This is a genomic window from Methanolobus bombayensis (assembly GCF_017873415.1).
GTDB classification, from domain to species: domain Archaea; phylum Halobacteriota; class Methanosarcinia; order Methanosarcinales; family Methanosarcinaceae; genus Methanolobus; species Methanolobus bombayensis.
In genome coordinates this window covers 1-115343 of sequence record NZ_JAGGKD010000001.1, presented here as the reverse complement: position 1 = coordinate 115343, position 115343 = coordinate 1, and the positions used below count along the sequence as shown (strand labels likewise).

The following is a 115343-nucleotide window of genomic DNA, read 5'->3' as shown; positions in this document are numbered from 1 at the left end:
AGATGACCTTGTGGAGCTCTATGATAAAATGCTCTGGGCAGACGCATGGATCATTGGCACTCCGGTATACCAGGGTACTTTAAGTGCCCAGACTAAAACTATCATGGACAGATGCCGTGCGGTTGTTGCACGTAATCCTAAGTCTTTTATGAATAAAGTTGGTGCTGCTGCTGCGGTCGGTGGAGACAGGATGGGCGGACAGGAACCAGCCATACAGAATATTCTCAATTTCTACGTTATCAGTGAAATGATACCTGTTGCAGGCGGGTCATTCGGATCAAACCTTGGAGGTACTTTCTGGTCACATGACAGGGGTGCTGAAGGTGCTGCAGAAGATTCAGAAGGAATCAGAAGTCTTCACAGGACCGTCAACAAAATGATGAAAACGGCAATTGCAACAAAAGACCTGCGTAAGGAGGAGTGAATCTGGAATTTGAAGAACCTGTTACTGAGATTATTAAAAGAACATATAATGTAAAGAGTTTCAGGTTCAAAAGACCGGATGGTTTTGAGTACAAAGCCGGACAGTATGTGATAATCAAACTAACTGATGGAGAAAAGAAAGTTGGGAAACCATTTACACTTTCCAGCAGCCCCACTGAAAAGGATCACATAGAATTTACAAAGAAACTCACCGGACACGAGTTCTCAAACCTGCTTGATACCATGATGCAGGGAGACAAAGCAACGATAAAAGGTCCTTTCGGCAAATTAACATTTGAAGGAGAACGTGATAAGATAGCACTCCTTAGTGGTGGTATTGGAATCACGCCGATGATCAGTATTTGCAAATATTGTACTGATATGAAACTCGATACGGATATAATGCTGATATGCAGTGACAAGACCGAAGAGGACATGATATTCACAGAAGAACTTGAGGAAATGCAAAAACAAAATCCAAACCTCAAGGTGTTAAATACGCTCACAAGAGCCTCTGAAAGCTGGACAGGATGCAGGGAACGCATCTGTGAGAATCTTATACTGAGGGAATTACCGGATTATTCGGAAAGAACGTTCTACGTATGCGGACCGCCACCCATGGTTGACGCAATGGTGGAAATGCTTCAAACTATGAAAATACCCGACAGTGAGATCAACAAGGAATCACTGATAGGATACTAAATATAAACAGAAGGCACAGATCATGAAAAGGATAGCATGGGGAATAACCGGGTCAGGAGACCTTATAAAAGAGACATATGAGACAATGGTGGACATCAAGAACAAAAGCGATATTGAAATAATGGTTTTCCTTTCAAAGGAAGGGGAAACCGTTATGAAATGGTATCATATGTGGAATGATATCCAGAAGGATTTTCCTAATTTCAAGACAGAAGGCGGGCCAAATTCACCATTTATTGCAGGACCTCTTCAGGTGGGATACTATGATGCACTAATCATTGCTCCAACAACATCCAACAGTGTTGCAAAAATGGTGTATGGTATCGCAGACACACTTGTCACAAATGTTGTGGCACAGACTGCAAAGGGTAGCACACCAATCTATATACTACCTGTTGACAGGGAAATGGGCACTGTAACAACATATTCCCCGGAAGGACGAGAAATGGTACTGAAAATGCGTGACGTAGACGTGGCCAACACAAAGAAACTCGCCCAGATGGAAAACATAAATATCATTAACAGCCCTGATGATATCTACGACATTGTAGGCATCAGTAAGGATTAAAAGAAAGTATACCCTTCACGAAGATATATGCCGGGAAGTTTCCCGATAATATCATTCATTTTTAAGGCCGAACGGTATGTGGCATAGGCCGCCACAAAACTGTCAAGAGCGTCACCATCTTTGTTTTTAATGATTTGCTCTTTTATGCTATCAGGTACAACTATTCCGTTATCAATAAGCTTATCGAGAATATGCTCCCTTTTTTTCTTTTCTTTTTCTGTCCTTCCTTTGTAACCAATATAAAGGCCTTCACTTTTCAGAGTTGAAGCCGGACATACCTCCATTAGCCATGGTTTTTCAGATTCGGGGGTCTGCATGGGAAGAGCACAGGCTTTTCCTTGTGTCACAAGTGGACGCAGAACATCACGTATTCCAAAATAGGTCTGTTTGTATACCCAGAGATTATAAATGCTGAATGGTGCTTTCACTTCAACATCAGTAAGGCGTTTCAGTTCAGCTTTGCCACCCATTTGCTGCATTTTATTACGGAAATCATCCGCTGAATTAAAATCATCAGGAAACGCAGATACAAAAGAATACCAGTCTTTTTCAGACATTAATTTATCAGGAAGGCTGAAAGGAAAATCCATTCCAAAAACAGAATTCGTGTTAGACAATATAAGAACACGTAAAGCAGAAAGGCAGGCTCTCCGCTGTTTGCTCTTATCAGGAACGAGTCCAAAAATGGGATAGCAGTTCAGGATATGAAGTTCATCACCATGAACAATGCCTTCACTTACCCATATCTTGCGGCCTGCATCCTTTGCCCCACTGAAATCAACACCAAATATACGGCGTTCTTTTCCAGTGGCAGCAAAGTCCATGCATTTAACCCTGGATCAGTTGTCGCGCTCACCTTTGATGAAGGCATTTGTCATCACGTAAGCCTCATCATCTGTGAACTGCTTTGGTGGATGCTTCATAAAATATGAAGAGGGTGAATGAAGAATTCCACCAATGCCTCTGTCAAGAGCTATTTTACAGCACCTGATGGCATCAATAACCACACCTGCAGAGTTAGGAGAGTCCTCTACTGAAAGACGAAGCTCAATATTCATTGGAACATCACCAAAAAGCTTACCTTCCATCCTCAGGAAGCATAACTTGTTATCATTCTGCCATGGAACATAGTCACTTGGACCGACATGGATATTATCGTCGTCCATTCTCTGACCAACTACTGACTGAACAGCCTCGGTCTTGGATTCTTTCTTGGAAGCAAGTCTGTTCCTGTTAAGCATATTAAGGAAATCTGTGTTACCACCTGTATTAAGCTGATAAGTTCTTTCCAGTTTCACACCACGTTTATGGAAGAGATCTGCAAGGGTCCTGTGAGTAATAGTAGCTCCGAGCTGGGCTTTTATATCATCACCAATAATAGGAATTCCTTTTTCCTCAAATTTTGAAGCCCATTCAGGATTGCTAACTATGAATACAGGCATGTTGTTAATGTATGCAACTCCTGCCTCAAGAGCACATTCAGCATAGAATTGGGTTGCTTTTTCGGAACCTACTGGAAGATAGTTCAGTAAGATCTCTGCCCCTGAATCCTGTAGCTCTTTTACTATTTGCTCTTTTGTACATTCCGGTTCATCAGAAGGAATAAAACGCCTGTTGTCGCTATAGTTGACCATGTGTTCTGAAACTCCGTCAAGAACACAACCCATTTTTACAATAGTACCATTAGGTGGAACTTCCGGACAGAAAACCGCTGTACAGTTAGGTGGTGCAAAAATGGCTTCAGAGACATCCTTGCCAACTTTCCTCTTATCAATATCAAAAGCTGCTACCACTTCAATATCAGATGGCTTGTAGCCTCCGATCTCCCAGTGCATTAATCCGATTGCATCTTCCTCATTTTTGTTTTTGTAGTATTCAATACCCTGAATAAGGGAACTTGCACAATTGCCAATGCCTGCAACTGCGATTTTTATTTTGTCCATTAATCTACCTCTATGAAAGTGATTTTGTTGAAAATGAATAACAGATGAAATATAACCAAATTAATGTATTGATACAAATAAAAAGTTTTCTAAACATGGAATGGTCGCCATATCAAGTAAATGACATTTTGAACTCATTCCCGGAGAAGAAAGCTAAGCTCGAAAGATATATTAAGCCAGAATCAAATAATAATTGAAACAGTGGGTTTTATTTTTGTTCGACCAGAGAACGAAATGCTTGTATTTTAACAATAGCGTTTAAAGGAGATTCTAAAATGAAAGATATACTACAGGAGATTGCAGAAGAGCTTGATCATCTTAATTCACTTGATGAGGCAATTGGCCTTGCAATTGAACTTGAAGAAGAGGGAATGGAATACTACAGTGAAAAAGCATCGGTTATGAAGAACGAAACCGCCAGCAGGCTTTACGTATTCCTCGCAGACGAGGAAAAGAAGCATGCAGGTTACCTTCAGCAATACAGAGAAAGTAAGAATATACCTGAGGTTGAGTTCACCTATCCTAAATTCGAAGCATCTTTCAGTGAAGAATTCTCAGATGAAAAACTGGAAGAAATAGGAATACTGCTTGCTGCCCTGAGATTTGAGCACAAGAGTGAATATTTCTACATGGAGCTTGCCAAGAGGGCAGAAGATGAAGAACAAAAAGAGTTCTTTGAAAAAGTTGCCGCTGCAGAAAGAGGTCATTATATGATAATTGACGAGCTGCTTGCCGATGCAACCGAGTTCAGAATGCAGACGTAATATAAGGAGAGACAACATAATGGATGATTACAAGCCACTTGAGGTCAAAAAAGGCATTTACTGGGTAGGTGTAGTTGACTGGAATCTGCGTGACTTCCACGGATATGAAACACCAAAAGGTGGAAGTTACAATGCATATCTGGTGGTCGATGAGAAAATAGCACTCATTGATACGGTTAAAGCTCCCTTTGCAGGAGAAATGATCAAGCGCATCAGCCAGATCGTTGACCCTTCAAAGATAGATTACATCATATCCAACCATGTTGAAATGGACCACTCAAGTTCTATTTCCCGCATTCTGGAGATTGCTCCCAATGCAAAGGTATTTGCGTCATCAAAAGGCCAGACCGGTCTTTCCGAATACTACAGAGAAGAAGGTTTTGAAAACTGGGATTTAAATGTTGTAAAAACAGGCGATGAACTGAGTCTTGGAGAAAGGACATTGATGTTCATTGAAGCCACCATGCTCCACTGGCCTGACAGCATGCAGACTTTTGTTAAGGAAGATAAACTCCTGTTCTCAAATGATGCCTTCGGACAGCACATTGCAACTTCCAAGAGGTTTGATGATGAAGTGGAAGACGTAATGGAAGACGCCGGTATATACTATGCCAATATTCTGTTACCTTTCGGAAGACAGATACTGAAATATGTAGATCGTCTCAATGAACTGGGTGTTGAGCCTGAGATGATAGCCCCTGCACATGGAGTGATATGGAGAAAGGATGTTTCAAAGGTAATAGAACAATACGGAAAATGGGCTCGTGGCGAGACTGTGCCAAAAGTGCTTGTGATCTATGATACCATGTGGGGCAGCACAGAAAAGATGGCAATGGAAATTGTAGAGGGAGCAAGATCTGCAGGAGTTGAAGTACGCCTGAGACACCTGAGAAAGAACGACTGGAGCATGACAATGAAAGAGCTCATGGATGCCCCGATAGTTGCCATAGGTTCCCCGACAATGAATAATGCAATGTTCTTTACTAACGCCGGATTCCTGACATACCTTAAAGGATTGCATCCAATTGGAAAGAAATACTTCCTGTTCGGTTCCTACGGATGGGGAGGCGGTGCTGTCAAAGGAATGGAAAAAATGATGGAAAGTGCAAAGCTCGAGCTTGCCATGGAAAGTATGCAGATAAAGTTCAGACCTTACGAAGAAGATAAAAAAGCTTGCAGAGAAATAGGATTCAAGCTTGCTGAAATGGCAAAGGAGAATGCAAACTCTTAAATTTGTGAAGATGAATGTTTATTCGACTATATGAGAGTGTTACTATGAGATTCGAAAATGATCTAGAAGCTGAATTTTATGAAAGGTCAAAGAAAAATGCAGAACAGACCGGATACAAGCTCAATTCAGACTGGGATGTTATCACAACTGCTGTAAAAGGTATTTGCAACAACAAGAGAGAATATGGAGAATGGTACTGTTTCTGCCAGAAGAGAACCGGAGACAAGGAAAAAGATAAGAAGATCATCTGCCCATGTGCTGCAAGAACAAGAGATGTTGAAATGCGCGGCGCATGCAAGTGCGGACTCTACATAAAATAACCTTTTTAACCATATACAAATGAAGCTCTAAGCTTCATAACATCTTTTTTTATATCCTAAATCCTGATCCGTATGACAGAAACTGGAAAAGGAATCCCGGAAAAAACGGAAATTCAGGAAGAGGAAGAAGTTCCCAGAAACAGAACCAGATTATCTGATATCTGTGCCGATATCAGCGTTAGCAGTATTATGTCAAAAGAGATGACAGTGGTAAGGGAAACTGAATCCATAGAGAATATAATAGAACTAATGACAAAGACGCCATACCACAGTTACCCTGTGCTTAACTCAGATGAGGAACTTATTGGCGTAATTGACGAGGATAACATTCTTGAATTACTTTTTTTCAAAAGAAGTAACCGACATCACCACACACATCTAATGGCTATCAAAGCTCTGAGTGAAGAAGCATCAACTTTGATGGTACACCATCCAATGACAATATCCCCTGAAACCAGCCTTTGTGAAGCTGCTGACCTTATGATAAAACATCACATAGAAAGATTATGCGTTGTCAGGGACAAAAAGCTTGAAGGTGTTGTGTCAAAATCAGACCTTATCAGGAAAATATACGAGCTTCGGAGACAATGACCAATGGAAGCTCTTTTCCAGATAATGTCCATACTGTTCCTGGCAAGAATACTAAGTGAGGCCACTGAAAAAACAGGACTACCAGGCATAACCGGAGAAATGACAGCAGGTTTTCTCTTCGCAATAGCATTCAAACCGGATGACATTGAGACCTTTACTTTTATGGGAGAGCTCGGAGCAATATTCCTGCTGTTCACGGCAGGTTACAGGGAAGTCCATGTAAAGGACCTGAAAGCAGCATCATTAAATGCACTCATACCCACATTATTTCAAATATTTGTTGCTTTCGCATTCGGGTTCATGTTAGGAAGCATTTATGGATTCAGCTTTATTGAATCGCTCTTCCTGGCAGTTGCTTTCAGCCCTACAAGCATCAGTGTGGTGGTTAAAACTCTTATAGATACGGATTACCTGTCAAGCAAACCGGGTTCCCTGATGCTCACATCGGCAATCTTTGATGATATTGCAGGTCTCTTTTTGCTAACCATTGTCATATCAGTTGCCACATATAATCATCTGCCATCAGGAATAGAACTACTCTTGATAGCCGGAAAGATCCTGGCATTTGTAATAATTATGGGAGTGCTGGGCTGGAAAGTATTCCCTGTTCTTTTTAATTATGTCCAGAAGATGCATGCAAAGGAATCACTGTTCTCATTTGTGATACTTATAGCATTATTCTCCGCATACCTGTCAGAATCCTTTGGACTGCATGCGGTCATTGGCGCCTTTTTCGGAGGAGTGCTTCTCTCAGATCTTCCAATAGCAAAGATAGAGGCTGTGCAGAAAAAGGTTAGCGGAATTGCCTATGGGTTCTTCACTCCACTGTTCTTTGCTTTTATCGGGCTATCTGTTGAAATTGAAGTACTGTACACTGCCGGCACCTTTGCTATACTTGTTATAGTACTTGCACTCACAGGAAAACTCATTGGAGGATTCATAGGTACAAAACTGGTTGGATACGGTTCAAAAGACAGCCTGATATTCGGAATAGGAATGATGCCCCGTGCAGGTGTGGAGCTTGTGGTTATTGCTATTGGAAAAGAACTGGGAATTATAAGTGGTGAAGTTTTTTCATCAATTGTAATGATGGTTTTTGTGTCCATCATCATCTCACCTATACTGCTGGAAATGTCCATCAGATATAAGGAAAAAGGAATGAAAGTACCTGAGCAGATGACTACCTGATGAGCAGGACAACAAATACTTAAATTGTTGAATAAGATTATTATTAACAACAATTGTATGGAGGGGTTATTATAGGCCAGAACGCCGGGTTTGGTAAATTCAGTAATAATGATAAGAAAGAGGATCGTCTGAACGAAGAAAAAAAGCAGGAAGACCTGGAATGTGACATGGGACAAATGGACCTGCAGAAAAAGATGGATCTTCGCATCAGGGCTCTTGAAGGACTGGTGAACAACAGCGGTGTGATAGCATTCCTCCGCAGACCAAAAGAAGATGCTCCACTGGAGTTTATTTCCAGGGGGATTGAGACTTTTGGATACAAAGTAGAGGATTTCACTTCAGGAAAAGTTACATTTAAAAACCTTATCCACCCGGATGATGCAGACCGTGCATTCCTTGAACTCACCGAGAACGCACTTGAGGGAGCTGGCGAACATGTTCAGACCTATCGCATAAGGACCAAAAAAGACCACGTAAGAGTTGTAGAAGAAAGAATTTCCATCATGAGAGATGAAAATGGAAAGGTAATCTTCTACCAGGGAGTCCTTGAAGATGTCACCGACAGAAAATAACTAACGGCTGGTGTTAAACATAACACGCGTCTTTGCCATCAGTGAGACTTTCTATGACATCCTGTTCAGCAAAGGCAAACCTGTTTATGCCTGTCCGGGAGGAGCTATGCTCAATAGCTCTGTATCTCTTGGAAGAGCAGGCGTGGAAGTATCCTACATCAGTGAATTCGCGCGTGATAAAGTAGGCGACATCATTCTTGAATTCCTGATGGACAATAATGTGTCCACAGAAAGCCTCTATCTTTACGAGGGAAGTTCACCACTTGCCCTTGCATTCTTAAATGAAAAAAATGATGCAAAATACCATTTTTATGAGAATTTTCCTGAAAAGCGTCTTTACATAGATGTTCCGGATTTTGCACCTGATGACATCGTGATGTTTGGCTCAATCCTTTCTGTGACAAGGCAAGCAAGAGACAAACTCATGGAGGTGCTCAATTCTGCCGGCATTGCAGGCTCACTATTGTATTATGACCCGAATTACAGGGATTCTCTTTTCTGTCCAATTGAATACATTGAACCGCTAATATCTGAGAACATTGCACTTGCAGACATCGTAAGAGCCTCGGACGAGGACATGAGAAAGATAAGCGAGTGCACCAGTCCTGATGAAGCATATGAATTTGTTTGCCAGAGAGGATGTGATGTACTAATTTACACCGCAAATTCCCAGGGTGTTTACCTTAGAACTCCTTCTTATTCCAGAGAATATACTGTTCCTGAAATAGAAACGGTAAGCACTGTCGGAGCAGGTGATACTTTCAACGCAGGTATCGTATACATGCTTCATAAAAGAAAGATCACAGACCTGCATAATGTTTCCGGATCGCAATGGGATGAGATAATTAACATTGCAATCGAATTTGCATCACATGTGTGTATGAGCAATGATAATTATATTTCACCCGGCTTTGCAGACAGGCTAAAAAAGATATAGTAACAGAACTGAATATATGTTACTAATTACAATTTCATTGCAATTGTAAAATGAGATTTATATACCACTAATAAAATGGGATTGAAGTGGAGGGTTGATAAGTGGGACAGGAAAACGTAGTTCCCGAAGAACTTTTCGCTGAAATGAAAAGTTCAAAAGACGGGATCTCCGAGCAGGAAGCACAGGAAAGATTAGCAAGTCACGGAAAGAACGAGCTTACTGAACAGGAAAAAACAACAGCTCTAAAAGTATTTGCAGGACAATTTGTGAATCTTATCGTCTGGGTGCTAATGGCTGCAGGCGTCATTTCCCTGGTAATCGGAGAAACTATTGATTTCTGGGTAATTATGTTCACAATTGCTGTAGTGATCATACTGGGATTCATTCAGGAGTACAGAGCCGAGAAAGCCATGGAGGCACTGAAAAGCATAGTGCAGCCTGAAACTACTGTGGTAAGAGATAAACACCTTCAAAAGATACCCACTATCAATGTTGTCCCCGGAGATATTCTTGTCCTTGAAACCGGTGACAAAGTTCCTGCCGATTCTTTTGTCTTCGAGACGGTTGCCCTTAAGATCGATGAATCAGCTCTCACCGGTGAAAGTGTTCCTGTAGGGAAAGTTGAAAATGAGAATATATTTGCCGGAACTCAGCTCGTTCATGGAAAATGTAAAGCCCTGGTCACAGCCACCGGAATGAACACAAAAATAGGGCAGATAGCAAGTCTCATCCAGACTAAAGATGAAAACACACCACTTCAGATAAAGATAACAAAACTCTCCCTGACACTTGCATTCCTTGCTGTTCTCGCGTCTGCAATTACATTTGCAATTGGAATTTACATCGGAGCTCCGTTCGCAGATATGCTCCTGATATCACTGGCACTTGCGGTTGCCGCTGTGCCGGAAGGACTTCCACTCACACTTACAATCACCCTTGCCTACGGGATGAAAAAAATGGCAGGACATAATGCCATTATCAGAAAGATGCTTGCAGTGGAAACACTGGGTTCGACCACAATAATATGCACAGACAAAACAGGCACGCTTACCCGCAATGAAATGACGGTGGAAAAGTTGTTTGTCAGCGAAACTGAAGTTGAGGTATCTGGTTCAGGGTATGTCCCAAAAGGAGAGTTCCTGAAACGAGGAAACAATGTCAACGTAAAAAATGATGTTACATCACTTAATCTGCTAAGGGGAATCACGCTTTGTAACAATTCGGTTATTGAAAAGAAAGGTGAGAAATGGGAAGTAGTGGGTGATCCTACAGAGATAGCCCTGACAGTTGCCGCCGCAAAAGCTGATCTGTGGAAAGATGAACTTGAAACAGATTACGAAACAACCGAGGAGATAGTGTTCACCTCGGAAAGAAAGATAATGACAACTATCCATAAAACAGGAACCGGTTTTATCTCATTTACAAAAGGTGCGCCGGAATTTGTTCTGCCGCAGTGCAGCGTTATCGAGAAGAATGGTGAACGTTTTCCTCTTGCAGAAAAGGACAGAGAGATAATACTTGAAAAGAACCTGGAATTTGCAAGTTCTGCCTATCGAGTACTGGCTGTTGCCTGCAAAGAGGAAACATCTGGAACTGACACTGATGATTTTGAAAAGGACATGATATTCCTTGGTCTTGTGGCAATGATAGATCCTCCAAGAGAAGAAGCAAAAGAAGCCGTTGCAATGTGCAGAAAAGCCGGTATCAAAGTAATTATGATAACCGGAGACAACCAGGAAACTGCAAAGGCTATCGGAAGGAATATCGGTCTGTTCGATGATAAAAAGGGATGCGGAGTTTATGAAGATGAAAAACTTCGTCGTATAGCAGAGGACTGTGCAGTCACAGGTGATGAGCTTGAAGAGCTCAACAATGAAGAATTTGACATTATTGTTGAGAACATAAATGTTTACGCCAGAACAATGCCGGAACAGAAGCTAAGAATTGTGAATGCCCTCCAGAAGAAAGGACATATAGTTGCCATGACCGGGGACGGTGTGAATGATGCACCTGCACTTAAAAAAGCGGATATCGGCGTAGCAATGGGAATTAAAGGTACGGATGTTGCGAAAGAATCCAGTGTCATGATACTCCAGGATGATAACTTTGCAACTATTGTGGAAGCTGTTCGTGGCGGCAGGACCATTTACAATAACATTGAGAAATTCATAACTTATCTTATATCAAGAAATCTTATGCTGATTATCCTTATCATGGCTGGAATCAGCCTTCTTGGATTTGAACTTATACCGCTGCTTGCCCTGCAGATCCTGTTCATCAATATGTTCAATGAGATAATGCCTGCTGTATCTCTTGGACTTGATCCTGCAACACCTGGTATAATGACAATGCCACCAAGAGATCCAAAGGATAATTTCCTCAAGAGACGAAATCTGTTCCTGGTAATCATACTTGCACTTGCAATGGGAGTTGCTTCATTCCTTGTATTTGCCATTAGTGATCCGGCATCAGATACAACCATGGCAAGAACCCTGACATTTGCCACCGTTGTTAGTATGATACTGTTCATACCGCTGGCATTCCGGTCACTTGAAAGATCAGTATTCAGTATTGGAGTTTTCAGCAACCGCTTAATGATAGCAGGAGTGACAGCTACGTTCTTTGCAACAATGTCGGTCATGTACATTCCAAAACTGAATGTTGCATTCGGCTTGATTCCATTATCACCAGGCGAATGGATAATACCTATTGCAGTGGCTTTTCTGACATTCGTCTTTGCGGAGATGTTGAAACTAATTACAGCAGAAGTGGTGAAAAACAGACAATGATAACTTGGAATTTAAGGAGTAATAGCAAAGATGGTTCAATAATATTTAGCAGTCTTCTGATTTATAATAATGTATATATATTTTAGTACCCATTACTAAATGGTGATAATTTATGGCACTTATTACATGGTCAGACAAATACAGCATCCAGATCAAAGAAATCGATGACCAGCACAAAGTCCTTGTGGGTATGATAAATGATCTTCATGATGCAATGAAGAATGCAAAGAGCAAGGAAGTTTCAATGGATATTATTAACAAGATGGCAGAATACACAAAATTCCATTTTTCAACCGAAGAAAAGTACATGAAGCGCTTTGCCTATCAGGATTATGAACAACATAAAATGGAACACGAAAAGTTCGTAGAGAAGGTACTCGCTTTCAAAAAAGACTATGAGAATGGGAAAGCAGGAATCAGTTATGAGATCCTGAACTTCCTTAAGGACTGGCTTGTGGGTCACATACAGGGTACTGATAAAAAATATGCATCTCTTTTCATAGAAAAAGGTGTTAAATAAATCTTCTTGATTTTCATTTCCTCTTTTTTATTGCAAAACATATTAATTGATTTAAACCTAATTAATCAAGATATGACAGATCAGAATATAGACATAATCCAGGAACCATATATCCTTCCGGACGAAACATCACTAAAAGTTCACACCGTCATGAAGGAGAACGTGAATAACCTGGTGTCTCTTTTCAAAGTACTATCTGATTCTGTCAGAATACGAATACTTAAAGCACTTCAGGTAAGTGAATTATGTGTATGTGTTCTTGTTGAGATCACAGACTACAAACATTCCGCATTGTCATACCATCTGAAACTGTTAAAAGATGCAGGCCTTGTGGATTCAAGAAGAGATAAGAATTTCCAGATATATTATCTCACGGAAACCGGAGATAAATTATTGAGGAGTATTGACTCCTCATTTGAAAAAAACATATAATATTTATATTTTCTCTGCAGGAAGCGCCGTATTTAGTTTGACATAATTGACACCTTTAAGTGACATAGTCCTTTCTGCAACTGCTTTTACTTCTTCACCTTCACCATCAAGTATAATGACCTCAAGGCAGTTGTCATGGTCAAGATGAATGTGGACGGAAGACTTAATAATATGAGAGTAATCATGCTGTATGTCGGTGAGAGCGCTTGATAGGCCACGTTTGGTATGGTCATAGATCAGTGTGATGGTACCGACTCGTCTGCCTTTTACATCACTCATCCACTCATAGTGAGTAATATAGTTCCTGATGGAATCTCTGATACCTTCAGAGCGTGATGAATAGCCTCTCTGTTCAATAATAGTATCAAATTTAGTCAGAAGGTTTTCGGGAAGCGACACCCCTATACGCATAAGTTCCTGTTCCATATGATTCACCTGTAAAATAATCAAACGCACTAAGCAACGTAATAACTATACCACTAGTATAATAACATTTAGTATGCAGTTATACTACATAAATGATACATTAATTAAGACATAAATAATTATAGAACATCCATATAATAAATAATCAAGAACAATATAGGCAAAAGGAAGATACAAAATGAAAAAAGAAGAATTGTATTCAGGAAAGGCAAAGACCATCTATAAGACCGAAGACCCAGAAAAACTTATATCGGTATTCAGAGACAGTCTGACAGCATTTGACGGAAAGAAAAAGAGCGAGGCTAAGGATAAAGGATATTATAACGCCCAGATCTCAAAGAAGATCTTTGAAATGCTCGAAGAAGAAGGAATCCCAACACACTACATTGGAATGGAATCAGGCAACGAAATGCTTGTCCGCGCTGTAGAGATCATACCGATCGAAGTAATCCCAAGGAACATTGCAGCAGGCTCCATCACACGCAAATACCCAATTGAGGAAGGAACTGTTTTTGAGAATCCTGTACTTGTGATGGACTACAAGAGCGATGAACACGGCGACCCTATGATGAATGAGGACATTGCTGTTGCAATGGGAATTGCCACATACGAAGAGATAGCACAGATACGGGAAATGGCTCTTAAGATCAATGAAATATTGAAGAATTACCTTGGTGAGAAAGGATTCCTTCTCCCTGACTTCAAACTGGAGTTCGGAAGAGTAGATGGCAAAATCGTTGTTGCCGATGAGATATCATGTGATACATGCAGATTCTGGGACAAGAGTACCGGAGAATCCATGGACAAGGATATTTTCCGCTTTGACAAAGGAGACCTTTCAAAGACATATGAAGAAGTTGCAAAACGCATAGTACCGGAAATATTCGAATAAAAACACTATCGTAATGAGGGGAAATGATGGAAGATTACGATGTAATAGTTGTGGGTGCCGGTATAAGCGGGCTTTTATCTGCACTCACCCTGTCCAAACACGGAAACAAAGTACTTGTTCTTGAAAAAAGTAAATTCGTAGGAGGCAACTGTAACAGCTACGTGGTTGATGGTTTCCAGGTAGACACAGGTGCCCATGCGATTACACATCTTGAAGTAGGACCTCTTAGAAGGCTTATGGACAACTATTTTGATTATCTGCCTGTCTTTGAAGATTATGGAAACTATTACGTAAGAACAGAAGATAACTTTATGAAAGTACCTTCTAACGTGAAAGAATTTGTTACATTTGATGTACTCCCACGTAAAGACAGAATCGTCCTTACACAGGCTATTACAAAAGCACTCACTCTTTCCACATTTGGGAATGATCTTTCCAAAGAGTCAGTATATGAGTTCATGCCAGCAAACCTGACAGCAGATACATACGATTTTATTGATACTATCTGTCATTTCCTTTCAGGCAAGGATATGAAACAGACATCTGCACAGAGAATTCTTGCAGGAAGCAGTTTCGTAAGGGACAGTGTACCGGAAGAGCAACTTGAAAGTATATTGAAACACAACGAAAAAATTAGTGCTGAGCCTGTGCCAAAAACATTACTGCCTCCGAATCTTAATATTTCTCTGCAGACGAAAATGAACAAAGTGTCCACTCCGTTCTCATCACTCGGAAGACTGGCAACTAATAAAGTAAATTATTCACAGGGGTATCCGAGAAAAGGATTGAAATCCATACTTAACGCTGTTTTATTCTCGCTTCCAAGCACAGTTGAGATAAAAACTGACTGTGAAGTAAAGAAAATAATCTCAGAAAAAGGGAAAGTTATCGGTGTGGAAGCCGACGAGGTATACAGAGCTGACAAAGTAATTTATACAGGATTTGTCAGTGAACTCCCACATATGGTAGAAAGCCTTCCGAATACCTATGTTCAGGACCTGAAAAAAATTGCACACACAAATAGCCTTACAATATGGACAGGACTCGATTCATTAATGGATGAGTTCAACTACATAGGTTCTGAGATCTGGTTTAAGGATTCACCATACTGGGCAATGCCTATCAGCAACTATGATACCTCCCTTGCACCTAAAGGAAAGCAACTTATTGGTTTTTCATTTATTATAAATGATAATGAAAGCGAAGAAGTGCAGGTTAAAAAAGCATACGAAACAATATACAAGGCAATCCCGGGAATTGAAGATCATATTGAAATGACACATAATCAGATTACAGTCCCCGAAAAAGCTGCTGTGACAATTGATGGATATTTCTCAGATGTCAGGACACCAATAAAAGGACTGTATGCAGCAGGAACTGATACGGATAAAAGAAGTATGGGAATTACCCGTGCAGCTTATTCTGTTGTGGAACTGCTAAAAAAGATGAATGAAGACAATTGCCTTCATAAATAGTAGAGAAGTTTATGAGAAGGAAAATTACCTTCTCAGGACCATCGTTCTTAATCTGTCAGCAGCATGCTCGGCTTTGTCGGCAATGTCACCTATACCCCTAACTAGACGGGAAAGGTGATATACGCCGGGAGCTCCGATAACACCTTCATTCTGGAATATCAGTTTTACTAAATTCTTTTCTATAATATCGACCTGATGTTCCATTTCTTCAACTCTGGTAACAAGAACAAGAGTATCTTCAACATCCCTTTTGCTGAAAGATGTTTCAAGAAGCTCACTTAATGTTGATACGAGATCCTCATAAAGCTCCACTGTCTCAAGTGTCTTCTTCATAAGTTCACAAAAACCCTCACTTATCTCATCAGGAGCTTCGAATTTCCTTACTGTGAGCCAGAATGCAACTTCCTGCGAGTCATCGGATATTGAGTCCTGGGGTTTCAGGAAATTAAGCAGGTCATTTGCATGCACAGGAAGCATAATAGAAGATGATAGCTCTGAGCGGATAGTCTGCTTGATAACATCTGCTTCATGTTCTATAACATCAATCTCTTTGTTCAGAGCCTCAACCTTTTCCATGTCACCATTACAGTAAGCCTGTAAAGACTCATTGAGTTTTCTAACACAATCCCCGCCTTTATTGGCATGAATTACAAGAGGTTTGAACGGCGAACTTGCAAATACATTCAATACGGAACGAATATACTCTTTTTTGATCATATTCCAACTCCCAACAGTCCTGCGAATATCAATGCAGACGTAAGGGCTGCTACAGGAACAGTAACTATCCAGGAAACTATTATCTTTCCGATAACACTTAAATCAACCGCTGCAAGACCGCCTGCAAGACCTACACCAATAACAGAACCTACAAGAGTGTGCGTGGTTGATATCGGCAGTGAACTGTAACTGTGAAGTACAACCACTGAAGCAGTTGCAAATTCTGCTGAAAAACCTCTGGTAGGTGTAAGCTCTGTGATGCGTGTACCGATAGTCTCAATAACACGGTACCCCCATGTGGCCAATCCGATTACCATTCCAATACCTCCAAGTGCCATTACCCATAGAGGAATACCAACATCAGCCATTTCAAGTGAATGAAGACCTGCGTACAGAGGACCTACTGCATTTGCAACATCGTTGGAACCATGTGCAAAAGCAATATAACAGGCAGTCATGATCTGTAAAATAACAAATTTCTTTTCTATATTATATGGATCATCTGTTTTCTGAAGTACGAAATATCTGATAAGAGAAAATATAATATAAGCAATGAAAGCTCCGAGAAGAGGAGATACTAACCAGCTTCCAACGATCTTACCAAGAACAGTCCAATTAATCTCTGTATAACCTATCATCCCATTGTAAGCTGCCATCAATCCAAAACCAAGAACAGCTCCGACTATTGAATGTGTTGTGGATACTGGCAGGTTGTAGAATGTGGCAAGGGTGATCCAGAAACCTGCAGCAAGTATTGCAGCAAGCATACCAATAGTAACAAGGTGAGGATCTATCAGGCTAATTGAATCGATTGGAACAATTCCTTTGGCGATGGTGGAAGTTACTCTTTTTCCAAAAAGGACAGCACCTCCGAACTCAAAAAGAGCTGCTATGATAATAACCTGTTTTATAGACAGTGCACCACTGCCTACTGACGTTCCCATTGCATTTGCAAGGTCGTTGGCGCCAATGTTCCATGCCATGTACAGACCTGCTGCAACCAGTAACAATACGAGAGGATCGAAAAAACTCATCAACAATATTCTCCACTATATAGATTTAGTAGGCCAAAGTAGATGCTGTAACATAAAGATGTCTACTATATACTATATATACCTATATTGGATATATAGTGCTATTTAGAAGAACGAGTCCAGAGTTCTCTGGAAGCGCACATCAGGTAACATGGATGCCTGAGCCATCCATTTTGATTTATCTGTTTTCAGACGGCTGGAAATATTCGCAATTGCCTGTTCTATTGATCCGAATTTTTCAGGTTCTTTGCTGAAAGCTTCCCTTACGCCTTCCCTGACAACCCATACTCCGAGCGGAGCCCAGTATTCGGGACGAATTTCCCTTACCATAAAAATAGTAGCCTGCCTTCGAACGGACTTGAGATATTCAAGAGCACCAAGGCGAGCTGCATAATAGCCACCTGCCAGATTGGAATACTTTGTTTTCCCACCTAAACCTTCGTGGTCTGCTTCTATCCAGGTATTGTCACCTGACCAGACCGTACGAGGCATCCAGACCTCTATCAATTCAAAAGAGAACATGCGTGGAATAAGAATTATCTCAAAATGATTTCCAAATACTCCTCCACTGAATACAGTAACCTCACTTAATTGCTGATAGTCTTTTATTTCATTCAGGAGGTCTTTTCCCACCATATCATCAACTGCTGTTATGGACCAGCGGGTTGGAACAAGTTTTCTTTCCTGCCCTAAAAGGCCAATTGAAAGCAACCGAGATATATGTTCAGCCGGTACACTTCCATCCCATAACTCGGATATTGCATCCTTTGCCAGTGCATCATCGTCATAGACAAGGTAATCCACTTTTTTAGGAACTGTAGGATTCTCAGCTATATCGAATTTTTTAAGATCACCGGAAGGTCCCATTGGGGTCAGCACATTGTCGAATTTCAGTTTGTTACTAATAGGTTTATTGAACCATGCTTCGGAATCCACCGGTTTCTTTGAAAGAGCAAGTTCCTGGGATTTTTCAATTAAAGGATTATCAGGTTTTCGGGCTTTCTTTACATTTATTCCTGTATTTGCCCTCACAAGCTGGGAACGTGATGAAATCACATCCTGTATATTCATTTTCAGCAATGATCTGGGATCTTCAAGCTTCATTGCATCGTCTCCGCAAAGTTGCGGAGGGATCATAGGACCAGCCATCACATCAGGATAGTTGTATCTTCCAACAAAAACAGATGGTGGGGAAGCTCCAAATATGGATGTTTCTCCTGATGATCCAGAAACAACTGATTCTATGGATTTGAATTTTTCCAGAATAGGACAATAAGGTCTTCCACACAGACCTTTACCCTTACATTTAATACAAAGACTAGGACTCAATGATTTCGCTATCTCCGCAAAGAATACAGTATCCGGCATCAGGTTCATTTTTGTTCAGCCACCCGGAACGCTGAACGAATTTACACACGTTACACATACCTGCAACCTGTTCCCGGGAACCCATACCCTCAATTAATCTCGCTGCAAATCTCTGTATCTCCTCCTGGGCCTCTACGGAAAAATCTACTTCAGCACCTCTTTTATCGTTAAGATACTGAGACACTGCAGCCCTGGAGAGTTCAAGGATCTCTGCAACTTCCTGCTGGTTCTTGCCATGCTCCCATATCATACACCTTGCAAGTTCTGCACGTATGGCAGGCAATACACGCTGAACCATGATCTCACATGTTGTTTTCACAGAAAGTCACCTTTTTCTTTTTTGTTACTTATTTTTATTAATATAATCTTCAATTGCCATTTTAAGTGCATCCAGGGCAAATCCCGAACATCTGTCCTTTCCTTCGGGAAGGCCATCAAGATAATTTATAACATCTTCATTGGTAAGTGCCATGGCTTCATCCACTCTTTTTCCTTTTGCAAGTCTTGAAACCGCACTTGATGTTGAAATTGCAACCACGCAACCGAAGGTTTTGAATTTTACATCTTCAAGTATATTGTCCTTTACCTTTATGGATATATTTATTATATCCCCATCCACCGTACTTCCAATTTCACCTACACCATCGGCATCTTCAATAAACCCGACATTTGCAGGACTGCTGAACTCCTCTATTACTTTTTTAGAATACAGAACCACTCCTCCTTAATTATTTGTCAGCAAGCGGAGACATTGCTCTTAATTTAGCAATCGTTTCCAGCAGGGCATTCACCACATGATCAATATCATCCATTGTATTTTCTCTGCCAAGACTGATCCTAAGTGAACCATGTATGAAATCATCTTCTATTTTAAGGGCACTGAGTACATGAGAAGCATTCAGTGATTTAGAAGAACATGCTGAGCCAGTTGATACTGCAACTCCCTGCATATCCAGCATCATGAGCATGGATTCCCCTTCTACGTATTTGAAACTTATATTAACATTATTTGGAAGACGAAGTGAAGGATGCCCGTTCAAACGGACATCGGAAATTGTATCGAATACACTGCTGATAAGGGAATCACGCATCCTAGTCATGTGTAAAGAATCCTCTTCCAGACGTTCAGATGCAAGTTCCAATGCTTTTCCAAAACCTACAATACCGGAAACATTCTCTGTCCCGGAACGTATACCTTTTTCATGGTTTCCCCCAAACACTATAGGACTTATAGTTGTTCCCTTGCGTACATAAAGGGCTCCAACACCCTTTGGACCATGTATCTTGTGAGAGGAAATAGAAAGCATATCAACACCAAGATCATTAACATTAACAGGAATCTTCCCCACACTCTGAACGGCATCTGTGTGGAAGTAAATGTTGTGTTCCTTTGCAATATCTGAAATTATCTCAAGTGGCTGGATAGTGCCAACTTCGTTATTGGCATGCATTACAGATATAAGAACAGTATTTTCTCTGACAGATTTCTCAAGTTCATCAACATCAACCACGCCATCCGTATCCACAGGAACATAGGTCACTTCATGCCCCAGTTCTTCAAGAAAAGCGCAGGTATTGAGAACTGCCGGATGTTCGATCACTGAAGTTATCATATGCTTTTTTCCGGCATTGAATGGAACCACACCCCTTATTGCAAGATTATCTGATTCAGTACCTCCGGATGTGAAAAAAATCTCTTCCGGAAGAGCTCCTATGGTATCTGCAACCTGTTTGCGTGCCCTGGAAAGGGCTTCTGCAGACTCAGTTCCAAATGAATGCAGACTTGAAGCATTTCCAAAGGTCTCTGAAAAAAAGGGTAACATTGCATCCACAACCAAGGGGTCAACAGGAGTGGTTGCACTGTGGTCCATATAGATCCTTTTCATAGTATCTATAATAAGAAGATAAGACTTCAATAAATAAATATCCTTCAGCAAGTATGCTAAAGAATAAAATTAATACATATGCTGGAAAAATATGTGTGGAAGAGCCACACATGCAAGAATAATATTAATCCTTTATCTGATCTGGAGAAAATCCCTTTTGAATAAGGACATCTTTCATACGGTTCAGGTGATTACCCTGCAATTCTACAGAACTGCCTTTTACTGTTCCACCGCATGCAAATTTAGACTTAAGATAGGTTGAAAGTTCGTGAAGATCAATCTCATGGGCATCGAAACCCTCTACAACTGTTACTTCTTTACCGTATCTTCTTCTGTTTACTTTTACCGTTATTCTTTGCTGTTCTTTTGCCACTTCTTCGCATATACAAAGCTCTTTTGGCAAGCCACAGACCGAACACATTTCAGAACTCATCTTGTGGTATTTCCTCCGACATTATTATCTATTTTAAACACTCCATATGCATTTAATTAAAATAGATGAATAGAGTAAAACTTCGATGATATTAAAATCTAATGGTAAAGAGGTCGCAACGGACGTTGATTTTGCCTGTAGTATGATAAAGCAGGTCAGGGGGCTCATGTTCAGCAGGAGAATACCAGACAACTATGCACTGGTATTTGTCATGAAAAAAAGCCAGAGAGTTTCGTTGCATATGCTATTTGTCAATTATCCAATAGATGTTATTTTCCTTGATGATGAGAAAAAGGTCATAAAAGTATCCAGTATGAAGGCATGGATAGGAACCTGCTCCTGCTCAAAAAAGGTGAAATACATCATAGAAACATCCCACGGTAAATCCGAAAAACTGAGAATAGAGAAAGGCGATATTTTTGATTTTGAGAATCGCTGCCAAGGAAGATAAATTGCTTATCAGGGACACAGAGAGAAACAGATGTTAAAACCTGTTCAAAGAAATGTTTATTACATTCCGGGTTCTTTAAAGCCCTGATAGAATCATCATATTATAATAATACTCAATTACCGAGGAACATGAATGTTACCTGAAGATGACTTAAAGATCATAACAGAGAAAATGGGAAGAGAACCTAATCTCGTAGAACAGGGATGCTTCCTTAATCTGTGGAGTGAGCACTGCTCATACCGCTCAAGCGCACCACTGCTCAAAACCTTTACAACTACCGGAGACAAGGTCATAATCGGACCTGGTGACGATGCAGCGATTATCGGTTTTGGAGACGGATGGGTTCTTGCAATAGGAATGGAGAGCCACAACCACCCATCATACGTTGATCCATACAATGGCGCAGCCACCGGGGTCGGTGGTATTGTGCGTGATATTATTTCCATGGGAGCAAGGCCAATAGCACTTATGGACCCGCTTTATTTCGGACCTCTTGACAACCCCAAGAACCTCTATCTCTTTGAGCATATCATAGAGGGAATTGCAGGATACGGAAACTGTATCGGTGTGCCTGTTGTACGCGGAGAAGCTTTCTTTGACAGAACGTACAGTGGGAACCCTCTTGTGAACGTGGTTGCAGTAGGTCTTGCACGCGAAAAAGATGTTGTGACCGCATGCGCTCAGAAAGCAGGTAACAAACTTATTCTTATGGGATCGACCACCGGAAGAGACGGGCTTGGCGGGGCATCATTCGCATCAAGGGACCTTTCAGAAGATTCTGAAGCAGAGGACAGGCCAAGTATTCAGATCGGTGACCCGTTCACAGAGAAACTCCTTATCGAAGCAACCCTTGAAGCAATCGGAAAAGGATACGTGAAATCATGCAGAGATCTTGGTGCAGCAGGACTTGCAGGTGCAAGTTCAGAAATGGCATCCAAGGGCGAACTCGGAATGAAGATCATCGCTGACAATGTCATCCTTCGTGAAACCGGTATGACACCATACGAGATACTCATTGCAGAATCACAGGAACGTATGCTCCTTGAAGTTGAACCTGAGAATGTTGATGCAGTACTTGAGATAGCAAAGAAATACGATCTTAACGGAAGTATGATCGGAGAGCTCACAAAGGAACTTAATTATACTGTTGAATTCAAGGGAGAGATTGCAGCAGATATTCCGGTCAAACTTCTCACTGAAGGCGCGCCAACCTTTGAGCGTCCGTCAAGTGCTCCTGAAGAGCGTGACATCGGAGAAAAACCAGAACTTCCTGTAAATCTCAAAAAAGCAATTCACGATGTATTATCATCACACAATGTAGCATCAAAGAGATGGATCTACAGGCAGTACGACCATGAAGTACAGGTCAGAACTGTTACAAAACCAGGTGATGATGCAGGCATATTAAGAATCGATGGAAATGAAGGAATAGCACTTTCATGCGGATGCAATCCAAGACACACATTACTTGACCCCTATGCAGGCGGTAAAGGAACAGTTGTTGAGAATGCAATGAACCTTGCGGTAAAAGGTGCGCGCGGGTTGGCAATTGTAGATTGCCTGAACTTCGGAAACCCTGAAAGACCTGACATATACTGGCAGTTCAAGCACGCAATTCTGGGACTTGGAGATGCTGCAAGAGACCTGTCAATACCTGTTGTCGGAGGAAATGTTTCCCTGTACAATGAAAGTGGTGAATTTAATACCGCAATCGTCCCAACACCATCTATCGGTCTTGCAGGTTACATCAGGGATGTAACTAAAGCACCTGCAGGCGTATTCTCAAATGAAGGTGACACAATAATTCTGATAGGAGCAACATCCGATGAACTTGGAGGCTCTGAATACTATAACATCATAGGAAAAGAAAAGTATGGTAAGGCACCACAAGTTCCTGAAAATGTAACCACCATTATTGATGCAATAATTAACCTTGCGGAGAGTGGGAAGATTACCGCATCGCATGACGTATCAATGGGAGGAATTGCAGTTGCATTAGCAGAAATGTGTGAGAACACAGGTGCTGAAGTTGATCTCAGCAATGTAGCAGAAGGTTTTAGAGCTGATGATATCCTGTTCTCTGAATCATACGCAAGAGCACTCATAGCGACTTCTGAACCGGATGCTGTGAAGGAAATGCTTGCAGAAGTGCCATACACAGTTATAGGAACTACTGGCGGAAGCAGCCTGAGAATCCGGATAGGAGAGTCAAAAACAGAATTAACTCTTGAAGAAATAAAAGAGGCAAGAGAAAGCCTCATGAAATTGATGATGGAATAACCATCATCATATACTTTTTATAAATACTACTTTTCGATATACATTGTAATTACAACTTATTCTTTATTTTGAACTGCAAAATAAATCATATACAATGCAGACAGACCAACCAGAATATAAACAATTCTGGCTATGATACTGTATCCGAAGATCATATCTACCAGATTCAGATTAGAAGAGATACCAAACAAACCCCAGTTCAGACCTCCTATTATGACCAGTATCATGGCTATCCAGTCAAGACTATTCATTTGTGGCAAAGTTTCACCTCCCTTTAACCCCTTTACCAATACATCGTATTTGTTTTGTGATTATATATAACTGTTGAAATGTTAAATAATGCCAATATAATAAAAAGTTCTATTCATCATTTGCTTTCTTTCAGTGCATCCTCATAGAGCTGATTTATATTTGTGGGAATCGGATTTTCCTTCAGCAATTTTGCAAAGAATGCAAGGTTGTTAACCATATACCTTACAGTCTTGTTGGTATAGAGATGCCTCTCTCCTCCGGCAGCAATGTAGCTTGGACCCGGGCCTGCATCGCCTACCCAATAAGAGTCAACATTGGGAGGAACTGTGCACCCTAAATGCGTAAGATTGAATAACGTATTGGCTGCAACATCATGAGCTCCATCCTCATTACCGGTTATAACTACACCAGCCACTTTTCCGTATAAAGGGAACTGGCCTGTTTCAGGATCGCTTTCCGCATAGGTCCCATCAAGTCTCTCCAGAACCAGCTGTGCAACAGAAGAACGCACACCCATCCATATAGGAGAACCTATGACAAGAATGTCGCTGGCTTTTACCTTTTCCAATATTAAAGGCCATTCATCGCCTTCACCTTCATCAGAAGATACGCCAAACTTAACGTTATAGTCTGCAACCCTGACAACCTCACTTTCAACATCAAGTTCCTCAAAAAGCTTAACAGCTTTATCAATAAGAGCTCTTGTGTTTGAGATTTCAGGTGAACGTTTCAAAGTACAATTCAGAAATAATGCTTTTAACCCCATACAAAAAAATGGGATATCGATAGATAAATAGATTTCCTTTGACATCTGGAGAATAAAATAAAAACGTAGAAATACTTAAAATAGAACAAAAGTAAAGAAGAATGGTAAAACCATTCTTAAAAGGTTTATTCTTCCTTTTCTGCAAATCCGAATTTGCGCAATACTCGTGTGATCTTTATATTTACAGTGTCACCGACCTGAGTATCAGGCACAAAGATCACAAAGCCTTCTACCCTGGCAATGCCATCTCCTTCTCTTGCAATATCTTCAATTGTTACTTCGTAGGTCTCTCCAACATCAACAGGAGCTGTTGATTCTCTGTCATTGTTATCGAACAAAATAATGCACGTCCTTTAATTCAAAGTTAAGACTGAAAACCATACTGAAAAAAACCGCAATAAAAGCGTAATGTCAATGAATCCAGAATAGTATCAAATCTTACAGCGATATGTACACACGCCATATATTTAAACTTTCTCAATCCGAAACAGGGTCAGTACGGAAACCATATCTTATTTATTCTTTAGAATAAAATAGGTAGATATAAATCACAAGCTCATAGATTGTTCAAAGTAATTATAGGGATGAATACAATGGATGAAGTACAGATTAAAGTTGAAAAAGCCCATCCTAATGATTTTGGAAGGGGAATAATACGTCTGGACCCTACTACGCTCCTGAGCCTTCAACTCTCTCCCGGAGATATCGTTGAGATTGAGGGAAAGAGAAAAACAGCAGCAAAGGTATGGAGAGCTGAAAGGCAGGACTGGGGACAGGGTATTGTCAGAATAGACGGTTTTATAAGGCAGAACGCTGGCGTAGGGATTGGAGAAAGGATTACCATCAGAAAAGTAGAAGTTGTAACTGCTACAAAAGTCGTTCTGGCACCTCCGGAAGGCGTCACAATGGAGTACGGAGACCATATCAGTGAGATAATCAAACGTAATATCATGAAGCGTCCTCTTGTTGAAGGAGACATCATCCCTATTATAAGTTCAATGACCCAGCCAATGACCACACAGATGGGTGGCGGACAGGCCATTCCACTTATTGCTGTTGAAACTGAACCTAAAGAGGAAATACTGATAATCGGAGAGTTCACTGAAATAGAACTTCGCCAGAAACCTGTTCGTGGTTATGACGGTGCCACAAGAGGAGTCACTTATGAAGATATAGGCGGACTCGGATCAGAGATACAGCGTGTCAGGGAAATGATAGAACTCCCCCTTAAACATCCTGAACTTTTCCAGAGACTTAATATAGATCCACCAAAAGGAATTATCCTCTACGGACCTCCAGGCACGGGAAAAACATTAATTGCAAAAGCAGTGGCAAATGAATCCAGAGCGAATTTCCTTTATATTGCCGGTCCTGAGATCATGGGTAAGTACTACGGAGAGAGTGAAGAACGTATCCGTAAGATATTCGAAGAAGCAGAAGATGACGCACCTTCCATAATATTCATTGATGAGATTGACTCTATCGCACCTAAAAGACAGAATGTGACAGGAGAAGTTGAGCGCAGAGTTGTGGCTCAGTTACTTACAATGATGGATGGCCTGGAAGAAAGAGGACAGGTCGTTGTGATTGGAGCTACAAACCGTGTTGATGCAATAGATCCTGCACTTAGAAGACCCGGCAGATTTGACAGGGAGATAGAGATAGGAGTTCCTGACAATGATGACCGTCTTGAAATAATGCAGATACACACACGTGGCGTACCTCTTGCAGATGATATTGATGAAGATTTCCTGGATTATATTTCAAAGCATACACAGGCATTTGTGGGAGCGGATCTTCTGGCTCTTGTTCAGGAAGCTGCAATGCGTTCATTAAGAAGAGCATTACCTGACATCAATCTTGAGGAAGAGGATATTCCACAGGAAATACTGGAAAGTATTGTAGTCTGCAAAGATGACTTTGAGAATGCACTGAGAGAGATCGAACCATCTGCAATGAGAGAAGTCCTCGTTGAGGTCCCGGATGTTAAATGGGATGATATCGGAGGGCTCGACAAAGCCAAACAGGAGATCAAAGAAGCTGTGGAATGGCCTCTTACAAGACCTGAAAGATTTGTCACCATGGGCATCAAACCTCCAAAAGGAGTTTTACTCTTCGGACCTCCTGGAACGGGAAAAACACTGATGGCACAGGCAGTGGCAAATGAATCAAATGCAAACTTCATCAGTGTAAAGGGACCACAAATGCTCTCCAAATGGGTAGGAGAATCCGAGAAAGCAATAAGGGAAACTTTCAAGAAAGCAAGACAGGTGGCGCCTTGTATTGTATTCTTTGACGAGATAGATTCCATTGCACCAATGAGGAGTGCAGCATCTGAAGATTCAAAGGTCTCAGAAAGGATTGTTAACCAGCTTCTTACAGAACTAGATGGTCTTGAGCCATTAAAGGAAATAGTAGTGGTTGCCGCAACAAACCGTCCGGATATAATTGATCCGGCCCTTCTTAGATCAGGAAGGTTTGACAGAATGGTACTTGTAGGACAATCCACCTATGCAGGAAGGAAGGAGATATTCAAGATCCACGCAAGGAATATACCACTGGGAGATGATGTGACCATTGACGATCTTGCAACCATTACAGAAGGATTCGTGGGAGCAGATATCGAAGCAGTGTGCAGGGAAGCTGTCATGCTGGCACTTAGAGAGGATTTCGATGTAGAAAAGGTAAGCATGAAATATTTCAAAAGTGCTCTCAACAAAGTCAGGCCAACATTGTCAGAAAATCTTGTTGATTACTACGAGAAGATCCAGGCACAATTCAAGGGTGGCATCAGGAAAGAAGAAGCAAGTTCTTATATAGGATACAGATAAATATATGAAAAATTTAAATGTGACATTTATATCAAGGGGCGAATGAAAATGGCAAATGTCTTTGCAAAAAACCTATCTAGCAAGCAGGTAATGGCAACAGATGGAACAGAAATTGGGATTCTATACAATATAGTTATGGATATCAAGACAGGAGACCTGATTGATCTGATAGTTAAACCGGACATGAGTCTTGATACTTCAAAATACAAGGCTGATGAACAGTACATACTGCTGCCTTTCGAATCAGTCAGAGCTATCAAAGACTATATCGTTGTTGACAAGAACATAGCTCGCGGAATGCAGCCTGAGCCAGTTGTCGAAATATAATCTTACAGGTAATTATACAAACAATAGATAAGCTGCAAATAGCCTGAAATAATTATTGCAGCTCCATCTCCTTTTTTAATTCCGGATTACAGGATTTTCAGATCAGACCTTTGGACTGCAGGTATTCTATTGCTTCCACAGTTCCATTGCCATAAGTTTCTGTGCTGACATAGTCAGCAATGTCTTTCAGAAAATCATCGGCATTTCCAACTGCAATTGCAAATCCAGCTTCCTGAAGCATTTCCAGATCATTTACCGAATCACCGATAGCAACGAAATCCGATGTTTCAATTCTCATCAACTCGGCCATTTTCAAAAGTCCTGTTCCTTTGTTTATCTTTCTACTCTTAATGTGTATAGCAAAATGTGTGTCTATGATCTCAACGTTCGGGAAATGCGATTCCAGTATTTCACCGGCTTTTACCACATCGAAATTGCTCCTGAGAACAATCTCGGTTCTCCTGTGAACAGAATCAAGCTTTTCCATATCAAACTCAGAGGATAAGAACTCGAAGGCTTCCTCACATTCATGGATCACATCGGATACGATTGGCTCATTATCAAATCCATCAATTATGACACCACCATTCTCTGCTATGATATTACAACACACACCAACAAGTTTGGCGGCGGCTTTGGCATAGCAAAGCACATTTCCTGTAGCTATCACAACAGGCATATCAAGGGTACGCAGCTTTGAAGCAGCTTCCAGGCTGAGCTTGCGATCATGATGAGTAATAGTTCCATCGATGTCAATAACAATGGCCTTAAATTTCATAAGCAATAGAAGGCATTTAGAAATAAAAGTGTTTTCAGTGTTGACTATAAAAGAGATTATTTTTGATCTTTAAAAAAGAAATATAATCCCCATTAAGGAGATTCATTTATTTTTAGTGATATCATGGATCACGCAGACCAGGCGTGGTTACGGAAATAATTGCTTCTCCGTCCGGAAGGTTTGGAGAGTCAACAAGTTTAACTATTCTCTTATCTCCCTTGGATTTACGCAGATAAAGCCTGAAAGTTGCTGTGTGCCCTACAATATGCCCGCCAATTGGCTTTGTAGGATCACCAAAGAATGCATCAGGCTTGGACATTACCTGATTTGTCACTATTACAGAAGCATTGTAGAGGTCAGCACATTTTTGCAGGCCATGTAGGTGTTTATTGAGTTTCTGCTGCCTGTCTGCAAGAGTCCCTCTACCGATATATTCTGCCCTGAAGTGAGCTGTAAGTGAATCCACAATAAAAAGCCTTACCGGCATTTCAGAATCCTTGAGCTCATTGGCAAGTTCCATTGCCGAATCAACAAGAAGTATCTGGTGATTTGAATTATAAGCACGCGCCACATGTATGTGCTTAAGAAATTCTTCATAATCATATTCCTGGCCATATTTTTCAGACAGACCATCAACCATTTGTCTTATTCTTTCAGGTCTGAAAGTATTCTCAGTATCTATAATTACAACAGAACCTCCAAGTCCTCCCTGCTCTCTTGGAAGTTGTACATTAACGGCCAGCTGGTGCGCAACCTGTGTTTTACCGGAACCGAATTCACCATAGAGTTCAGTAATTGCCTGAGTGTCTATACCACCGCCCATCATTTCGTCAAATTCCGTACATCCTGTGGAAAGCTTGCCCACAAGCTTCCTGCGCTCCATTACAACATCACCGGTCTCAAAACCACCAATATCTGCAGACTGACGGGCTGCAAGAATTATCTTTGAAGCAGTCGATTCACCAATTTCTGCAGCTGTTGCAAGTTCTGGTGGTGAGGAAACAGCAATTGACTCAACTGTTGTAAATCCTGAATCTTTCAATTTCTGCGCGGTTGCCGGACCTACATGGTCCAGTTCTTCTAATAACACTTCTGACATTTATCTTAACTCCTGGGTGCACATGTTTTCTTCTGGTGCACAATTCGATTACCTAATTGATTTTTGAGTATATATACCTGAAGAAAGCGGGGTGAAAGTATTATATATATATACAAAACATACGACAAGACTTATCAGCAAAATAAATCATTAGGAAGCAATGGCCAGAGTAGTAGTAGGTGGAACATTTGAATGTCTCCATGACGGACACAAAGAACTTATAAAAAAAGCATTCGAGCTTGCCAATGGAGAAGAATTGGATATCGGACTCACATCCAATGAGATGGCAAACAAACGTCCGCGTCAGGTTCCTGACTATAATATCCGAAAGAAAAAACTTATTGACTATATCAATGAGATAGCACCCGGCCAGAATTACACAATACTTGAATTGAATGATCCTTATGGTAAAACACTGAAAAAAGACTACGACTATATTGTAGTTTCTCCGGAAACCTATCCCGTAGCTCTGAAAATCAATAATCTCAGACATGAGAAAAACATGAGGGTAATAGATGTTGTCAGGGTGGAATTCGTACTTGCAGATGATGAAAAACCAATCTCATCAACACGCATTGTGCAGGGAGAAATCGACATTCATGGTCATCTGAGATCTCATTCCTGATTATCAGAACATAATTTTATAAACTATTTTTTACAACTAAGTTGCATGGGCCGAGTATTCAGCGAAATGGACAATCAAATATTTAACAAGCTTGCACCGGAACTCAGCGGAAACACAATGTCAAATGCCGGACATAACTATCCTTTTATCCTCAGACCAATATCCCATAAGATAGCCGAGGATGCACAGGATTTTAGAGCCAGGATGGAGAAACTGGACACAGGTGAGATGGAATACCTTTTCCAGCTTGCAATGGAAGGAAAAGAAGACATCAGGTCCCTTGAGGAAGAAGATGTTGACACCTTCATAGAACTGGTTGAGGAAAAACTCTCAACTGAAAAGATGAAGGAACTCAAGGCAAAGCTCGGAATGGCATGATGAAGCCTTCCAGACTTCTTTTCGGAACAGCCGGTACTCCGAAAAGCTCAAAGAAAAGAAACAGCATCTCCGGAATTGAAAGGGTAAAGGAACTTGGGCTTGACTGCATGGAACTTGAATTTGTCCGTGGGGTCAAGATGGGAGAAGCTACTGCAGGAAAGATTTTCGAAAAAGCAGAGGAAGAACAGATAGCACTCAGTGTACACGCTCCATATTACATTAATCTCAACTCCCTTGAATCCGAAAAGGTTGATGCGAGTGTCGAAAGGATCTATAGATCATCAAGAATAGGAAATCTCTGCGGTGCAAGGAATATTGTATTCCATCCAGCCTATTACCATAAAGACAGGCCTGAAAAAGTGTATGATAAGGTTGCCACCCTGCTTAAAGAACTCAGTTCCAGACTGACAGATGAGGGAATCGAAGTTATACTTCGACCGGAGACCACAGGCAAAGGAACCCAGTTCGGAAGCCTTGAAGAAAATGTCAGACTTGGTGTTGATATAGATAACGTACTTCCATGTATTGATTTTGCCCATCTGCACGCAAGAAGTAACGGAGCTGAGAACAGCTATGATGAGTTTTATACAACAATGGAATTGATAGAAAATGAACTTGGTCGGGAAGGACTGCATGATATGCACATGCATGTATCAGGAATTGAATATGGTAAAAAAGGAGAAAGGAATCATTTGAACCTTGATGATTCTGACCTCCAATATGCAGAACTAATGCAGGTCCTTAAGGATTTTAAAGTAAAAGGACTTCTGATTTGCGAAAGCCCGGATAATGAAGGGGATGCCTTGCTGATGAAAAAAACATATGAAGGGTTATAAACCCCTCTTTATATGTGAATTGATGGCGCTACATGCTCCATCAATGGATGTATCAATGTGAAAATACCAATTGCCACTATAACAGAACCACTCACAAGTGGAAGTCTATTTATCTTTGTACTGCTAACATAACTCTCAATAAAGCCTTTTCCTTTAACGAATACGACTGACAGTGAAGTGATAGCTATTGCCAGACCTGCACTGAATATCAGCACATATATCAGACCGTTATATACCTGGTTATTTGCAATGCTGAACAACAATACTGCAAGTGCAGCAGGACATGGAATAAGTCCTGTTGAAAGTCCTATTGCAATTACACCTTTTTTTGTGTCTATGGAATGCTCGTGAGGATGGAAGTATTTTCTCAGGATCCATGCACCTACACCAATTAGAACAACTCCTCCTACAACACTCATGATATCGTGAGTTGTATCGACATTCAATGCTTCTACAAGATAAATTGATGCAACTCCCATTGCAAGCACCACTATTACGTGAGAGACAACAATAGTTAGCCCAAGGAGAAGTGCATCTTTGAGCTTTGCATCTGTACCCATTACAAAAACAGCCATGATAGATTTTCCATGACCGGGCTCAAGTGCATGCAGTGCACCAAGCAGGAAAGCTGATGCGATAATCAAAAAGCTAAATTCCGAAGAAAGTGTTTGTGTTCCAAATGAAAGTATATCCATGATCATTGTTCCCCTTTAATTGTTGAATGTGAAAATGCAAATAAACGTTAGTAGTCATTAGTAATACGAATATATATTGACTATATAAATACATTATGAATAAGTATGTTACATAAGAATAAAATAGTATTACAATATCACCCAACGCAAATTATACATAAAAATCAGGAGATTGTAAATAACAAAATAGAGACAAATATAATGCTGGAAATAGGATAAATACAGTTGATAGTAGCATATAATAGTCTTATTTAAATTAAGCTGCATAATAATAAACAGAAAATACCATTTTTAACTCAGAATGCTATCTGTAATATTTTTAAATAAAAAAATAGTACTAAAGCTGTATTGGTTTTAGAAAAGTCTATAAACCAAATACTGAAAGGAAATTAAAGCAGAAAACTTGAATATGGTGTTTAAGTATCAGGATTCCTGATTTGGATTTACAACAGTAACAGGGATATTGATACCACTCTTTTGCATGTAATCCTTTATTCTTTCCAGTGCGTGTCCAACCATTCCCCCATTCGTGAGAATAAGACAACGCTGACCTGCAAGTGAATTGAGGATCGAACGGTCCACAACCCCGGCAGTTATATGAAGATATATCTCATCCCCCTCTGCCAGTATCTTGCTCCTCTTACCCATTGCACCAATGCATTCAATTTCATCCCTGTCGATTATATCAAGCAGCTCATCTTTGGAGTAATACTCGGTATCATATATTCCAATGGAACCAGCCCTGTAAGGCTTTCTGTCCATCTCAACAATGGCAAGTCCATCCTCATGAACGTGGAGGACTTTACAGTTTGCAGCTTCATATCCAGATTCTGGTGCATAATCGCCGTAAAGGATCCCAAGATTGATGTAATCCCCTTCTTTTACCTCTGATGGCACCTTTGCCCATAATAATTGTTGTGAACGTAAAGAATGAACAAGATCAGGAATATCACGAGGACAACACTGTGGCTTTACAAGACCTCTTCGTTTGATCTCTTCGTAGATCTCAAGAGTAACGGGTCTTCTGAGGTAAGCAGCTTTCAAATTATCATCATGCATGAAGATGGCTTCAGGAGTACCTTCACTGATCACTTTATGCTCATTCATTAAAAAAACATAATCTGCCCATCCATATGCCAGATTCACATCATGTGTTGAAATAATGATTGTTTTACCAAAATAGTTCAGCTCATTGAGCAGGTCCATTACCTCATCAGCACCCACAGGATCCAGATTTGCAAGTGGCTCGTCAAGAATGATAACCTCAGGGTCCATTGCAACAATTCCAGCAATAGCCACTCTCTTTTTCTGACCGCCACTTAAATGATGAGGAGGTTTGTCCTTAAGGTGTGTCAGGCCCACATATTCAAGCGTCTTATTAACAATATCTTCAACCTTATCTTTTGAATAACCAAGGTTTGTTGGTCCGAATGCAACATCCTGGTAAATAGTAGGAGCAAATATCTGATCATCTGAATTCTGAAAAACAATACCGATGTTCTTTCTGATCTCCCTCAGGGATTTTGAATCATATTTCATGGGTTTTCCATGAAAGAGTATTTCACCCTTTTTAGGACGGTGAGTTCCGTTCATTGATAGAAACAATGTTGATTTTCCGGAACCATTGCGTCCGACAAAGGCTATTTTTTTACCTTTCTCAATGACAACACTAATATTATCAAGGGCAAGAGTGCCATCTGGATAGGAAAAACTAAGATGTTTTGTTTCTAATATAACCAATATCTCACCTCAAAGAACGGACACAGTCCGGGTAAAGTAAAAAGTCAGCACCACCAATGCAAAATAAGCAAGGGTCAACATTAATTCAGGCATTTCCACAGGTCTTTTATCATCCAGCAGTATCAATTTTCCATCATAACAACGCGCATTCATGGAGACGTAAATCTTCTCACCCTGCTCCCATGAACGAATAAAAAGATTTGTTCCCAGCATAACCATTGACCTGAAAGAGGTCTTAAAATCCTTATAACCAAGCCTTACAGATTGGGCATACTTCACACCTACTGCAACATCAAGAAAAACGAAGATGTAACGATACATCATCATAGCTATCTCCAGGAATGAATCTGGAAGTTTAGTTGCTTTAAGAACTGAAAAAAGCTCTATCATAGGTGTTGTAAGAGAAAGAAAGAACAGACATGACATACCGCCAAGTGTGCGTGCAAAAACTAAAAGAGCCATATCAAGACCCGCTTTACTGACTCCAAGAGTAAGACCAAATACATCAAAAGAGAATAATTTGGCACCTTCACCAAAGAAGAATGCAATTATGACCACGCTGACTATAACAAAACCAGCAGGAGCTGCAAGTATCCTAAAATAGAAGGATGCAGGAACCTTTGCAAAGTAAAGAGTTGCAAAACTCATACAAATCGCTATAAGAAAGGGCACCAGCGGAGAATTGGAAGATACGCCCGCAAGTAGGCCAAAAGTCACAATAGCTATTTTAAGCCAGTTGTTTTTGTACCTGAGCGGACTCAGTACCGCATAGTCATCAAGTATATGTGCCATTTTTAGATCAAACCAATTATAAAACAATACAAATTGTTTAAATAATAGCTGTACAAGTTTAATGAATTACGATATAGAGCTTTATACATAAGCATTTCGTTGTTTAGTTTAAAGCTTACAAGCATACTAATAAAAAAAGATGAATAAATCAATCTGAATAAATCACTTTGAAAACAAGCATATTAACTCAAAAGAAATTGTTTCCAAAAAACCATACTGGAAATGAAAAGAGAAACGTGCCTCTTAAGAGAAGCACGTCAAAGATTAATTACTATCACCTTTGCCTTTATAGTAGCCAATGGTGTACCCAATTACAATTGCACCGAATGCAGCCTGAAGTGCAAAGAGCAGACTTTCTGTTTCGCCACCAGGTGGTTCAAAGCCAATTCCTGCAAACCATGGCTCGTAGTCTGGATTGATTTCAGTGATCACATCTTCTGCTGCACCGTCTGCACCACCGAATTCGGAGTCAGGATGTGCTGCTACACCATAAAAGAACTGAGCAGCGAATAAGATAACAACAATAGCTACCAGATATTCCAGCTTCATTCCATTGCCTCCTTGAGTTTTGTCACTGCGCTTGTAGTGAGTACATCAAGATCAACCAGGACATCGCTCTTTATCTGTACAACATACTTCATGATAAGAGCTGTAAGAGCACCTTCCATTATTGCAAGTGGAACCTGCGTTGTTGCAAATACTGTTGCAAATGCTGTAAATGATCCCAATATCCCACCTTCTGCCGAAGGGAAGGCCAGCGCCAGTTGTGCCGAAGTTACCACATATGTCACCCAATCTGCAATCGCAGTCGCAAGGAAAACATTAAGATAAAAGTTCATACCTGACTTTGCTGCTGCCCTGTAGAAAAGATAAGCAACAAGAGGACCAATGATCGCCATTGATGCAGTGTTTGCACCAAGTGTGGTGATCCCACCGTGCGCCAGGAAAAGAGCCTGATAAAGAAGAACAATTACACCGAGCACAGCTGTGATTGCAGGGCCAAAGAGAATGGCTGCCATTCCTGTACCGGTCGGATGTGAAGAACTTCCTGTTACTGAAGGAAGTTTAAGAGATGAGAGAACGAATATGAAGGCACCAGCCACTGCCAGCAGAGGTACAACTTCCCTTCTTTCGCTTACAAGTTTATTCAGTTTGTACATTCCATACAATATAACCGGAATAGAGAATACAAACCATAACTGCCACCAGGGTGATGGTAAGAAACCCTCAAATACATGCATTATTTGTCACCTTCCATTTTGTCACCATAATTATCTATAAACCATACCTGATCAACTAAATTAAGTCAAATAGTTTAAACAACTAAAGTTGATTTGGATACAAAGTGTAATATGTTATGGTACATAAACATAACGATTCACACATAAGATTAATACTGTTTTCACATAGGATAACAACCATAGATATTCAGAGAACACTAATTTACATAGACCATAAATTGTATCATCAAAAACCCCCTTTAAAAGATACAACAACAATGATAAAACTATGGCATAAACAAAAACATAATAAATTGATTTATGATAAAAAAATGAATTTGAAGAACTTAAAGCACAACCAAAATGCAATACATATCTGACTTATTCTCAGGTGGTTCGTCTATAGTACCACTTACAGCACGTTCATCAGGATAACCAATGTCCTCATAGATATGCAGCTTAGCGCTTACACCCATTTCATGGAGTAATGATGCAACTTCCTTTACACCAAAATTACCAGCAGGAAGCAGGAAAATATTTTTTCCGAGACCTACTTCCCTGATCAAAGCCTCTTTTGCAGGAGCCGGATCCCTGCCATGTGCAGTGATTATTGCCAATGTAGACATATCCACATGGAAACGAGCACATGCTGCCTGTATGGACGATACACCCGTAACAATCCTGTCCTTGCTCGTGGCAAACTTGCCAAGTCCTGAAAACATTGGGTCACCAGTGGAAAGAATAACCGCACCCTCCGGTAAAAGATGGAGACTTTTATAATCTTTAATTAAATTAGCTTTGCATTTGATGAACCGTTCTGCAATTTCAATGGAGCGCTTTGAACCATAGACAACAGGAGCATTGCTGATTACTTCTATCGCTTCCTGCGTCAACATATTCGGACCGACACCAACGCCCACTACAATCATAATTACTCACCACTGTCCATCAACACAGTGCCATCCCTGTCAACAACTACAATACGGGCACCATTACCCCTATCAACAGCCATATTAAAAGCCTGTTTAAGACGATCATTTTCAGGATCAAGCTCAAGCATCTCTACTACTGTGGCAAAGCCGCTGTCCTTCAACATATCAGGATTACCCCATTTCAGAACAAGACCTGGAAGTCCACAGATAACCACATCACCATGTGCGGATTCAAGGGCTTCAGATATTCGACTTCCTGCAAGCACAACGGTATGGTCAGGGAAAAGCATGGTTGAGTACCTTATACCAATTCTTCCTGTTGTGAGTACAACCTTATCAGAACACCTTATTAGATCACCTTTCATTTCACCAAGATGGTCGTTCCATGGCTCTACAAAACCAGTTGTTCCAAGAATTGAAATTCCATCAATAACTCCAATTCGACTGTTTAAAGTCTGCTTTGCAATTTCCTTGCCCTTCGGAAGATAAATAGTAACTTCAGCTCCTTTAAGTCCAAGTTCCTCAACAGCTTCGGCAATAGAAGCTTTGATCTGCTCCATGGGACGTGGATTTATAGCAGGGTGTCCTTTTTTAGATTCGAGTCCGCTTCGGGTAACAATTCCAATACCTTCACCGGCATAAACAGTGATGCCTTCCGCCTCTCTAGCATCGGCAACAAACTCAAGTCCTCTTGTAATATCAGATTCATGATCATTATTCATTTTCACTGCAACAGCATGACCTCTATCGCCCTTTACATCCATTTCCGCACGTAGTCCCACGGGAGTTGGTACGGAAACATGTGTCACTTCCCCTGAAAGAGACATTACAGATGCTTTTGCAGCCAGTGCTGCGGTAGTTCCGGTAGTATATCCCCTCTTTAGTACAGAACCATCGCTAAGAACTACAAGGGTTCCGTTCTTAATACCTTCTTCAAGCTCTTCACGTGGCATTTTTGAGCGATCCAGCCATTCTTCTGGGATCTTGGATTTGTTTACCGGGTCAATCATCTCAGGTCAATTGTAAGTAATACTTTTAAAATCTACCGACTCTATCCAGTCCTTTTGAAGAGCTTTGCCAGCTCGTCCATTGTGAAAGAAATCATAGTTGGACGGCCATGCGGACATGTGTAAGGATTGTTGCAGTTCATGAGTTGACGTATGAGTTCTTCCATCTGTTTTGTGTTGCACACAGCACCTGCTTTGATAGCTGCCCTGCATGCCATGGTACTGCACAGAAGGTCATAGCGCTCAGTATCCTCCTTAACTCTGCCAACTGAAAGAAGGTCTGAGATTATATCATGAATAACATCAGTATCCTCCAGCTTTCCAAAAATGCTGGGAACTGTTGTTACAACATAGCTTTTAGGACCAAACTCAGAGATGGAAAAACCCATTTCCTCAAGTTGTGGAATAAACTCCTCAATAATAGCTTTCTCCTTCTGGCCAAGGTCAAGTGTCACCGGAGTTATAAGTTCCTGCCAGCTCATATCCTGTTGTCTCAGAACCTGTTCATACATTATACGCTCATGAGCAGCGTGCTGATCAATGAGTATGAGTTTTCCATCCATTTCGCAGATTATATAAAGGTCTGAATGCTGACCGTAAACCTTCACATCCGAAGGACTGAATGTCGTACTGAGCTCCGGCACTTCATCGGAAGTCACATTCATCTGCAATCGTTCACTTTTCTTCAGACGGCGATAAGTATCCTTTGCAGGATAATGATACGGTTCCTTTTCTTCTTTGATGACTGCAGCCTTTAACCTCGTTTCAGGGCTGGTATCCAGAAATGGTTTGTCTTGTGAAGCCGATAAGTCCTCTGGACTTTCAGAATCACTGGTGTCTGGTTCTACTTTAGATTCATAAAAGCGTGATTGAAGCGGAACATCCTTCTTCTTAACCTGAACCTCAGGAACAAGTGACTCCTTTCCAAGAGCATCTTCCACTGCAGAAATGATCATCCTCTCAATCTCTTTCTCGTGACTCAGACGTACTTCACGCTTTGCAGGATGTACATTCACATCAAGATTCACAGGATCGATTGTAAAGGTCAGAAAGGCTGCAGGATAGCGGCCTTTTGGAAGCAGTGTATAGTAACCCAGCCTTACGGCGTTACTTAGCTGTTTAGAGAAAACAGGCCTGTCATTGATCAAAAAGACCTGCAGGTCTTTTCCACTTCGTGTTAATTCCGGCTTTGAGATATAGCCGGAAATAGTGATAAGATCAGATTCATATTCCAGTGGAACAAGGGAGCGTGCAACATCAGCACCATAAAGGTGAACAATGCTATCCAGCATTTTTGCAGATGCCGGAGATTTCAGTGTAACTTTCCCGTCTATCACCAGAGTAAACGAAACATCGGGGTGAGCAAGACAATTTCTTGACACCACATCAACAATGTGTGCAATCTCTGTCCTTGCACTCTTCAGATACTTCTTACGTGCAGGAGTACTGTAGAATAGATCATTTACAAGGATGCTGGTGCCTACTGCTGTGCCTGCAGAACTTATGTTTTTGACACCCGTACTGTCAACAACTACCCTGGTCCCCTCAATATCTCCTTCCTGCCGGGTGGTCAGTTCAACCTTTGCCACCGAAGCAATAGATGCAAGAGCTTCACCACGAAAACCCATTGTCAGAATGTGATTGAGATCGTCTATATTGCTTATTTTGCTGGTGGCATGCTTTTTGAAAGCAAGCGAAGCGTCCATATGGCTCATACCAATCCCATTGTCAACAATTAACATGCTTTTCGTGCCATACCCCCCTATTTCCACTCGAACATCGGTTGCATAAGCGTCAATGGAGTTTTCAATAAGCTCCTTGACCACCGAAGCGGGACGTTCAATAACTTCTCCTGCTGCTATTTTGTTGATTGTGGACTCATCCAGCAATTGTATTTTAGAACTCCTCATGTCACATGATTTCTCTGTCATTTTCCTCTTCCTGTCCACGACAAGTATAAAAAGTATATTCCAATATCTAACCCTTTGCGGCAAAAATATCTTGTTGTTAGTATTTTTGTTTTTTCGTTGGAAAACTCCTAACTACTACCTACTATTATTATTAAATCCAGATGAAAAGATATGAATAATGAACAATAGAATTATATCATTTCATGCTATCTGAAAGGAACATCAAATAAGAAGGCTTTACATGGATAATTCCGGTAAACTAAAAAACATAGTTCCTTTATTAGCTCTTTTGACAGCTTTTCCCGCATTTTCCACTGACATGATATTGCCTGCTATTCCATCACTTGCGGTTTTATGGGACAGGCCACTGTCAGTTGTCAACCTGATACTAATAGGTTTCTTCGTAACCTACGGATTCTCACTTCTTTTTTACGGACCCATATCAGACAGGTACGGACGTAAAAAACCCCTGATAGCCGGTATAGTGCTTTACATAATTGCCAGTATACTCTGTGCCCTTGCCAGTAGTGTAAATTCATTGATAGCTTTCCGCATACTTCAGGCAGCAGGAGCAGCCGCCAGTGCATCCCTGTCCATGGCAATGACCAAGGATATCTTTTCAGGTAATGAGAGACAGAGGATACTTGCATATATAGCCATAATCATGGCACTTGCCCCCATGTTTGCCCCAATTGTCGGAGGATGGATACTTGCATATATGACATGGCACTGGATATTCATCGCCCAGGGAGCAATGGGGATGATAGGACTTCTGGGAGTTATCCGAACACCTGAAACATTGAAAGAGCCATCAAAGGCTCACATATCAAAGGTCATGCATTCCTACGTAGATCTCCTGCTTAACAGGAACTATATTGTAATGGTCCTTGTGATGTCAGTAAGCCTTTTACCCTTATACAGTTTCATTGCCGGATCCTCAGTCCTGTACATCAATGGATTTGGCATGACAGAGCAGACTTTCAGTTACTTCTTCGCCTTCAACGCCCTTGCACTTATGGCAGGATCCATGTCATGCCTCAAATTAACCGACCGAATAAATCCAAAGCATCTTATGACAGGTGGTTTTGCAGGAATAGCTGTTGGAGCAGCATTTATTCTTATAATCGGACATTATAGCCCATGGACCTTTGCACTCCCAATGGCTTTAATCACATATTCCATAGGCATCAGCAGACCACCAAGCAACCACCTTGTACTTGAACAGGTACACAAGGATGCAGGTGCTGCATCTTCTTTACTTATATTCACATATTTCACCCTGGGTGCAGTTGGAATGTGGCTGGTATCACAGGAATGGATGGAACGTATGCAGATACTGGGAACCATCACTCTCGTTTGCGGAGTTCTCGTACTGATTGCGTGGATGATTCTACAAAAACAAGGCCTTGGCTCAGGAAACCACCAATAAAAAGATAAAAAGGATAGTACAATAAACTAAAGAGATGCATTTTGTATCTATGAAAGTTTACCTTTTATCTCATTTAATTTGTTCAGAGCCTCAATTGGAGTCATTGAATTTATATCTAATTTTTTAAGCTCTTCGACAACCGGATCAGGCGCGCTTTCACTGTAAGTCGCTTCCTGATCGAACAGTACGACCTGAGTATACTTAGCACTGCTACGCTGTTTCTTTTTACTGCCTTTGCGGTCCTCTTCACTAAGCATGCACTCATCCTCGATGTCCTCAAGGATCTCTTTAGCCCTTGATGTGACAGCATGCGGAACACCTGCTATCCTTGCGACATGGATACCATAACTTCTGTCCGTTGCGCCCGGAACGATCTTACGCAGGAATACAAGATCATCGCCTTCCTCCTTTACAGCGATGTGGTAGTTCCTTACTCTCTTGAGCTTGGCTGCAACTTCAGTAAGCTGATGGTAGTGCGTGGCAAAAAGTGACCTAACACCCACGCGCCCTTTATTGTGAATATACTCAACAACTGCCTTTGCGATGCTGTAACCATCATAGGTGCTGGTACCCCTGCCTATCTCATCCAGCAACACCAGGCTTTTTGGAGTTGCATTGTTCAGGATATTGGCAAGTTCAACCATTTCCACCATGAATGTACTCTGACCACTTGCAAGGTCATCGAAAGCACCGACCCTTGTAAAGACCCTGTCCACAATTCCTATGGAAGCATAGGATGCAGGTACAAAGGAACCTGCCTGAGCCATTATGACTATCATGGCGATCTGCCTCATATATGTGGATTTACCTGCCATGTTGGGTCCGGTGATTAGCTGGAACTGGTTTTCAGTGCAATCCATTTCGGTGTCGTTTGGAACAAAACCGCCAGGAACTGTGTTCTCCACCACAGGATGCCTGCCATCCCTGATAAGCAACCTGCAGTCAGGAGTCATCGCAGGCCTTACGTAATTATTATTGGCAGCAACTTCTGCAAGGTTAGAAAGCACATCCAGTGTCCCGATCAGGGCAGCAGTTTCCTGTAGCTGTCTTGAATGAGATGCTACAATAGAGTTAAGTTCACTGAGCAGTTCATATTCAAGAGCCACCATTTTCTCATCAGCCGAGAGTATGGCACTCTCACGTTCCTTGAGTTCAGGAGTGTAGAATCTCTCAGCGTTGGTCATTGTCTGCTTCCTGATATAATCATCAGGGACCTGGGAAATGTTGGCCTTTGTGACCTCAAGGTAGTATCCAAATACCTTGTTGTAACCAACTTTCAGGGATTTTATGCCAGTCCTGTCACGTTCTTTCTGCTGGAACTTCGCTATCCATTGTTTACCGTTCTTTGACAGATCGAACAGCTCATCAAGCTGCTCATTGTATCCTGGTTTTATCATTCCTCCATCCCTGACACTGAGAGGTGGTTCCTCAACAATGGCACTGTCTATCAGCTTTGCAAGTTCATTCAGTTCCTCAAAAGATGAAAGTTGTGATGCAGTGCTGTTCAGCAAATTCACATCCTTACACCCGCTTAGAGATTCAAGTAAAAGAGGAACGGATTCAAGGGATTTCTTCAATGACACAAGGTCCCTAGCATTGGAGTTACCGTACATGACCCTACCTACAAGCCTTTCCATGTCCTTCACATAGGACAGATGAGAACGAATATCAAAACGAATAAGTGTGTTATCGCTAAGCCAGGCAACAGCGTCCAGACGGTCATTAATAGCATCAACAGATACCAGAGGTTTCAGCAGCCATTTCTGGAGCTGTCGTCTTCCCATCGGTGTTTTAGTATCATCAAGTACTCCGATGAGAGAAGAATCATTGCCCTCACCTCTTACGTTCTTCACAATTTCAAGGTTCCTCAGAGTAATTGCATCAAGTACCATGAACTCCGAATCAAAATAAGTCTTCAGCGACTGCACCTGTGAAAGTTCTCTCATCTGGGTATCCGTGGCATATTTTAATGCGGCGCCTGCAGATGAAACTGCGCGATGGAGTTCACTGCACCCCATGCCTTCAAGGGTTGAAACATTGAAATGTTCCTGAAGTATCTTTTCAGCAATTTTCAGGTCAAATGCGTCCTCGTCAAATTCATGAATAATGATCTTAAGCTCTTTCAGGCGCTCTGTGAGATGTGAATCCTCAATAAGTGATGGTGGCAAAATACATTCCGAAGGCCCCATGCGTGCAACCTCACTGGCGATTCGATCATAAGGAACGGTGTCCTTGAACTGGGTTGTCAGGAACTCTCCTGTTGATATGTCAAGAAATGAGAGACCATATTCTTCCTTTTCGCCATAAATTGCCATGAGATAGTTGTTTGACGAGTCGGCAAACATGGAGGAATCCATTGCAGTTCCGGGAGTTACAACTCTTACAACCCCTCTTTTCACAACGCCTTTGGCTTTCTTAGGATCCTCAAGCTGCTCGCATATGGCAACTTTATATCCCTTTTTAATAAGTCGGGGAAGATAGTTGTCAATTGCATGATAAGGGATGCCTGCAAGTGGCATCTTTTCACCGTCCTTGCTCTTTCCACGGGTTGTCAGGGTGATCTCAAGTTCCTGAGCAATTGTTTTGGCATCCTCTCCGAATGACTCGTAAAAATCCCCCATCCTGAAGAATATGAGGGCGTCCTTATGCTCTTCCTTGGCTGCATAATACTGTTTCATGGCAGGGGTTATTTTACTCATGATAATTCACACAAAATTGGTGCTGCAAAATATCGGGTTGTTAGTATTTTTGTGTTTTGCATCGCTGAAATTAGAAGAAACTACACACGGATAATTTTCAACATCGTATTTCCACCCTTATGAAACTCATAGTTCACTTTTTCCTCACTGACAACATAACCCTGTGAAGCTAACCAACTTATAATTTCATCCAGATGTATGTATTTTCTGGAAGTCATTCGGATCTTGCCCAGTTCTTCAGCCGAAGAAATGTTCCCCCGGATTAATTATTCCTGATTTTCCCGGGCCTGTTCCAGAACTTCTACATAGCTTTCATCAATTCTATTTCTGACAGATTCCCGGTTCTGATTATAAATCGGGTCAACTGAAACTACCGACTTCCCCTGTCGTGTCATTTCATAATCAAAACTTGCAGGACCGTCACCACATCCCAGAATGGTTTTGTTCAGGTCTTCATCTGTCAGATCGAACATATCAACATATTCCGGAAAAGAGCGTCACCACGGAACAACATTCTGGTACTTTACAGACATGGATGAATCATTAATTTTGAAAAAGATAAAGGTGTTGTAAAAATGAAGATTATGATATAATCCTCATTCAAACTACAGTCACATTCATTCCCTTTGCTTCAGCCACAACCTCTGGGTTATAGTACGAGTAAGCCTTACTTTCTGACACAATCGCTTTCACAGGGAACTTTGCCTGCACCTGCATACTGAGATCCAGTTCCTCACCAGGCTGCATATCATCGATATAGAAGATTACTTTCCTTCCGGCAATCTCGTATCTGGTTATCTTTTCCTCAGATGCTTTTGTTGCTTCAAGACTTGATGCTACAGGACTGAAACCGGTTGGAACCGCAAGGTCAACTATCATCATTCCGCTGGAACTTGTAGTGCCATCGATGCCAGTGATTCCATTGTACTTGATATGAGCATTCACTGTTACAACATCATTAACTGAAACATCAGTTGAATCATACTCTACATCAAGTTCAATCTCATTCTGTTCAATTACATCCGGGAGAATGACATTAAAACGCCTGACAAGCTGATAATTCAGGTCGCCTATGCCTTCGAGGGAAAGCCTGACATCTGATACACCATCAGGAATTTCGATTATCTGGACGACATCGAAGTTCTGCTGATTCACTTCAACCGACTTGATCTCAGTGTCATCTGCAATCACATGCACCGTTGCATCAATATCCCTTCCTGCAGAAGCTGCTGCACCCATCAGTGCCCTGAAGGCCATGACAGTATCCTGGGTACTGGAGAATCCTCCGTTGGAATTACGCTGTGCAGCTATCCACTTCAGGGAAGATGTTGCAGTCGGGTTGTTTGCCTCAATGAGAGCAAGGGTCGCATAGGCTGTTGTTTCCACATTCTTGCTGGATGGAGCCATGTAACCATATCCGTAATCTTCATGTGGGGCAGGAACCGCGCCATCACCATAACCCCAGTAAGTGCCGTCATCGTCCTTTTTTGAGATTGCCAGCAGCTCTGTCAAAGCTTCATCTGCCATGGAGCTGTTAATTTTTTGCAATGCAAGAGTTCCGATTGCCAGAGCATACGGATCATCCTGGCTTGCAAGATTGTCCTCAAGATATGTCTGGGCTTTTTGCATGACATCAGGACTTGCGGAACCATATTCTTCCAGTGCGAGGGTTATGTATGCTGTCAGTGCGTAAGTTCCGCTGACACCACCCATCATGTCCTGGTGAATAACAAACCCGACAGGCTCCCACGAACCATCTTCCAGCTGGTGGGACTCTATCCAATCAGCAGACTCGGAAAGAATATTCTCGTCAATTGTTGTAACATCTCTTGCACCACTGAACTGTGAAAGCACGAATGAAGTCAGCCAGAGGCTGCCACTTTCATCACTCTCACCGAATGCTGAGAAAGAACCATCGCTGTGGCGGTATGTCAGTTCACGCTGGTAACCTGTGATTATGTACATCTCAGCTTTTGCCCTCACTTCAGGATTATCCTGACCTGTTGCTTTCAGGTAGCGCAATACCTCAACGTCAGTGGAGAACAGCATCATATTCTGCTCACCGCATCCGTAAGGCATGCCAAGCAGGTCATCCACTCCGTTTATACTCTGTGCAACAATACTCGGGGTAAAGCTCACAAGGATCATCTCTGAATCAGGAACAATGTCTGCAGGCAGTGTTGCATCAAGTTCTACAGAACCGTTGCTGAGCACTCCGTTGTCAACTACCTCACGGGTTGCACCTTCAGCTTCAACAATGATGGCCTTTCTCACCGCATCGGCCCTCTCTGTGGTCTGGCCTGTTATCTCAACGACTTGTTTTCCAACCTCTGTTGGACTGATTGTGAAACTGGCATATCCCACACCATTTGCATCCACTGTAACTGTCTGCACATCGTCACCAATTATGTCAAACCAGTCTGCCTGTGAGAGAGTCAATTTGACATCCTGTTCATCATCAAGATAATTATAGACCTGCACCTGTACAGGAAACTGTTCTCCCCTTGTAACTGAATATGGAAGGTCAGGATCAACAAAGAAGTCCTGGAACACCGTCAGGCTGGATTCGGAAATCCCGATTCCTTCCGGACTTGAAGATACTGCATGAAGTCTCCATGTGGTGATACTATCCGGTGCTGTCAGGTCAAGGCTTGCAAGGCCTGCATCATCTGTTAGAAGTTCAGGCATCCATACCCACGTCTCCGGGAAGAACTGACGTACACGCTGTACTTCCGCAAGTTCCCCACCATCGTCGCCTTCTGCGGAATCGGTTGGTTCTTCCATCATAGGCATTTCAGCAACTTCTTCCACAGCTTCTTCTTCCATTACTATACCATCCATGGCCTTGTCCACAGCACCTGCAAAAGCAACAACCTCGAACTCTTCAACCTCCGCGCGAGGTACTTCGATTCCGGGAGATGCCATGACAACCATACCGGCATTGTCGATGATATCATAAGCACCCTCCTGATACCAGTATGGATGTGATTCAGCCATTGGCTCCATGAAACGCTTTTCCAGTTCATCGAATACCTGCTTGAGATTGAACCTGCCTTCGCTGAGTGCATATACGGACTCATCGACAATTGAAAATCCGATCATTGATCTGGTGCCGGCATCAAAGCCAACTGTTACATTCTCCCCGGGTTCAGCGGTTTCCGTGTCAAAGGAGCTTGAAAGGTCCACCCGTGTAGAGAATTCCACATCAAATGGAAGCACATCCACGGATACCTCACTGTTGGGATTTATCATGTAAACAACAATCTTTGCCTGCGGACTCATCTGCGGGGTTACAGGTATATTGATATCACTCTCATCACTGGTAGCTGAGTAGACTGTCCTGCCGTTTGCAAATACATCATAGTAAACAGTTCCCGGATTTGTGGAATAAACATGGAAGGAAATCGTATCTCCAACTTCGGGCACTCCTTCACTTGTCTGAGTTATATGAATGAAACTGGCACTTGGAGAATAAGCTGCATTCAACTCCTCATTTGCCCAGACATCATCTGCATGAGCTGATATGTCCAGTCTTGTACTGTTTACAGGAATTTCCAGTTCGATCATTGCAACACCTCCATCAGTGCTCACGGTGAACTCGTCGTTTGTGGATTCGTAAGAATCATCACTGAGCCTTGCCTCTACAGAGACTTCAGTATCAACAGGATTACCTCCGGGGTCTTGTGTAACTACAAGCACCTGAAGTGGCATTCCAGGTTTGATAGTACTTGATTCAGGGATCAGCTGGATAACAAGAGGTGATTGGGATATAGTAAGTAATTTATTTGTGCTCTCACTGTGGTTGCCCGTGTCTGTGACAGTCACGTTAAGCATCAGACTTGCCTGACCACCTGCCCCGTATGTTCCGGCTGCATATTCAACTTCAGGAAGTTCGAACTCAACTGAACCGTTCTTAAGTGTACCGGAGAAAGTTGCGTACTGCTCCCATTCACCCACATAACGTGAGGCTTCAACAAGCACATCTCCTTCAACCTCTTTTCCAAAGAAATAGTTGGCTGAAACAGTACCTGTTATCTCGTCAGATACAAGGAACCACTCTTGTGGTGTTTCCAGTGAAACATCGAACTTCGGAAGTACGTATTTATCTACCTGGATGTCGACCATGGATGAGGAATCACCTGCTGTTGCAGTTACTTTCCATGTACCGAGGTTAAGTTCCGATGCAAGAGGAAGGTCAAAGGAAGCGACACCATACTCATTGGATTTCAGTTCTTTCTTGAAAACCTTGATACCTTTGGAATCTGTGATCTCAACGGTAATGTCCTCCTGAACAGGTACAAGGTTGTTGTTCAGGGAGAGAATTCTTCCGTGGATTGTCTGTCCCGGTTTGTAGATGGGTTTGTCAGTTTCTATGAAAAGAGGATTATTATTTACCACTTCCACTGTTGCCTCAAATTCAGTGTCATAACCTGTGGGCTTTGCAGTGAGTGTGTAAGTGCCTTCTTCAACATCAGGTACTTCAAAGGATGCTACCACATTTCCTGAATCTGAAGTTGATGCCTGAACAAGAGATATTTCATTGCTATTGGAATCTGTTAGCGTATATTCCACGCATCGTTCAACCGGTTGGTTTTCTGAGAAAGCTGCCATGGTGACGGAGCTTTCACCGCCTGAAAAGAGCATTTTAGGTGCGAGTATCAGGAACTCATCACCGGATGAAGCCACCTGACCACCACATTGCCCGGCTATATTGGAAGCAAGGTCATCACTACCCCCAATACAACCTGAAATAATCACTGCAATAATCACTGCAAACAACGATACTATAACTATTAAAGAGCCTGTTTTTTTCCCTTTTAAGTTCAATTTTAACCACTCCAAACTAAGAGAGTATTTTGTTTCTTAGTACAGAGTTTGGGAGTGGGACTGTATATACTTTGCTTAAACTTCAAAGATGTTCGAAGTTATATGCATCGATGCATTTTGGTAATCAAAATATAGGAAAGTGCAAAAATGGAATATGAAAAATCAATCAAATTCAAATATAGTTAGACTCCAACCAGCTTCTTCGCAATCTCAGCAACATGCCTGCCCTGGAACCTTGCAATCCCAAGCTCATTCTCACTCGGCTGTCTGGTATCCGGGCCGCCACCAGCAATCGTAGAAGCACCATAAGGACTGCCGCCTGTGATCTCATCAAGAGTTGACTGTCTTGTTTCTGAATATGGGACACCAACTATTACCATCCCATGATGCAGCAGTGTCGTGTGGAAACTCAGTATTGTCGCTTCCTGCCCACCATGCTGTGTGCTACTGGATGTGAAAACACTACCCACCTTGCCGATTAGCTCACCCTTTGACCAGATGCCTCCTGTTCTGTCAAGAAAAGCACGCATCTGTGCAGCCATCATGCCAAATCTTGTTGGAGTTCCAAAGATAATGGCATCTGCTTCTGTGAGATTATCAACTGTTGCAACAGGGATGTGTTCAAAACTCTTTTTGGATTCTGTGGCTCCCATTTTTTCCAGAATCTCAGGAGTGAAGGTTTCCTGTACCTGAAAAAGTCCGACTTCTGCGCCTTCTACTTCACTGGCTCCTTCGGCAACAGCCTGAGCCATCTTGTAGTTGTGCCCGTACAAACTGTAAAAGATCACATTTATTTTCATCATTCCCACCTGTTCTAATGGTTGTAATCAGAGCTATTTACACTGTTATATGGGCGAATTACATTATAAATAATTTTCCAGATATGTGGTTAGAACAAAGTTTCAAATAGTATATGTTAGATATAATTAACATAATAAGATTAATATCTAACATTATGTTAGAATTAGATAGGAATGAATGATATGGATAAATTAGAAAAATACATCAAAATGAGCTATACACTTGGAGCAATAATAATATTAGCAGGAGTTACACTGGTAACAGTCATTCAAAATTACCAGCAAGCAGGTATATCTCTGATAAATATAGGAGCCATAATCATCTTTGTTACTTTATGGAGAGCAAGGAGATACAGGGATGGACCCGTAAAAGATGAAAGGACTGTGAAAATAGGTGCTTACGGGCTCTCATATTCCTGGTTTATCACTCTAATGGTAATAGCCCTTTTGTTCTGGGTTGATGAATTAGAGCTTATCCGGATGAATGTTAAGCATGTACTTGGGATACTGATGTTTACCATGATAATTACAGCAAAGGGAATCCAGTGGTACCTTTTCAGGCAAGGAGATGTTGAATAAACAGCTTCAAAGGAATGGTCAAATGAAAACAAGAATCAAGGAACTTCGGGCCAGATATGACCTGACTCAGGAAGACCTTGCAAACAAAGTTGGTGTCCGGAGGGAAACAATCGGTTTTTTGGAAAAAGGGAAATATAATCCCTCACTAAAACTTGCATATAAAGTAGCAAAAACACTGGAAACCACAATTGATGAGCTGTTCATATTTGAGGAAACAGATCTTGAGTGACAGGAAGATTAGCATGGAAACAAAAACAAAGGTATGGCTTGCAGAAGACGGAGAACCAATTATCGGTGAAGGCAAGGTAGAACTTCTCAAAACTATAGACGAGGAAAAATCACTAAGAAAAGCCTGCATGAAAATGGACATCTCCTACAAACATGCATGGAACGTCCTGAATAAAATAAGTGAAAGGCTTGGTAAGGATGTGGTCACAACCGTAAGGGGAGGGAAAAACCAGGGAACATTTCTTACCGAAGAAGGACGAAGGCTCATCAGGGAATACGAAATGAACAGGAAATTCATTAACAATACAATGGAAGATGAAGGTTCCTGGGAAAATCTGGGACTTGTAATCTCAGCACGCAACAAAATCCCTGCAAAGGTTATCAAGGTTGAGAAAGATGGACTTGTGGCAAAGGTCAGACTGGAGATTAACCCATCAGCACTCACATCAGTTATAACTTCAGAGGCAGTGGAAAGGCTCGATATAAAAGAAGGCGATAATGTATTTGCGATAGTCAAGTCAACGGAAGTACTCATCGGAATAGACAAAAAAAGGCAAGAAGAAGGCCAGGATTGAAGAATCAACCTTTCAAAAGCCGTATATACTTTCAGCCCATATATATGGATGGTTAAAAGTTAGAATAACAATTTAGTCTTGCAATAAAAAGTCGATATTTGTTGTTCCATTTAGGAAGAAAATCATGAGAAATAAAAATGATTTTTCGTGGGAGAACGGCAAAATAAAAAACGGTGACACTCTGGGGAAGATAGTAGCAATTCCCACCCAGGATGATTCAGAGCCGGAAACTTTAGACGAAACAAGTAGAAAACAGATGCATGAAGAACAGTCAGACATCGTAATTGATGAGTTCAAAGAAAAAATGACGGAGATACTCTCAAGAGAACTCCATAGAAAACATTAAAGTTCAAGCTTTCTTCTGTTTTCTTTGCTTATAGATACCATTGATGATAAAAGGAATCAGCATTAGTGCAAACCCTGTTTTTATCCATGGATCCAGTACCTCACTTGCAGTTCCTGCAATAGACGATGCTTCAATGCCCAATCTGAAATAGATAGCATCCAGTAGTAAACCAAATGCAAGAGAGCAGATGGCAATCATGGAAAGATATATAGCCGCACTTCTTTTACCCAGAAACTTTGTCACCATAGTAATAGTTGCTGCATTGGTAGCAGGACCGGCAAGTAGAAATACAAAAGCAGTACCCGGACTCATTCCCTTTGCCACCAGAGCAGCGGCAAGAGGAGTTGAGGCTGTTGCACATATGTACAGTGGAATACCTACTACCAGCATCAGTAGCATGGAGAAAACTCCTCCTCCAAGATAGTCACCTACCAGTTCATCAGGTATTGCATAAGATATTACTCCTGCTATCAGTATGCCAACAATCAGCCATCCAGAAATATCTCCAAGCAACTCTACAAAAGAATATCTCAGAGATTCCTTTATTTTGGTCAATACCGAAGCATCCTCAACTGTAGCCATATCCGAATTACATGAGCAGGATGAATCATTGCATGAAGGTGCCTGCATCAAAGCAATTGAACCATCGGGAGATTGTGAAAATGATTTTTTTGCAGTTCTTCTTTCACCAATGATGTTTTCTGTAATTCCGGTAAACAAAGCAGTGGTCATACTGGCTATGGGACGGAAAACAGTCATTATAGGATCAAGCAGAGCATAAGTTATTGCAATTGAATCCACACCTGTTTCCGGCGTGGATATGAGGAAAGAAAGAGTTGCTCCCTTGGTAGCTCCGCGGTTCTTTAACGAAATTGCAGTTGGAACCACACCACAGGAACACAAAGGCAATGGAATTCCTATTAGTGAAGCATTGAAAGCTGATCTGATTTTTCCTGCTGATTTGCCAAGATACTTTAAGATCTTTTCATCAGGAACAATTGCATGCAATAATCCTGCAACTGCGAATCCGAGAAAAAGATACGGTGCTGCCTCTTTCAGCAGTTCCCATGACTCTGCAAGAATCCCATATACAAGAGAGAAAATTGAATCAATAACTGCCATTATTTGTTTTCCTCCACATGTTCCCGGCACATAGACATTAACAATTCGACATGCTCATCCGCAATGTAATAAACTGCAAACCTTCCTTCTTTTCTCACCCTCACAAGATCAAGTTGTCTCAGGTTTTTCAGGCTGTGGGATATTGCAGACTGGCTGATACCCAGGGCATCCTCCATTGCTTTTACACAAAGATCACCCTGCAGTAAAAGGAATAAGAGCTTCAGCCGGGTTGTGCACTGGAGTGCATTGAATATCTTGCACATTGAAGAAATGGACTCTTCAGATGGAAGATTACTGAATCTGTCATCGAGACTTTTTGAATCGGCACAGATATGTTCTGAACTATCCATGAACATATGAACACATGTTCATATATTAATTTGACCCTTATTCAAAATACCAGACATGAAACAAGCAGAATAAAAAGAACAAATAAACCATAATCCATATTTTTAAAATTCAACACATGCATTGAACTGCGCCCCTGACCTGTATAACAACGACTTTCCATTGCAAGAGCAACTTCATCCACAGATCTCAGAGACATCCTGACAAGTGGAACTACAAGAGACATGATTGCTTTTACGGGTTCTTTTCTGGCATCCAGACCTCTTGATAATTGTGCATCCTTCAAATCTTTGAAATTATCATATAGCATTGGGACAAAATAAAGAGATAGAGACATCATCATTGCAATATCATGCGAGGATATCCCAAAATATCTTAACGGCAGAGGTCTGAGAAGCTTTTCGATGCCTGTAGTTAGTCCTGAGGGAGAGGTTGTGGCCGTAATAAGAGCAGCAAAAAGGATAAGGAAAACAAATTTCAAAGTAACTATGCCACCAAGCAGCAATCCTTCGTAAGTTCCGCTCACCAAATTCAGATCCAAAATGGGAGTGCCTTCCGTAAAGAAAAATTGCATTAAAAATATCAATGAGAAAAATGGTATCATCGGACGCACAGACTTTATGAAATGAATAACAGGAAGTCTGCAGATAAAAACCAGTGTTGAAAAGACCAAACCAACTAATGCCATTGTTTCAAGAGATGAAACATTAAGAATACAGATGCTGATTACCATAAGTCCGATGATCTTGGTTCTGGGATCAAGTCTGTGTAGCAGGGATTTTCCGGGAATGAAAGAAAGAAAAAGGTCATTCATCTTTTTTCACTCCTTTTGATCTCATTACTCTTGTAATCTCGTTAAAAGCTTCATCTACAGAAAATATGTCAACAGCTACATCAAAACCACGGTATTTCATATCTTTCATAAGAGAAGTGATTACAGGAACCTGTGAAGATGCTGAGCAGAGATACTCTTTTGAGCTTCCGGTAAAAGCAACACTGCCCTTTTTTAAAAGAATTACCTTATCGGCAAAAGGCAGGAAATCATCTATCTGATGTGAAACTACAATCACAGATATTCCCGAACTATGAAGTTTTTTCAGGGTTGATAAAAGAGATATCTTGTTATCCGGGTCAAGACCGGATGTGGGCTCATCCAGAACTATATATTCCGGCTTCATGGAAAGCACACCTGCAAGAGCCACCAGTCTCATTTGGCCACCACTCAATGAGAAGGGCGATATTTCTGAAATATCAGGGTTCAGACCTGCAAGAATCAAAGCTTCATTTACACGTTCTTTCAGTGCATCACCCTCCAGACCGAAATTTGAAGGTCCAAAAGATATATCTTCAAAAACGGTCTTCCCGAAAAGCTGCCTTTGCGGATACTGCATCAACAAACCAATCTTAGATCTCAGATTTTTATCCCCGGAGTAAATACCATCAACTGTCACGAAACCAGAATGTGGTTTTAGTAATCCATTGAAATGTCTGATAAGAGTTGATTTTCCTGAACCTATTCCACCTGCAATAAGAACGAATTCACCTTTTCTGACAGAGAAACTTACCCTGTCAAGAGCTTTTTTTTCAAGAGAGGTACCTTTATTATAGAAAAACTCAAGCTCTTTTACTTCGATGGACATATAGCCTCCAATAGCTCATCCTTAGATAAAGGGAAGGATGTTTCATCGATGATACGGGCATCCAACAGCTTTTTTGATAATTCGATTATCGGAGGAAAATCAAAACCAAAATCTTCAGAACTTATCTTGCTTATTATCTCTCTGGGACATCCGTTTTGGACTACACGACCTTTTTCCATTAACACAAGCCTGTCAGCATGAACAAGTTCTTCCAGCAAATGTGTCACATAGATAATGGTGGTACCTGTTTTGTGAAGCTGTTTTATCAAGTCCAGAATATCACTCCTTGAGCTGAAATCAAGCATTGAAGTTACCTCATCAAACAGTATTATCTCAGGTTCCATTGCCAGGACTGAAGCCAGAGCTACCTTCTGTTTCTGGCCACCACTGAGAGTTCTGGGTGTATTATGCCTGTGGCCGGACATGCCTACTGATTCAAGTGCTTCGGTAACACGTCTGTTTATCTCAGAAGATGAAAGACCCAGATTCTCAGGACCGAATGCAATATCCTCTTCAACGGTCATGCCTATGAACTGTGATTGCGGATCCTGGAATATCATTCCGGCTGTGCGTCTTATATCCTGCAGATTTGAAAGGTCACATGTGTCCATTCCTTTGACAACTACAGAGCCTTGACCTGGTTGCAGAAGTCCGTTAATATGTCGCAGCAGGGTTGACTTACCACAACCATTTTTTCCGGCAATGGTGACAAATTCACCTTTGAGTATATTGAGTGATATGGAATCCAGCGCAAGCGTGCCGTCAGGATAACTATAACTCAGGTTTTCAATATTGATCATGTTACTAATTCAGAGAATATCTGGAAGAGATTACTGCGGCTGCTATCAACTTAATAATAGCGCCCGGAACATAAGGAATCATTCCGAGAACTATTGCCTGATTCAGACTGAGGTCTGCAACGTTCATGAGCTGGAGAATTCCAAAAACATATATTATGAAAAGACCGGCCACCATTGAAACAATGTTCACACTTATCTTTTTAGTTCCAAAACGATCAGACAGATAGCCTATAATAAAAGTGCCGAATACAAAACCAATCAGAAAACCACCTGTGGGTCCGAATATCATACCCAGACCGGAGCTGCCACCGGAAAATACTGGCAGACCTGCGATTCCCAGAAGAAGATATACGATCACGCTTAAGGTTCCCCATCTTGCACCCAGTATTGCACCTGCCAACAGTACGAAAAGAGTCTGTAGTGTAATAGGAACAGGACTTGCGGGTACAGGAATCTCAATATAAGCGCCTACTGCCATCATGGCAGCAAAAAGAGATGCAAACACCATTTTTCTAATATTGCCGCTATTAGTGGTATGAAAACGATTTTCTCCTACCATTAGATCACCATTGATTTTAGTCGAAAAGCATTGTTAACCAATGCCTGCAACCAATGGTTTACGAAATATATAATCCTTGTGCAAAAGGTAAAGAAAGAACAGAAAATAATGGTATAAAAAGTGAAATTGTGTGCAGGATTCCCTGCACAAAAACAAAAAAGATTTACATATCCATCTCAGGCTGTGGCATACCTGGTGGCATTGCACCACTCTTGCCACTTGCAGCCACGACATCATCGATCCTGAGGATCATCACTGTTGCTTCGGTTGCTGCATTGATTGCTTGTGTCTTAATTCTGAGTGGTTCCAGGACATCATTCTCATACATATCTACTACCTTTCCGGTGTAGACATCAAGACCCATGTTCTTGTTGCCCTGCTCGTGCTGTGCACGGAGGTCAATGAGCTTGTCTATTGGGTCAAGACCCGCATTTTCTGCAAGTGTCTGTGGAATGATCTCAAGTGCTTCAGCGAACTTACCGACTGCAAGCTGCTCTCTACCCTTGAGTGTTGCTGCATAGTCCCTGAGTCTGAGTGCAAGTTCGATCTCAGTGGATCCGCCACCTACAACAATCTTCTTGTCTTCAAGTCCTACACCGATCACACATAGCGCATCGTTAAGAGCACGTTTAAGACTGTCGACGATGTGTGTTGTACCGCCGTGAAGAATAAGTGAAGCGGTCTTTGCTTCCTTGCATCCAAGCAGGAATGTCATCTTAGAACCATGAAGCTCACGTTCTTCTACAACTTCAGCTTCGCCGAGGTCTTCCGGTCTGATATCTGCTGCATCCTGGAAAAGAGTTGCACCGGTTGCTTTTGCCAGCTTCTTGAGGTCGCTCTTTGTGATTCTTCTGCATGCGTAGATACCTGCTTTCTCAAGATAGTACTGTGCAAGGTCATCGATACCTTTCTGGCAGAATACTACGTTTGCACCACTTGCAACGATCTTGTCTACCATTTCCTTGACCATTTTCTCTTCCTGTTCAACAAAGAGGTTCATCTGGTCAGGGGATGTTATCTTGATCTCTGCGCTCTTCTCGATCTTCTGGAATTCGATTGCGAAGCTTGCAAGGAGAACCTTTGCATTTTCGATTTTCTTTGGCATGTTTGGTCTGACTCTTTCCTTGTCGATAACAAGACCTGTGACAAGTTCTGTGTCAAGGATGCTGCCACCTTCACGTTTCTCGATTGTGATGTCATCTACATCGACTGAGATATTGCCATTGGACTCTTCCACAACTGAAAGGACTGCATCGAGAGCTTTCTCTGCAAGGAAGTCTTTATACTCACCTGCTGCTTTTCCGGTAAGAGCTGTCTTTGCCAGTTTCATCAGGGTTTCCCTGTCATCGGTAGAGACATCGATTGTGATTGTCTTTAAGATGTCAACTGCCTTCTCTGCTGCATGCCTGTAACCACCGGATATGATTGTTGGGTGAACACCTTTTTCTATGAGTTCTTCTGCCTTTGTGAGAAGTTCTCCAGTGAGTACTGCTGCGGTTGTTGTACCGTCACCGACCTCATCGTCCTGGGTCTTTGATACCTCAACTACCATCTTTGCAGCCGGATGTTCGATATCCATTTCCTTGAGGATTGTCGCACCATCATTTGTGATGACTATGTCTCCAAGTCCGTCAACAAGCATCTTGTCCATTCCTTTTGGACCAAGTGTTGTTCTGACTGCTTTTGCAACTGCCTTCCCTGCAAGGATATTAATGCTCTGTGCATCCCTTGTCCGGGACCTGTTTCTGTTCCCTAAAGCGTAAGTGGGCTGTCCTGCCAATTTTAAACCTCCTATAATAATAACCGTTCTATAAGCTAGAAGTGAATATTAGTTTAATTTGAGTACACTGATAGTACTGCTCAATCTAAATGCAAGCAGTTCTATATAAAGATAACTGATGAGATTTCGGCTATTTACATAAAAAGAAGGAAAAAATACAGAGAGAAACTGCCGATCAGCAGTTCAAAATAAAATTACAGAAAACTATTGAAGCCTGTAAAGCTTATTCAGGTGTGCAAATATCAGATTGTAAATATAGCGCCTGTACACACCTGCATCCGGTATACCGAAAATAGCCATACTTCCCGCATTCCATGCAACGTTGGTTATAACTTTGCGTTCTTCCATTTCATCCATTAGCTGCTTTAACATTGAGAGATCATCAACTGTTTCTCTCCAGTCACCAGTATGCACTGAAGAAGAAGCATTTCCATTTGCAAGCTCAAGTTGCTGCAATGCAAATGTATAGACCTGCAACAGGCTGACATCATTTTTATTTAACTCTATCCGGCCACTTTTAGAATCCTGGCGCAGGACTTTAAGGACAAGAGGAACATCAGACGAGCTAAATGTATTATTATCTAACTTTTCAATATAGATATTGATCTCATTCATGTTTTACACCCGGGACAATAAACCCAGTTAAAAGAAGTCCTGAACACAAATAAGAGTTACCCGGAAAAGCAGTCATAAAAAAAGAAGTATTTAAAACGATGCATATTGCATCGTTCCAATTTAAGGTATCAAAGTTTTTCAGCTATCTGCACAGCATTCAGTGCTGCACCTTTAAGAATCTGGTCGCCGCAAACGAAGAACTCAAGACCGTGGTCACCAAACACGATGTTCTGCCTGATTCTGCCGACTTCCACATCATATTTCTTTGTAGCAGTTATTGGCATTGGATAAACATTGTTGGAAATATCATCCTTGAGGTCAACACCCTCGATTGAGCTCAACAACTTCTTTGCATCATCGGGGTTCACAGGTTTTTCAGTTTCAATAACTATGCTTTCAGCATGTACCCTCATGGTGGGTATCCTTACACATGTACAGCTTATTGGCATCTCAGGTTCTGAAAAGATCTTTCTGGTTTCCCAGACAACCTTCATTTCCTCACGGGTGTAATCATTCTCCTGGAAACTGTCAATATGTGGAATTGCATTGAAGGCAATCGGATAGGCAAATACCTTGTTGCCGACTTCCTTACCGGCAAGGTAATTGCGGGTTTCTTCCGTCAGTTCGCTCATGCCTGCCGCACCGGCTCCGCTTGTAGCCTGATAGGTACTCATGATAACCTTTTTTACACCGTATCCTTTATGAAGTGCATACAGAGGTATAGCTGCAATAGCAGTTGTACAGTTAGGATTTGCAATTAGCTTTGACTCCCCGATTGCATTTGCATTGATCTCAGGAACTACCAGAGGCACATTGTCGTCGTACCTGAAAGCACTGCTGTTGTCAATAACATAGCATCCTGAACTTGTTGCCTTTTCTGCATTTTCCTTGCTCCATCCCCCACTGATCGCAAAAAATGCAATATCCATTTCGGAGTAGTCTGCCATGTCAGCATTTTCAATGGTTATTTCACCAAAGGGGGTTTCCATGACCTTGCCGGCACTTCTTACAGAAGCAAATAATCGTAATTCTTCTACAGGGAAATTCCTGTTGTTCAATACTTCAATGATTTCTCTACCTACTGCACCGGTAGCACCCATAATTCCTACTTTGTAACTCATAATTATATCATCCGCCTGATTGCAGGGGTTAATTTGTAAAAGCAATTAGCTTAATATATTTCTGATCTACCTGTATTGTTGCCGCATATCGGCCTTTTTTCCTGCCACTATCATATGTATGGAATGATATGAAGATTATCCTTGACCATTTCCCAGAATACATCTGGAACTGTTGAATTAAAGGAAACTGAAAAAAGTTGAGAAAAACTAAAGAAGCATAAAGCCATCGTTTTCAGGAAACAATAGATAGCTATTGCTTCCTATGAAAGTGAAAGGTGTTTGTTGTTGGTTTTAGATTATTGCATCAATATGAAACCAGAGTCTGTATACATGCTGTTTTTACGAAGTTGATCATGTTGCACCTAAGTTCAAATTCCTGCTCTGAAAGATCGTCTGTTTCCATATATCTGCAGAACATTTCCCTGAACTCATCGAACTTTTCTTCATCTTGGTTGTTCACAAATTCCCCTCGAATTTACGTATATTAACATAGTTTTCATTTATATATAATATATATATATCTGTCATTATTATATAAAAATATTCTGATATGTAATTCTATATAGACCTATAGTTCATTTAGAATAAGTAGAAATAGATGAAAAATTCAGGATATCTTATTCTTTATAGCAAAGATAAAATTAGTTTTGTATGAGCGTTTTAAGCCTAAAATCAAATTCTGACAAAACCAGGAATATTCTGTTCCAAAAACACTTTATTAATAAATATCCGACGGACTTTATTAAAAATATATATATGCATTGCTTATCAAGAAAAACGTGGTAGCATACTATCATGGTGGTGGTAATACGTTAAAAAGATTAAGCAAACCTAACTATGTTTTTAAAATTGCCAGAGTGGCAATACTAATGATCGTAGCCTTAATTGCACTATCTACACAGGCTTCTGCATGTCATGTATCTATTGGTGATAAAGTGTGGAATGACCTGGATATGGATGGAAAACAAGACAAAGGCGAACCAGGAATTCCAGAAGTAAGTGTGTATCTGTACAAATATGATTTCTGTAAAGATGAATGGATTCAGATCCAAGATACTAAAACCAATGAAGATGGAGAATACTCATTTTCAGCCAGTTACGGTTGTTATTATTACGTCAAATTTGAGCTTATTGAAGGATATGTATTCAGTCCCAAAGACAATGCCAAACCCTGGAAAGACAGTGATGCAGATGTTATTACTGGAAATACAAAATGGAGACAAATATGGTGTAACTATGATAAATGGGATGCTGGAATGTATAAACCAACTCCAAAGCCGGCTGGCGTAGGAAACTATGTCTGGAATGACCTGAACGTCAACGGAATACAAGAAGATGATGAAGATGGTATGGAAGGGGTCACAGTTAAGCTGTATACGTGCTCAGGTCAACTGGTGGATACAAAACTCACTGATGAAGATGGATACTATGAATTCACTGACCTCGAAGCAGGAGATTATTACATTGAGTTCGTTAGCCCTTCAGGATATATATTCACCTTAGCAGATCAGGGAGAAGAAGATGAAGACAGCGATGCACAGACTGGTGGAGCTACAAGTTGTTTCACGCTAAACGCTGGTGACTATAACAGTTTGGTTGATGCAGGAATCCACAGCATGGAAGAGATACCCGAATTCCCAACAGTAGCACTACCAATGGTTGCAATCATTGGACTTGCATTTGTCTTCGGACGCAGGAAGGAGTAAATTTTACTCATTCCTTTCTTTTCTATTTTTTTATTATCGTATATAGCAGAATATTTATACTTTTGACCTCGATTTTAGGCTATGCAGGAAAAAAGATATCCAAACGGTCATTTTATAGCAATAGGTATGGTTATTGGACTTCCGCTTGGAATTCCTATAGGAATTGCCCTGGAAATGATAGCTTTTGGACCGGCCATTGGGCTTGTTCTTGGACTTGGAACTGGTTTGTATCTTGAAAAAAAGTATAATCCTGATCCTTTAACACTGACACAGGAAGAGAAAGCTCAACGAAAAAAGATAATTATGACTTTAAGTGGAATTTTCCTGCTGGGAATAATCGCTTTTATCGCTTTACTTATCATGACTTATTGAGTAAATAATAAATGTTAACCTCTTGATATAGAAATTAATTAATAAGGAGATGAAAAATAGAAAAAATGGTGTGAAATATTCACACCTGACATAAATTGATCTTACTTACGCCTTGCAATTAACAATGCAGCTAGAAGACCGAACACTCCAATGAAAAATTCAAATCCAGGACTTGACTCAGAGCTTTCAGTTTCTGATTCTTCTGATTCAGCTTCCATTGACTCGATCTCTTTGATCTCCTCTTCTGACATGAACCTCTCACCCACGATCATCGGATCACCTTCGTAACCGAGAGCTTCGAAGTCCATGGCACCATCATCGAGATGGCATTCCTTACACTTCAGAGCACCTTCTTTAGGAGCCACTTCGTGGTTTATACTTTCATATAATGAAGTTTCCACGAATTCGTACTGACCGCTGTAAGGTACATCCACATATTCCATTCCTGCTCTAGCTGCCTTATCCCAGTCAAAGCTAGCCCAGTAAGAGTTTTCTCCTCCGAACAGGTCAGGGATGATCAGATAATTGTATTCTGCATCACTGATCTGTTTTGCAAGATGAATCTTGAATGGATATATCTTGGAATCACGATCATAGCGGTCTCCCAGTGGAGCTGTCAGGACTGTAACAACATCGGGATCTACTTCATCCCCCAGGTAATATTTGTCGAAACTGCCGTTAAACCATGCATATGTTGGTGTAACGTTCATTCCCCAGACAAAAGATCCTTTCTTCTTGTTGTAAGTTTCCTTACCGTACTCATCAGTTGGTATCGGATCTATGTCCTGGCCTGCCTGTGACCAGTCCCAGTACATTTTTGTCGGTACTTCACGGGCAAATTCGGGTATATGGCATGTCTGGCATGCTATTGAATCAGAGTGACCGTCGAGTCTTTCCTTGAAAACACCCTGGTGCGGTGTGTCGCCATGACAATCTGAACACTCTACCCTGCATTCAGAGCCCGGAACACCTGCAAATCGGCCTGCTACATTATGAGCTGTTGTCTTGTGACAATTCTGACAATCAAAGTCCATGCCGCCCATGTGAACATCAAGTTCTCTTGAAGGATCAAGCAATGCAGATGACATGTCACCGTGCTTTACATTATCTCCTCCTCCACCGAAGAAGTGACAACTTCCTCCGCATGTATCACGTGAAGGACTGCCAACACTCTGAGCTACGGCTACAAGATCGACAGATGGATCAACTGCGCCTGCACCTGTGGGTATTTTTACATAGGTGCCTGTAGTCTCGTGACAAACTACACAGTCTATATTCGATGCGTTTGTGAAATCAAAGGTATCGTCTTCCCAGCCATAACCTGTGTGACAGGAAGTACAGCGTGGTTCATTTGAAGCAATGGCAACACAGAAATTGTTAATTACTGTACGCTTACCAAGTCCTTCATATGCCTCGTCTCCACAACATTCTGAACATGTTGTCCAGAGCCAGTGAGTTGAGTTCAGCATGTCTGCAGCCTGTTGAGCGTGACACGAGATACATTCCGCAGTCACTTCCGGTCCGTTTTCATAAGGCCCCGTAAGGAATGAGTGATTCAGATACGCGGCAGAAGATGAAAAGGACAAGGCAAGAACACAAGCCAGCAAACAATAAAACCCAATGTGAATATTGTGTTTCATGGTTTACCCCCTTTTAATAAAGTAAATCCAACCTTCTTACTATATAAATGTCAAAAGCAGCCCTATATAAACATGAGGTAATACTGCCGAAAAGCAACAATTACACACCGTTAACAAAGTATCTTTTCTATATCGATATAAAAACAGAATGTAATAAAAAGGAAAAAATCGAATAAAATAAAAAAATGAAGATCAGAAAGCGAAAGTCTGCCTATTAAGATAATACTTTGCTCCCCTATTTGATGTTCTGGATTTCTTTTTAGACTGAGATTTCTTATTTCTTTTCTTTGCGGAAACGAATTTTTTGCTGCTATTATTATTTGCCTTTTTCTTATTAATATCGAACTTCACTTTCTTAATAGCCAGATCAACAGCAAGTCCCCTGAGCATCCAGCAAAGAGCCTGAGACTGATGGTATTTGTTCTTATTAAGTTTACCCGGAAAAGTTTCGATTACCATTCTAGTGGCTTTTTTGCCTGCCATTTCCCGAAGCTCAAAAAGATCTTTGTCTGAAAGGACATCTTTAGACGATACATGAAGACGTTTATACATTGCATTTGTCGGAAAAGGAGTTGCATTCATTACAGCAATCTTTTTCCTCAGTTTACCTATAGCAGGAGAATTTCTTATATCAACAAGGAATTCACGGTCTTTGGGATACTCGAACCTTACTTTATGTTTGGTCTTTGAGAGTCTGTCAGCCTGCTTATTCCTCATCCTTGGAACCCAGCGAAAATGAATATCAAGCTCATATTCCCTGATTATGTTGATAATATCACGATGGATGTTCCAGATTTCGTCATCCATTATAGGATAGATACCACGCATCTGGTAGATCACTGTCTGACTGTCTCCCATCACTGTCAGCGGACCCTGACCATCAGCTTTGACATATTCAAGCATGCCTTTTTTAAGGGCAAGATATTCTGCAAAAAGAGCGTTGTTGCTGGTTTGTTTCTCAAGGCGGTCGTTTCCGAGTATTGAGAATGAGTTGTTTTGCAAGGTCACAACCCAGCCTAACCCCATGCATCCTCCCGGATTAGGTGTGCATGAGCCATCGAAGGTTATTGCATCCATGTTTCTCGTACTGTTAGAATGTATCTTCAGTCGTACACAGGAATTTTCCCTTGCAAATTAATATTTGCTTAAAAATATATAACTGTGCTCCAGGTAAAGTATTGTGAGATATATAGATGATATTAGATATTGTGGCATTAGAGTAAATGAAATTGATACCAACAAACCTTATGAATTAATATTGAATATAATATATTGGGAGTGATCAAAGTGTATACAGTCTACATCAGAGCACTGGACGGTTCATACATAAATGTTGACAACATAATCCAATTATATGCTACTGTATTCGAGGATGAGGAATACATAATGGCAATGTCTTCCTATGAAACAGCCGATCCTGTTCTGGAATGCATGGGTAATAAAGATCCGGATATATTGATCTCAAATGCACTCTCTGTAATAGCCAATGCAAAAATTCAATCCCAGACCATAGGAGATGCTGTGATAGTGGACTTACCAGAGCAACTGGGAATGAACAAATTTTAAAAATTTCCATATCAGAATGAGTTCAACAGAGCCTACTAATAAATGATTTATCGTAGGCCATGGTCTTTTATCCGAACTACTAAAACAAAGCCAGAAAGACAATTTCTCTCACACGGTCGATAAGCTCCCTCACATCACCTTCCAGAGACTCTTCATCCTCATCAGCAATGGTACATCTTTTACTCAGATTCACAAGATATTCCATTGTCTCAAGCATTTCCTGATCTAGTTCTTTAGCCTTATTAGTCTCAAGAAGGTTCTGAACTATTGAATCTATGGTTTCCCCGGATTCCGGCTCGATGCCGTTCATCTCACCTAACATCCTCAAGTATCTTTCAAGAGCATTTCCTGCAGTGATACACGCTGAACGAACGGATCCTTGCTCATACAGGCTTTCGGCTTCTTCAAGCTCCGAATTCATTTGTTCGATCGAATCCATAATCTCGTGGTTGTTATTAGCTGAAATGATCAGGGGTCCTATTGAGCGAAGCATAATCACCATTGCATCAAAACAAGCTCTGAACTCTTTTTTCAAATCCCTCTTTTCATTGGAATTACTGACAGGATCCTTCAGGCCAATGAGGATCAATATCCTTTCGTGAAGCTCTGCAAACTCCTCACTTTTCAAGTTCCTGCCTTTGGTATATTCATTAAAAAGAACCCGACAACCTTCATACCATTCCTCATACCTTTGCAGAAGAGCAATTTGCAGAGGCTTGTTCTTAGAATTAATCACACATATCCTGTATTCGACATTTTGCAAGCCCGTAGAACCGTCATCAACACGTTTCATCCTTTTTTGTGTGGTACCTTCCAGCAAGTCCATATACATCCTTTCGATAATTTCTGATTCCTCGATGTATGTGCTAATGTCCGGTTGATCCATAATAGTAGAATGAGTAATTTTCTATTTAAATCAGAGGAAGCATGCAGTACTTTTGGAAGCATGTTCTAAAGACAAAATCAATAAGTACTGTCAACCCAAAATATATCATGGGGTTCGATCATGCAAAGTCTTGTATCGGAAGATATGAAAAAACACTCTACAGGAAAGATTCAGAGACATATTACCTTAATTCAGGATGATATGGAACACTGTTGTACTCCATGTCGCTATGCTTGTATTTCTGAAGCTATGCAACAGATCTATGATAACCACCCTCCTGCCCGGATACAGACTCTTCTATTGCAGTTCAAGGAGAAGTGTGAGAAACGTTCCAATGAAACTTTTGTTCAGAAACTCAAAGAGCTTCTTTTTGTGAACTGAGATTTAGAAAAGATGCGGTGGAAGATTAAATAGAATATTATTTTTCGGATGCTGAAGATAGTTGGATTTTTATTTTTGCATTAGATTTGAAGTTTAAATCAGGATAATTTTTCAGAGCTTATTCCAAGAATAATGGGAACAAATATACCAAAAAAATAGCCTGTGTAATGTCCGATGGAATTAATGAAAGCACCATTCTGCATGTTATCCTGAGGTATAAGGTCAGGAAGAATGAACAGGAAGTTGATGGCGGCTAAAAATAATATTATCAGATAGATTTTCTGGAGATTGGGAAATCTTCCCAGCCACTTCCTGATCTCAACGTGTTTCTGGATCACTTCTATAATGACATCTTTTTGCAGGAAGACAAGTATCAGAGCAAATGTTATTATAAGCGAGTACTGGAAAACCTGTGAGGAGATATTCCCAAGGACGAATACAAGATTCATTAAAATTATCAGGAACAGGAATGTAAGGTTCAGACTCTTGCAGCAATATTCTTTCAGAAATTTGTAGATGGCATATGTAAGATATCCAAATAGAGAACTGACTATTCCTGAAAAACCCTGATAAGTTGTCTGAAAGCCTATCATTTCCAAAGATGTTGTAGAGATAATCCATGGCAGTAGCAGAAACATGAATATCGAGTACATATAGAAACTGCGTTTGCTGGTCTCAAAATTGAATATCAGAAAACAGGCTGCCAGATAAGAAGCCAGGTTTCCCATAAAGTGCGGCAGACTGCTGTGTGTATAGTTTGACAGGAATAATGAATAGGCTGTTATCTCAGAAGGGTTCAATATGAAATATTCCTCTTTAATACCAGCCGGAAGTACAAATGTGATCATTAATAGTGCCGGAACTAGTAGAAAATAATACACCCAGTCCTTTGTTTCCCAGTTTGCATCAAACAGATGTGTTGAAAACAAAGGCTCAACACAAGCATGAATCTCTTCCGACATTATAAAATCTATTTTAATTTGAAGATAGATATGTTTTTGGGGAGAATTTGATAAAAAATTAATCAATAGCAAGAAAAATAAATTTCTAAATCTTAGCTTTCTATCTTATCAAAATCGCTTGGAAGTTTAAAAGTAAAGAGGATACACAATCGAATTAATACAAAACAGAATATCCAATCATAATGTTTCCATTTTCCAGTGAATAAATGGATGGTTACGGGAGATTCAATATAACTTTTTATATCACTTAACATCCAAAAACATATTTGATTTGAATATAAATATTTTTTCTGATGATTACTAACAATTATAATAAAATAATAGAAAAGCGTCCCGACCGAGACTTGAACTCGGGTCTAAGGCTCCGCAGGCCTCAAGGATATCCGCTACCCTACCGGGACATTGGGGTTCATGCACTAATGTCTTTCTGGCATATAAAGATTATTGGTTGTGAAAGGATATAATACTCTTAAAAATGTACGCGTGCAATCAATAAAAGTTAAATGCTGCCAGAATGATTACTAAGCATGTCGATGACAATAGGACTTGCAGGAAAGCCGAATGCAGGCAAATCCACATTCTTTAAGGCTGCAACACTTGCAGACGTTGAAATTGCTAATTATCCATTCACGACCATTCATGCAAACAAAGGAGTGACCTACGTAAAAGCCGAGTGTCCTTGTGTCAGCCGTGACAAGCGCTGTGGCAACTGTACCGATGGCATACGTTATGTACCCATAGAACTCATAGACGTTGCAGGACTGGTTCCTGACGCCCACCAGGGACGCGGGCTTGGTAATAATTTCCTTGATGACCTCCGTCAGGCACAGGCCATCATTCACGTGATAGACGCCTCCGGTGCAACAGATATAGAAGGCAATCCAACGGATATCGGTGAGCATGACCCGTTAGGTGACATAGATTTTCTCAACCATGAACTCACTATGTGGATACATAGTATCATCATGAGGAACTGGACAAAACTGTCACGCAAGATACAGGCAGAAGGACTTAACATCGAGCACATACTTGCAGACCAGCTCATGGGAGCAGGAGTTAACGAGCATCACATCAGTGAAGCACTCAACGAATGCAAGCTTGACAGGAACCACCTAACCAAGTGGTCTGAGGAAGATATAATCCATTTCTGTGACGTAATCCGTGCCCTGAGCAAACCAATGATAATCGCTGCAAACAAGATGGATGTAGCACCACCTGAAAACATCACAAATCTACAGGCACTTGATCAAATAGTTGTGTCCACAAGCGCAGCCGCTGAACTGGCACTGCGTTCCGCATCCAAAAGTCAGGCCATCAAATACGAACCAGGAGACAAAGATTTCGCTATAATCTCCGAGGAACTCAGCCCTGCGCAGAAAAAAGGACTTGAGAATGTACGCGCACTCATACAGAAAACAGAAGGAACGGGCGTTCAAAACTGCATTAACAGCGCCGTATTCGAACTTCTTGATCTCATAATCGTCTATCCGGTAGAGGATGAAGGTAAGTGGACGGACAAGAATGGACGCATGCTTCCTGATGCCTTCCTCATGAAAAGAGGATCAAATGCCCATGATCTTGCATACAAGGTCCACTCTGATATTGGAGAAAGCTTCCTCTACGCAGTGGATGCAAAAACAAAAATGCGTCTTGGAGAAAAGCATGAACTCAACGATGGGGATGTTGTCAAGATAGTTTCCACTGCAAAATAACGTTATTAAAAGCAAAATTAAATACAATATTAAAAATAATATTGAGGACATACCAGTATTCTGAACCACAATGAGCTTTGTAACATCTCTCTACGAAAAACACCTGATGCAGCAGGTAAATAAATATCCCCTCCCGGAACACATATCTCTGGTCATCTCAGAGACTGATCTTTTGCATGCAGACGGTTTCAGGAAGCTCAAGGATTTTGTCTTATGGTGTAAGCAGACGGGCATCGAAATGGTCAGCATCTACATCGATGTCCTTGATACCGAAGAGACACTCAAATCCCAGATGACAGAAAAGCTGACAGAAAAGATCAGTGAATTTCTCAGAAAAACTCCTCAAGGTGTCGGGTATCGGATTTTCGCAGAGAACGGAAAAGTTCATTCTGAAAGAAAAGGAAAAGATTTTCAGGCCTATGTTTCAATTGGATTTGGCGGACGAAAAGAAGTAACTAATGCTGTAAGGGATATTCTGCAAAAAGTAAAGGAAGGAAAGATCAAGCCTTCCGATATCAGTGAAAAAGATATTGAATCCCGACTTAAAGTAAAACATGAACCGGATCTTTTCATCCGCTCTGGAGGAAAACACCTATCTGATTTCCTCATCTGGCAGTCGATATATTCTGAATATTATTTTACCGATGTAGACTGGCAGAGTATCAGGAAACTCGATATAATCAGGATAATCAGGGATTTTCAGAAGCGTCAAAGACGTTTTGGTAAATAGAAACACATATTCAGATCAGATTTTTTCCCATTACAATGGCATTGTCATCATGATAATACCCTTCTATCCTGCCCTCAACCTGAAAACCGTTATCTAAATAGAACGACTGTGCATCAATATTTTTCTCCCTGACCTCCAGCACCATTTTACTAAAACCATAGAGTTTTGCAAGGTCAATGCACCACTCAAGCAATTTACTGGCAATTCCCTGACGCCGGCAGTCACTGCGTACAGCAATGCTCTGAAGATGAGACACACTTCTATCCTCTGAAGTACCTACTATAACATAACCAAGTATCCATCCATTTTCATATACAAGAAAGCCCGGGTTGCTAAGATGTGCTTTGAAAAGAAAATCAGGCCATGGAACATCAAAGGAACATTCCTCAATCTCTACAACTTCAGGAATATCCGAAATCTCTGCCCTTCTTATTACAACATCTTTCACAGTTTGCACACCTGAACGTACGGATTGTGATTCACTTTCTATGGGTGCTATTATTTATATTATACATACTAAAAAGCTGCCAATGACCTACGGAGTAGTAGTCTGTACCAAATGCCGGCAACATGCACAGATCATCGAAATTGACAGCAGTAAAACCACACACTGCCAGAAGTGCAACGCCAACCTCAAAACCAGGAAATTACGCGTATTCTTCTCTTCTGATATTCTTGAAGAAGTGATTTCAGTCAGAACACAGATACAGGCTCAGATAGCTGAAAGTGGCGGTACACCTACATTAAAAGATAGAAATTTTGATAGCCAGTTGCAGAGTTTTCAGAAATTCGGAAATGGTATAGATGAAAAGTCTGCCTGTCTCATTGACAACAGAAAAACTCAAAAGAGAAAGAAAAAACCAGATGAAATAATACTCGGAATACTAATGGAAAACAACAATAGGATGAGTATTGAAAAACTGAAAGAGAAAGTTCTGGAAATGGATGTTGGAGAAGAGCAATTCGAAGATGTTGTCAAAAAGTTGAAGGATGCCGGAGACCTTTATTCGCCCTCCAATGATGTTATCAGAATAGTATAGTTCATTTTATTTATTTTTTGAATCTGAAAAGCATTATTCTCTAAGATACAAACATCCATGAGAAAATATGTTCTGTTAGACTATACAAAAAATATATCTAAAAAGATGTATAATATAGAATGTCTCAACGATTACCAAAAATTGAAATTGCTTTAAAAATGACTTCATAAGGTATTATTATGTCCGATACAACCCTTGATATTGTGGAACTGCTTCTGACAGCGCAAATATACAACAAATATTCACAGATGGATGCCAGTGATCTGCCCAAGGAGATACGTAAGTATTACTGGAGCAGGGATCATAAAACAGTTCCAAAGCCCATCAGGGTCACAGTCAAAGATATTGAGAAAATGTTCGGTGAAGAGAGCATTGACAGTAAATTGAGATCACTTCCTTTTGTCAATATCGATGACAAAGAATTCTCTGCGAAGATAACAGCACTTGATATTGGTGCTGAATGGTTCCAGAAAAAAGATGAAGAAAGGGATCGTATTTCACACAACCCTGCACTTGCATTCTACTATGAGGAAAAAAAGACTGAAGGAGCAGATTACAGCACCGCCAGATCAAAAGTAAGACCAAAAGAAGTTGACAGGGAATGGATTGAATCCCTGATGGCAGAGATCGAAAATGAGGAAGGCGGCTCTGACATGCTCAAACTGGCACAGATCAGTGCACCCGAAGATATTCAGCAGACAATGGGTGACTTTGTTCTAACCCACGAGCAGGAAGAGGAAACTAAGAAGATCGTCAAGGCCATTCAATATCGTGATTATCTGAAACATATAGGGCTCTATGATGTAGGAAAAATACTCATGGTCGGTCCACCAGGAACCGGGAAGACCTCGCTTGCAAAAGCAATGTCAGAGCATCTCTCCATCCCCTTTGTGGAAGTCAGACTTTCAATGATAACCGATCAGTATCTCGGAGAGACCGCAAAGAACATAGACAGGGTATTCAGTCTGGCAAAGAGATTGAGCCCTTGTATTCTCTTTATCGATGAGTTCGATTTCGTTGCAAAAACACGTTCATCCGATGAACATGCAGCACTTAAAAGAGCTGTTAACACACTCCTCAAAGCAATTGATAACATCAGCCTGACAACTGACGGAGTACTTCTCCTTGCAGCAACCAACCACCCGAAGATGCTTGACTCTGCAGCATGGAGACGTTTTGATGAGATAATGAAGTTCCCACTTCCTGATGTTGACATGCGTAAGAAGATCCTTGACATTGTCACAAAGGAGATCAAAGGTGACTTTGACACTGCAGAAATTGCAGCACTCACACACGGATACAGCGGTTCCGATCTGAGAATGGTCATCCGGGAAGGTGTGCTCAGTGCACTTGTAACCGAAAGAATGGAACTAACACAAAAAGACATGCTCAATGCAGTTGCTGCATTTGATGAAAGAGCCGTCATCAAGACAAACGAATACGAAGAATAAGGATAATTTATGAAGATCACACTTCTGGGAACTGGTGATGCTACCGGAACTCCTGTTATAGGCTGCAATTGTCCCACATGCCAGGATGCAATGAATGGTGGCAAAAGCCAGAGAACCAGATTCGCAATCCTTGTGGAATCTTCTGAAGGAACTGTTCTTATAGACAGCGGACCTGACCTCAGATATCAGTTACTTAAAGCAGGAACCAGGCATATAGATGGAGTGATCTGGACACACGGACATTATGACCACTTTTCGGGCTTTGCCGAATTCCACAGAGTCCAGTACAATGTTGATGTCTACGGACTATCTGAAACCCTGGAATATATTTTAGATTATCTGCAATTCCTCCATCCTAAAAAGCATGAGAAGGAAATGTATGAGCCTTTCAATCTTATTGGACTGGAATTCACCCTTTTTGAAGTAATACATCCTCCGGTAAAGAAATCAATCGGAGTGATGATCCGGGAAGGAGATACAAAAGTTGTTATAACAGGTGACACCCAGAGGGATATTCCTCTAAAAAGTATCGAGCTTATTATGGAACCTGATCTTCTTATCGCAGATGCCATTGTGCCTCCCACAGTCGAGGTCAAAAAACACATGAACACAGAAGAAGCCATGGACCTTGCACATGAGATAAAGGCAAAAGAAGTTATATTCACTCATCTGAGCCACTTTTTCCCTCCACATGAGGAAGCCATCAAGGAATACCCTCTTGGTTATGATGGTATGACCTTTGAATTCGCTAAAAAATAATATTTTGGAAAAAAGAAGTTGAACTGAAGATTGCTTCATGTTCAATTCTTATCATTACCTTTCTTACCGGAATTTGACAATTGACTTTCAAATTCTCCTCGAATTTTTTCCAGCTTTTTCCTTTCGTTCCTATATCTGAAAAATATTGTAAAGGCAACCAATCCAAGTATCACAGCAGCTATAGTAAGGTCCCTTGGAGCATTTTTTGTGTAATACTTCACACTGATCATCTTTGGCATAGGTTCAATGGAATCCCCATCTTCCGGTGAATAACTCCCAAGAATACTCAGAAAACTGCTTGTTTCAACCTCGTTTGTCCATACAAGATTCTCTCTTCCTTCAGAATCATAATAAACCTGATCCGGGTCTGGCTTTACTTTCCCTATAAGGGAATTCCCTGTTGTATAGCCTTCAGGAAGAACATAACGAACAACTGATGGCGGCGTTGTGAGATAGATAAAATCCTGTCCCATGGCAGTAGTCATGGTGTATGCTACAAAGCCTGTAACCGGTTGTTCAAAATTAACGAATACATACTTCTGTCCCCGGATCACATCATCTGAAATTGTATAATTGATATCAAGGGCCGAGCTCATTGAAGAGAAAGACTCAATGTTTTCAGGCGTGGCTTTGGTATTATTGGCTATTTCACCGAGTACCACAATGTTAGTTACAGTTTCACCCTGATTTCCCAGATCCTCCATTGGTATTATCTGGATAGACGATTCATTCTCAAGAATAGAAACAACCTTAGCAGAATCGTTCTTTGAGAGATAAAAAGTGTGAGTTGGAATAAAAGTTCCATTGTCATAACTATTGTTAAGGAAAAGTTCAAACTCATAAGCAGACATGTCCTGAGTAGTATCCTCATCAACAGGAACAAGATCATCTATGCAGCCTGATGCGAAGAGCATGATACTTAAAAGGAACAGTGTCAGGAAAAAATATTTTTTCATTGCTACACCAATTGATGATTTATTTTATGAAACTATCGCTACATATAGTGAAGCTTTATGTCATATATGCTGTTGCATAGCAGGTTGCATAAAGCTAATTCAATAATATTTGCATCCAATCAGATAATTAATCTTCTTTTCATGAGATTTATTGAAAGCACCAGCAGAGCTATACCAACAAACAATATCCATGCAACATCAAAGATCAGAGATGAACTCAGCATTCCATAGGAAAGAGTCCTGATGACATTCACAATATGGGTCAGCGGAAGGAATGCAGTTGCAAAATACTGAATTGGAACAGGGAGTGCACTTAGAGGGAAGAATGTTCCACTAAAAAGGAACATCGGAGTGATAAACAACAGTACCGGATAATTGATGGACATAATGTTTGGAGTTATGGCTGTAAAACACATACCTATGGCTGCAAAGAGTAAGCCTCCCATGAAAGCAAATGGTATTATCAGAACCGCATATTTCAGGTCGATCAAACCAAAAAGTGCTATAACAGGGATCATAACTGTGGCATTTATCATGCTCCTTGTGGCTCCCCACAAAAGTTCTCCTGCAATCACATCCTCTATTGTGAGCGGGGTTGCAATCATGGCATCAAAGGTCTTCTGATAGTACATCCTGACGTAAGAACTGTAACTGCACTCGAAAAATGATGCATACATAACTGAAACTGCTATCAATGCAGGAGCTATGAACCGGGCATAAGGAACTCCGTCAATACTCTCAACGAACTTCCCTAGTCCAAAACCAAGAGCCAACAGATAAAGAATAGGTTCAATGAAAGGAGGCAGGAAGTTGAGTTTGATGTTCTTTATGAAAACATCTTTGTTCCTCTGCCAGACCTTAAATGACCTTGAACTTACAGATGGAATACTGAAATAATCCACCGGGTTCATTCCCTCAACCTCCTGCCGGTGAGTTTGAGAAACACATCCTCAAGTGTTGCCGGCCTTGCACTGATCTTTGAGAGTGAACATTCCATGAGAAGGAATTCCGAGATCTCTCTGGCATTATCCGCATAGATGTGAACAGTATCGCCAATTATTTCATATTTCGCTTCTTTTTGTTGCAGGCATTCCAGTAGTTCAGGGTTGTTCTCAGCTTCTATGATATCTGAACCTATGAACTCTTCTATTACTCCCATAGGGCTGCCTTCAACCAGAATTTTACCATTATCCATTACAACAAGTCTGTCACAGAGCTTTTCAACCTCGTCAAGATAATGAGAGGTGAGTACGATAGTAACTCCCTGCTTTTTCAGATTCCTGAGCTTTTCCCATATCAAATGCCTTGCCTGCGGATCAAGTCCGACAGTTGGCTCGTCAAGGATAAGAACATCCGGACGGTTTATCAGTGCTCTTGCCAGTACAAGTCTGCGTTTCATTCCGCCTGAAAGGCTTTCTGTCATTACATCCTTTTTTTCCAGAAGCTGCACAAAATCCAGCAACTCTTCAACTCGCTTTTCTGCTTCATCCTTTGGGATATCAAAATACCTTGAATAAACCAGAAGATTCTCATAAACCGTGAAATCCTCATCAAGATTATTTTCCTGAGGAACGACTCCCATGTGTGATTTTATCTCTCGCTGACAGGTAGAAACATCCATATCCAGAACTTCAAGCGAGCCTCCTGTTACAGGAGAAATACACTGTATCATTCGCATTGTGGTTGTTTTGCCTGCTCCGTTAGGTCCGAGAAATCCGAACATCTCACCTTCTTCAATACTAAAGTTAATCCCATCTACAGCTACAAAATCCCTGAAAGATTTTTTAAGATTCCTGGCTACAATTATCGGAGCTATCTACACCACCTTTAAGGAAGTTGGAAAGGGTTAGTATTAATGATTTCGACTGGAGAAATTAAGGATTGCAGGGGTTTTGCAGGTTGTGTGCAATCAGTATTTAATGATAAAGGACATAATGATACAGAATAGGTAAGAAAAATCGGAGGATTTACAATGACCGAATTGAAAAATCTGATAGCAACAGCAAAAGAAAAGGGTTCTTTTCCAACCCTGATGAAGGCAGCAGAGAAACTCAAGCTCGTCAGCAAATACAGCAATGAAGGTCCTTTCACTATCTTTGCACCGGTAGAATCAGCTTTTGAATCAATCCCTGATGATGTAATTGATGAATCCTTTGATGACCACGGTTATCTTCTGGGGATTATCAACTACCACATAGTTGAAGGTAGATATGCCACAAAAGACCTTGAAGGGCTCAGTGAACTGGAAACCATTAGTGGAAAAAAACTAAGGATAACAAACAACAGCGGAATCAAAGTCGAAACTGCAAATATCATAGAAAACGATATTGAATGTAGCAACGGGATTATCCATGCAATTGACGAGATTCTGGTTCCATAATTCCAGAGATCAATAATTCAAAAATAGTTATTGTTGTAAATTGTAGTTGTAAATTAATAATTAAAAAATAGAAAATGAAGGTTTAAAACCTTCATTCATTCCTGTTCTTTTGGCGCATTAATGCAGCTACCATTGAAACACCCATTATTCCAAGGAGAATTCCAAATCCTGGAGTTCCTTTATCCTCTTCTGCATCAGGCATTTCATCTGTAGCTTCACTTTCAGTTTCTCCGGAATCTGCGTCAGACCCAATTGTGTCATCTGAAGCTACATAGTCCTCTTCAGAATCTGAACGGGTGCTTATTGCAAATGTTGAGAAGCCTGGAGTCTTAGCAACATAATACACGTACTCTCCGTCATCACTTGAAACAGAGGTCTCAAGCTGATCCCATTTACTTCCTGTATAATGTGAAAGTACAACGTCGTCGGTTGAGATTCCATTCTCCTCAAGCCATGATTTCTCTACCTTGAAGGTAATGCTTGCTCCAGCGATCTTTCCGGCATCAAGTTCACTTACTTCGATGTTAAGGTAGCTGTGTACATTGCCCGGTGCAGAACCAGGGATGTTATCCGGCTTGGAATCAAGTTTCTGGACTGAAACTGATATCTTTTCAATATCGACTTCAGATTCAACTTCAACACCTGTAACTTCAGTCCTGGTCAGTTTCACAGAAACAACCTTTACCGGATCAGAAAGAACCTTTCCGGAAGATTCCTGAGTTACGATCTTTGCTCCTTCGTAAGTGCTCTTTGATTCAAGGAAAGCTTCACGTGTTGTTGATGAAAGACCACCTGAGCTGCTGCTTGAACTGGAATCTGAGCTTGGAGCATCAGGACCTGTGTACGACAAACTGGTATTAGTTACTGCATTGCTTGCATTATCTGTTGCAATCACTGTTACAGTATTTGCACCATATCCTGCAGATATTGTTCCATTCCATATGTTGCTACCCTGATCTGTAAGTGCAGTTCCTGCTGCTGTGACGCTCTTAATACCGCTTCCAGCATCAGATACATTCACAGTGACCTCAATGCTCTCACCATAAGAACCTGGGTCCTCTGTGCTCAGTGTCAGGTTGTGTAAGACAGGATCTGTGTTGTCAATGATAACCTCAAAGGTTGCTGATGAACTGCCATTGACATTTCCTGCTTCATCGGTTGCTGTGACATTAAGCAGGTATGTTCCTTCAGCTCCGGAAATCTCAAGATTGCTGTACTTCCAGTAATCAGTTGAAGAAACCTGAGTCAGTGTCACATTCTCGCTTGCACTTACACTGCTGATATTATCGATGGACATTACACTTGAAACACCTGAAAGGCTGCCATCAGAGACTGTTGCATTGAGTGTAATAGTAGACCCATTGTTTACTGCTGTGTAACCGGTTGCATATTCAATCTGAGCATCAATCACAAGAGGTTCAGTATTGTCTACCTTGATACTGAGGTTCACTGAAGAATCAAAGTTACTTACGTTGTCATAAGCTACAACTGTAAGATTAATTATTCCTTCTGAACCGGTTAGATCAACAATCAGTGAATCATTCATCCAGTAGTCGTTTCCTGCATATTCCAGAATTGCGAAGGTGGAAGCATTGACACCGTTCAAAGTAACTGTAGCATTCTTAACTCCGGTTCCTGAATCAACAATTGTAGTATTCAGATCAAGGGTATCACCATCCTTGAACCACTGGGAACCTGTTGGTGAAACTGCTGTAACTGTAGGATCTGTACTGTCCACTTCTACGGAAATAGAACCTGAAGTATTCCACAGACTCACATTATCAGCTGCTTTCAAAGGCAGGGTTAGTGTTCCAGAAGAAGCGTTGACTAACACTGTCAGTGTAAAGTCATCACCACCTGCAGAAGTCATTGTTTCCCATCCAAGTGAACTGTTTACATTGGAAGCATCAACCATCACAGAAGATGCATTCAATCCGGAATAAGCATCTGTTACAGTGACATTGAGAGTTACAAGTCCTCCATTTCTTACCCCACTCAAGCCATCTGGATAAACAGCTTCAGTGTTGGTAAATACAGGAGCTGAATTATCAACTTTCAATGTAAGGTTGACACTGCTATTAACATTGCTAAGGTTGTCGTAAGAACTGACAGTAAGATTGATAGTACCTTCATTTGATGTCAAAACCGTAAGTGTGGAATTAGTCCAGTAATCTCCTGCAGAGTTTGCAAGAACTGCAGTACTTGCAGCTGATACATCTGAAGTATCTACTATCACACTGTTCATTCCTGAATCAGCGTCTATGCTCGATACATTGAGATCAATGGTTGAGCTGTTTGTGACCCATTCTGAACCATCTGGTGTAATGCCTGTTACAAGAGGTGCGGAATTATCAAGAACTACAGAGATCGACTGACTGGTGTTCATATTTGATGCGTTGTCAGCAACACTAATTGGAACAACTGCATTACCGGTGCTTGAGTTGTCAACAATCACAGATAAGGTAAAGTCATCGCCGCCTGCAGAGCTCATTGTTTCCCAGTTAAGTGAACTGTTAAGGTTAGAAACATTGATCATTACAGCAGAAGTGTTCAAGCCTGAAGTTGCATCGGTTGCAGTGAAGTTCAATAGTACTGTTCCACCACTTTTTACAACATTAAATCCAGATGGATATGCAGCTAATTCACTGCTCACTGCTGGAATAGTGTTATCCACATTGATTGTCAGATTCACAGAATTGTTGAAATTGGTTGCATTATCATAGGTTACCACTGTAAGATTTATGGTTCCCTCTGAGGATGAATCAACTATCAGTGAATTATTGATCCAGTAGTTACTACCTCCATGCTCCAGAATTGCTAATGTTGAAGCATTAACATTATTCAAAGTGACAGTTGCATTCTTAACTCCTGTACCTGCATCAACGATGCTGGCATTCAGGTCAAGAACATCTCCATCCTTAAACCACATGGAACTAATTGGTGAAACCGGAGTGACGGTTGGTTCTGCAACATCGATTTCAACAGATATGGAAGCTGAAGTGTTCCACATGCTTAGATTATCGGCTGCTCTTACCGGAAGGATCACTGTTCCGGATGATGATGTATTGACAATAACATCCAGTGTAAAGTCATCACCACTTGCTAATGCTAGTGTCTCCCATCCAAGTGAACTGTTAATACCAGTTGCATTAACCTGTACTGTAGACACATTCACTCCAGAATAAGCATCTGATACTGTGACATTCAAAGTTACAGTTCCGCCATTGTTGATAGCATTCATTCCTCCCGGATAAACAGATTCATTGGTTGTAAAGACAGGTGCGGAATTATCTACCTTGATCGTCAGATTGACACTATTATTCAGGTTACTCAGATTGTCATATGCACTTACCGGAAGATCAATAGTACCTTCATTTGCTGTCAAAACAGTAAGTGAAGAATTGGTCCAGTAATCACCTGCTAAATTTGCCAGATTGGCAGTTCCAGTTGCATTTACAGATGAGATATCGACCATCAGATTCTGCACTCCTGCATCACCGATATCTGTACTTGAGACATTGATATCAATGGTTGAACCGTTTGTTAACCACTGGGAACCATCAGGTGTTACACCTGTTACAAGTGGACCTGAATTATCCAGGACAACTGAGATGGACTGACTGGTGTTTGTGTTTGTTGCATTGTCAGCAACACTGATTGGAACAACTGCAGTACCTGTACTGGAATTGTCGATTATTACAGATAATGTAAAGTTGTTACCAACTGCAGGTGTCATTGTTTCCCAATTGAGTGAACTATTAAGATTGGAAACGTTGATATTCACAGCGGAAAGGTTCAGATCTGAAGTTACATCGATTGCAGTGAAATTCAATAATACTGTCTCATTTCTGTTTACAGCATTAAATCCTGAAGTATATACAACAGATTCATTGCTTACAACAGGATTTGTATTGTCCACTTTTAGTGTAAGATTGACGCTGTTGTTGACATTACCTGCATTGTCAGATGCTTCTATCTGTAAGTCTATGCTTCCTTCAGAAGAGGAAACCAGAAGTGAGTTATTATACCAGTAATCTGTTCCCCCAATATTACTAAGAATTGCTGTTGTTGTCGAATTAACTAATGAAACATTAACAGTTACAGTACTGATGTTACTTGCATTGGCCCCTCCGATGTCTACAGCACTTAAGTTGAGGTTAAGTGTGGAACCATTGTTCACCCATGCATCTGCAGGGATTGGGGATATTGGAGTAACTTCAGGTTCAACGTTGTCAATCCATATTCTAAAGTTTGTTGTACTATTGACATTGCTAAGATTATCCCTTGCAAATATCGGCATGTTAATTTGACCCTGGGTGCTTGTGCCCACAATAATAGTATCGTTTATCCAGTATCCATCAACGTATGACAGAGGTACCTGCATATAAGAATTATTAACAGAGCCTCCTCCTACAGATACATTGTACACACCGGAACCTGTTCCGTCATCTACAGTTACATTAAGATTTAGTAGAGTTCCGTTACTTGCCCAGGTTATTGTTTCGCCGTAGGTATTTGGAGTGACAGTTGGTTTTGTATTATCCACCCACACAGTGAAATTCTCACTATTGTTTACATAAGATACATTATCGTAAGATGTGATTGGAAGATTGTATTCACCATCTGTGGCACTTACAATAAATGAACTGTTTGTCCAGTAATCAGAGAAAGTGTTGTAAAGATCAATTATGCCAGCACTTGCATTGATGGATGTGATATCAACTGTAGCATTCTTCACTCCCGATGCAGCGTCAGTAATACTTGTATTGAACGTCAAAGTTGTTCCATTCTTTACCCAGGTAGTAGATGATTGAGTATAATTTACAGGAACTACAGAAGGTTCACCATCTATTGTTAAATAGATTGGGACACCTGTAGTTGTTACACTAGTGTTGAGTGTGAATGTATAGGTGGTGTTTTCTAGAATACTATCTTCAAACACTACTGCAGTATCTGATATGTTAATGGAAAATTGTGTGTTATTATGAACAATAATATTTGTACCGTTAGAAATGGTCAGTACATTATTGGTTTCATTGAATGTGATATTATCTAAGGAAACATTCTCAAAACTACTTAAACTATAATGACCAGTCTCTAAAACATCAAGACCGATTTCTTGTGAGCATACTATGTTCAACTCTGTTATATCCCCTGCATTTTCCGTTGCTGTGAAATTCAAATAAGTAGGGACCATATATTCGGTCTTATTGTCTCCATAAACCGTTACAACACCATTTCCAGCAGGTGTTATAGCAGCACTTGCAGAGATAACTGAAAGTAAGACAAGTATTAGAACAAGTCCTAATTGCAGTATTCGCTTTTTTCTTTTCGTTTCTTCCTTTATCAAATAATCCTCTCCATAGATTAATCTTGTTTTATACTCAATAATAAAATGTACCTAACAACAATATTATTTGAATTGCATAGGTATCCATGAATTAAAATATCCACAGACATCTATATCAAATATTTCACTAATAGTATAATTGTACATGATATATACATGTTGGTTATTGTTGAACAAATAGAGAAAAAAGAGTGTAATAACTACAATAGGAATATGATGAAATCTCAAAGATTTGCAACCCAGATGACGCTTCTGGAGCGCGAAACGAGGTATGACACTACGTGTGATACCTCATTGATAAACTAGAAAATGGTGGGATCGCGGAGATTTGAACTCCAGTCGCTAGACCCCCAGCCTAACAGGATGGACCAGGCTACCCTACGATCCCGCAGGATTGTAATTAGATATGCATTACAGTATTTTAGTGTTTCCGAGAACAGAAGCTCTGAATGATTTGAACTAATCTATTAAGACTTCAACCAGATATCATATGCCTCAACGACTTCCTCTCCTTCAACAAAAACAAGGTCATTATTTTTACCGTACTGCTTTGCATCGTCCTTCTCAAGAGCTCTGCCGGTTTCATCATCCAGCATCTCACAGACGACCATCGCAGGAATTATCCCTGCTATCTTTGCAAGGGCAATTGAAAGTTCTGTCTGTCCCATGCGTTCATGGACAAGTCCCTTTGCAGCACGAAGAGTTGCAACGTGACCAGGGGTTCTGAATTCGTTTCCGAAATGGATCTCATCACCATTGAGTGTTTTCTCAACGATCTCACCAAGTTTGTTAATTGTCAGCGCCCTGTCATTGTCAGGAATTCCAGTACGGGTATCCCTGTGGTTTACCCAGATAGAGAAAGATGAACGTGAATCATATTCAAGATCGCCACCCTTTTCTACGATCTTATGAAGGGCTGTACTGCACTGATTGGCTTCCCTTACTATGTCTGCCATGAATGGAAGACCAAGTTCTTCTGATGCATCAGAATCAAGGGCAACACAGATTAATCCGCCTGCGTCTTTACGCATCCACCTGATATCATCAGGCGTCACAGCATTTGCAGCAATAGTGAAGTCAGTTTCAGCCTCACGACCCTCTAAATCGAAGAGCAGGATCATCTCACCGTTCTGAAGAGCCTTGATTGCTTTCTGTATGTTCTCACTATAATTTTCAATTGAATCAGCATTTGAACCCATAATTATCACTTCTCTCTTCCACTTATCTTCTTCCTGACTTTCCAATCATCAATTGCATTTTTGCGGGTTTTTCACCACTATCTTTACTTCGTCACCATCATTCAGCTTGAGTGTTTCACGCAGTTTTAGAGGTGCGATTATCTCAAGTAGATCTGCCGGATAGTGTGTCCTGTCCGGTATGATAACTGCACTCTTGATACCTTCAATCTCAACTGGATAGCACTTCCCTCCACCAAAACTCCTTTCTCCATCGTTAAAACCATGGATTGTCAGAGGTTCCATGAAATCCATGTTGTCACGTAACTGAGCACTCTCATCGTTGAGACGTACATTGAGTGTTCCGGGGAATGGCTTGAAATCGAGTTTGTCCCTGAACTGGGACATGTAACCATCCTTTGCAATGTAGTACTGTCCTTCCCCTAGACCTGTTATGACCACTCCGTATAGATCAAGATCAGGGTGGTCCTTGCAGAATATCTGCTGGTAATCTGCATACTCCTTTTTGAGAAGGTCGACACCAACTTCTGTGAGATGGACCATCTGACCACCTGCTACGAGTTGTCTTGAGATGTAACCATCGTCTTCAAGCTGCTTGAGTACCCTTGCAGCAGTCTTGGAACTGGCGGATATATGGTGCATGAACTCAGTGGAGGATATCTTCACAGGTTTCTCTATCGCACCGAGTAGTGCCAGTTCTTTAAGGGACGTTGTTGTATACATTGACTTACCACATTAATCTCATATTTGAGTAGAATCTCATTTATGAGAGTAGAGATGATAAAGGTTTTGATGCTAACCGTTCAAAATTGAAGGTGCGCATCAAGATTAAAAAACGATACTATTCACCTATTTGGTTTGCTAAACCAAATACTAACATAATACTACAATACAATTTTATTTCTTGGAACTGTTTATCTTATGTGGGCATGCTATCAAATAAACTAAAAGAGAAATGCAATAATCTGGCAAATTACTTCGACAAACCTGCATGGATTAACAGAACACTGTTCTACGCTACTATATTTGCAAGCATAACCTTGGCATTCATAATCGTTTTTGGAATATTCAATCTTACTTTCCCAAATTTCACATTCCCCAACAACGCCATTGACTACGACAACGAGCGCTATCTCCTCAGCGCCCTCGTCCAGAGTTTAGCAGCTACCATCGCGTTAGTTATCACACTCAGCCTTGTAGCCGTACAACTCGCAGCCCAATCCTATTCTGCAAGAGTCATTGATGTCTACAAACGGAACCCCGATATGTGGATACTTCTCTGCATTTACATTTTTACTATCTTCTACGGACTTGGATTGACAAAAATCATTGGACTTGGCATTTTAGGAAACTACATGGAGGGCGCCATTTTTGTGGCTTACTTCATGGGGTTCTTTGCTTTTGTTTGTCTGGTGCCGTATATGTTGAAGACATTGGACTTGCTGAAGCCTTCGACTGTGATTAAGTTGTTGGCGGAGGAGATTACAAAAGAAAAAATTCTTGAGGCTTTGGAAAACGATGGAGATATTGTAGAGAAGGATCCAATGCAGTCAATCGTAGACATGGTAAATAGAGCTATTTTATATGACGATTATGAAACTGCTAAAAACGGAATTAATGCTATAAAAAAATCCATAACTTGCATTATCAAAAGCAATCATTTTAATGAGCATGAAGAGAAGAAGATGTCATTTTATATGTTTCAACATGTACAAAGGCTTGGAATTCATTCAATCAACAAGAAAAACGAAGAATCTACAAATTCCATAATTATTTGCCTTGAAGAGCTTGGACATGAAGCAGTTAAGCAAAATCGTCGTTGGATTTTAAAGGATGCTGTAACTGCTCTTGGAATCATAGGAGTTAAAGCAGCGGAAGAAGAACTTAAAATAACTATCGAAAAAGCCGAAAAAACACTTGGGAAGATAGGAGTTCATGCCTCTGAAAAAAGACTTCATACGGGTTCAATAAATGCTATAAGGGAACTTGGGAAGGTAGGAACGATAGCAGTTGAGAAGAAACTTTATTGGATTGAAGTCATTGCTGTCGACGAAATCAAAAAGGTTGGAGTGAAAGCAGAAGAAGAAAAACTTGTGGAAGCTGCTATAGAAGCTGCAAAAAAACTCAAAAATATAGGAGTTAAAGCGATAGATAAAGAACGTGAAGGAGTTGTATCAACTGTCTCAAAAGCACTTGATGAAATAAGAAATATAGCAATAAAAAATGGAAAATCTCAAGTTGCTGAAGAATGTGAAAGAGGTTTCAATATTTTAAAGAGAAACATTGAGGAAATGTGGGAGATGCAGGATAGAGCTATAAAAAGGAAGGACCATATTAAAAAATTCAAATGGAGAAAGATAACTAAACAGATAGATGAAGTGTTACATGTTGTCAAAGATACTGAAGAAGATGACCACGAAACTTAATCATTCCTCATCGTCCACAAACATCTTCGCCACCAGACCCAGATGGTCCTCGTGGAAAGGATCAAGCTCTTTTCTTTCCAGCACCTCGAACTTAATGTCAAAGCTGTTTTCTAAGATTTTAACAAAACGATATTAAAATCAGCATCAACTAATTATTTGGTTTACTAAACTAAATAATAATGCATTTATTTGGCCTACCAAACCAAATATATATAAACAAAGAACCCCCAGTATAAAACATGGACAAAGAGAAACTAAAAATCCTGCTGAAAGAGCAGAATGACCACATCAAAGATGTTGAAGATCTGGTCAAAAGGGAACTGCTGGATGAAATAAAGAGCAGGGATTCAGATCTTATCACAATAGTTGCAGGGCTTCGCAGAGTTGGGAAATCAACTCTCATGAACGAGATAAGGAAAGATCATCTTAATGAAAGCTATTTTGTGAACTTTGATGACGAGAGGCTCTTTGATTTTACAATAGAGGACTTTCAGACCATGCAGGAACTGCTCATCGAGCTGTATGGTGAAAGGAACGTCTACTTTTTTGATGAGATACAGAACATTCGTGGTTGGGAGAGATTTGTCAGAAGGCTTCATGATAATGGAAAGAAAGTGTATGTCACCGGTTCTAATGCAAGCATGCTGAGCCGGGAGATGGGAACACACCTCACAGGCAGGCATCTTAGCTATTCATTATATCCTTATTCTTTCAGGGAATTCCTTCGTTTCAAAAAATTCGAGCTGCCAATCCCGGAAGTGCTTACTACTGTGGAGAAAAGCACACTTAAACGACACTTCAATGAGTATATCGAAGCTGGTGGAATACCGGAATTTGTGAAGAACCGGGATGAGCTTTATGTCAAAACGCTTTATGAGAACATAATCTACAGGGACATAATTGCAAGATACAACCTCAAAGATGAAAAGGCACTCAAAACAACAGCATACTTTGCGGCATCCAACATCGCAAAGGAGATAAGTTACAATAATGTCAGAAAACTGACAGGACTTTCCAGTGCAACTACGGTAAAAGAATACTTCGAGTACCTTGAGAACAGTTATCTTGCATATCTTTTACCTAGATTTTCCACATCCCTCAAAACGCAGGTTTATTCCAACAAAAAAGTGTACTTCATAGACACAGCCATCGCAAAGATATTGGGTTTCAGAACATCAGAGGACTATGGAAGAATACTTGAGAACATGGTGTTCATGGAACTAAAAAGAAGGAAACTTGAAATCTACTATCATAGAGAAAATAAGGAATGTGATTTTGTCATCAGGAATGGTTACAACATTTCTGAAGCTATTCAGGTTACAAAGAGCCTTGAAAATACGGATACAAGAAAAAGAGAAATCGAAGGATTGTTTGATGCTCTGGAAGCCTATAACCTGAGTGAAGGTCTTATTCTCACAGATGACACAGAGGATCAAATTGAAATTGATGGCAAGCAGATTACTGTAAAACCGATTTGGAAATGGATGCTTGAATGATACTTGTTCCTTAAACAACTTCATTCCTCATCATCCACAAACATCTGTGCCACCAGACCCAGATGGTCCTCATGGAAAGGATCAAGCTCTTTTCTTTCCAGTACCTCGAACTCAATATCAAAGCCACTTTCAAGTTTGCGGACCTCTTCCTTGAATATCTTTTTCGGGCTGGCTACGGTGTCAATGCTCCTTGACTTGATGGAGAGCATCAGGTGGCCTTGTTCTTCTAAGAAGTATTTTGAATTGATAGCCGCGATCTCAGCCTGGTTGGGCTGAGCAACATCCTGGAAAATTACATCCGCTTTTTCCACTATTTGAGCGTAAGATTGTGGCTTGTTGGCATCTGCAAGAATTGGAATTATGTTCGGACGCTGGTCGCAGAGCTGGATAAGGTCACGCATGGTGCGTGGGGAAAACTCAACTGCATAGACAAGTCCATCTGTTAGAATGTCGGATACGTGACTTACTGTTGTTCCTGAAGCTGCACCAAGGTACAGAACTATTGAATCAGATTCAAGAGGGATATCGAAGTTCTTAAGCACCATGGCTCCGAGCTTGCTCCTGCTTGGATCCCACTGGCGGTATTCTGTATCGTCGTCTGTAATGAGACGTTCACCGTAGACACTCATGCCTGGAATCATATTCTTTGTCGCAAGCATCTTCCTGTCATCGATGTCCAGCTCATAGATTCCGCTGGATAACTCTCTTACCGGCATCAGTTATTACCTCCTGACTTTTTGTTTTTCTTCCGGCCTCTGCTTTTACGCTTGCCGCCCCTTTTCTGTGGTTTTGCTTCCGGTTTCTTTTCCGGTGGATTAGGGTTAGCCTGTCTTATGCTTTCCAGTTTCTTATCGAGGGCTTCCTTGATAGTTGGATCAAGTTCACCGGAATAGAAATCAGTCCTTGCAGCAAGGCTTATCTTAGCTGCAAGTGCCCTTGCAAGTTTTCCTCTCTGCCACCAGGGCGCATTCTTAATAACTGGATTGTTAAAGATAATTCCATGTTTCGGGGACGGTGCACGGGAGCGCAGATGTTTGAAAAGCGCCCTGTTGGCTCCAATCACCTGAACCGTGCTGGATGGGAAAGCCGCCAGCTTTTCAAGGCTTCCTGCCATACTCATAAGACGGGCACCAAGTGATGCACCTGCAACCTCGCAAAGGTTTGGTGCCACTGAGCCCATGCTCGTATTAATGTAATTCTCAATATACCGGCGTGTGTCATACAGACTGCAGATGTTGTTTGCAAAAGTTCTCAAAAGCTCCTCATCTGCAAACAGGAGTTCAGCACCCATTGATTGAGATGCTTTCTCTGACATTGCATGGTCTTCAGGAACATTTGTCCGGGAGCCGTAGGCTGAAACAAAGTTTGCAAGCCCCTCGCCTGTCATTTCAAGTTCGGGGAAATACCTTCCGTACCACTCGAACAGGCGCTCGCTCAACTCATTCACATTCTTATCAATATCATCCAGCGCTTCAACGGCCTGGATAATCCTTGAATCATCAGTATCGGTCTGTGATATCTGGCTCTTTGCAGCTCTGATACATACATCACGGAGAAGAATATCATAATCCTCGTCAAGTTCAACAAAACCACATTCAAGTGCAGCATCTCTCAGATCAGCTCTCTGCAACGGGACAGACTGTGGATTATTCTGCAGCTCTACAACAATTTCTGCCAGCTTTTCAGGGTCTTTATCGAAAAGGTCGCAATCCTCTATCTCGCCATTAGCATCAAGTTTGAGTTTACCAAACCATGCAGTGAATTCCGTACCTGTCAATTCAAATCCTCCTGATCTCTGCACCAGTATTGTTCGCCTTGGTTACCAGAACCTTGCCACCTATTGTTTTGTCAAGAAGTTCCTGTACATCTTCCTGTAGATATGCAGCATCTTCGGGATTTTCAACAATTCCATAAACAGCAGGTCCGAATGAACTCATGCCTGCACCATAGGCACCGTTGTCCTGCATCAGTGTCATAACATCTCTAACAACCTGATGCTGTAAAGCTACCTCTAGCTGTTTAAAACCAAGACCTTGTATGTGATTTATGCAATAACCAAAAGCTTCGATATCCTGCTCCATAATTGCAGGCATCATTTTCATAAGAATGATATGAGAGAGTTCCTGAACCTCACTAAGAGGAATCGGACACTCTTTCTGGAAAATATTGACCTCTTTTGCATCGTGTGCTCCTGTGGTTTCAGGCAATGCAAGAACTATATTCCAGTCTGGAAAATCATGTCTGAAAAGCACCGGAGCCGGGTCTGCCCTGCTCGCAGAAGATGGCGAGAATGAACCTTTATCACTAAACTTATGGCCTCCATCGACAATGAAACCGCCCATTTCAAATGATGCTACCCCAATGCCGGATGTTCCACCGCGTCCAACTGCAATTGCAAGTTCCCTTACACTCTTGCCGAGACCATATATCTCATTAACAGCCGCAGCAGCAGAGAGTGCTGCCTGAGTTCCAGATCCAAAACCGACATGTGCCAACATATCTTCTTCAATTTTAAGACTAATACCTTCGCCTTCCGGAATGACCTGCTTTACCGCACCGATCATCCTTTCAGCAAGAAAAGAATCACCCACCACTTCAATAGTATCTGATTTCTCCGCAGATATAATAACATGTGGAGATTCTATCGAAATTCCTGCGCCTCCATCCACTCTTCCAAGTTGCGCGTTCATATCAATAAGAGTCAGATGAAGTCTTGATGGTGACTTAATAGTAATCATGTCATGGGTTATCAGTGGCACATACTATTAAAGATTACCACTTGATTTTCTGTAATATTTTTTAATAAAAAAGCCCCATGAAAAGCTCAGTACACTCCTGTTAAATACAAATCTTAATATTACAGGGATAAAACGATACAATCTTATACGGAGTTTACCCGACATATCAAATTCAATCTTTTCATCCACAAAATCCGGCACAAGATCCATTTTAAGATTTTCAAAGTTGCTTGCCATAAAAGCTATCAATGCATGAGAATAGCCACATGCTACTCCTGTATATGAAGGATCAGGAAATCCATATACCGCATTTATCCTTGCATCAGGTATCTTTACAGAACAAATAAGTCCCTTGATGAATAGAAAAATCGGATTCCTCAATTTCCTGAAAGCCTTTATCATCTCGGAATATGTCATATCAATTGACTTTTTTTTCTTCTCTTTTTTCTTTTTCTCAGATTCCTGAAAATGTCCTTTTACCTTTTCCGTAACAAAGTTCTCCGCATCTTTTACCTCATTTGAAAACTCATCCGACGATGAATCATTCTTATACTTATCTTCATTTTCCAGCTCAGGGCTCACCTGTCTGGAAAACAACAACCAGTGAACAATAACACTATGTTCTACAGAAACGCCCGAACCCTTTATATCAAAAACAACATCAATTGCTGCAAACAGGACTAAGAGAACTAAAAATACAATAAGAAGCAGTATAAACGTTAGAATCGATAGCATATCTGCTCCTGTGTATGTCTGTCAGTAAAAAAGAAAATATCAGTCTTCAGAAGACTCTTTTGAACCCTCGCAAGGTTCATCGCCTTCACAACTGTCTTCTTTCTTTGACTTCTTCATTGACTTGACTTTCTCAATGAGCCCGGGTACCGATTCAAGAATCTTTCCGAAATCTGTCTGTCCAGACAGGGTCATGAGTTTTGTGCCTTCCGGAGATATTACAATGAATGCAACAGGTTCTATCTTCGCACCGGCACCGCCACCACCGCCAAAGCCTTCTTCCTCACCCATTTTCTTACCTTCACCGCCGCCGGTTCCAAATCCAAATGAAACCTTGGTGACAGGAATAATAGTTGTCTCTCCCACAACCATAGCCTCCCCGACAACGGTCTTTGTGCTAACAAGTCTTTCAAGCTCTCCGGATACTTCTTTCATTAGATCTTCTAATGCCATTTACTAAAACCCCTTAGAATAAATCTACCTTTATAGGTAATATTAGTTCCTGCTAAAAAAGTGTCTTTAAAATATATAGAAGTAGCCCTATAGATATATGAAGTACAATAGCTTAAGAAAGCAGGAATATCCTAATTTTCAGAATTATCCTGGAAAAAGTTCATCAGGGAATATTTTACCTTTTCAGGGTCTACATCAATGAATTCTTCCCTTTCATCATCAGGGAACATCTCAAACACAGAGAATTTTCCAAATTTCCTGGGTGCATCACTAGTATAGCGACCATCAAGAAGAATTCTCACACCATAATCAACCGGAGAACGTACAACTCTCCCCATGGCCTGACGAATCTTGCGGATAGTAGGGACCTGAACTGCAAATTCCCAGCCAGCGCCATAACCAAATGTATGATCGTAGGCAGATTCCACAGCATTCATCCTGTCATTCAGGGCAGGATAACCGACACCTACTATAATTACTGTCCTGCCCCGGCCATCGCGGTAGTCAATTCCCTCACTTAGAGTTCCCCAGATATATGAGACAAGTACCGCCTTACCACCTGATTCACCCATCCTGAAGAAATCTTCACGTATTTCCTGAGATGAAACACCCACCTCATCAAGGAAAACAGGAATATTAAGGCGTTTTTCCAGCTTATTGTAGTACCTTCTTGCCTCAAAAGAGCTTTGGAAAAAGATAATCACATTACCTTCCGTCTGCTCAATGGAATCAAAAAGAACTTCCTCCAGTGCCTGAAGTGTCTGTGGGTCATCCCTTGTCTTTGCAAACAGAGGAGGCACTGAAACTGTAAGTGTAAGTCGCTTTTCTTCGGGAAATGAAGTTCCATATGACAGTTCACACGTAGGTCTTGCAATTCCAAGAGTGGATTTTATCATTTCAAAAGGACGCAGGGTTGCAGACATTAGAACAGCCGAGAATACTGAATCGAAAAGTGGTTCGGTTACATTCTTTGGAATACATGTGAAAAGTTCGATACGACCGTATATCTCATCATTGAGGTCACGCCTGACATTCAATACTGGATAGTAGTTCAGGTTATTTGACAACACAAGATATGATGAAAGAAAATCTGCCGCATATCTTATTTGTGAACGTTTCAGGACACCTGTAAGTCCCTTTTTATATTGTTCACGATAGTTGTCATCAAGCATAGCTCCGAATTCGCTTGCTTCAGAAAGAGTTGCCTGTATCGCAGCTTCGTCACCAAAGCTTGCTTCCTGTGCCTGTCTCAGGAATTTGCCTCTGACCATATCGTTACGCTCATAAGGGTCACTTATACGCATGTCGTACCAGTGTCTTCCGACACGTTCTCTTTCACCGAACTTGAAACGGTTGTTATAGATATCTCGCATCACATCGGACAGTATCTTCAGAAGGTTATGGATGCCCCCATCCGGCATTATATCAATATTTGCCTCGACCTCTGAGATTGCTTTTTCCAATGTGTGCTCTGTGATTGTAATAGATGAATGTGACCTGGCTGCAGATTCGATGTTGTGTGCTTCGTCAAAGATCACAATGACATCCTGCGGCTCTTTTTCAAGCCAGTTGAGCACGGTCATGAAAATATCGGAATTGAGCACATGGTGGAAGTTACATATAAGAAGGTCTGCATGTTTCAGTTCACGTTTCAACAGTTCGTATCCACACATTCCTTTCTGGAAGGCATAATCATTGACCTCCTCAGGGGTGCGTACATCTGAGAACAACCATTGCCTGAAAGCTTCACCATCATAGCGCAGAACCTCATAAAGCTCATTACATGAGCGTTTTCGAAGCTCAGTTGTTTTTTCCTCTGCAACTTCAAGTTCCTTGGAAAGAGCATCACGTAATGCTATAAGAGCAGGATCCTTTGATTTTTTATAATTCTCATACGCAGACTTCATTTCCTGTTTCTTAAGAGCGAGTTCTCTTTCAGTTTCCAGAAGTTCGAATGTATTCTCACGCTTGAGCCTGCATTCTTCATAATCAGTCTCATTTGGACACATTGTGGATTTACCTTTTACCACTGCAACCTTAAGATCATTTGTCTGCTTGATCTCTCGTGCTTCATTAATGAACTGAACCATCTGCTGATGAACGTTCGTTGCAATTATCACGGTTTTCTGAAGTTGTTTCCCGACATTTAGTGCAGGTGCAAGCGCACTGAGTGTCTTACCTGTACCACATGCTCCTTCAAAAAGTATGATTTCCTTATTTATGAGAGAAGCATGGATCTTATCCATTGCATCCTGCTGGTTTGGGTAGCAGGTTTCCTTTGGGAAATATTTCATGTATCCGGTTTTGCCGCTCATCGCACTACCTACGAGCTCACATTACTTAAACGGTTTTGATAAGGATTTATCATTCTGCCAGAGTCACCTGACATTCAGATTCAGCAATAATACGCTTGGTTTTCCTGTCAAGTATTTTAATAGATACGATTTCTTCTTCTTTCAGACCATAATTATTTGATGTGTTTGTGATTCCATTGATAGTAACTGAAACAGTTGAACTGCTGGAAATTCCATCCTGTCCGTTCAGAACTAGTTCTTCACCTGCTGACCACATTCCATCTGAAAGAACCTGGTTGTTAGATGAATAGTCTGAATCCTTACCATCAAAATTAAGATTTTCGTAACTAATGTGAATATCACCTGTATGCAAAGTCCCATGAGGAACTACACCTTCATAGGCACTCCCACATCCATTAATTTCTATTTTAATGGAATCCAGTGGTAGTGGCTCTCCTGCCACATGCCTCATGTGAACGAAATTATCTTCATATTTCACATAATTAGGATATTTTGGAAAACCACCTTCTGCGGAGACAACATCAATGTTTGCCACAGGAGTTGGTTTCAATGATGCTAGCATATCATCACTATAAACTGCAGAGACAGTAATTCCTGCAAGGATTACAGTAAGTAACACCATTATTATAACACCCAATACTGGAGAGATTCCACAATTATGCTGTGCAATATTCAAATTTTGTTTGGCCACAAGTCAAATTTTGAGAAGAACTATATAAATTAATCTTAATTAAACTAATATATTCAGTACCAGTATACAAGCATCATAATAATCTAAACTACATGAAAAATCAGGATATTAAAACATCCATCCAGTACAACAATAAAATAGCAGTGTCCATTGTTTCATTTGAATAACGATAACTTTTTATCTCACTTCTGTTATGATAGAGTGTAGAGTTCAACTAATATACTCTAGTGAAATATACAAATGCAATAGCATATTGTTATACAACTAAAGGAGCGTAAAACAAAATGGTAGCAATTATTACTGTCGATGAATGTGTAGGATGCGGAACCTGTGTAGATGAGTGCCCAGCGGAGGCAATCACACTCAACGGTGAAAACATCGCAATCGTAGATGCAGGCGAGTGCCTTGACTGCGGTGCATGTGTTGACGTCTGCCCAACAGACGCAATCGCAATGGAATAAGATGTAAATCTATTCCAAACTTTTTTCTTTTCTATTCTTTTTTTATCCGATCTTTTTCTGGCACCTGGAACTTACAAAAATTATACCCAGTGCAAAATATATATAATTAAATAACTTAACTAGTATTAAAACCAGATGAATGTGATACTATGCTAAAAGTCAGTATGATGAGAACGATATTTATGGCACTGCTGTTGCTCAGTTGTACTGCCACTTGTGCATATGCTTCAATGTTTGAACTGGAGATTGTGCCAATATCCAAGATCAATGAAGACCCTTCTGTTTATGATAGTACAATGGCTTATCGAAAGATAAGTGTCGTCGGAAATATCACGGAACTTGACAAACAATCTGCAACTATTGACGATGACACTTCTGATCCATTGAAAATTGATATTACGAAGATTGAACTTTTTGAAGGCTTCAATGTAAGCGATCAGATAATGGTTACAGGTGAATTTATATATGACCCGCTTGGCGATAGTATACTAACTCCCAGTTATGTACTCCATTACCCTACACAGGATATGGGACTTGTAAATATAAGTGATGTTGTTACAGACACCGCAGCATACAATGGAAAATACATAACAGTAACCGGCAACCTTACAAGTATTGAAACTAGTATGGGAAGATATACGGTTATTGTAGAGGACGAAGAAGGAAACACCCTTAAAGTGTTTTTCTATGGTTCCACTGAACTTGAAGTTGGAGACAATACCAAAGTCATAGGACTTTATAACGGAAAAATACTTCACAGTGAAACAATGGGATTAAACAAATCACCACTGTCAATTTCCACACTTGTTCCCGGATTTTCATCACTTTTCGGAGCTATTGCAATATTGTCCATGGCGTTACTTTTAAAATCAAAACAGCGTAACGACTAGAGATCATCATGTTAATCGTATTATCAGTCGGTGGATCAATACTGGCAAAAGAACTCAACCCTGACAGTTTTAAGGGATATGCTGATGCTCTGAAAGAACTTGCAAAAGAGCATAATATAGTTATCGTTACAGGTGGCGGTGCAGCTGCAAGGGATTATATCAATGTTGCACGAAGTACCGGTGCCAACGAAGTTGAATGTGACTATCTTGGAATAGATATCACCCGCCTCAATGCAAAACTCCTCATTTCTGCACTTGGAGATGCTGCATATCCAGAGCCTCCAAAGGACTACAAGGAAGCACAGGACAAGCTCTCCTCCGGCAAGATCCTTGTAATGGGAGGAGTTATTCCCGGACAGACTACCGATGCTGTAGCAGCGATCCTTACAGAATATCTGGGTGCAAAACTTCTAGTGATAGCAACAGCAGTAGATGGTGTCTATTCAGCAGACCCTCGCAAGGATCCTAAAGCTATCAAATATGAGAAAATGACAGCTAAAGAGCTTGTAAACACTGTCATGGTCACTGAAATGAAAGCCGGTTCAAAGTCACCTGTTGATCCTCTTGCTGCAAAGATCATTGAACGCTGCAACATTGAGACAATTGTTATGGATGGTAGTAATCCACAGGATGTACTGAAGGTCATTCGTGATGAAAGTAAGAAAACTGAAGATAAAAAAGATGTTTATTTGGGCACAAGGATCATAAACTGATTCTGATTCTAATACCGATATAAAAGTAGCCAGAGTGGCTTAGTTGTAAGCCACAAGATATTCTACAGGTTCTTCCTTACAGGAAGCTACCTCTTTTAATTTATCATTGGAATTCTTAAGAGCCTCGATAGTTTTCTCGAATTTCTCCATCTGCTCTTTTGCCTTCCGGACCTTTTCATTTTCAACTTCCAGTTTTTCCATAAGAGCTTTACGCTGTTTTTCAGGAATATCTGCGTTGTTTATCTGCTGCTGGTAATTTAGAGAGAGTTTTACGTACTTACGAAACATCTCATTCATGACATCAAGGTCATTTTCCAGTTCTTCAATTGTTTTTGCCATATGAGTTTCACACTCCTTTAATTTAACTCTGACTAAAGGTCCGTTTTTCTGTTATTAACTCTACAGCCCGTTACGCCACAAGTTTACATCTAAAGGGTGAATATAACACTATATAAAAATATCTATCCTAAAGCATCTAATCACAATGATGATGATGATAAAGTAAAAATTACTGCAATCAAAAAAGGTAAAATAAAAGAAAAAGTACCAAAAATTACTCACATTTCACTGAGCTGGAAAGTTGTTATTCCCGGATTGGCAGCAATCTTCTCCATGATCTCTGCCTTGCAGGAATCGGGAATGCTAACAAATGCTTTATCCTTTTCAAGAAAATCAACTATAGATATATCATCAGGAATTTCAACCACATCATATCCGTTTATCCGGAACATGGTCTCAAGAACATCTATCTTGTCATCTCTCTGATCTTCCCTGACAAGTTCAATTGCCATGTTTTTGCTAAGTTTGTTATATTCCTCACAATCCTCAAACACAGCAATACCTGCATCCATTGTGTCGGCTGCTGCAAAAATATGTAGGAGACATGCGTTTCCCTCTTCAAACATGTCCCCAATTGCTTTCATGCCTTCGAGAAATCCCTTCTCTATAATTTCGTTTATGTCATAACCCAATTCAAGGGCTTCTTTTGCTGCTTTTTCTGCCCCTTTCTCATCAAAGTCCAGTATCGAACTCTTTGCTTCATTTACAAGTTCCGTAATTGTTTTTCCCTGAGACAAGGTATCAACCCTCTGCTTGGATTTGCACATTCTAAATTGCCACATATAGTGCAATTTAGTCACATGTTCGACAATTTTGCCATTATATATAAAAGCAACGATTCAAATAAAGTAATCTATAACTAATCTACATAAAAAAATAAAAATATATAAAATAAATCGCTAGCACCCGGTTTAAAGAAAAAAATGCCAACAACATGAAAAATAATTTCAACTAATGAAGTTAAATCGAACGAAAAGAGAAAATGCATCCACAAAGGATGCAAAAGAAGTATTTATTTTCCAAGAACAATCCTTGCGATATCGTCACCAACATCTGATGTGCCTGCTGATCCACCCATGTCGTAGGTCTGGACCTTTGCTTCACTTATGTTGGTCTCAATAGCTGAAACAATAGAATCTGCGGCTTCTTTTTCACCCATCTGCTCGATGAGCATTGCACCTGCCCATATGGTTGCGATAGGATTGACCTTGTTCTGTCCCTTGTACTTTGGTGCTGAACCGTGAATTGGCTCAAACATACTGGTACCTTCAGGGTTGATGTTTCCTCCAGGTGCAAGTCCAAGACCGCCCTGTACCATTGCGCCGAGGTCAGTGATAATGTCACCGAACATGTTTGGTGTTACAACAACATCGAACCACTCAGGATTCTTTACGAACCACATTGTAATAGCATCAACGAAATTGAAGTCGGTTTTTATATCAGGGTGCTTTGCTGCAACAGCATTGAATTCCTCCCTCCAAAAACCATAGATGTCTGAAAGAACGTTTGCCTTGTCAACTGATGAGACATGTTTATCCCTCTTCTCAGCCAGGTCAAAGGAGTATTCAATTACCCTCTGTGTACCTTCCTTTGAGATCATACCTATCTGGTATCCGATCTCCTCGCTGTCTGTCTCAATATCAAGACCGAACTTTGCGTTGTAAAGTGTCCTGTGAACCTCAAGCAGGTCCTTGCTGGCACCTGACTTTGCACGCCCGCCAATACCGATGTAAAAGTCCTCGGTGTTTTCCCTTACAACTGTAAAGTCAATGTCTGCAGGTTTCTTGTCCTTAAGAGGGCACCAGACACCATCAAGAAGCTTAATAGGACGAAGGTTCACATACTGGTCAAAATAGAACCTTGCAGCAAGCAGAATACCTTTTTCAAGTACACCTGGTGCGATCCTGTCATCTCCGATTGAACCAAGGAAAATCCCTTTGTAACCTGAAAGCTCTTTCAGGGAATCCTCAGAGATAAGCTCCCCTGTTTCAAGATAGTGATCTGCTCCGTGTGGAAACTCCACCCAGTCAACATCGAAACCGAATTTCTCACCTGCAGCATCGATTACCTTACGTCCTTCGGCAATGATCTCAGGTCCGATACCGTCTCCTGGTATTACAGGTATTTTGTACTGTGTCATAATTATTCCTACTTTAATTAATATCAGATTATCTGCCTTGTATATTCGATGAGTCCACCGGCATCCATTATGCCCCTTACAAATTCCGGCAGAGGTGTAGCCTGGTACTCTTCACCCTTTGTTACATTCTTGATTACACCTGTTGCAAAGTCAACATCAAGCTCATCACCATCATCTATCTTGTCGGTATCAGGGCACTCAAGCAGTGCAACACCGATATTTATAGAATTTCTGAAAAAGATACGTGCAAAGGACTTTGCAATCACACAGTTAATCTTTGTTCCTTTAAGAGCTATAGGAGCGTGTTCTCTTGAAGAACCGCATCCAAAATTATTACCAGCAACGATAATGTCACCTTCCCTGACCTCTTCAGGGAACTCAGGCCTTACACCTTCAAAAGCATGTGCTGCAAGCTCTTCAGGAGTATTCATTATCAAATACCTACCCGGAATTACAGCATCCGTATCAACGTCATCTCCGAATTTCCAGACTCTTCCGCTCATATTTACACCTAATTAGTATTAATTGATAATTATCATTAATGAAATTGAAACTATACCTTAGATATCATCATACTAAATAATACTACTGCCAAACTGCAAATAATATAAATACTTTGTATAGTGAGGTTTGCAGATGCTGTAATTGACTATAACAGAAATCATTAATAGTAGCAACCCCAAATTTAAGATAATGGTCAGCAAAAAGGATCAGTTAATTTTATCCATTCTGCAAGAGGGAGCCAGAACACCGATCTCAGAGATAGCAAAAGAAGTTGGTTTAAGTGAGAACGGAGTTAGATACAGGCTTGAGAAACTGGAAGATGAAGGCTATATAAAGAATTATACTTTACTATTGAACCCAAAAAAATTTGGAAAAAGTACCTTTGCCATATTCAATCTGGAAATGGAACCAAAAAAGACAAAAGAGAGCATCAAAAAACTGATGCTATTGGACGAGTTCACTAAGATATACCAGACAACAGGCCAATATTCCATTAAAGCATTCGGACTTTTTGACGATGAGGAAGAACTTACCAGTTTTATAAACAACCGTCTTTTATACGAGATACCTGTCCAGAACTACAGTGTCGAGATAGTGACAAAAAGTATCAAGGACAGCATCTATCACATATGATCAGAGCTTTTTGTGCCAGATATTCATACTTTCGATGGAGCCGGAAATATTTGTGTTATTAACAAGAGTTCCTGCATACGAATATGAATTGCGCGAAAACACAGTGTTCATCCCATATGACTTTGCTCTTGCAATCGTATATGCCGTTTTGATACCCATTTCACACATCTTTTCTTCCATCTTTGTCAAAAGATAGTACGAATAACCTCTTCCCCGATATTCAGGAAGAGTGGCAAAATCGGTCATCTCAACATTGCTGTTATCAACATCCATTTCGCAGGATGATACTGCAATAAGTTTGCCGGCTTTTCTAATACCAAAATAGACAAGGTTCTCCTGCATGGTGCTAAGAAGATATTCAGGGACCTGTATTGGAAACGGATAGCTTGAAAATACACTGGCATATATTTCTGCCATCTCCCTTACTTCACTTTCATCACAGATAGAACACTCTTCATCATCTTCAAGTTTCACCTCTTTGGAACGATCAAACTTTGAAAGAGCAGTATCGAGGACTTCTTTGAGTTCAGCCGGATCTTTTTCATTTTCACGTTCCGTGGAAAGGAACTTAGCCATAAAACTGGCATCTTCAGTTCCATTATACATTCCCGGAACAGTAGCTTCCTCAACATGCCCCAGCTCCTGAAAATAGTCCTTTGCAGAGGATGGTATCTTTGAGAATATCTTTGAATAATCACAGGATTTGGCCATCTTCTCTATCTCAAGAGGTACCTCCCCATAGTCGTGAGGTGAAAGTTTCATCAGATAAACACGATCATTAAAAGGACCATGCTGGATGACGGATTTACCTATCTTAAGGACCTGATCACTCAACGTTCCTTCTCCCCATACGTTCAGTATCTTCTGGTACAAGACTGGTCGCTTCTTCGTAATCGGAAAGCAGTTTGGCTATTCCAACTGATTTGAACTCCTGAGCCTCATCAAGTTTCAGGTGCAACTTGCAGTCATCGCATTCACGGTCACAATAAACAGCCTCATATGAATCAGGTTCTGCATAAGTGGTAATCACACCTTCATAGTTCCTCAGTATTACCTTATTAGTTGACCAGGATAGCAGATAATTCGGCATTACAGGGATTTTACCTCCGCCTCCCGGAGCATCGATTACGTAGGAAGGGATTGCAAAACCACTTGTATGACCAATAAGGTGTTCCATGACCTCAATACCTTTACCAACAGATGTCCTGAAATGCGTCAGACCTTCAGAAAGGTCACATTGATACAGATAATAAGGCCTTACACGATTTTGAACCAGTTTATGGAAGAGTTTCTTTAATATTCTGTAACAGTCATTCACACCTGCAAGAAGCACTGTCTGATTACCCAAGGGAACACCTGCATCTGCAAGCTTCCTGAGAGCTTCCTTTGAAGATTTTGTAACTTCACGAGGATGATTGAAATGAGTGTTAAGCCATACAGGGTGGTGCTTTTTCAGTACATTTACAAGGTTGTCCGTAATTCTGTATGGTAAAACCACCGGCATTCTGCTACCAATTCTTATTACCTCAACATGCGGGATCTCACGTAATTTAGTGAGGATCCAGTCCAGATATTCATCAGAGAGCATCAAAGGATCACCACCAGACAGGAGCACATCCCTTACCTGAGGATTATTAGCTATGTACTCAATTCCCTTAAGGACTTCATCCTTATCAGGAATAGAATCCACATCACCTACTTTTCGTTTTCTGGTACAATGTCTGCAATACATTGAACAAACATTACTTATGTGGAATAGCACCCTGTCAGGATACCTGTGAGTGATTCCCGGAACAGGACTGTCGTGGTCTTCACTCAGGGGATCTGCCATTTCATCACAGGATACTATAAGCTCCTGTGGTGAAGGGAAAGATTGCATGAAGATCGGATCGTTTCTGAAATCTTCCACTTCTATAAGAGATAAGTAGTAAGGTGTAATGGACAATGGAAACTTTTCAAGTGTTTTGATTAATGATTCCCTCTCTTCAGCTTCAAATTTAATGTCAAGAAGGGTCTCAAATGTATCGATATCATTAACTGAGTGTTTTAACTGCCACTTCCAGTCATTCCATTTTGCAAGAGGTTCTTCGGAGTCTATTCTATCTACAATGTTTTGCTGCCTGCTTTCGTATAATTGCATCAAATCACTTAATTGTATAATGAATTTACAGAAAATAATTAAAAACAGTTTACACAGAGTGTGTATATTTCAGGTTACAATCTATGAATATTGTATAAATCATAGTACGAATTAGTTTCTGTGCTTGTTTTCTGCATGAATTTACATATTGATTTACACAAAATAATCTTTTAAGATAATATATAATTTATCTGAATATTCCGATAATTTATGTCTTTATTTATGCAGAATCTGCAAAGCAAGTATTATTGAATGACAGATGGATCGTCTCCTCCATGCCAGCTAAGACGTGGCCTCATCCTGATAATATGTGCTGCTTCCGTATTGTCATCCACTACAAATGCAACACCTTTCTCAGAACCCATTTTCATAATGGAATCACCAAAGTTATCCTTCATATAGGTGGGCCTGACGGATTCAAGAACATTGATGTCGTCCCGGGAAGTGAGACGATGGCAAATTACAAGATCGGATTGTGAAAGTACATCAGGATGAATAGAAGCTGGCCGTTGTGTTGCAAGAACAAGAGAAAGACCGGGTTGACGACCCTGTTTTAGCCACTCATTCAGCAACAAATCAGATGCAAGAGTTTCACCCTGTGCGGGCAGAAACTGTTGAGCCTCATCGATAAACATCCAGACCATAGGAATTCCTTTTTCAACAGAGTTATCACCCATCATTTTTCTTTCATACGAACGCCTTGCTTCCAGCCTCATATGATAGATACTGCGGGAAATAGAACTGACAAGTGCAGACCTGACAGGTGCACTTCTTATGGTGCTGATATCGATTACCGATGTAGAACCTCTTTTTACCAGTTCTTCAATGCCTGCACCTTTTTCTGCAAATATACCCCATGAAGAGGCTGTCCTGATATAATTTTCAACAGCAGCTTTAGCAACAGGATCCGAGCGTTCATCTTTCATTACAGAATCCAGGACATCTTCAAACGAAAATGTACCTTTATCTTGTAGTTCATCTATAATCCTTATCAAAAGAACACCGGAAGAAGAGACTGTTTCTATTCCAAAGAGTTTGCACCATTCATATCCATCCATCCGGGATATGGAAAGAGAAAGAGGTCTGACACTGATATTTCTTTTCTCATAGGAGATGAGGTTGCCTGCAGGTACAAAGACATCAACATCAAATCCGGCCACATCAAGTCCCCATTCAATTACCTGCTCTTCCTGGGGTATGTTAGATTTGTTAAGTGTCCAGAAAATTCCCATTGTGTCGATAACAACAGAAGAGATGTCATTTTTGAACTCATCAGGAAGCATCATCAGACCTTCCATCAACACTGCCATTGTGTAAGATTTACCATACCCTCTTTTACCTGCAATGAACAATGCATGGGGTTTGTTAACATCCAGTGACACATGAGATCCGTAAGAGCGGTCTCTTGCAAGATACCTTCCAAGATAAAGAAGAACATCTTCGCCATTTCCACCAAGAATATACTGTTGTTTTGAAATACCTGCATTTAAAGAAACCGACATGATACAAGAAAACTTAGTAAAAACATATATTATTTTTGATTTTGTTTTAAATAATCAAAAGAAAAAGAACAAAAAATCATAGATGAGAAAATAAAAATAAAAATAAAAATATAATAGTTATCGGATAACGTGGTTTGACAAAATTTATATAGGGACAATAATATGTAGGTGGAAGAGGAATCTTCGTCATCACATCATTCCCCTCTGATGCATTGATTCTTTTAATGTATCATACCCCAAACTTCACCCAAACCATCATTATGCGAGGTTCCTCTTTCTTTTCATCAATTCTGCCGAACATGAGCCAGTATACCTCTTGCTGCCAGAATTCCAGTGGCAGATGAATTAATAAGGTCACGCGACAGGCCCGCACCATCGCCTGCAACGAAGAGGTTGCCAATGTTAGTTTGCATGGTATTGTCCACATCTATTTTCAGGGAATAGAACTTTACTTCAGGTGCATAGAGAAGAGTACAATCCGAATCCACTCCGGGAATTATCTGATTAAGAACTTCGAGACCTTCCATGATATCCATGACTATCCTATGAGGCATCGCCATGGAGATATCCCCCGGTGTAATATCCTTAAGAGTGTTGTTGACAGCGTTTCTTTTAATCCCATCTGCAGTTGACCTGCGTCCCCTCCTAAGATCACCAAGCCTTTGCAGAACAGGTTTTCCTCCACCGATAGTTGTTGCAAGTTTTGCTACAGACCTTGCATACTTTATGGTATTTTCCATTGGCCTTGTCAGTTCCACATGCACCAGAAAAGCAAAATTGGTGTTCTCTGATTCTTTACTGTGCATGGAATGTCCATTAGTGGCAACAAAGCCCTCATATTCTTCCTTTACAACAAATCCATGTTCATTGGTACAAAAAGTCCTGACAAAGTCATCATGACCTTTAGTATAAATGTGAAATTTGGGATCATGGTTGATCCGTGTCACAGGGTCCATGATAATCGAGGGAACTTCCACACGAACACCAATATCAACACCACTATAGGAAAATTTAATGGAATGTCTGTCCACAAGATCATTTACCCATTCATAACCGACCCTTCCCGGTGCAAGTAAAGTGTATTTTGAACGAATCTGCCTGTATTCCAGAATAATGCCGGCGCAGGTGTCATCTTCAACAATTAGATCCTTAACTTTGGATTCAAGCAGGAAAGAAATGCCTTTTGATTCAAGATCATTCTTCATGGATTCAATTAGTGCAACTGAATTGTCAGAACCTATATGACGTTGTTTTATATCTATAAATCTTGCACCAACGGAAGCTGCTCTTCGTTTAAGTATCTCGACTTCCTCTCCTGTTGCAGAATATGTTTTAGTTGTTGCTCCATATCTAAGATAGATCTTGTCCACATAATCCACAATACCCCATGCAGACTCAACATCACCTGTTTGTTCGGCCAAGTTACCACCAACATCAGGCCTAAGGTTTAAAGTGCCATCTGAATAAGCACCTGCTCCCCCTACACCACATAAGATGGAACATGGAGAACAATGATTACATGATGAAACAGAGGAAACACAGCAATGTCTTTCATTGATGTCTTTACCGGCATCTACAACAAGCACTTCTAATCCTTTGCCGGCAAGTTCATAGGCAGCAAATAGTCCGGCAGGGCCGGCACCTACGACAACTACGTCAAAGTCATAGTTAATATCAGAAATAGTATCACTCCATGGTTCCCTTCAAAAGAACCATGGATAAATATTGGAACTATATAGATTAAAATATTATGATAAGATAGTATCGAGTTTTCCGGCAGCATTTGCCAGCTTGATCTCCTGGGCAATTCTCCTGCCTGTTGAAAGGTTGGGCTCTATTAGATCAGAGTATGGGGAGCCTGAAAGATAGATATTGGTACCTGCAACTATGCGTGCCGATATCTCAAAGACCTTGATCTCAAGCTTGTCTGTAACAACTGTTTCAAGACAGAAAGGACCTATCATACCTCCAAACAGTTCAAGTGACTGCTCAACCACCCTTTCTCCAAGGCTGAAGATCTTTGGAAGAAGTGATTCCCTTGCAACAAGAGGAACATTTCCTGTTACCACATATGTCGGGATAATATCAGCTTCTTCAAGTTCCTTCGGAGAACCAAGCCTGAAAATTTCATCCGCATTAGACTCAACCCTTCGGTCCATGCTCAGCATCTCAAGGATACCATTGCTTAGTTTGTACCCTTCTTCCCTCAAAGGAGAATAGAAGAAATGAAGATAATACCTTGTACCTACTATAAATTCCTGAACTGTGTATTTTTCATCAGGGTCAATGTGTTCCTTGAATTCCTCATAGTTCTTGGCAACAAAGAAACCACGTCCGCCTTTTGCACCATGATACTTGACCATTACAGGGCCATCGATATCCTGAGGTTTGACTAGCTGGGGCATTTCAATTCCTGCACCTTCTAACCATACACGCTCCATTTCCCTGTCGGATTCCCATTCAAGAACTGCTCTGTTGCCGAAAGTTGGAATTGCAAGTTCTGCGAAAGCTTCTCCACCCATATACTCTACAAATGAACCATGTGGAATTACTATAGAATTCTTTGAACGCAGCTCTTCAAGGATATCAGGGATTTCTTTATAACTGTCAACCACAATGAATTCATCAGGTTTTGCCAGAGGGAAAGCATCGTAGAATCTTGGTGGCTCTTTTACACAGATGCCTATGGTCCTGAAACCTTCCTGTCTTGCGCCATAGAATATCTGAAGACTGGAATGAGAACAAACAGTGGCAATGCTCAGATTGTCATGGTCGTAATTCTCAACAATTTCCATTATTTGTTCTTTAGTTATCATAATGTAATAGCCCCTAGAATTTACCCCATATTGTTCTTGCTATTCTTTAACTTTTCGAGTTACATTTTAAATTGTTATAACTTCAAACGAAATTGAACTTAAAGGAAACAATATAAGTCAATGTGCATATAAAGGGATTTATGGGAGATAACGAAGAAGGTACAGGTTCGGAAAAAGTGCTCATTCTACCTCTTAGCGAGGATTCCAAAAGAATCACTCAGTTGCTTTCCAACGAGAAAGCAATGAAAATGCTGGAAATACTTGCGGATAAACCAATGTCTGCCAGTGATGTTGCTGAAAAACTTGATATGCCACTGACCACTGTAAAATATAACCTTGACGGACTGATTGAAGCTGACCTCATTAAAGTGAAAGAAACAAAATGGAGCCGTAAGGGAAGAGAGGTAAAAATATACGAACCCGTCCAGAAACTCATTGTCGTTGCCCCGGGAAGCATGAAAAACGACAGGTCATCAATACTCAGCATGCTGAAAAAGTATCTGGGCCTTGTTGCTGGTGCTCTTTTCGCTGCAACAGGACTTGAAGCCCTCAGCAGATACTCAATGTTTTCTCCTGCACCACAAATGGCACAGGATTCTGCAAACTCTGCAAATATCCCTGTTGTCCCCGGAGAGGGAGAAAACGTAGAAGCTATGACCAAAGAAATGCCTGAATCTGAAGTACAGGATTTTGCAGGGTACGAATATGACGCAGAGACAAATGCATCTGATATAGTCTACGATGAAGAGACCACCGCTGAGGAGATGCCTGTTGAAATGCCCACTGAATCCGCTGAAATGGATGGAATCACTGCTGAGGGAGTAGAGCCTGAAATGCTGGCATCTTCCACACCAAACGGAACTGATGCAGGAGCAGACATGGTGAGAGAAAGCATGTCAGCCACGAATCAAACCCAGGTTGCACCAATGTCAAACACTGTAACAGACAACATGACCGCAACAGGAGGAGCTGTTACGGACTCATTTATGCACGGATTGCTTTCACATGTAAGTGTCTGGTTCTTTTTCGGTTGCCTGTTTATTATTACTCTTCTATTTGTGAGAGAAATGTATAATAGAAAAAAGAACATATGAGGGCTGAGTGAATGGTATGAGAGTTGCTCTGAAAATAGCATATGTAGGCACAGGCTACCATGGTTCTCAGGTTCAGCCGGATGTGGCTACAATAGAAGGCGAGCTGTTCAATGCGCTCACGCAGCTTGAGATCATAGAAGATCCTAAATCCGCACGTTTTTCAAGTTCCGGAAGGACAGATGCAGGAGTTCATGCAAGAGAACAGGTTGTGGCTTTTGATACTGACAAACCTAATCTTGCTATTCCAAGAGTCATTAATTCCAAATTGCCAAATTCTATATGGGCCTGGGCACATGCAGAAGTTCCAGATGATTTTGACCCCAGACGATGGGCAGTCAGCCGTAAATACAGATATATCATGAGTGGGGAGCAGTACGATATCTCAAAGATAAGATCTGCTTCAAAGATACTTATTGGAGAGCATGATTTTGCTAATTTCTGCACAAAAGAAGGTGACAAAAGTACTGTTCGAAATGTCGAAAGAATAGATGTGCGCGTAAGCGGAACCCTTACTAAGATTGACATTCGGGCAAACAGTTTCCTCTGGAACATGGTCAGGAAGATAGTCACAGCACTTACAATGGTTGGAAGCGGAGTTCGGGATGAAGACTGGCTTGTTCAGATGCTTGATCCTGAATCATATGAAGAAGGACTGGAGTCTGCTGCTGAATACGGACTAACACTTATGAAAGTGAAATATTCGGAGCCAATCGAATGGTGTGAGGATGGTTATGCCATAAGAAGAGCCACCGAAAATGTACACGACTATATGGTACGACACAGGGTCATGGCAGAAGTAATGGACCACCTGGTTCCTAATGAATAAGCTCATTTTATCTTTTTTACAAAAATGCGTTGTACTGTCAGCATTCGGGACATGGTTATAGATTATGAGCTTGTCCGCAGAGATGTCAGAAATCCCAGGCTGGAGTTTCTGGAAGGAGAATTATATCTTATTGTTCCAAGATCGTTCAGGGAACATGAGAAAATAATACGTAAGCATCAGAGATGGATATACAACCGTTATTCCAGATTGCAGAAGATTCAGGATTTATCACAGGACATTGAACTTGTAAGCCACAGGTCAGTAGATGAGCTGAAAAGGATCATTCAAAAATACGCATCTGAAATTGAAAAGGAACTTAATGTCAGACCTGAAAAAATAAGGTTCAGGGAAATGAAAACAAAATGGGGAAGTTGTAGTTCAAGAGGAAACCTCAATTTTAACACCTTCATGCGATATCTGCCGGATGAGATGATAGAATATATTGTCCATCATGAGATGGTGCACCTCATCGAACTAAACCATAGTTCTAGATTCTGGAACTATGTCAAAAAGCGTTACCCGGATTATAAAGAATCAGAGACTAAGCTTGCTGCCTACTGGTCTCTGATACAGCAAAAGTACCATACAGGTCATTCTTTATAGAGAACCGTAAATATCCTTGTGAGACTCCTGTGTACTTTTTGGGTAAATACATCAATAACTGAAAAACCTGCCTTTTCTGCAAATTCAGCGACCTTCATCTCGGAAACCACAACTGCAAGTTTGCCGGTTTTAAGGACACGATACATCTCGGCAAATGAATCAGAATAAAGATGATGAAGAGATTCTGCCTTGATCGCTGCAGACCTGCCATAAGGCGGGTCAGTTACGATTGCATCAATGGATGAATCTTTAAGTGGAACACGACATGCATCACCTACAAGCAATGAATAATGAGCATCGTATTCATCCAGGTTCATCTTTGCACCGTGGGATATCTTGTGGCGGACTTCAATGCCAATTACATGGGCACCCACAAGACCACCTTCAACCAGAATACCGGCTGTGCCGCTGAAAGGATCAAAAAGTACCTCATCTGAACGAATACGGGAAATATTAACCAGAGCTCTTGCAACCCTGGGCATGAGTACACCGGGATAAAAGAAGGGTTTCTTGTGTGGTGCACGGTGTTCATAATCACCCCTGTCAACTGTTGCCACCACTGAGCCCAGAACTGCTTTGTTTGTCATTATAAAACGGAAAGTCACATCAGGCTCTTTCAGGTTTGCCCTGAAGCCTTTACGATATATGCTGCCGCCAAGTCTTCCTTCTATGAACTCCCTGTTGACATCACCGTGATGTTTAGCTCTCTTTGCACGGACAACATAGGTCTGACCTTCAGACAGATGTTCTGAGATATCTGATCTGTCACACATCTCAATTATCCGGTCAGTTTCAACATCGCATATACCAACCACCTTCAGTATGTGGTGGGACATTGAAAGCCGGCCTGCAATGAATTGAAGTTTTGCTTCTACATCTTCGCCGTCAATATCAACTATCAGGCACTGGTCATAGGATGCATGTTCCCTGTATGTCAGTCCTTCCATTGAAAGACATGCATAGACCTCTTTTACTGGCAGGACAACGTGTTCACCGGATAACTCAAAAGCATACAGCATAATAACTGCAATAGAGAATAGAAGTAGTATTTAAAGCGTTTCAATGAAAGATAAAAATGGAAAATATAATGTGGAGAAGAAATATCAGAACATTAGTTCCAGTGCTTCCTTTCCCGTCATTCCTACTTTGATACCAAGGTTGATAGCTTTCTGGGTTGCTCCGACAACAGGTGCTTCAAGCACATCCTCAAAGCTGTTAACACCTTTGACCTTCACAGCTACATCACCAAGAGCAGATGCAGTTTCCATGTCAAGATAACCGCACATCACAAAACCCTTGTCTGCACGAATTACCAATAATGATGCATTCTGCATAGCAAAATCCAAACCCATGGCAGTTCCGTTTTCAAGTTCGATCATTTCCACCAGCATAATATCACCTAAAATAACTATTTTTAAGATAAATTAGAATTATCAGGATTCAGTTTTTTAATGAGTTTGTTTATATCTGCGGAAAACAGCCTGTCAAAAAAGTCCTCTACACGAGTATTCTTTACGGGATCAGAAGATTCCTTTGTAGCATTGGAAGTTGTATTTACTTCTGAAACTGGAGGCTCTTCATCTATTGAATACTCAATGGTCACTTCACCTGTAAAACCGAAAGTTCCATCAATTGTAGTTCCTTCAGATGTCTTCTTTACAGATTCATGATTAATTCCACCAACAGATAATAGTTCCATACCTGCAGGCAGAACAATCTTAATATCTGTTTGCGGCTCCCCCTGGAACCACATCAAAGAACCGGACTCATCAAGAGGATTTGCGAACTCATAAAATACCTCGTATTTGTTGACGATATCACTTTCCTTATCTGTCGGACCTATTAGATCGAAGGACATTTCAGTTTCAACTCCAAGTAAAGTAATATTCTTGGAGGAATTATCTATCATCACATCCATATTATCCTCTATGGACTGTTTGAAATATTCACTCATTGATACATCGGTCTTCAGTAATTCCCAGGCACCAACAAAACCATCGTTATTTCCAAATTCAACATCAATATATTTTTTGAAGATAACTGATCTGTCACCGGAATATTTTTCCGTATAGCTCCAGGTCATGTTATCTTTATTTATGTTTATACTATTATCCCAGTCATAAGCTGCACTTACCGGAATTATCATCACTGAGAAAAGAACGATTAAGGATAAGAAACTCCCGATTCTCAATCAAATCTCTTCCTGATAGTTTATTTAGTTGTAACCTGACACCCGTCATCCATTACTATGAGAGTGTGCTCTGCCTGCGAGACCATGCCGCCTGCAACTTCTTTAAGAACCGGATAAGAATGGACAATTCCTGCTTTTTCAAGCTGCATCAGAGCAAAGTCAAGCTGTGGCGTCTTCAGCCACCTCTTAGCAAAAGGAAGGGTTCTGTATGGAGCAAGCTCCTTGAGAAGTACTCTTGCGGCTGGCAAACGAACGGGCTTTTTGTTTACGACCTGGAAGATCTCGGTTAGTGTTCCGTCAACAACCTTGCCTGCACCATCTGTTGCAAAAGGTTCGATCGCAATAATGTCACCGGTATGAAGCTCAGCACCACTGCTTACTCTTCTGTTAGGAACACTTGGAGGAGCATGGGGAATATATTGTGCAAGCCCGTGTCCTGTCAAATTTCCTACAGGCTTCAGATCATGATCAAGAATTGCATCTTCTATGGATGCTGCGATATCTGCAGTTGTCACACCGTTCTTCACTGTATCAATTGCAGCATCAAGTGCATCTCTGGAAGCATTTACTAGCTCTGTGTATTTTCCGGACAGGTCCATTGTGATTGCAGAATCTGCAATATATCCATCAACATGGACACCAAGGTCAAGTTTGATTACGTCTTCACCAAATACAGTTTCCTCACCTGCATATGGTGTTGCATGCGCAGCCTCATCATTTCGGGAAATATTACATGGGAATGCCGAACCATCCGCACCGAGCTCTACCGCTCTATTCTCCACGAACTCAGCGATCTCCAGCAAGCTGACACCTACTTTGATCCTGTCCTTTGCCTCACTTCTTACCTGTGAGAGTATCTTTCCTGCTTTGAGATATTTTTCAATGATCTCTTCGATCTCCTTAACTTTGTCAGCCATGTAAATCTCCTTATAGAATGTTAGTTAGCACTAATATACAAATTTCTTTTCCATTTCAGTAAGATTCTCATGCCCATCAGCAGTCACAAGTATGAGATCTTCAAGGCGGATACCACCTACATCAGGATAATAGAGCCCAGGTTCAATGGTTATGATGTTCCCTTCTTCAAGTTCGGTCTCACTGTTTCCGACATATGGCAGTTCATGGATCTCAAGACCCACACCATGTCCTGTTGAATGAATGAAACCTACAGTTGATCCTTCTCTTATGGTATCATACCCTCTTTCTTTGAAAACGTCACACACCTTATTGTGTATGTCACTGCATTTGACACCAGGCTTTACCATTTCAATACCAGCGGTCTGGGCTTCAAGTACCGCATCATACATCTTCTTTAACTTATCAGACGGAGTGCCACGTAGAACGGTGCGCGTCATATCAGCATAGTATTTTTCCCTTTTACTGCGTGGGAATATATCTATGACCACAGGTTCATCAGCTTTTAAAGGACCATTTCCTTCCCAATGAGGGTTTGCTGAACCCTTGCCGCCGGCAACAATTGTATTATCAGCCTCACAGCCCTGTTCAAGAAGAGTAATATTGATCTCCTTGCGAACCATTTCGGATGTAAGAGCAAAGCCACGGTAGTTAAGCACACCTTCCACATTTTCAGATTTGTGAATCATTTCAGCAGCGGCTTTCATTGCCTTGTTGCAGGCATCCTGCACCTTTCTGACCACATTTATCTCTGATTCATCTTTTCTTGCGCGCAACAGAGCAAAGGGACTTTTTAGCGCCTGTATGCTGAAACCTTCTTCTTTAAGAGTCTGTGCAATGTGATATGGGAAATCCCTGGGAACTGCAATGTGCCTTACTCCTTCTTTCTGCAATATCTCAGCAATGCAGTCACAATAGGCAAGAGCCGGATCTTGTCTTTCCTTTACCTTTGATCTGTAATCGCAGCCCTGTAAAGTACGAATATCCGACACTCTGGATTCAAGCTCTGCTCTTCCTTTTTCCATATCAGATACCAGAAGAATTTCAGAACCATCTTTTATCTGAATATAGGTGAACTGATCTGACGCAGAGAAGCGGGTTGTATAATAGATGTCAGCATTATTCGAATTCCCTACTATCAGATATGCATCTGACTTGTGGTTTTCCAGCGTTTTGGAAATATTAATGGGAACTGTTGATGTGGCCATAATAATATCTAGTAGTTACTAGTACAAAATTGTTATCAAATGTATACAAGTAAGTTAATTACAGCACTTTTTACAGGACAAGATATTATTGGCATATATTCTGCCATGTTACCAGAGCCATAATTTGAAACTTTGGACTACATATATCCAATATTTATGAACATGAATGTACGATGTAACCACATCTTGGTTATATACAACTCCATGAAAAGCAACTATTATGCACAATGCAAGTCAGTATGTTTCACAGTTCACAAATGTCTCTGATTTTCTCAGGGATATTAAATATATAATACTGTTTTACGTACTCGGCGATTTCCTGACAACTGCCCATGCACTTAACTATGGATTCGAAGAGAATGACTTCCTTGCGGCAGTTATGCAGAATTATGGCATTGGCTCACTCCTGTTACTGAAGATCCTGTTTATAGGAATAGTGTACTGGAATTACACAATGCTTAAAGATTCCGATTCAAGGTGGACAGATCTTTTGTGGGTACTGTCAAGAAATGGGATTGCATTCGTAGGCTTGTTTCTGGTGGTGAACAACCTGATGGTCATATTCATGGAATGCAGTCTTGTACAGATCATCCATTCAGTAACTTTATGATGGTAAAAACGGAAAAACGTGCCAAAAACGACGCAAAACGGAAAAACGGAAAAACGTCAAATCCACCAGTTTAAATTAAAATACATCCACTCTTTTATCTTTTTAATCATGGTGTTAAGTTGACATCAGTCCTGCCATCACGCCAATGGAGACTATCATTAAAAGATACAACATTACAACAAAGAGTATTTTCATTGTTGGAAGATCTGCTTTTGAATTCATACGTACCATTAGTAACAATTCATTTATACAATAAATAATTGCTTTCATATAATAAAATAGCGAGCAATTTGACCTTAATAATCCAGAAACTAATGAATCAGAGCAGAAAATAACCCTACAGACAACATAAGAAGCAGATATACAGATACAAGGATTATAAGCCTTATAGCTGTGGTTTTACCGGTTTTGTTCAACATAACAGTCTACAAAATGACTGTTGCATTATAAATAGATTCCTAAATAATCCAAATATTGTTCTCTGCAGGAACCGGAAAAAAGCGAATAATATCATAGTATCAACTCCTGTCTAGAAAACAAAATAATCCCAAAAGACCAGCTAAATAACGAAGAAAACACAAATCATATACTCGTCACACCTGCAAAGATCACAATCCCAAATAGTAGAACTATGTACAGGATTGCAAGTATAATCGCTTTAGCAGCAATCAAATTGCCAGAATCATTCATATGTACCACAGTAGGACATAGAATCATATGATATTTATATGTAGTTAAAATTCAAAAATTATTAAAACTGAATGATAAAGATGATTTAATAAAGACAAAAATAAGCTATTGATTGAAAACAAAATAAGAAAAAAACCCGGTAAACCGGGATTTCGCTTAAAACGCCCGAACCGGGATTCGAACCCGGGTCGGAGCCTCGACAGGGCTCCATGATAGGCCTCTACACTATTCGGACATTCGAGTTAATTTCGCTTGTGAGCACCCCTAAAAGGCTGCTCTTGTATATAAAGCTTTTTGTGCATTATTCATGATTTTGAAAGTCCCGCCTCCCAGACTCGAACCGGGGACATCGCGGTGCCTGCGCGTAATGTGATCATGTCACATGAACCAAACTACAGCCGCGCACTCTACCAACTGAGTTAAAGCGGGTCTTACAAATCATGCTTCTGCACAACATTGTTGTGCGATGCAACACTCCAATAAGCGCAATCATACTTATCTCTTTCGCCGTAAAACACGTTTGCACATGCCAAGTATATAAAAGAAAACAATCAAGCTCAGCCTAATTAAATATCTAATATATTGAATAAAACAGAAAACACTTGAAAATCAAAAAATGAAGTAGCCCTCTAACAAGGGACATACTTCAGAATCAGAAAGTATCCAGTTCGCCGTTAATAACCATCTTGGTAATCCTGGTTACATCTGCAAGCCATTCATCAATTACTACTTCAGCTTCTGATTTAACGGAATTGAAGTTTGCACCATCCTCTGGAATTATCTGTGCACTGGCTACGAATGGCTGGTCTATTGGCTGCCCTATCTGGGAAAGCAACTTAATGTAAACATCCTGTACATCAGGAACTGCCTTTACAATATCCTTAGCCATCTGAGTGGACAGCAGATTGTATATCTTACCAATATGGTTGATAGGATTCTTTCCACTGGTTGCCTCCATACTCATTGGCCTGTTTGGTGTGATAAGTCCGTTAGAACGATTTCCACGACCAACTGAACCGTCATCGCCCATTTCTGCAGAAGTACCGGTTACAGTCAGGAACACAGAGTTTGCATCAATATTGTCTGCTGCATTAATGAAAGTCTTAACTTTGCGGTCTGTGCGTTTAAGAGCAAGATCTGTAACATAGTCAACCATTTCTTCCTTTATGTTGACGTAGTGATCCATATCATCAATGTGTCTTCCTACCATTCCACAGCAGATGGTAAGCTGGATGTCATCATTATCTCTCAGACCCATTACCTTGATGTCAGTACCAATTCCAGGAATCTTCTTCTTGAGATATGTGATAAGCATCCTCTCGGAATCATACACTATCTGCTCAAGTTCTGAAAAAGGAGCGTGACCTACACCAAAGGAAGTATCGTTTGCCACAGGAACCCTGTCCCTCTGGAAAACATCTCTCAGATCAGATGAGACGGTACCAAGTTTACAGTCAAGAATTATGTCGCCTTCAAGGTCAATGTCTACAATGGTGTTTCTGAGATAGTTTTTAGCTGCTTTCAAAGCAACA

117 protein-coding genes and 4 tRNA genes (1 of these 121 running past the window's edge) are annotated in these 115343 nt (G+C 40.8%); 47 read left to right on the top strand and 74 right to left on the bottom strand.

Annotated features, from left to right (window positions below; genetic code table 11):
- The 3 genes in view from J2746_RS00605 to afpA are tightly spaced (at most 22 nt apart) and all read left to right on the top strand, a layout consistent with a single transcriptional unit that may run on beyond the window.
- A protein-coding gene (locus J2746_RS00605; RefSeq protein WP_209614804.1) for a flavodoxin family protein crosses the window boundary here: on the top strand, nt 1-424 show its 3' portion. 206 nt of this gene lie to the left of the window's left edge; 424 of the gene's 630 nt are visible here — the last part of the coding sequence; its start codon lies beyond the left edge, outside the window; the stop codon is at nt 422-424.
- Nucleotides 421-1125, top strand: coding sequence for a ferredoxin--NADP reductase (locus J2746_RS00600; protein WP_342451742.1), 705 nt, complete (start codon nt 421-423; stop codon nt 1123-1125). The genes J2746_RS00605 and J2746_RS00600 overlap by 4 nt, the downstream gene beginning before the upstream one ends.
- Before the next feature lie 22 nt (nt 1126-1147).
- On the top strand, nt 1148-1693 hold the full coding sequence (gene afpA / locus J2746_RS00595; protein ID WP_209614801.1) for an archaeoflavoprotein AfpA: 546 nt from the start codon (nt 1148-1150) through the stop codon (nt 1691-1693).
- Here the strand turns inward: afpA and J2746_RS00590 are convergent.
- On the bottom strand, nt 1690-2517 hold the full coding sequence (locus tag J2746_RS00590; RefSeq protein WP_209614799.1) for a DUF429 domain-containing protein: 828 nt from the start codon (nt 2515-2517) through the stop codon (nt 1690-1692). The genes afpA and J2746_RS00590 overlap by 4 nt on opposite strands.
- 15 nt (nt 2518-2532) lie before the next feature.
- A complete protein-coding gene (locus J2746_RS00585; RefSeq protein ID WP_209614797.1) occupies nt 2533-3636 on the bottom strand; it encodes an inositol-3-phosphate synthase in 1104 nt (367 codons plus the stop codon).
- A gap of 275 nt (nt 3637-3911) precedes the next feature.
- Here J2746_RS00585 and J2746_RS00580 point away from each other — a divergent pair, with 275 nt between their 5' ends.
- The 10 genes from J2746_RS00580 to J2746_RS00535 all read left to right on the top strand — a co-directional run bounded on the left by J2746_RS00580 (nt 3912) and on the right by J2746_RS00535 (nt 12980).
- Nucleotides 3912-4400 (top strand): ferritin family protein, encoded by a 489-nt coding sequence (locus J2746_RS00580; RefSeq protein WP_209614795.1) that lies wholly within the window; start codon nt 3912-3914, stop codon nt 4398-4400.
- A gap of 19 nt (nt 4401-4419) precedes the next feature.
- Nucleotides 4420-5631 carry an FprA family A-type flavoprotein gene (locus tag J2746_RS00575; protein WP_209614793.1) on the top strand — a complete coding sequence of 404 codons (1212 nt, stop codon included), beginning with the start codon at nt 4420-4422 and terminating at the stop codon, nt 5629-5631.
- 44 nt (nt 5632-5675) lie between these two features.
- Nucleotides 5676-5951, top strand: a complete 276-nt coding sequence (locus tag J2746_RS00570) for a ferredoxin-thioredoxin reductase catalytic domain-containing protein (RefSeq protein ID WP_209614791.1) — start codon at nt 5676-5678, stop codon at nt 5949-5951.
- Nucleotides 5952-6023: 72 nt separating this feature from the next.
- On the top strand, nt 6024-6542 hold the full coding sequence (locus J2746_RS00565; protein WP_209614789.1) for a CBS domain-containing protein: 519 nt from the start codon (nt 6024-6026) through the stop codon (nt 6540-6542).
- A gap of 3 nt (nt 6543-6545) precedes the next feature.
- Entirely contained in the window at nt 6546-7730 is a 1185-nt protein-coding gene (locus J2746_RS00560) for a cation:proton antiporter (protein WP_209614787.1), read from the top strand.
- 53 nt (nt 7731-7783) lie between these two features.
- Nucleotides 7784-8302: a PAS domain-containing protein gene (locus tag J2746_RS00555; RefSeq protein ID WP_209614786.1), complete on the top strand. Its 519-nt coding sequence runs from the start codon at nt 7784-7786 to the stop codon at nt 8300-8302.
- A 10-nt stretch (nt 8303-8312) separates the two neighbouring features.
- Nucleotides 8313-9239, top strand: a complete 927-nt coding sequence (locus J2746_RS00550; RefSeq protein WP_209614784.1) for a PfkB family carbohydrate kinase — start codon at nt 8313-8315, stop codon at nt 9237-9239.
- 101 nt (nt 9240-9340) lie between these two features.
- A complete protein-coding gene (locus J2746_RS00545) occupies nt 9341-12028 on the top strand; it encodes a cation-translocating P-type ATPase (protein ID WP_209614782.1) in 2688 nt (895 codons plus the stop codon).
- A gap of 112 nt (nt 12029-12140) precedes the next feature.
- Nucleotides 12141-12548: a bacteriohemerythrin gene (locus J2746_RS00540; RefSeq protein WP_209614780.1), complete on the top strand. Its 408-nt coding sequence runs from the start codon at nt 12141-12143 to the stop codon at nt 12546-12548.
- Between the two features lie 72 nt (nt 12549-12620).
- On the top strand, nt 12621-12980 hold the full coding sequence (locus J2746_RS00535; RefSeq protein ID WP_209614778.1) for an ArsR/SmtB family transcription factor: 360 nt from the start codon (nt 12621-12623) through the stop codon (nt 12978-12980).
- Between the two features lie 3 nt (nt 12981-12983).
- Here J2746_RS00535 and nikR read toward each other — a convergent pair whose 3' ends face one another.
- On the bottom strand, nt 12984-13406 hold the full coding sequence (nikR, locus tag J2746_RS00530; RefSeq protein WP_209614776.1) for a nickel-responsive transcriptional regulator NikR: 423 nt from the start codon (nt 13404-13406) through the stop codon (nt 12984-12986).
- A gap of 178 nt (nt 13407-13584) precedes the next feature.
- On the opposite strand from nikR, the gene purC reads away from it, so the two are divergent.
- On the top strand, nt 13585-14298 hold the full coding sequence (gene purC / locus J2746_RS00525) for a phosphoribosylaminoimidazolesuccinocarboxamide synthase (RefSeq protein WP_209614774.1): 714 nt from the start codon (nt 13585-13587) through the stop codon (nt 14296-14298).
- Nucleotides 14299-14324: 26 nt separating this feature from the next.
- Complete coding sequence (locus J2746_RS00520; protein ID WP_209615634.1) at nt 14325-15773, top strand: phytoene desaturase family protein; 1449 nt, start codon at nt 14325-14327, stop codon at nt 15771-15773.
- A gap of 24 nt (nt 15774-15797) precedes the next feature.
- Here the strand turns inward: J2746_RS00520 and J2746_RS00515 are convergent, their stop codons facing one another.
- From J2746_RS00515 to yciH, 7 genes are all read right to left on the bottom strand, one after another.
- Nucleotides 15798-16490, bottom strand: coding sequence for a TIGR00153 family protein (locus J2746_RS00515; protein WP_209614772.1), 693 nt, complete (start codon nt 16488-16490; stop codon nt 15798-15800).
- Entirely contained in the window at nt 16487-17524 is a 1038-nt protein-coding gene (locus tag J2746_RS00510) for an inorganic phosphate transporter (protein WP_209614770.1), read from the bottom strand. The genes J2746_RS00515 and J2746_RS00510 overlap by 4 nt, the downstream gene beginning before the upstream one ends.
- Before the next feature lie 105 nt (nt 17525-17629).
- On the bottom strand, nt 17630-18853 hold the full coding sequence (locus J2746_RS00505) for an Nre family DNA repair protein (protein ID WP_209615633.1): 1224 nt from the start codon (nt 18851-18853) through the stop codon (nt 17630-17632).
- A complete protein-coding gene (locus tag J2746_RS00500; RefSeq protein WP_209614768.1) occupies nt 18843-19211 on the bottom strand; it encodes a transcriptional regulator in 369 nt (122 codons plus the stop codon). Before J2746_RS00500 ends, J2746_RS00505 begins: the two co-directional genes overlap by 11 nt.
- 24 nt (nt 19212-19235) lie before the next feature.
- The gene (locus J2746_RS00495; protein WP_342451741.1) at nt 19236-19610 is read right to left on the bottom strand and encodes an iron-sulfur cluster assembly scaffold protein; all 375 of its coding nucleotides are present in this window, start codon (nt 19608-19610) and stop codon (nt 19236-19238) included.
- Nucleotides 19611-19620: 10 nt separating this feature from the next.
- Nucleotides 19621-20778 carry a cysteine desulfurase NifS gene (gene nifS, locus J2746_RS00490; protein ID WP_209614766.1) on the bottom strand — a complete coding sequence of 386 codons (1158 nt, stop codon included), beginning with the start codon at nt 20776-20778 and terminating at the stop codon, nt 19621-19623.
- Between the two features lie 124 nt (nt 20779-20902).
- Nucleotides 20903-21211, bottom strand: a complete 309-nt coding sequence (yciH, locus tag J2746_RS00485) for a stress response translation initiation inhibitor YciH (protein ID WP_209614764.1) — start codon at nt 21209-21211, stop codon at nt 20903-20905.
- Nucleotides 21212-21296: 85 nt separating this feature from the next.
- On the opposite strand from yciH, the gene J2746_RS00480 reads away from it, so the two are divergent.
- A complete protein-coding gene (locus tag J2746_RS00480; RefSeq protein ID WP_209614762.1) occupies nt 21297-21662 on the top strand; it encodes a DUF192 domain-containing protein in 366 nt (121 codons plus the stop codon).
- A 132-nt stretch (nt 21663-21794) separates the two neighbouring features.
- Nucleotides 21795-23942, top strand: a complete 2148-nt coding sequence (gene purL, locus J2746_RS00475) for a phosphoribosylformylglycinamidine synthase subunit PurL (RefSeq protein WP_209614760.1) — start codon at nt 21795-21797, stop codon at nt 23940-23942.
- Between the two features lie 56 nt (nt 23943-23998).
- Here the strand turns inward: purL and J2746_RS00470 are convergent, their stop codons facing one another.
- The 3 genes from J2746_RS00470 to J2746_RS00460 form a co-directional block, all read right to left on the bottom strand.
- Nucleotides 23999-24193, bottom strand: coding sequence for a DUF378 domain-containing protein (locus J2746_RS00470; protein ID WP_245249933.1), 195 nt, complete (start codon nt 24191-24193; stop codon nt 23999-24001).
- A 116-nt stretch (nt 24194-24309) separates the two neighbouring features.
- A complete protein-coding gene (locus J2746_RS00465) occupies nt 24310-24960 on the bottom strand; it encodes a flavodoxin family protein (protein WP_209614756.1) in 651 nt (216 codons plus the stop codon).
- Between the two features lie 125 nt (nt 24961-25085).
- Complete coding sequence (locus J2746_RS00460) at nt 25086-25298, bottom strand: TRAM domain-containing RNA chaperone (protein ID WP_209614755.1); 213 nt, start codon at nt 25296-25298, stop codon at nt 25086-25088.
- Between the two features lie 255 nt (nt 25299-25553).
- Between J2746_RS00460 and J2746_RS00455 the strand changes: the two genes are divergently transcribed.
- Nucleotides 25554-27791: a CDC48 family AAA ATPase gene (locus J2746_RS00455; protein WP_209615627.1), complete on the top strand. Its 2238-nt coding sequence runs from the start codon at nt 25554-25556 to the stop codon at nt 27789-27791.
- Between the two features lie 48 nt (nt 27792-27839).
- Entirely contained in the window at nt 27840-28118 is a 279-nt protein-coding gene (locus J2746_RS00450; RefSeq protein ID WP_209615625.1) for a PRC-barrel domain-containing protein, read from the top strand.
- Nucleotides 28119-28215: 97 nt separating this feature from the next.
- Here J2746_RS00450 and J2746_RS00445 read toward each other — a convergent pair whose 3' ends face one another.
- Both J2746_RS00445 and radA read right to left on the bottom strand, forming a co-directional pair.
- Complete coding sequence (locus J2746_RS00445) at nt 28216-28896, bottom strand: phosphoglycolate phosphatase (protein ID WP_209614752.1); 681 nt, start codon at nt 28894-28896, stop codon at nt 28216-28218.
- A gap of 121 nt (nt 28897-29017) precedes the next feature.
- On the bottom strand, nt 29018-29995 hold the full coding sequence (radA, locus tag J2746_RS00440; RefSeq protein WP_209614750.1) for a DNA repair and recombination protein RadA: 978 nt from the start codon (nt 29993-29995) through the stop codon (nt 29018-29020).
- 160 nt (nt 29996-30155) lie between these two features.
- Here radA and J2746_RS00435 point away from each other — a divergent pair, with 160 nt between their 5' ends.
- From J2746_RS00435 to J2746_RS00425, 3 genes are read left to right on the top strand one after another with little or no spacing between them, the layout of a single operon-like run.
- The gene (locus J2746_RS00435; RefSeq protein WP_209614749.1) at nt 30156-30620 is read left to right on the top strand and encodes a phosphopantetheine adenylyltransferase; all 465 of its coding nucleotides are present in this window, start codon (nt 30156-30158) and stop codon (nt 30618-30620) included.
- A gap of 45 nt (nt 30621-30665) precedes the next feature.
- A complete protein-coding gene (locus J2746_RS00430; RefSeq protein WP_209614747.1) occupies nt 30666-30998 on the top strand; it encodes a hypothetical protein in 333 nt (110 codons plus the stop codon).
- Nucleotides 30998-31834 carry a TIM barrel protein gene (locus J2746_RS00425; RefSeq protein WP_209615622.1) on the top strand — a complete coding sequence of 279 codons (837 nt, stop codon included), beginning with the start codon at nt 30998-31000 and terminating at the stop codon, nt 31832-31834. Before J2746_RS00430 ends, J2746_RS00425 begins: the two co-directional genes overlap by 1 nt.
- An 8-nt stretch (nt 31835-31842) precedes the next feature.
- Here the strand turns inward: J2746_RS00425 and J2746_RS00420 are convergent, their stop codons facing one another.
- The 8 genes from J2746_RS00420 to mutL form a co-directional block, all read right to left on the bottom strand.
- On the bottom strand, nt 31843-32529 hold the full coding sequence (locus J2746_RS00420; protein ID WP_209614746.1) for a HoxN/HupN/NixA family nickel/cobalt transporter: 687 nt from the start codon (nt 32527-32529) through the stop codon (nt 31843-31845).
- A 423-nt stretch (nt 32530-32952) separates the two neighbouring features.
- Complete coding sequence (locus tag J2746_RS00415; RefSeq protein WP_209614743.1) at nt 32953-34269, bottom strand: energy-coupling factor ABC transporter ATP-binding protein; 1317 nt, start codon at nt 34267-34269, stop codon at nt 32953-32955.
- A 9-nt stretch (nt 34270-34278) separates the two neighbouring features.
- Nucleotides 34279-35061 carry a cobalt ECF transporter T component CbiQ gene (cbiQ, locus tag J2746_RS00410; RefSeq protein ID WP_209614741.1) on the bottom strand — a complete coding sequence of 261 codons (783 nt, stop codon included), beginning with the start codon at nt 35059-35061 and terminating at the stop codon, nt 34279-34281.
- 264 nt (nt 35062-35325) lie between these two features.
- Nucleotides 35326-35610 carry an energy-coupling factor ABC transporter substrate-binding protein gene (locus J2746_RS00405; RefSeq protein ID WP_209614737.1) on the bottom strand — a complete coding sequence of 95 codons (285 nt, stop codon included), beginning with the start codon at nt 35608-35610 and terminating at the stop codon, nt 35326-35328.
- Complete coding sequence (locus tag J2746_RS00400; RefSeq protein WP_209614736.1) at nt 35607-36302, bottom strand: energy-coupling factor ABC transporter permease; 696 nt, start codon at nt 36300-36302, stop codon at nt 35607-35609. The genes J2746_RS00405 and J2746_RS00400 overlap by 4 nt, the downstream gene beginning before the upstream one ends.
- Nucleotides 36303-36628: 326 nt before the next feature.
- Nucleotides 36629-37210: a cobalt-precorrin-7 (C(5))-methyltransferase gene (locus tag J2746_RS00395; protein ID WP_209614735.1), complete on the bottom strand. Its 582-nt coding sequence runs from the start codon at nt 37208-37210 to the stop codon at nt 36629-36631.
- Nucleotides 37211-37212: 2 nt separating this feature from the next.
- On the bottom strand, nt 37213-38223 hold the full coding sequence (locus tag J2746_RS00390) for a cobalt-precorrin-5B (C(1))-methyltransferase (RefSeq protein WP_209614734.1): 1011 nt from the start codon (nt 38221-38223) through the stop codon (nt 37213-37215).
- Nucleotides 38224-38264: 41 nt separating this feature from the next.
- Nucleotides 38265-40151, bottom strand: a complete 1887-nt coding sequence (gene mutL / locus J2746_RS00385) for a DNA mismatch repair endonuclease MutL (RefSeq protein ID WP_209614732.1) — start codon at nt 40149-40151, stop codon at nt 38265-38267.
- 220 nt (nt 40152-40371) lie between these two features.
- Between mutL and J2746_RS00380 the strand changes: the two genes are divergently transcribed.
- The gene (locus J2746_RS00380) at nt 40372-41559 is read left to right on the top strand and encodes a multidrug effflux MFS transporter (protein WP_209614730.1); all 1188 of its coding nucleotides are present in this window, start codon (nt 40372-40374) and stop codon (nt 41557-41559) included.
- 47 nt (nt 41560-41606) lie between these two features.
- Here J2746_RS00380 and mutS read toward each other — a convergent pair whose 3' ends face one another.
- From mutS to wrbA, 4 genes are all read right to left on the bottom strand, one after another.
- Complete coding sequence (gene mutS, locus J2746_RS00375; RefSeq protein ID WP_209615619.1) at nt 41607-44261, bottom strand: DNA mismatch repair protein MutS; 2655 nt, start codon at nt 44259-44261, stop codon at nt 41607-41609.
- A gap of 263 nt (nt 44262-44524) precedes the next feature.
- The gene (locus tag J2746_RS00370) at nt 44525-44731 is read right to left on the bottom strand and encodes a hypothetical protein (RefSeq protein WP_209614728.1); all 207 of its coding nucleotides are present in this window, start codon (nt 44729-44731) and stop codon (nt 44525-44527) included.
- A gap of 127 nt (nt 44732-44858) precedes the next feature.
- Nucleotides 44859-49085 carry an alpha-2-macroglobulin family protein gene (locus J2746_RS00365; RefSeq protein ID WP_209614727.1) on the bottom strand — a complete coding sequence of 1409 codons (4227 nt, stop codon included), beginning with the start codon at nt 49083-49085 and terminating at the stop codon, nt 44859-44861.
- A gap of 182 nt (nt 49086-49267) precedes the next feature.
- Nucleotides 49268-49888: an NAD(P)H:quinone oxidoreductase gene (wrbA, locus tag J2746_RS00360; RefSeq protein WP_209614724.1), complete on the bottom strand. Its 621-nt coding sequence runs from the start codon at nt 49886-49888 to the stop codon at nt 49268-49270.
- Nucleotides 49889-50059: 171 nt separating this feature from the next.
- Between wrbA and J2746_RS00355 the strand changes: the two genes are divergently transcribed.
- From J2746_RS00355 to J2746_RS00340, 4 genes are all read left to right on the top strand, one after another.
- On the top strand, nt 50060-50464 hold the full coding sequence (locus J2746_RS00355) for a hypothetical protein (RefSeq protein ID WP_209614722.1): 405 nt from the start codon (nt 50060-50062) through the stop codon (nt 50462-50464).
- A 22-nt stretch (nt 50465-50486) separates the two neighbouring features.
- Nucleotides 50487-50693 carry a helix-turn-helix transcriptional regulator gene (locus tag J2746_RS00350; RefSeq protein WP_209614720.1) on the top strand — a complete coding sequence of 69 codons (207 nt, stop codon included), beginning with the start codon at nt 50487-50489 and terminating at the stop codon, nt 50691-50693.
- Nucleotides 50694-50706: 13 nt separating this feature from the next.
- Nucleotides 50707-51267 (top strand): molybdenum-dependent transcriptional regulator, encoded by a 561-nt coding sequence (locus tag J2746_RS00345; protein WP_209614718.1) that lies wholly within the window; start codon nt 50707-50709, stop codon nt 51265-51267.
- Nucleotides 51268-51391: 124 nt separating this feature from the next.
- Nucleotides 51392-51613: a hypothetical protein gene (locus tag J2746_RS00340; protein ID WP_209614716.1), complete on the top strand. Its 222-nt coding sequence runs from the start codon at nt 51392-51394 to the stop codon at nt 51611-51613.
- A gap of 3 nt (nt 51614-51616) precedes the next feature.
- Here J2746_RS00340 and J2746_RS00335 read toward each other — a convergent pair whose 3' ends face one another.
- The 10 genes from J2746_RS00335 to J2746_RS00290 form a co-directional block, all read right to left on the bottom strand.
- A complete protein-coding gene (locus tag J2746_RS00335) occupies nt 51617-52735 on the bottom strand; it encodes an SO_0444 family Cu/Zn efflux transporter (protein WP_209614714.1) in 1119 nt (372 codons plus the stop codon).
- Nucleotides 52735-53085, bottom strand: coding sequence for an ArsR/SmtB family transcription factor (locus tag J2746_RS00330; protein WP_209614711.1), 351 nt, complete (start codon nt 53083-53085; stop codon nt 52735-52737). Before J2746_RS00330 ends, J2746_RS00335 begins: the two co-directional genes overlap by 1 nt.
- 41 nt (nt 53086-53126) lie before the next feature.
- Nucleotides 53127-53897 carry an energy-coupling factor transporter transmembrane component T family protein gene (locus tag J2746_RS00325; protein ID WP_209614709.1) on the bottom strand — a complete coding sequence of 257 codons (771 nt, stop codon included), beginning with the start codon at nt 53895-53897 and terminating at the stop codon, nt 53127-53129.
- Nucleotides 53890-54723: an ATP-binding cassette domain-containing protein gene (locus J2746_RS00320; RefSeq protein WP_209614707.1), complete on the bottom strand. Its 834-nt coding sequence runs from the start codon at nt 54721-54723 to the stop codon at nt 53890-53892. Before J2746_RS00320 ends, J2746_RS00325 begins: the two co-directional genes overlap by 8 nt.
- Nucleotides 54708-55523, bottom strand: a complete 816-nt coding sequence (locus tag J2746_RS00315; protein ID WP_209614705.1) for an energy-coupling factor transporter ATPase — start codon at nt 55521-55523, stop codon at nt 54708-54710. The genes J2746_RS00320 and J2746_RS00315 overlap by 16 nt, the downstream gene beginning before the upstream one ends.
- 4 nt (nt 55524-55527) lie before the next feature.
- Nucleotides 55528-56082 carry a biotin transporter BioY gene (locus J2746_RS00310; protein WP_209614703.1) on the bottom strand — a complete coding sequence of 185 codons (555 nt, stop codon included), beginning with the start codon at nt 56080-56082 and terminating at the stop codon, nt 55528-55530.
- 163 nt (nt 56083-56245) lie between these two features.
- Nucleotides 56246-57862, bottom strand: a complete 1617-nt coding sequence (thsA, locus tag J2746_RS00305) for a thermosome subunit alpha (protein WP_209614700.1) — start codon at nt 57860-57862, stop codon at nt 56246-56248.
- 204 nt (nt 57863-58066) lie between these two features.
- Nucleotides 58067-58477, bottom strand: coding sequence for a hypothetical protein (locus J2746_RS00300; protein WP_209614698.1), 411 nt, complete (start codon nt 58475-58477; stop codon nt 58067-58069).
- A 128-nt stretch (nt 58478-58605) separates the two neighbouring features.
- Nucleotides 58606-59598 (bottom strand): aspartate-semialdehyde dehydrogenase, encoded by a 993-nt coding sequence (locus J2746_RS00295; protein ID WP_209614696.1) that lies wholly within the window; start codon nt 59596-59598, stop codon nt 58606-58608.
- A 304-nt stretch (nt 59599-59902) separates the two neighbouring features.
- The gene (locus tag J2746_RS00290; RefSeq protein WP_209614695.1) at nt 59903-60058 is read right to left on the bottom strand and encodes a hypothetical protein; all 156 of its coding nucleotides are present in this window, start codon (nt 60056-60058) and stop codon (nt 59903-59905) included.
- A 319-nt stretch (nt 60059-60377) separates the two neighbouring features.
- Between J2746_RS00290 and J2746_RS00285 the strand changes: the two genes are divergently transcribed.
- Nucleotides 60378-61304 carry an SdrD B-like domain-containing protein gene (locus tag J2746_RS00285; RefSeq protein ID WP_209614694.1) on the top strand — a complete coding sequence of 309 codons (927 nt, stop codon included), beginning with the start codon at nt 60378-60380 and terminating at the stop codon, nt 61302-61304.
- An 81-nt stretch (nt 61305-61385) separates the two neighbouring features.
- On the top strand, nt 61386-61676 hold the full coding sequence (locus tag J2746_RS00280) for a hypothetical protein (RefSeq protein ID WP_209614693.1): 291 nt from the start codon (nt 61386-61388) through the stop codon (nt 61674-61676).
- Between the two features lie 101 nt (nt 61677-61777).
- Here the strand turns inward: J2746_RS00280 and J2746_RS00275 are convergent, their stop codons facing one another.
- Entirely contained in the window at nt 61778-63316 is a 1539-nt protein-coding gene (locus J2746_RS00275; RefSeq protein WP_209615616.1) for a tetrathionate reductase family octaheme c-type cytochrome, read from the bottom strand.
- A 192-nt stretch (nt 63317-63508) separates the two neighbouring features.
- Nucleotides 63509-64393, bottom strand: coding sequence for a ribonuclease HI family protein (locus J2746_RS00270; protein ID WP_209614692.1), 885 nt, complete (start codon nt 64391-64393; stop codon nt 63509-63511).
- Nucleotides 64394-64603: 210 nt separating this feature from the next.
- Between J2746_RS00270 and J2746_RS00265 the strand changes: the two genes are divergently transcribed.
- Nucleotides 64604-64882 carry a hypothetical protein gene (locus tag J2746_RS00265; protein ID WP_209614691.1) on the top strand — a complete coding sequence of 93 codons (279 nt, stop codon included), beginning with the start codon at nt 64604-64606 and terminating at the stop codon, nt 64880-64882.
- 79 nt (nt 64883-64961) lie between these two features.
- Here the strand turns inward: J2746_RS00265 and J2746_RS00260 are convergent, their stop codons facing one another.
- Nucleotides 64962-65768: a HEPN domain-containing protein gene (locus J2746_RS00260; RefSeq protein ID WP_209614689.1), complete on the bottom strand. Its 807-nt coding sequence runs from the start codon at nt 65766-65768 to the stop codon at nt 64962-64964.
- A gap of 120 nt (nt 65769-65888) precedes the next feature.
- Between J2746_RS00260 and J2746_RS00255 the strand changes: the two genes are divergently transcribed.
- Nucleotides 65889-66149: a hypothetical protein gene (locus J2746_RS00255; RefSeq protein ID WP_209614687.1), complete on the top strand. Its 261-nt coding sequence runs from the start codon at nt 65889-65891 to the stop codon at nt 66147-66149.
- Between the two features lie 98 nt (nt 66150-66247).
- Here the strand turns inward: J2746_RS00255 and J2746_RS00250 are convergent, their stop codons facing one another.
- Both J2746_RS00250 and J2746_RS00245 read right to left on the bottom strand, forming a co-directional pair.
- Nucleotides 66248-67111 (bottom strand): hypothetical protein, encoded by an 864-nt coding sequence (locus J2746_RS00250; RefSeq protein ID WP_209614685.1) that lies wholly within the window; start codon nt 67109-67111, stop codon nt 66248-66250.
- Nucleotides 67112-67440: 329 nt separating this feature from the next.
- Nucleotides 67441-67512: transfer RNA gene (locus tag J2746_RS00245), tRNA-Arg, on the bottom strand.
- A gap of 126 nt (nt 67513-67638) precedes the next feature.
- On the opposite strand from J2746_RS00245, the gene J2746_RS00240 reads away from it, so the two are divergent.
- Both J2746_RS00240 and J2746_RS00235 read left to right on the top strand, forming a co-directional pair.
- Nucleotides 67639-68823 carry a redox-regulated ATPase YchF gene (locus J2746_RS00240; RefSeq protein ID WP_209614683.1) on the top strand — a complete coding sequence of 395 codons (1185 nt, stop codon included), beginning with the start codon at nt 67639-67641 and terminating at the stop codon, nt 68821-68823.
- Nucleotides 68824-68893: 70 nt separating this feature from the next.
- Nucleotides 68894-69553, top strand: coding sequence for an undecaprenyl diphosphate synthase family protein (locus J2746_RS00235; RefSeq protein WP_209614681.1), 660 nt, complete (start codon nt 68894-68896; stop codon nt 69551-69553).
- 10 nt (nt 69554-69563) lie between these two features.
- Here the strand turns inward: J2746_RS00235 and rimI are convergent, their stop codons facing one another.
- Nucleotides 69564-70001, bottom strand: a complete 438-nt coding sequence (gene rimI / locus J2746_RS00230) for a ribosomal protein S18-alanine N-acetyltransferase (protein WP_209614679.1) — start codon at nt 69999-70001, stop codon at nt 69564-69566.
- Nucleotides 70002-70083: 82 nt separating this feature from the next.
- On the opposite strand from rimI, the gene J2746_RS00225 reads away from it, so the two are divergent.
- The 3 genes from J2746_RS00225 to J2746_RS00215 all read left to right on the top strand — a co-directional run bounded on the left by J2746_RS00225 (nt 70084) and on the right by J2746_RS00215 (nt 72803).
- Complete coding sequence (locus J2746_RS00225; RefSeq protein ID WP_209614677.1) at nt 70084-70593, top strand: DUF5817 domain-containing protein; 510 nt, start codon at nt 70084-70086, stop codon at nt 70591-70593.
- Between the two features lie 179 nt (nt 70594-70772).
- Nucleotides 70773-72044 carry an ATP-binding protein gene (locus tag J2746_RS00220; protein ID WP_209614675.1) on the top strand — a complete coding sequence of 424 codons (1272 nt, stop codon included), beginning with the start codon at nt 70773-70775 and terminating at the stop codon, nt 72042-72044.
- Nucleotides 72045-72053: 9 nt separating this feature from the next.
- Nucleotides 72054-72803 carry an MBL fold metallo-hydrolase gene (locus J2746_RS00215; protein WP_209614673.1) on the top strand — a complete coding sequence of 250 codons (750 nt, stop codon included), beginning with the start codon at nt 72054-72056 and terminating at the stop codon, nt 72801-72803.
- 41 nt (nt 72804-72844) lie between these two features.
- Here the strand turns inward: J2746_RS00215 and J2746_RS00210 are convergent, their stop codons facing one another.
- The 3 genes from J2746_RS00210 to J2746_RS00200 all read right to left on the bottom strand — a co-directional run bounded on the left by J2746_RS00210 (nt 72845) and on the right by J2746_RS00200 (nt 75509).
- Entirely contained in the window at nt 72845-73759 is a 915-nt protein-coding gene (locus J2746_RS00210) for a DUF5803 family protein (protein WP_209614671.1), read from the bottom strand.
- Between the two features lie 119 nt (nt 73760-73878).
- Entirely contained in the window at nt 73879-74670 is a 792-nt protein-coding gene (locus J2746_RS00205; RefSeq protein ID WP_209614669.1) for an ABC transporter permease, read from the bottom strand.
- Entirely contained in the window at nt 74667-75509 is an 843-nt protein-coding gene (locus tag J2746_RS00200) for an ABC transporter ATP-binding protein (RefSeq protein ID WP_342451759.1), read from the bottom strand. Before J2746_RS00200 ends, J2746_RS00205 begins: the two co-directional genes overlap by 4 nt.
- A 222-nt stretch (nt 75510-75731) precedes the next feature.
- Between J2746_RS00200 and J2746_RS00195 the strand changes: the two genes are divergently transcribed.
- Nucleotides 75732-76139: a fasciclin domain-containing protein gene (locus J2746_RS00195; RefSeq protein WP_209614666.1), complete on the top strand. Its 408-nt coding sequence runs from the start codon at nt 75732-75734 to the stop codon at nt 76137-76139.
- A 91-nt stretch (nt 76140-76230) separates the two neighbouring features.
- Here J2746_RS00195 and J2746_RS00190 read toward each other — a convergent pair whose 3' ends face one another.
- From J2746_RS00190 to J2746_RS00175, 4 genes are all read right to left on the bottom strand, one after another.
- Entirely contained in the window at nt 76231-81489 is a 5259-nt protein-coding gene (locus J2746_RS00190) for a PGF-pre-PGF domain-containing protein (RefSeq protein ID WP_209614663.1), read from the bottom strand.
- A gap of 310 nt (nt 81490-81799) precedes the next feature.
- Nucleotides 81800-81877: transfer RNA gene (locus tag J2746_RS00185), tRNA-Pro, on the bottom strand.
- A gap of 79 nt (nt 81878-81956) precedes the next feature.
- Nucleotides 81957-82688, bottom strand: a complete 732-nt coding sequence (gene ribB, locus J2746_RS00180; protein ID WP_209614661.1) for a 3,4-dihydroxy-2-butanone-4-phosphate synthase — start codon at nt 82686-82688, stop codon at nt 81957-81959.
- A 48-nt stretch (nt 82689-82736) separates the two neighbouring features.
- A complete protein-coding gene (locus J2746_RS00175; RefSeq protein WP_209614659.1) occupies nt 82737-83408 on the bottom strand; it encodes a winged helix-turn-helix domain-containing protein/riboflavin kinase in 672 nt (223 codons plus the stop codon).
- Nucleotides 83409-83614: 206 nt separating this feature from the next.
- Here J2746_RS00175 and J2746_RS00170 point away from each other — a divergent pair, with 206 nt between their 5' ends.
- Together J2746_RS00170 and J2746_RS00165 are read left to right on the top strand one after the other, a co-directional pair.
- Complete coding sequence (locus tag J2746_RS00170; protein ID WP_209614657.1) at nt 83615-85111, top strand: DUF2254 family protein; 1497 nt, start codon at nt 83615-83617, stop codon at nt 85109-85111.
- Nucleotides 85112-85350: 239 nt separating this feature from the next.
- Nucleotides 85351-86607: an ATP-binding protein gene (locus J2746_RS00165; protein ID WP_209614655.1), complete on the top strand. Its 1257-nt coding sequence runs from the start codon at nt 85351-85353 to the stop codon at nt 86605-86607.
- 20 nt (nt 86608-86627) lie between these two features.
- On the opposite strand, the gene J2746_RS00160 is transcribed toward J2746_RS00165, so the two are convergent.
- From J2746_RS00160 to J2746_RS00130, 7 genes are all read right to left on the bottom strand, one after another.
- A complete protein-coding gene (locus J2746_RS00160) occupies nt 86628-87323 on the bottom strand; it encodes a fibrillarin-like rRNA/tRNA 2'-O-methyltransferase (protein ID WP_209614653.1) in 696 nt (231 codons plus the stop codon).
- Entirely contained in the window at nt 87323-88384 is a 1062-nt protein-coding gene (locus J2746_RS00155) for an NOP5/NOP56 family protein (protein ID WP_245249900.1), read from the bottom strand. Before J2746_RS00155 ends, J2746_RS00160 begins: the two co-directional genes overlap by 1 nt.
- 1 nt (nt 88385) lies before the next feature.
- Nucleotides 88386-89345, bottom strand: coding sequence for a beta-ribofuranosylaminobenzene 5'-phosphate synthase (locus J2746_RS00150; RefSeq protein WP_209614651.1), 960 nt, complete (start codon nt 89343-89345; stop codon nt 88386-88388).
- A gap of 27 nt (nt 89346-89372) precedes the next feature.
- Nucleotides 89373-90080, bottom strand: a complete 708-nt coding sequence (locus tag J2746_RS00145) for a DUF2953 domain-containing protein (protein ID WP_209614650.1) — start codon at nt 90078-90080, stop codon at nt 89373-89375.
- Between the two features lie 39 nt (nt 90081-90119).
- Entirely contained in the window at nt 90120-90530 is a 411-nt protein-coding gene (locus tag J2746_RS00140; protein ID WP_209614648.1) for a GerW family sporulation protein, read from the bottom strand.
- A 131-nt stretch (nt 90531-90661) separates the two neighbouring features.
- Nucleotides 90662-92845, bottom strand: a complete 2184-nt coding sequence (locus tag J2746_RS00135) for an ATP-dependent DNA helicase (protein WP_209614646.1) — start codon at nt 92843-92845, stop codon at nt 90662-90664.
- Between the two features lie 49 nt (nt 92846-92894).
- Nucleotides 92895-93536, bottom strand: coding sequence for a type IV pilin N-terminal domain-containing protein (locus J2746_RS00130; RefSeq protein ID WP_342451738.1), 642 nt, complete (start codon nt 93534-93536; stop codon nt 92895-92897).
- 284 nt (nt 93537-93820) lie between these two features.
- Here J2746_RS00130 and J2746_RS00125 point away from each other — a divergent pair, with 284 nt between their 5' ends.
- The 3 genes from J2746_RS00125 to pyrH all read left to right on the top strand — a co-directional run bounded on the left by J2746_RS00125 (nt 93821) and on the right by pyrH (nt 95600).
- Nucleotides 93821-93997, top strand: a complete 177-nt coding sequence (locus J2746_RS00125) for a 4Fe-4S binding protein (RefSeq protein ID WP_091708489.1) — start codon at nt 93821-93823, stop codon at nt 93995-93997.
- Between the two features lie 182 nt (nt 93998-94179).
- Complete coding sequence (locus J2746_RS00120) at nt 94180-94887, top strand: hypothetical protein (RefSeq protein WP_209614642.1); 708 nt, start codon at nt 94180-94182, stop codon at nt 94885-94887.
- Between the two features lie 8 nt (nt 94888-94895).
- On the top strand, nt 94896-95600 hold the full coding sequence (gene pyrH / locus J2746_RS00115; RefSeq protein WP_209614640.1) for a UMP kinase: 705 nt from the start codon (nt 94896-94898) through the stop codon (nt 95598-95600).
- A gap of 39 nt (nt 95601-95639) precedes the next feature.
- Here pyrH and J2746_RS00110 read toward each other — a convergent pair whose 3' ends face one another.
- The 4 genes from J2746_RS00110 to J2746_RS00095 form a co-directional block, all read right to left on the bottom strand.
- Nucleotides 95640-95939, bottom strand: a complete 300-nt coding sequence (locus tag J2746_RS00110) for a hypothetical protein (RefSeq protein ID WP_209614638.1) — start codon at nt 95937-95939, stop codon at nt 95640-95642.
- Between the two features lie 218 nt (nt 95940-96157).
- A complete protein-coding gene (locus J2746_RS00105; protein WP_209614636.1) occupies nt 96158-96706 on the bottom strand; it encodes a B12-binding domain-containing protein in 549 nt (182 codons plus the stop codon).
- 245 nt (nt 96707-96951) lie between these two features.
- On the bottom strand, nt 96952-98079 hold the full coding sequence (locus J2746_RS00100) for an isocitrate/isopropylmalate dehydrogenase family protein (RefSeq protein ID WP_209614634.1): 1128 nt from the start codon (nt 98077-98079) through the stop codon (nt 96952-96954).
- 23 nt (nt 98080-98102) lie between these two features.
- The gene (locus tag J2746_RS00095) at nt 98103-98582 is read right to left on the bottom strand and encodes a 3-isopropylmalate dehydratase small subunit (protein ID WP_209614632.1); all 480 of its coding nucleotides are present in this window, start codon (nt 98580-98582) and stop codon (nt 98103-98105) included.
- A 190-nt stretch (nt 98583-98772) separates the two neighbouring features.
- Here J2746_RS00095 and J2746_RS00090 point away from each other — a divergent pair, with 190 nt between their 5' ends.
- Entirely contained in the window at nt 98773-99216 is a 444-nt protein-coding gene (locus J2746_RS00090) for an Lrp/AsnC family transcriptional regulator (RefSeq protein WP_209614630.1), read from the top strand.
- Here the strand turns inward: J2746_RS00090 and ablB are convergent, their stop codons facing one another.
- The 5 genes from ablB to J2746_RS00065 form a co-directional block, all read right to left on the bottom strand.
- The gene (gene ablB, locus J2746_RS00085; protein ID WP_209614628.1) at nt 99217-100050 is read right to left on the bottom strand and encodes a putative beta-lysine N-acetyltransferase; all 834 of its coding nucleotides are present in this window, start codon (nt 100048-100050) and stop codon (nt 99217-99219) included.
- Complete coding sequence (kamA, locus tag J2746_RS00080; protein ID WP_209614626.1) at nt 100043-101356, bottom strand: lysine 2,3-aminomutase; 1314 nt, start codon at nt 101354-101356, stop codon at nt 100043-100045. Before kamA ends, ablB begins: the two co-directional genes overlap by 8 nt.
- Nucleotides 101357-101601: 245 nt before the next feature.
- Nucleotides 101602-102858, bottom strand: coding sequence for an ATP-binding protein (locus J2746_RS00075; protein WP_209614624.1), 1257 nt, complete (start codon nt 102856-102858; stop codon nt 101602-101604).
- A gap of 284 nt (nt 102859-103142) precedes the next feature.
- The gene (locus tag J2746_RS00070) at nt 103143-104540 is read right to left on the bottom strand and encodes an NAD(P)/FAD-dependent oxidoreductase (protein ID WP_209615607.1); all 1398 of its coding nucleotides are present in this window, start codon (nt 104538-104540) and stop codon (nt 103143-103145) included.
- A gap of 66 nt (nt 104541-104606) precedes the next feature.
- Nucleotides 104607-105674, bottom strand: a complete 1068-nt coding sequence (locus J2746_RS00065; protein WP_209614622.1) for a formate--phosphoribosylaminoimidazolecarboxamide ligase — start codon at nt 105672-105674, stop codon at nt 104607-104609.
- 140 nt (nt 105675-105814) lie between these two features.
- Between J2746_RS00065 and J2746_RS00060 the strand changes: the two genes are divergently transcribed.
- The 3 genes from J2746_RS00060 to J2746_RS00050 are packed head-to-tail and all read left to right on the top strand — an operon-like array spanning nt 105815 to nt 108197.
- Entirely contained in the window at nt 105815-106768 is a 954-nt protein-coding gene (locus J2746_RS00060) for an ArsR/SmtB family transcription factor (RefSeq protein ID WP_209614621.1), read from the top strand.
- 16 nt (nt 106769-106784) lie between these two features.
- Complete coding sequence (gene truA, locus J2746_RS00055) at nt 106785-107594, top strand: tRNA pseudouridine(38-40) synthase TruA (RefSeq protein WP_209615604.1); 810 nt, start codon at nt 106785-106787, stop codon at nt 107592-107594.
- Between the two features lie 24 nt (nt 107595-107618).
- Nucleotides 107619-108197: a M48 metallopeptidase family protein gene (locus tag J2746_RS00050; RefSeq protein ID WP_209614618.1), complete on the top strand. Its 579-nt coding sequence runs from the start codon at nt 107619-107621 to the stop codon at nt 108195-108197.
- Here J2746_RS00050 and J2746_RS00045 read toward each other — a convergent pair.
- The 5 genes from J2746_RS00045 to J2746_RS00025 form a co-directional block, all read right to left on the bottom strand.
- The gene (locus tag J2746_RS00045) at nt 108185-109216 is read right to left on the bottom strand and encodes a TRM11 family SAM-dependent methyltransferase (protein WP_209614616.1); all 1032 of its coding nucleotides are present in this window, start codon (nt 109214-109216) and stop codon (nt 108185-108187) included. The two genes, J2746_RS00050 and J2746_RS00045, sit on opposite strands and share 13 nt — an antisense overlap.
- Before the next feature lie 84 nt (nt 109217-109300).
- Entirely contained in the window at nt 109301-109588 is a 288-nt protein-coding gene (locus J2746_RS00040) for a YunC family protein (protein WP_209614614.1), read from the bottom strand.
- A 23-nt stretch (nt 109589-109611) separates the two neighbouring features.
- Nucleotides 109612-110388, bottom strand: coding sequence for a hypothetical protein (locus tag J2746_RS00035; protein ID WP_209614612.1), 777 nt, complete (start codon nt 110386-110388; stop codon nt 109612-109614).
- A gap of 20 nt (nt 110389-110408) precedes the next feature.
- Nucleotides 110409-111305, bottom strand: a complete 897-nt coding sequence (gene map, locus J2746_RS00030) for a type II methionyl aminopeptidase (protein ID WP_209614610.1) — start codon at nt 111303-111305, stop codon at nt 110409-110411.
- Between the two features lie 30 nt (nt 111306-111335).
- On the bottom strand, nt 111336-112511 hold the full coding sequence (locus J2746_RS00025) for a M24 family metallopeptidase (protein ID WP_209614608.1): 1176 nt from the start codon (nt 112509-112511) through the stop codon (nt 111336-111338).
- Nucleotides 112512-112731: 220 nt separating this feature from the next.
- On the opposite strand from J2746_RS00025, the gene J2746_RS00020 reads away from it, so the two are divergent.
- Nucleotides 112732-113121 carry a DUF5658 family protein gene (locus tag J2746_RS00020; RefSeq protein ID WP_209614606.1) on the top strand — a complete coding sequence of 130 codons (390 nt, stop codon included), beginning with the start codon at nt 112732-112734 and terminating at the stop codon, nt 113119-113121.
- An 852-nt stretch (nt 113122-113973) separates the two neighbouring features.
- Here the strand turns inward: J2746_RS00020 and J2746_RS00015 are convergent.
- The 3 genes from J2746_RS00015 to J2746_RS00005 all read right to left on the bottom strand — a co-directional run.
- A tRNA-Asp gene (locus tag J2746_RS00015) sits at nt 113974-114046 on the bottom strand.
- 85 nt (nt 114047-114131) lie between these two features.
- A tRNA-Tyr gene (locus J2746_RS00010) sits at nt 114132-114240 on the bottom strand.
- A 223-nt stretch (nt 114241-114463) separates the two neighbouring features.
- The coding region (locus J2746_RS00005; protein WP_209614604.1) for a methionine adenosyltransferase at nt 114464-115343 on the bottom strand (880 nt) is incomplete at its 5' end.

Coding starts and splice junctions, on each gene's coding strand:
- J2746_RS00065 (WP_209614622.1), bottom strand. CDS start 105,674: ATGATAACTAAAGAACAAATAATGGAAATTGTTGAGAATTACGACCAT.
- wrbA (WP_209614724.1), bottom strand. CDS start 49,888: ATGATGAAAATAAATGTGATCTTTTACAGTTTGTACGGGCACAACTAC.
- J2746_RS00510 (WP_209614770.1), bottom strand. CDS start 17,524: ATGAGTTTTTTCGATCCTCTCGTATTGTTACTGGTTGCAGCAGGTCTG.
- J2746_RS00125 (WP_091708489.1), top strand. CDS start 93,821: ATGGTAGCAATTATTACTGTCGATGAATGTGTAGGATGCGGAACCTGT.
- J2746_RS00370 (WP_209614728.1), bottom strand. CDS start 44,731: ATGTTCGATCTGACAGATGAAGACCTGAACAAAACCATTCTGGGATGT.
- J2746_RS00090 (WP_209614630.1), top strand. CDS start 98,773: ATGGTCAGCAAAAAGGATCAGTTAATTTTATCCATTCTGCAAGAGGGA.
- J2746_RS00330 (WP_209614711.1), bottom strand. CDS start 53,085: ATGGATAGTTCAGAACATATCTGTGCCGATTCAAAAAGTCTCGATGAC.
- J2746_RS00100 (WP_209614634.1), bottom strand. CDS start 98,079: ATGACACAGTACAAAATACCTGTAATACCAGGAGACGGTATCGGACCT.
- J2746_RS00205 (WP_209614669.1), bottom strand. CDS start 74,670: ATGAACCCGGTGGATTATTTCAGTATTCCATCTGTAAGTTCAAGGTCA.
- J2746_RS00215 (WP_209614673.1), top strand. CDS start 72,054: ATGAAGATCACACTTCTGGGAACTGGTGATGCTACCGGAACTCCTGTT.
- J2746_RS00565 (WP_209614789.1), top strand. CDS start 6,024: ATGACAGAAACTGGAAAAGGAATCCCGGAAAAAACGGAAATTCAGGAA.
- purC (WP_209614774.1), top strand. CDS start 13,585: ATGAAAAAAGAAGAATTGTATTCAGGAAAGGCAAAGACCATCTATAAG.
- J2746_RS00240 (WP_209614683.1), top strand. CDS start 67,639: ATGTCGATGACAATAGGACTTGCAGGAAAGCCGAATGCAGGCAAATCC.
- J2746_RS00585 (WP_209614797.1), bottom strand. CDS start 3,636: ATGGACAAAATAAAAATCGCAGTTGCAGGCATTGGCAATTGTGCAAGT.
- J2746_RS00380 (WP_209614730.1), top strand. CDS start 40,372: ATGGATAATTCCGGTAAACTAAAAAACATAGTTCCTTTATTAGCTCTT.
- J2746_RS00320 (WP_209614707.1), bottom strand. CDS start 54,723: ATGTCCATCGAAGTAAAAGAGCTTGAGTTTTTCTATAATAAAGGTACC.
- J2746_RS00175 (WP_209614659.1), bottom strand. CDS start 83,408: ATGTATACAACAACGTCCCTTAAAGAACTGGCACTACTCGGTGCGATA.
- J2746_RS00390 (WP_209614734.1), bottom strand. CDS start 38,223: ATGATTGACCCGGTAAACAAATCCAAGATCCCAGAAGAATGGCTGGAT.
- J2746_RS00295 (WP_209614696.1), bottom strand. CDS start 59,598: ATGAGTTACAAAGTAGGAATTATGGGTGCTACCGGTGCAGTAGGTAGA.
- J2746_RS00355 (WP_209614722.1), top strand. CDS start 50,060: ATGAATGATATGGATAAATTAGAAAAATACATCAAAATGAGCTATACA.
- J2746_RS00110 (WP_209614638.1), bottom strand. CDS start 95,939: ATGGCAAAAACAATTGAAGAACTGGAAAATGACCTTGATGTCATGAAT.
- J2746_RS00275 (WP_209615616.1), bottom strand. CDS start 63,316: ATGAAACACAATATTCACATTGGGTTTTATTGTTTGCTGGCTTGTGTT.
- J2746_RS00165 (WP_209614655.1), top strand. CDS start 85,351: ATGGACAAAGAGAAACTAAAAATCCTGCTGAAAGAGCAGAATGACCAC.
- J2746_RS00120 (WP_209614642.1), top strand. CDS start 94,180: ATGGCACTGCTGTTGCTCAGTTGTACTGCCACTTGTGCATATGCTTCA.
- J2746_RS00580 (WP_209614795.1), top strand. CDS start 3,912: ATGAAAGATATACTACAGGAGATTGCAGAAGAGCTTGATCATCTTAAT.
- afpA (WP_209614801.1), top strand. CDS start 1,148: ATGAAAAGGATAGCATGGGGAATAACCGGGTCAGGAGACCTTATAAAA.
- J2746_RS00300 (WP_209614698.1), bottom strand. CDS start 58,477: ATGAATGAGATCAATATCTATATTGAAAAGTTAGATAATAATACATTT.
- J2746_RS00540 (WP_209614780.1), top strand. CDS start 12,141: ATGGCACTTATTACATGGTCAGACAAATACAGCATCCAGATCAAAGAA.
- nikR (WP_209614776.1), bottom strand. CDS start 13,406: ATGGAACAGGAACTTATGCGTATAGGGGTGTCGCTTCCCGAAAACCTT.
- yciH (WP_209614764.1), bottom strand. CDS start 21,211: ATGAGTTCTGAAATGTGTTCGGTCTGTGGCTTGCCAAAAGAGCTTTGT.
- J2746_RS00280 (WP_209614693.1), top strand. CDS start 61,386: ATGCAGGAAAAAAGATATCCAAACGGTCATTTTATAGCAATAGGTATG.
- J2746_RS00270 (WP_209614692.1), bottom strand. CDS start 64,393: ATGGATGCAATAACCTTCGATGGCTCATGCACACCTAATCCGGGAGGA.
- J2746_RS00050 (WP_209614618.1), top strand. CDS start 107,619: ATGCGTTGTACTGTCAGCATTCGGGACATGGTTATAGATTATGAGCTT.
- J2746_RS00160 (WP_209614653.1), bottom strand. CDS start 87,323: ATGCCGGTAAGAGAGTTATCCAGCGGAATCTATGAGCTGGACATCGAT.
- J2746_RS00535 (WP_209614778.1), top strand. CDS start 12,621: ATGACAGATCAGAATATAGACATAATCCAGGAACCATATATCCTTCCG.
- J2746_RS00225 (WP_209614677.1), top strand. CDS start 70,084: ATGACCTACGGAGTAGTAGTCTGTACCAAATGCCGGCAACATGCACAG.
- J2746_RS00335 (WP_209614714.1), bottom strand. CDS start 52,735: ATGGCAGTTATTGATTCAATTTTCTCTCTTGTATATGGGATTCTTGCA.
- cbiQ (WP_209614741.1), bottom strand. CDS start 35,061: ATGGCACATATACTTGATGACTATGCGGTACTGAGTCCGCTCAGGTAC.
- J2746_RS00140 (WP_209614648.1), bottom strand. CDS start 90,530: ATGGCATTAGAAGATCTAATGAAAGAAGTATCCGGAGAGCTTGAAAGA.
- J2746_RS00095 (WP_209614632.1), bottom strand. CDS start 98,582: ATGAGCGGAAGAGTCTGGAAATTCGGAGATGACGTTGATACGGATGCT.
- J2746_RS00570 (WP_209614791.1), top strand. CDS start 5,676: ATGAGATTCGAAAATGATCTAGAAGCTGAATTTTATGAAAGGTCAAAG.
- radA (WP_209614750.1), bottom strand. CDS start 29,995: ATGTCAGAAGTGTTATTAGAAGAACTGGACCATGTAGGTCCGGCAACC.
- J2746_RS00430 (WP_209614747.1), top strand. CDS start 30,666: ATGGGCCGAGTATTCAGCGAAATGGACAATCAAATATTTAACAAGCTT.
- J2746_RS00480 (WP_209614762.1), top strand. CDS start 21,297: ATGATATTAAAATCTAATGGTAAAGAGGTCGCAACGGACGTTGATTTT.
- J2746_RS00520 (WP_209615634.1), top strand. CDS start 14,325: ATGGAAGATTACGATGTAATAGTTGTGGGTGCCGGTATAAGCGGGCTT.
- J2746_RS00450 (WP_209615625.1), top strand. CDS start 27,840: ATGGCAAATGTCTTTGCAAAAAACCTATCTAGCAAGCAGGTAATGGCA.
- J2746_RS00195 (WP_209614666.1), top strand. CDS start 75,732: ATGACCGAATTGAAAAATCTGATAGCAACAGCAAAAGAAAAGGGTTCT.
- J2746_RS00435 (WP_209614749.1), top strand. CDS start 30,156: ATGGCCAGAGTAGTAGTAGGTGGAACATTTGAATGTCTCCATGACGGA.
- nifS (WP_209614766.1), bottom strand. CDS start 20,778: ATGAAAAGGATCTATATGGACCACAGTGCAACCACTCCTGTTGACCCC.
- map (WP_209614610.1), bottom strand. CDS start 111,305: ATGGCTGACAAAGTTAAGGAGATCGAAGAGATCATTGAAAAATATCTC.
- J2746_RS00255 (WP_209614687.1), top strand. CDS start 65,889: ATGCAAAGTCTTGTATCGGAAGATATGAAAAAACACTCTACAGGAAAG.
- J2746_RS00420 (WP_209614746.1), bottom strand. CDS start 32,529: ATGGATATACTTTCATTTGGAACACAAACACTTTCTTCGGAATTTAGC.
- J2746_RS00345 (WP_209614718.1), top strand. CDS start 50,707: ATGGAAACAAAAACAAAGGTATGGCTTGCAGAAGACGGAGAACCAATT.
- J2746_RS00560 (WP_209614787.1), top strand. CDS start 6,546: ATGGAAGCTCTTTTCCAGATAATGTCCATACTGTTCCTGGCAAGAATA.
- J2746_RS00105 (WP_209614636.1), bottom strand. CDS start 96,706: ATGTGCAAATCCAAGCAGAGGGTTGATACCTTGTCTCAGGGAAAAACA.
- J2746_RS00210 (WP_209614671.1), bottom strand. CDS start 73,759: ATGAAAAAATATTTTTTCCTGACACTGTTCCTTTTAAGTATCATGCTC.
- J2746_RS00470 (WP_245249933.1), bottom strand. CDS start 24,193: ATGAATAGTCTTGACTGGATAGCCATGATACTGGTCATAATAGGAGGT.
- purL (WP_209614760.1), top strand. CDS start 21,795: ATGTTACCTGAAGATGACTTAAAGATCATAACAGAGAAAATGGGAAGA.
- J2746_RS00455 (WP_209615627.1), top strand. CDS start 25,554: ATGGATGAAGTACAGATTAAAGTTGAAAAAGCCCATCCTAATGATTTT.
- J2746_RS00260 (WP_209614689.1), bottom strand. CDS start 65,768: ATGGATCAACCGGACATTAGCACATACATCGAGGAATCAGAAATTATC.
- J2746_RS00405 (WP_209614737.1), bottom strand. CDS start 35,610: ATGAAGCTGGAATATCTGGTAGCTATTGTTGTTATCTTATTCGCTGCT.
- J2746_RS00020 (WP_209614606.1), top strand. CDS start 112,732: ATGCACAATGCAAGTCAGTATGTTTCACAGTTCACAAATGTCTCTGAT.
- J2746_RS00395 (WP_209614735.1), bottom strand. CDS start 37,210: ATGATTGTAGTGGGCGTTGGTGTCGGTCCGAATATGTTGACGCAGGAA.
- kamA (WP_209614626.1), bottom strand. CDS start 101,356: ATGCAATTATACGAAAGCAGGCAGCAAAACATTGTAGATAGAATAGAC.
- ribB (WP_209614661.1), bottom strand. CDS start 82,688: ATGGGTTCAAATGCTGATTCAATTGAAAATTATAGTGAGAACATACAG.
- J2746_RS00425 (WP_209615622.1), top strand. CDS start 30,998: ATGAAGCCTTCCAGACTTCTTTTCGGAACAGCCGGTACTCCGAAAAGC.
- J2746_RS00145 (WP_209614650.1), bottom strand. CDS start 90,080: ATGCTATCGATTCTAACGTTTATACTGCTTCTTATTGTATTTTTAGTT.
- J2746_RS00325 (WP_209614709.1), bottom strand. CDS start 53,897: ATGAATGACCTTTTTCTTTCTTTCATTCCCGGAAAATCCCTGCTACAC.
- J2746_RS00220 (WP_209614675.1), top strand. CDS start 70,773: ATGTCCGATACAACCCTTGATATTGTGGAACTGCTTCTGACAGCGCAA.
- J2746_RS00315 (WP_209614705.1), bottom strand. CDS start 55,523: ATGATCAATATTGAAAACCTGAGTTATAGTTATCCTGACGGCACGCTT.
- J2746_RS00340 (WP_209614716.1), top strand. CDS start 51,392: ATGAGAAATAAAAATGATTTTTCGTGGGAGAACGGCAAAATAAAAAAC.
- J2746_RS00590 (WP_209614799.1), bottom strand. CDS start 2,517: ATGGACTTTGCTGCCACTGGAAAAGAACGCCGTATATTTGGTGTTGAT.
- J2746_RS00135 (WP_209614646.1), bottom strand. CDS start 92,845: ATGAGCGGCAAAACCGGATACATGAAATATTTCCCAAAGGAAACCTGC.
- J2746_RS00170 (WP_209614657.1), top strand. CDS start 83,615: ATGCTATCAAATAAACTAAAAGAGAAATGCAATAATCTGGCAAATTAC.
- J2746_RS00465 (WP_209614756.1), bottom strand. CDS start 24,960: ATGGGGTTAAAAGCATTATTTCTGAATTGTACTTTGAAACGTTCACCT.
- J2746_RS00445 (WP_209614752.1), bottom strand. CDS start 28,896: ATGAAATTTAAGGCCATTGTTATTGACATCGATGGAACTATTACTCAT.
- J2746_RS00045 (WP_209614616.1), bottom strand. CDS start 109,216: ATGCTGTATGCTTTTGAGTTATCCGGTGAACACGTTGTCCTGCCAGTA.
- J2746_RS00060 (WP_209614621.1), top strand. CDS start 105,815: ATGGGAGATAACGAAGAAGGTACAGGTTCGGAAAAAGTGCTCATTCTA.
- J2746_RS00150 (WP_209614651.1), bottom strand. CDS start 89,345: ATGATTACTATTAAGTCACCATCAAGACTTCATCTGACTCTTATTGAT.
- pyrH (WP_209614640.1), top strand. CDS start 94,896: ATGTTAATCGTATTATCAGTCGGTGGATCAATACTGGCAAAAGAACTC.
- mutL (WP_209614732.1), bottom strand. CDS start 40,151: ATGACAGAGAAATCATGTGACATGAGGAGTTCTAAAATACAATTGCTG.
- J2746_RS00075 (WP_209614624.1), bottom strand. CDS start 102,858: ATGTCGGTTTCTTTAAATGCAGGTATTTCAAAACAACAGTATATTCTT.
- J2746_RS00025 (WP_209614608.1), bottom strand. CDS start 112,511: ATGGCCACATCAACAGTTCCCATTAATATTTCCAAAACGCTGGAAAAC.
- J2746_RS00235 (WP_209614681.1), top strand. CDS start 68,894: ATGAGCTTTGTAACATCTCTCTACGAAAAACACCTGATGCAGCAGGTA.
- J2746_RS00040 (WP_209614614.1), bottom strand. CDS start 109,588: ATGCTGGTGGAAATGATCGAACTTGAAAACGGAACTGCCATGGGTTTG.
- truA (WP_209615604.1), top strand. CDS start 106,785: ATGAGAGTTGCTCTGAAAATAGCATATGTAGGCACAGGCTACCATGGT.
- J2746_RS00515 (WP_209614772.1), bottom strand. CDS start 16,490: ATGATCAAAAAAGAGTATATTCGTTCCGTATTGAATGTATTTGCAAGT.
- J2746_RS00400 (WP_209614736.1), bottom strand. CDS start 36,302: ATGCATGTATTTGAGGGTTTCTTACCATCACCCTGGTGGCAGTTATGG.
- J2746_RS00310 (WP_209614703.1), bottom strand. CDS start 56,082: ATGGTAGGAGAAAATCGTTTTCATACCACTAATAGCGGCAATATTAGA.
- J2746_RS00350 (WP_209614720.1), top strand. CDS start 50,487: ATGAAAACAAGAATCAAGGAACTTCGGGCCAGATATGACCTGACTCAG.
- J2746_RS00575 (WP_209614793.1), top strand. CDS start 4,420: ATGGATGATTACAAGCCACTTGAGGTCAAAAAAGGCATTTACTGGGTA.
- J2746_RS00250 (WP_209614685.1), bottom strand. CDS start 67,111: ATGTCGGAAGAGATTCATGCTTGTGTTGAGCCTTTGTTTTCAACACAT.